98 protein-coding genes, 3 rRNA genes and 3 pseudogenes (2 of these 104 running past the window's edge) are annotated in these 115,343 nt (G+C 68.0%); 34 read left to right on the forward strand and 70 right to left on the reverse strand.

From position 1 onward, the window contains the following. The 3 genes from K8O92_30895 to K8O92_30905 form a co-directional block, all read right to left on the reverse strand. Positions 1–1,696, reverse strand: partial view of a CTP synthase gene (locus tag K8O92_30895; GenBank protein ID UAK32081.1) — the 5' portion only. It extends 26 nt beyond the left edge of the window; the window shows 1,696 of its 1,722 coding nt (coding positions 1–1,696); its start codon is at positions 1,694–1,696; the stop codon falls past the left edge of the window. A gap of 233 nt (positions 1,697–1,929) precedes the next feature. After that, complete coding sequence (locus K8O92_30900; protein UAK32082.1) at positions 1,930–2,874, reverse strand: copper transporter; 945 nt, start codon at positions 2,872–2,874, stop codon at positions 1,930–1,932. Positions 2,875–2,884: 10 nt separating this feature from the next. Beyond that, a complete protein-coding gene (locus K8O92_30905) occupies positions 2,885–4,099 on the reverse strand; it encodes a thiamine pyrophosphokinase (protein ID UAK36041.1) in 1,215 nt (404 codons plus the stop codon). Positions 4,100–4,678: 579 nt separating this feature from the next. On the opposite strand from K8O92_30905, the gene K8O92_30910 reads away from it, so the two are divergent. Continuing rightward, entirely contained in the window at positions 4,679–5,098 is a 420-nt protein-coding gene (locus K8O92_30910) for an SRPBCC family protein (GenBank protein ID UAK32083.1), read from the forward strand. Positions 5,099–5,107: 9 nt separating this feature from the next. Here the strand turns inward: K8O92_30910 and recN are convergent, their stop codons facing one another. The 12 genes and pseudogenes from recN to K8O92_30970 form a co-directional block, all read right to left on the reverse strand. Next, positions 5,108–6,892 (reverse strand): DNA repair protein RecN, encoded by a 1,785-nt coding sequence (gene recN, locus K8O92_30915; GenBank protein UAK32084.1) that lies wholly within the window; start codon positions 6,890–6,892, stop codon positions 5,108–5,110. Further along, a complete protein-coding gene (locus tag K8O92_30920) occupies positions 6,870–7,829 on the reverse strand; it encodes an NAD kinase (protein ID UAK32085.1) in 960 nt (319 codons plus the stop codon). The genes recN and K8O92_30920 overlap by 23 nt, the downstream gene beginning before the upstream one ends. Continuing rightward, the gene (locus K8O92_30925; protein UAK32086.1) at positions 7,826–8,647 is read right to left on the reverse strand and encodes a TlyA family RNA methyltransferase; all 822 of its coding nucleotides are present in this window, start codon (positions 8,645–8,647) and stop codon (positions 7,826–7,828) included. Before K8O92_30925 ends, K8O92_30920 begins: the two co-directional genes overlap by 4 nt. A 1-nt stretch (position 8,648) precedes the next feature. Continuing rightward, positions 8,649–8,939 (reverse strand): hypothetical protein, encoded by a 291-nt coding sequence (locus K8O92_30930; GenBank protein UAK32087.1) that lies wholly within the window; start codon positions 8,937–8,939, stop codon positions 8,649–8,651. A 25-nt stretch (positions 8,940–8,964) separates the two neighbouring features. Then, positions 8,965–9,855 (reverse strand): HAD-IIA family hydrolase, encoded by an 891-nt coding sequence (locus tag K8O92_30935; GenBank protein ID UAK32088.1) that lies wholly within the window; start codon positions 9,853–9,855, stop codon positions 8,965–8,967. A 714-nt stretch (positions 9,856–10,569) separates the two neighbouring features. Beyond that, positions 10,570–11,451, reverse strand: a pseudogene (locus tag K8O92_30940) (hypothetical protein). A gap of 821 nt (positions 11,452–12,272) precedes the next feature. Next, positions 12,273–12,389: ribosomal RNA gene (gene rrf / locus K8O92_30945) — 5S ribosomal RNA — on the reverse strand. A gap of 139 nt (positions 12,390–12,528) precedes the next feature. Continuing rightward, a 23S ribosomal RNA gene (locus tag K8O92_30950) occupies positions 12,529–15,641 on the reverse strand. A 326-nt stretch (positions 15,642–15,967) separates the two neighbouring features. Next, positions 15,968–17,486: ribosomal RNA gene (locus tag K8O92_30955) — 16S ribosomal RNA — on the reverse strand. Together the 16S, 23S and 5S rRNA genes form the textbook arrangement of a ribosomal RNA operon. 533 nt (positions 17,487–18,019) lie before the next feature. Continuing rightward, positions 18,020–19,306 (reverse strand): tyrosine--tRNA ligase, encoded by a 1,287-nt coding sequence (gene tyrS / locus K8O92_30960; GenBank protein ID UAK32089.1) that lies wholly within the window; start codon positions 19,304–19,306, stop codon positions 18,020–18,022. Between the two features lie 81 nt (positions 19,307–19,387). Beyond that, positions 19,388–19,894: pseudogene (locus K8O92_30965) on the reverse strand (DoxX family protein). Positions 19,895–19,901: 7 nt separating this feature from the next. Then, a complete protein-coding gene (locus K8O92_30970) occupies positions 19,902–20,543 on the reverse strand; it encodes a DNA-3-methyladenine glycosylase (protein UAK32090.1) in 642 nt (213 codons plus the stop codon). A gap of 332 nt (positions 20,544–20,875) precedes the next feature. Here K8O92_30970 and K8O92_30975 point away from each other — a divergent pair, with 332 nt between their 5' ends. From K8O92_30975 to K8O92_30990, 4 genes are all read left to right on the forward strand, one after another. Beyond that, positions 20,876–22,390, forward strand: a complete 1,515-nt coding sequence (locus tag K8O92_30975; protein UAK32091.1) for a multicopper oxidase domain-containing protein — start codon at positions 20,876–20,878, stop codon at positions 22,388–22,390. 88 nt (positions 22,391–22,478) lie between these two features. Continuing rightward, complete coding sequence (locus K8O92_30980) at positions 22,479–23,210, forward strand: ABC transporter ATP-binding protein (protein ID UAK32092.1); 732 nt, start codon at positions 22,479–22,481, stop codon at positions 23,208–23,210. Continuing rightward, the gene (locus K8O92_30985; protein UAK32093.1) at positions 23,207–24,001 is read left to right on the forward strand and encodes an ABC transporter permease; all 795 of its coding nucleotides are present in this window, start codon (positions 23,207–23,209) and stop codon (positions 23,999–24,001) included. Before K8O92_30980 ends, K8O92_30985 begins: the two co-directional genes overlap by 4 nt. Beyond that, positions 23,998–24,636 (forward strand): TetR family transcriptional regulator, encoded by a 639-nt coding sequence (locus tag K8O92_30990; protein ID UAK32094.1) that lies wholly within the window; start codon positions 23,998–24,000, stop codon positions 24,634–24,636. The genes K8O92_30985 and K8O92_30990 overlap by 4 nt, the downstream gene beginning before the upstream one ends. Positions 24,637–24,657: 21 nt before the next feature. Here the strand turns inward: K8O92_30990 and K8O92_30995 are convergent, their stop codons facing one another. The 6 genes from K8O92_30995 to K8O92_31020 form a co-directional block, all read right to left on the reverse strand. Then, positions 24,658–25,188, reverse strand: a complete 531-nt coding sequence (locus K8O92_30995; GenBank protein UAK32095.1) for a L,D-transpeptidase — start codon at positions 25,186–25,188, stop codon at positions 24,658–24,660. A gap of 203 nt (positions 25,189–25,391) precedes the next feature. Then, positions 25,392–25,622: a Trm112 family protein gene (locus K8O92_31000; GenBank protein ID UAK32096.1), complete on the reverse strand. Its 231-nt coding sequence runs from the start codon at positions 25,620–25,622 to the stop codon at positions 25,392–25,394. Between the two features lie 10 nt (positions 25,623–25,632). Next, entirely contained in the window at positions 25,633–26,181 is a 549-nt protein-coding gene (locus K8O92_31005) for a GtrA family protein (protein ID UAK36042.1), read from the reverse strand. A 41-nt stretch (positions 26,182–26,222) separates the two neighbouring features. Beyond that, a complete protein-coding gene (locus tag K8O92_31010) occupies positions 26,223–28,475 on the reverse strand; it encodes a hypothetical protein (protein ID UAK32097.1) in 2,253 nt (750 codons plus the stop codon). A 71-nt stretch (positions 28,476–28,546) separates the two neighbouring features. After that, entirely contained in the window at positions 28,547–29,017 is a 471-nt protein-coding gene (locus K8O92_31015) for a GtrA family protein (GenBank protein UAK36043.1), read from the reverse strand. Between the two features lie 17 nt (positions 29,018–29,034). Then, positions 29,035–31,221 carry a hypothetical protein gene (locus K8O92_31020; protein ID UAK36044.1) on the reverse strand — a complete coding sequence of 729 codons (2,187 nt, stop codon included), beginning with the start codon at positions 31,219–31,221 and terminating at the stop codon, positions 29,035–29,037. A 254-nt stretch (positions 31,222–31,475) separates the two neighbouring features. Here K8O92_31020 and K8O92_31025 point away from each other — a divergent pair, with 254 nt between their 5' ends. Beyond that, positions 31,476–32,576, forward strand: coding sequence for a glycosyltransferase (locus K8O92_31025; protein ID UAK32098.1), 1,101 nt, complete (start codon positions 31,476–31,478; stop codon positions 32,574–32,576). Next, positions 32,566–33,705, forward strand: a complete 1,140-nt coding sequence (gene rffA / locus K8O92_31030; protein ID UAK32099.1) for a dTDP-4-amino-4,6-dideoxygalactose transaminase — start codon at positions 32,566–32,568, stop codon at positions 33,703–33,705. Before K8O92_31025 ends, rffA begins: the two co-directional genes overlap by 11 nt. A gap of 35 nt (positions 33,706–33,740) precedes the next feature. Here rffA and K8O92_31035 read toward each other — a convergent pair whose 3' ends face one another. Further along, a complete protein-coding gene (locus K8O92_31035) occupies positions 33,741–34,340 on the reverse strand; it encodes a class I SAM-dependent methyltransferase (protein ID UAK32100.1) in 600 nt (199 codons plus the stop codon). Between the two features lie 56 nt (positions 34,341–34,396). Beyond that, a complete protein-coding gene (locus tag K8O92_31040) occupies positions 34,397–37,348 on the reverse strand; it encodes an acyl-CoA synthetase (GenBank protein UAK32101.1) in 2,952 nt (983 codons plus the stop codon). Positions 37,349–38,122: 774 nt separating this feature from the next. Here K8O92_31040 and K8O92_31045 point away from each other — a divergent pair. The 7 genes from K8O92_31045 (at position 38,123) to ilvA (ending at position 46,010) form a co-directional block, all read left to right on the forward strand. Next, entirely contained in the window at positions 38,123–39,529 is a 1,407-nt protein-coding gene (locus tag K8O92_31045; protein ID UAK32102.1) for a cyclic nucleotide-binding domain-containing protein, read from the forward strand. Positions 39,530–39,543: 14 nt separating this feature from the next. Next, positions 39,544–41,085 carry a hypothetical protein gene (locus K8O92_31050; GenBank protein UAK32103.1) on the forward strand — a complete coding sequence of 514 codons (1,542 nt, stop codon included), beginning with the start codon at positions 39,544–39,546 and terminating at the stop codon, positions 41,083–41,085. 32 nt (positions 41,086–41,117) lie between these two features. Further along, complete coding sequence (locus tag K8O92_31055; protein UAK32104.1) at positions 41,118–41,990, forward strand: methyltransferase domain-containing protein; 873 nt, start codon at positions 41,118–41,120, stop codon at positions 41,988–41,990. Beyond that, positions 41,987–42,559 (forward strand): isopentenyl-diphosphate Delta-isomerase, encoded by a 573-nt coding sequence (gene idi / locus K8O92_31060; GenBank protein ID UAK32105.1) that lies wholly within the window; start codon positions 41,987–41,989, stop codon positions 42,557–42,559. Before K8O92_31055 ends, idi begins: the two co-directional genes overlap by 4 nt. A 303-nt stretch (positions 42,560–42,862) precedes the next feature. Then, the gene (locus tag K8O92_31065; protein ID UAK32106.1) at positions 42,863–43,213 is read left to right on the forward strand and encodes a hypothetical protein; all 351 of its coding nucleotides are present in this window, start codon (positions 42,863–42,865) and stop codon (positions 43,211–43,213) included. Positions 43,214–43,587: 374 nt separating this feature from the next. Further along, positions 43,588–44,757, forward strand: a complete 1,170-nt coding sequence (locus K8O92_31070; protein UAK32107.1) for a beta-lactamase family protein — start codon at positions 43,588–43,590, stop codon at positions 44,755–44,757. 32 nt (positions 44,758–44,789) lie between these two features. After that, entirely contained in the window at positions 44,790–46,010 is a 1,221-nt protein-coding gene (gene ilvA, locus K8O92_31075) for a threonine ammonia-lyase (GenBank protein UAK32108.1), read from the forward strand. Positions 46,011–46,062: 52 nt separating this feature from the next. Here ilvA and K8O92_31080 read toward each other — a convergent pair whose 3' ends face one another. Further along, entirely contained in the window at positions 46,063–46,386 is a 324-nt protein-coding gene (locus tag K8O92_31080; protein UAK32109.1) for a multidrug efflux SMR transporter, read from the reverse strand. A gap of 121 nt (positions 46,387–46,507) precedes the next feature. Between K8O92_31080 and K8O92_31085 the strand changes: the two genes are divergently transcribed. Continuing rightward, the gene (locus tag K8O92_31085; GenBank protein UAK32110.1) at positions 46,508–47,770 is read left to right on the forward strand and encodes a cytochrome P450; all 1,263 of its coding nucleotides are present in this window, start codon (positions 46,508–46,510) and stop codon (positions 47,768–47,770) included. 48 nt (positions 47,771–47,818) lie between these two features. Here the strand turns inward: K8O92_31085 and argH are convergent, their stop codons facing one another. The 10 genes from argH to K8O92_31135 form a co-directional block, all read right to left on the reverse strand. Continuing rightward, on the reverse strand, positions 47,819–49,234 hold the full coding sequence (gene argH / locus K8O92_31090) for an argininosuccinate lyase (protein UAK32111.1): 1,416 nt from the start codon (positions 49,232–49,234) through the stop codon (positions 47,819–47,821). A gap of 243 nt (positions 49,235–49,477) precedes the next feature. Next, on the reverse strand, positions 49,478–50,680 hold the full coding sequence (locus K8O92_31095) for an argininosuccinate synthase (protein ID UAK32112.1): 1,203 nt from the start codon (positions 50,678–50,680) through the stop codon (positions 49,478–49,480). A 233-nt stretch (positions 50,681–50,913) separates the two neighbouring features. Further along, positions 50,914–51,381 (reverse strand): hypothetical protein, encoded by a 468-nt coding sequence (locus K8O92_31100; GenBank protein UAK36045.1) that lies wholly within the window; start codon positions 51,379–51,381, stop codon positions 50,914–50,916. Positions 51,382–51,731: 350 nt separating this feature from the next. Next, complete coding sequence (locus tag K8O92_31105) at positions 51,732–52,142, reverse strand: DUF2247 family protein (protein UAK32113.1); 411 nt, start codon at positions 52,140–52,142, stop codon at positions 51,732–51,734. 143 nt (positions 52,143–52,285) lie between these two features. Beyond that, a complete protein-coding gene (locus tag K8O92_31110) occupies positions 52,286–52,831 on the reverse strand; it encodes a hypothetical protein (protein UAK32114.1) in 546 nt (181 codons plus the stop codon). Between the two features lie 252 nt (positions 52,832–53,083). Beyond that, positions 53,084–53,509 carry a hypothetical protein gene (locus tag K8O92_31115; protein UAK32115.1) on the reverse strand — a complete coding sequence of 142 codons (426 nt, stop codon included), beginning with the start codon at positions 53,507–53,509 and terminating at the stop codon, positions 53,084–53,086. Further along, positions 53,509–54,027 carry a hypothetical protein gene (locus K8O92_31120; protein UAK32116.1) on the reverse strand — a complete coding sequence of 173 codons (519 nt, stop codon included), beginning with the start codon at positions 54,025–54,027 and terminating at the stop codon, positions 53,509–53,511. Before K8O92_31120 ends, K8O92_31115 begins: the two co-directional genes overlap by 1 nt. Next, complete coding sequence (locus K8O92_31125) at positions 53,984–54,844, reverse strand: hypothetical protein (protein UAK32117.1); 861 nt, start codon at positions 54,842–54,844, stop codon at positions 53,984–53,986. The genes K8O92_31120 and K8O92_31125 overlap by 44 nt, the downstream gene beginning before the upstream one ends. Then, complete coding sequence (locus K8O92_31130; GenBank protein ID UAK32118.1) at positions 54,841–55,149, reverse strand: WXG100 family type VII secretion target; 309 nt, start codon at positions 55,147–55,149, stop codon at positions 54,841–54,843. Before K8O92_31130 ends, K8O92_31125 begins: the two co-directional genes overlap by 4 nt. A 19-nt stretch (positions 55,150–55,168) precedes the next feature. Beyond that, the gene (locus K8O92_31135; protein ID UAK32119.1) at positions 55,169–55,483 is read right to left on the reverse strand and encodes a WXG100 family type VII secretion target; all 315 of its coding nucleotides are present in this window, start codon (positions 55,481–55,483) and stop codon (positions 55,169–55,171) included. 477 nt (positions 55,484–55,960) lie between these two features. Here K8O92_31135 and K8O92_31140 point away from each other — a divergent pair. Further along, positions 55,961–56,483, forward strand: a pseudogene (locus K8O92_31140) (DEAD/DEAH box helicase). 559 nt (positions 56,484–57,042) lie between these two features. Here the strand turns inward: K8O92_31140 and K8O92_31145 are convergent. From K8O92_31145 to K8O92_31175, 7 genes are all read right to left on the reverse strand, one after another. Beyond that, positions 57,043–57,516 carry an arginine repressor gene (locus K8O92_31145; GenBank protein UAK36046.1) on the reverse strand — a complete coding sequence of 158 codons (474 nt, stop codon included), beginning with the start codon at positions 57,514–57,516 and terminating at the stop codon, positions 57,043–57,045. A gap of 163 nt (positions 57,517–57,679) precedes the next feature. Next, positions 57,680–58,624 (reverse strand): ornithine carbamoyltransferase, encoded by a 945-nt coding sequence (gene argF / locus K8O92_31150; protein UAK32120.1) that lies wholly within the window; start codon positions 58,622–58,624, stop codon positions 57,680–57,682. Beyond that, on the reverse strand, positions 58,621–59,823 hold the full coding sequence (locus K8O92_31155; protein UAK32121.1) for an acetylornithine transaminase: 1,203 nt from the start codon (positions 59,821–59,823) through the stop codon (positions 58,621–58,623). The genes argF and K8O92_31155 overlap by 4 nt, the downstream gene beginning before the upstream one ends. After that, entirely contained in the window at positions 59,820–60,755 is a 936-nt protein-coding gene (gene argB, locus K8O92_31160; GenBank protein ID UAK32122.1) for an acetylglutamate kinase, read from the reverse strand. The genes K8O92_31155 and argB overlap by 4 nt, the downstream gene beginning before the upstream one ends. Further along, on the reverse strand, positions 60,752–61,969 hold the full coding sequence (argJ, locus tag K8O92_31165; GenBank protein ID UAK32123.1) for a bifunctional glutamate N-acetyltransferase/amino-acid acetyltransferase ArgJ: 1,218 nt from the start codon (positions 61,967–61,969) through the stop codon (positions 60,752–60,754). The genes argB and argJ overlap by 4 nt, the downstream gene beginning before the upstream one ends. Continuing rightward, the gene (gene argC / locus K8O92_31170) at positions 61,966–63,039 is read right to left on the reverse strand and encodes an N-acetyl-gamma-glutamyl-phosphate reductase (GenBank protein UAK32124.1); all 1,074 of its coding nucleotides are present in this window, start codon (positions 63,037–63,039) and stop codon (positions 61,966–61,968) included. The genes argJ and argC overlap by 4 nt, the downstream gene beginning before the upstream one ends. Before the next feature lie 134 nt (positions 63,040–63,173). Further along, positions 63,174–63,884: a winged helix-turn-helix domain-containing protein gene (locus tag K8O92_31175; GenBank protein ID UAK32125.1), complete on the reverse strand. Its 711-nt coding sequence runs from the start codon at positions 63,882–63,884 to the stop codon at positions 63,174–63,176. A gap of 61 nt (positions 63,885–63,945) precedes the next feature. Between K8O92_31175 and K8O92_31180 the strand changes: the two genes are divergently transcribed. Continuing rightward, positions 63,946–64,773 carry an isocitrate lyase/phosphoenolpyruvate mutase family protein gene (locus tag K8O92_31180; protein ID UAK32126.1) on the forward strand — a complete coding sequence of 276 codons (828 nt, stop codon included), beginning with the start codon at positions 63,946–63,948 and terminating at the stop codon, positions 64,771–64,773. 149 nt (positions 64,774–64,922) lie between these two features. Here K8O92_31180 and K8O92_31185 read toward each other — a convergent pair whose 3' ends face one another. Then, complete coding sequence (locus K8O92_31185) at positions 64,923–65,414, reverse strand: pyridoxamine 5'-phosphate oxidase family protein (GenBank protein ID UAK32127.1); 492 nt, start codon at positions 65,412–65,414, stop codon at positions 64,923–64,925. Positions 65,415–65,477: 63 nt separating this feature from the next. On the opposite strand from K8O92_31185, the gene K8O92_31190 reads away from it, so the two are divergent. Further along, positions 65,478–66,476: a WYL domain-containing protein gene (locus tag K8O92_31190; protein ID UAK32128.1), complete on the forward strand. Its 999-nt coding sequence runs from the start codon at positions 65,478–65,480 to the stop codon at positions 66,474–66,476. Here the strand turns inward: K8O92_31190 and K8O92_31195 are convergent. Next, positions 66,473–67,687, reverse strand: a complete 1,215-nt coding sequence (locus K8O92_31195) for an epoxide hydrolase 1 (GenBank protein UAK32129.1) — start codon at positions 67,685–67,687, stop codon at positions 66,473–66,475. The two genes, K8O92_31190 and K8O92_31195, sit on opposite strands and share 4 nt — an antisense overlap. A 62-nt stretch (positions 67,688–67,749) precedes the next feature. On the opposite strand from K8O92_31195, the gene K8O92_31200 reads away from it, so the two are divergent. After that, positions 67,750–68,718, forward strand: a complete 969-nt coding sequence (locus tag K8O92_31200) for a YafY family transcriptional regulator (protein ID UAK32130.1) — start codon at positions 67,750–67,752, stop codon at positions 68,716–68,718. Between the two features lie 12 nt (positions 68,719–68,730). On the opposite strand, the gene K8O92_31205 is transcribed toward K8O92_31200, so the two are convergent. Continuing rightward, positions 68,731–69,831 carry an FAD-dependent monooxygenase gene (locus K8O92_31205; GenBank protein ID UAK36047.1) on the reverse strand — a complete coding sequence of 367 codons (1,101 nt, stop codon included), beginning with the start codon at positions 69,829–69,831 and terminating at the stop codon, positions 68,731–68,733. A gap of 113 nt (positions 69,832–69,944) precedes the next feature. Here K8O92_31205 and K8O92_31210 point away from each other — a divergent pair, with 113 nt between their 5' ends. After that, positions 69,945–70,502, forward strand: a complete 558-nt coding sequence (locus K8O92_31210; protein UAK32131.1) for a TetR family transcriptional regulator — start codon at positions 69,945–69,947, stop codon at positions 70,500–70,502. 90 nt (positions 70,503–70,592) lie between these two features. On the opposite strand, the gene K8O92_31215 is transcribed toward K8O92_31210, so the two are convergent. The 7 genes from K8O92_31215 to K8O92_31245 form a co-directional block, all read right to left on the reverse strand. Beyond that, the gene (locus tag K8O92_31215) at positions 70,593–71,831 is read right to left on the reverse strand and encodes an amino acid deaminase (protein UAK36048.1); all 1,239 of its coding nucleotides are present in this window, start codon (positions 71,829–71,831) and stop codon (positions 70,593–70,595) included. Positions 71,832–71,955: 124 nt separating this feature from the next. Further along, positions 71,956–74,709 carry a phosphoenolpyruvate carboxylase gene (gene ppc, locus K8O92_31220; GenBank protein ID UAK36049.1) on the reverse strand — a complete coding sequence of 918 codons (2,754 nt, stop codon included), beginning with the start codon at positions 74,707–74,709 and terminating at the stop codon, positions 71,956–71,958. A gap of 78 nt (positions 74,710–74,787) precedes the next feature. Next, entirely contained in the window at positions 74,788–75,207 is a 420-nt protein-coding gene (locus K8O92_31225; GenBank protein ID UAK32132.1) for a VOC family protein, read from the reverse strand. Positions 75,208–75,396: 189 nt separating this feature from the next. After that, a complete protein-coding gene (locus tag K8O92_31230; GenBank protein UAK36050.1) occupies positions 75,397–75,954 on the reverse strand; it encodes an ATP/GTP-binding protein in 558 nt (185 codons plus the stop codon). A gap of 16 nt (positions 75,955–75,970) precedes the next feature. After that, positions 75,971–76,312 (reverse strand): DUF742 domain-containing protein, encoded by a 342-nt coding sequence (locus K8O92_31235; protein UAK32133.1) that lies wholly within the window; start codon positions 76,310–76,312, stop codon positions 75,971–75,973. Next, positions 76,309–76,692, reverse strand: a complete 384-nt coding sequence (locus K8O92_31240) for a roadblock/LC7 domain-containing protein (protein ID UAK36051.1) — start codon at positions 76,690–76,692, stop codon at positions 76,309–76,311. Before K8O92_31240 ends, K8O92_31235 begins: the two co-directional genes overlap by 4 nt. Before the next feature lie 41 nt (positions 76,693–76,733). Then, positions 76,734–79,271, reverse strand: coding sequence for a nitrate- and nitrite sensing domain-containing protein (locus tag K8O92_31245; GenBank protein ID UAK32134.1), 2,538 nt, complete (start codon positions 79,269–79,271; stop codon positions 76,734–76,736). A gap of 257 nt (positions 79,272–79,528) precedes the next feature. Between K8O92_31245 and K8O92_31250 the strand changes: the two genes are divergently transcribed. Next, entirely contained in the window at positions 79,529–80,029 is a 501-nt protein-coding gene (locus K8O92_31250; GenBank protein UAK32135.1) for a DUF3558 domain-containing protein, read from the forward strand. A gap of 19 nt (positions 80,030–80,048) precedes the next feature. Here K8O92_31250 and K8O92_31255 read toward each other — a convergent pair whose 3' ends face one another. The 9 genes from K8O92_31255 to infC form a co-directional block, all read right to left on the reverse strand. Continuing rightward, entirely contained in the window at positions 80,049–81,074 is a 1,026-nt protein-coding gene (locus K8O92_31255) for a hypothetical protein (protein UAK32136.1), read from the reverse strand. A gap of 45 nt (positions 81,075–81,119) precedes the next feature. After that, entirely contained in the window at positions 81,120–81,638 is a 519-nt protein-coding gene (locus K8O92_31260; GenBank protein UAK32137.1) for a hypothetical protein, read from the reverse strand. A gap of 39 nt (positions 81,639–81,677) precedes the next feature. Beyond that, positions 81,678–82,445, reverse strand: a complete 768-nt coding sequence (locus K8O92_31265) for an alpha/beta hydrolase (GenBank protein UAK36052.1) — start codon at positions 82,443–82,445, stop codon at positions 81,678–81,680. Between the two features lie 123 nt (positions 82,446–82,568). After that, on the reverse strand, positions 82,569–85,076 hold the full coding sequence (gene pheT, locus K8O92_31270; GenBank protein ID UAK32138.1) for a phenylalanine--tRNA ligase subunit beta: 2,508 nt from the start codon (positions 85,074–85,076) through the stop codon (positions 82,569–82,571). A gap of 33 nt (positions 85,077–85,109) precedes the next feature. Then, complete coding sequence (pheS, locus tag K8O92_31275) at positions 85,110–86,171, reverse strand: phenylalanine--tRNA ligase subunit alpha (protein ID UAK32139.1); 1,062 nt, start codon at positions 86,169–86,171, stop codon at positions 85,110–85,112. 460 nt (positions 86,172–86,631) lie between these two features. Further along, positions 86,632–87,429 (reverse strand): RNA methyltransferase, encoded by a 798-nt coding sequence (locus K8O92_31280; protein UAK32140.1) that lies wholly within the window; start codon positions 87,427–87,429, stop codon positions 86,632–86,634. A 40-nt stretch (positions 87,430–87,469) separates the two neighbouring features. Continuing rightward, positions 87,470–87,850 carry a 50S ribosomal protein L20 gene (rplT, locus tag K8O92_31285; GenBank protein UAK32141.1) on the reverse strand — a complete coding sequence of 127 codons (381 nt, stop codon included), beginning with the start codon at positions 87,848–87,850 and terminating at the stop codon, positions 87,470–87,472. A 109-nt stretch (positions 87,851–87,959) separates the two neighbouring features. Continuing rightward, on the reverse strand, positions 87,960–88,154 hold the full coding sequence (gene rpmI, locus K8O92_31290) for a 50S ribosomal protein L35 (protein UAK32142.1): 195 nt from the start codon (positions 88,152–88,154) through the stop codon (positions 87,960–87,962). Between the two features lie 58 nt (positions 88,155–88,212). After that, complete coding sequence (gene infC, locus K8O92_31295; protein ID UAK36053.1) at positions 88,213–88,878, reverse strand: translation initiation factor IF-3; 666 nt, start codon at positions 88,876–88,878, stop codon at positions 88,213–88,215. A gap of 336 nt (positions 88,879–89,214) precedes the next feature. On the opposite strand from infC, the gene K8O92_31300 reads away from it, so the two are divergent. From K8O92_31300 to K8O92_31310, 3 genes are all read left to right on the forward strand, one after another. Then, a complete protein-coding gene (locus tag K8O92_31300) occupies positions 89,215–89,742 on the forward strand; it encodes a DinB family protein (GenBank protein ID UAK32143.1) in 528 nt (175 codons plus the stop codon). A 4-nt stretch (positions 89,743–89,746) separates the two neighbouring features. Continuing rightward, a complete protein-coding gene (locus tag K8O92_31305) occupies positions 89,747–90,088 on the forward strand; it encodes a DUF1844 domain-containing protein (GenBank protein UAK32144.1) in 342 nt (113 codons plus the stop codon). A gap of 122 nt (positions 90,089–90,210) precedes the next feature. Further along, positions 90,211–90,921, forward strand: a complete 711-nt coding sequence (locus K8O92_31310; GenBank protein UAK32145.1) for an alpha/beta hydrolase — start codon at positions 90,211–90,213, stop codon at positions 90,919–90,921. Positions 90,922–90,976: 55 nt separating this feature from the next. Here the strand turns inward: K8O92_31310 and uvrA are convergent, their stop codons facing one another. Then, positions 90,977–93,928, reverse strand: a complete 2,952-nt coding sequence (gene uvrA / locus K8O92_31315) for an excinuclease ABC subunit UvrA (protein ID UAK32146.1) — start codon at positions 93,926–93,928, stop codon at positions 90,977–90,979. 60 nt (positions 93,929–93,988) lie between these two features. Between uvrA and K8O92_31320 the strand changes: the two genes are divergently transcribed. Together K8O92_31320 and K8O92_31325 are read left to right on the forward strand one after the other, a co-directional pair. Continuing rightward, positions 93,989–94,291 (forward strand): hypothetical protein, encoded by a 303-nt coding sequence (locus tag K8O92_31320; GenBank protein UAK32147.1) that lies wholly within the window; start codon positions 93,989–93,991, stop codon positions 94,289–94,291. Positions 94,292–94,411: 120 nt separating this feature from the next. Beyond that, entirely contained in the window at positions 94,412–95,968 is a 1,557-nt protein-coding gene (locus K8O92_31325) for a GAF domain-containing sensor histidine kinase (protein ID UAK32148.1), read from the forward strand. A 3-nt stretch (positions 95,969–95,971) separates the two neighbouring features. On the opposite strand, the gene K8O92_31330 is transcribed toward K8O92_31325, so the two are convergent. Both K8O92_31330 and K8O92_31335 read right to left on the reverse strand, forming a co-directional pair. Next, on the reverse strand, positions 95,972–96,748 hold the full coding sequence (locus tag K8O92_31330; protein ID UAK32149.1) for a sigma 54 modulation/S30EA ribosomal C-terminal domain-containing protein: 777 nt from the start codon (positions 96,746–96,748) through the stop codon (positions 95,972–95,974). 177 nt (positions 96,749–96,925) lie between these two features. Further along, positions 96,926–98,068: a 3-oxoacyl-ACP synthase gene (locus K8O92_31335; GenBank protein UAK36054.1), complete on the reverse strand. Its 1,143-nt coding sequence runs from the start codon at positions 98,066–98,068 to the stop codon at positions 96,926–96,928. Between the two features lie 276 nt (positions 98,069–98,344). Between K8O92_31335 and K8O92_31340 the strand changes: the two genes are divergently transcribed. The 3 genes from K8O92_31340 (at position 98,345) to K8O92_31350 (ending at position 102,451) form a co-directional block, all read left to right on the forward strand. Further along, positions 98,345–99,694, forward strand: a complete 1,350-nt coding sequence (locus K8O92_31340) for a diguanylate cyclase (GenBank protein UAK32150.1) — start codon at positions 98,345–98,347, stop codon at positions 99,692–99,694. Positions 99,695–99,701: 7 nt separating this feature from the next. Next, positions 99,702–100,070, forward strand: a complete 369-nt coding sequence (locus K8O92_31345; protein UAK32151.1) for an antibiotic biosynthesis monooxygenase — start codon at positions 99,702–99,704, stop codon at positions 100,068–100,070. Positions 100,071–100,234: 164 nt separating this feature from the next. Further along, a complete protein-coding gene (locus tag K8O92_31350; protein UAK36055.1) occupies positions 100,235–102,451 on the forward strand; it encodes an AAA family ATPase in 2,217 nt (738 codons plus the stop codon). A gap of 85 nt (positions 102,452–102,536) precedes the next feature. On the opposite strand, the gene K8O92_31355 is transcribed toward K8O92_31350, so the two are convergent. From K8O92_31355 to K8O92_31365, 3 genes are all read right to left on the reverse strand, one after another. Continuing rightward, complete coding sequence (locus tag K8O92_31355) at positions 102,537–102,989, reverse strand: universal stress protein (GenBank protein ID UAK32152.1); 453 nt, start codon at positions 102,987–102,989, stop codon at positions 102,537–102,539. Positions 102,990–103,487: 498 nt separating this feature from the next. Beyond that, a complete protein-coding gene (locus K8O92_31360; protein ID UAK32153.1) occupies positions 103,488–103,901 on the reverse strand; it encodes a DoxX family membrane protein in 414 nt (137 codons plus the stop codon). A 28-nt stretch (positions 103,902–103,929) separates the two neighbouring features. Continuing rightward, complete coding sequence (locus K8O92_31365; protein UAK32154.1) at positions 103,930–104,832, reverse strand: AraC family transcriptional regulator; 903 nt, start codon at positions 104,830–104,832, stop codon at positions 103,930–103,932. A 52-nt stretch (positions 104,833–104,884) separates the two neighbouring features. Here K8O92_31365 and K8O92_31370 point away from each other — a divergent pair, with 52 nt between their 5' ends. Next, positions 104,885–105,355: a VOC family protein gene (locus K8O92_31370; GenBank protein ID UAK32155.1), complete on the forward strand. Its 471-nt coding sequence runs from the start codon at positions 104,885–104,887 to the stop codon at positions 105,353–105,355. A gap of 65 nt (positions 105,356–105,420) precedes the next feature. Here the strand turns inward: K8O92_31370 and uvrB are convergent, their stop codons facing one another. Further along, positions 105,421–107,604 carry an excinuclease ABC subunit B gene (gene uvrB, locus K8O92_31375; protein UAK32156.1) on the reverse strand — a complete coding sequence of 728 codons (2,184 nt, stop codon included), beginning with the start codon at positions 107,602–107,604 and terminating at the stop codon, positions 105,421–105,423. 202 nt (positions 107,605–107,806) lie between these two features. Between uvrB and K8O92_31380 the strand changes: the two genes are divergently transcribed. Continuing rightward, positions 107,807–108,331, forward strand: a complete 525-nt coding sequence (locus K8O92_31380; GenBank protein UAK32157.1) for a DUF402 domain-containing protein — start codon at positions 107,807–107,809, stop codon at positions 108,329–108,331. 253 nt (positions 108,332–108,584) lie between these two features. Here the strand turns inward: K8O92_31380 and coaE are convergent, their stop codons facing one another. Together coaE and K8O92_31390 are read right to left on the reverse strand one after the other, a co-directional pair. Then, on the reverse strand, positions 108,585–109,796 hold the full coding sequence (gene coaE, locus K8O92_31385) for a dephospho-CoA kinase (GenBank protein UAK32158.1): 1,212 nt from the start codon (positions 109,794–109,796) through the stop codon (positions 108,585–108,587). A gap of 1,184 nt (positions 109,797–110,980) precedes the next feature. After that, positions 110,981–111,682 carry a TetR/AcrR family transcriptional regulator gene (locus K8O92_31390; protein ID UAK32159.1) on the reverse strand — a complete coding sequence of 234 codons (702 nt, stop codon included), beginning with the start codon at positions 111,680–111,682 and terminating at the stop codon, positions 110,981–110,983. 85 nt (positions 111,683–111,767) lie between these two features. On the opposite strand from K8O92_31390, the gene K8O92_31395 reads away from it, so the two are divergent. Both K8O92_31395 and K8O92_31400 read left to right on the forward strand, forming a co-directional pair. After that, on the forward strand, positions 111,768–112,445 hold the full coding sequence (locus K8O92_31395) for an NAD(P)H-binding protein (GenBank protein ID UAK36056.1): 678 nt from the start codon (positions 111,768–111,770) through the stop codon (positions 112,443–112,445). A gap of 115 nt (positions 112,446–112,560) precedes the next feature. Further along, positions 112,561–113,139 carry a hypothetical protein gene (locus tag K8O92_31400; protein UAK32160.1) on the forward strand — a complete coding sequence of 193 codons (579 nt, stop codon included), beginning with the start codon at positions 112,561–112,563 and terminating at the stop codon, positions 113,137–113,139. A 75-nt stretch (positions 113,140–113,214) separates the two neighbouring features. Here the strand turns inward: K8O92_31400 and rpsA are convergent, their stop codons facing one another. After that, entirely contained in the window at positions 113,215–114,681 is a 1,467-nt protein-coding gene (gene rpsA / locus K8O92_31405; protein UAK32161.1) for a 30S ribosomal protein S1, read from the reverse strand. 241 nt (positions 114,682–114,922) lie between these two features. Between rpsA and K8O92_31410 the strand changes: the two genes are divergently transcribed. Then, positions 114,923–115,343, forward strand: partial view of a class I SAM-dependent methyltransferase gene (locus tag K8O92_31410; protein ID UAK32162.1) — the beginning only. 425 nt of this gene lie beyond the right edge of the window; only the first 421 of its 846 coding nucleotides appear in the window; the start codon lies at positions 114,923–114,925; its stop codon lies beyond the right edge, outside the window.

Consider the following 115,343-nt stretch of genomic DNA (forward strand, 5'->3'; position numbering starts at 1 on the left):
GTTCTTCACCGGGAATGTCCACCGGGAGTCGTTCGGCCGCTTTGTATCTCAGCGCCGCCGAGATGAGCGCCGCGAACAGCGGATGGGGACGGGTCGGGCGGCTCTTCAGCTCCGGGTGCGCCTGTGTGGCGACGAAGAACGGATGCACGTCGGCGGGCAACTCGACGAACTCGACCAGATGCCCGTCCGGCGAGGTGCCGCTGAACTTCAACCCGCTCTCGGCGATCTTGTCGCGGTAGGCGTTGTTCACCTCGTAGCGGTGACGATGACGCTCGGAGACCTGCTCGCTGCCGTAGGCCTGGGCAACGACCGAGCCCTTCGCCAGGGTGGCCGGATACGCCCCGAGGCGCATGGTGCCACCGAGGTCGGCTTCACCTGCCACGGCCTGCTCCTGGTCGGCCATGGTGGAGATGACCGGATGCGGTGTGTCCGGTTCGAATTCGGCCGAGTTCGCCTCCGCGAGTCCCACCCTGCGAGCCGCCTCGATCACCACGCATTGCAGCCCGAGGCACAAGCCGAGCAGGGGAATGCCGCGGTTGCGCGCGTAGTGGATCGCCCCGACCTTGCCCTCGATGCCCCGGATGCCGAATCCGCCGGGAATCAGCACGGCGTCCACGTCGCGCAGCGCGTGCTGCGCGCCGGAGGGGGTCTCGCACTCGTCGGAGGGCACCCAGCGGATGTTCACCTTGGCACGCGATGCGAAACCGCCCGCGCGCAGCGCCTCGGTCACCGAGAGATAGGCGTCGGGCAGGTCGACGTACTTGCCGACCAGTGCGACCTCGACCGTCTCGCGCGGCGAGTGCACCCGGTCGAGCAGGTCGCCCCACACGGTCCAGTCCACGTCCCGGAACGGCAGGCCCAGCCTGCGCACCACGTAGGCGTCGAGGCCCTCGCGGTGCAGCACGCGCGGGATGTCGTAGATCGACGGCGCGTCCGGGGTGGAGATGCAGGCGTCGACCTCGACATCGCACATCAGCGCGATCTTGCTCTTCAGCGCCTGCGGGACCTCGCGGTCGCAGCGCAGGATCAGCGCGTCGGGCTGGATGCCGATATTGCGCAGCGCCGCCACCGAGTGCTGGGTCGGCTTGGTCTTCAACTCACCGGACGGCGCGAGGTAGGGCACCAGCGACACGTGCAGGAAGAAGACGTTGTCCCGGCCGACGTCGTGGCGGATCTGGCGGGCCGCCTCCAGGAACGGCTGCGACTCGATGTCGCCGACGGTGCCGCCGATCTCGGTGATCACCACGTCCGGGGTCTGGCCCTGTAGATCCGGGCCGCGCATCGCGAGAATCCGGTGCTTGATCTCGTCGGTGATGTGCGGAATCACCTGCACCGTGTCGCCGAGGTACTCGCCGCGGCGCTCCTTGGCGATGACCGACGAATAGATTTGCCCGGTGGTCACGTTCGCGTCCCGGGACAGGTCCCGGTCGAGGAAGCGCTCGTAGTGGCCGACGTCCAGGTCGGTCTCCGCGCCGTCCTCGGTCACGAACACCTCGCCGTGCTGGAACGGGTTCATCGTGCCGGGATCGACGTTCAAGTACGGGTCGAGTTTCTGCATGGTGACGCGCAGCCCACGCGCCGTCAGCAGCTGACCGAGGCTGGAGGCGGTAAGACCTTTACCCAATGAGGAGGCGACACCACCGCTGACGAAGATGTGCTTCGTGGCCGTTCGCGCCTGAATCCGTGTTTGACCCACGGGTCTTCACGGTAACACGAATCCGCCCGTCCGTTCGAATGCCACGCGAGTTTGCTCACCAGTCGCCAGGCCGCCGATCAGAGCATCGGCGGCCCGAGTGTGAGCCGGGTCGCGTCACGCTGGGCACGGGTGACCGGTAGCCGGAGCCGGGCGACCCACCGCAACGGTTGTCGGAGGCCCGAGCGGGCGCGGGAATCCCCTGGCTCCGGCGGTGACGGAAGTCGTCGGGCCGCTCAGCCCGGGACCGCGGCCAGGGTCAGCGAGGCGGCTTTGGCGCCGGTGCCGTAGCGGCCCGCGCCGCCGCCGAGCTGTTCACCGAGCGCGAGCACGGTGGTGACGCGGCCGAGCTCTCGTTCGAGGTTGTCGACGGTGCTCACCTGGGCCGCGAGCGCGGCGTCGGCGCGGACGACGGCGATCGGCCCCTGCCCGTCCGCGGCGCCGGCGCGACCGGCGAGGACCACCCCGGTGCCACGGCCACGCAGGGCTCCGGCGAAGCGGGCGATATTCGCCCCAGCACTGTTCTCGGCGGCGTCGATGCCGTCGCCGGTGATCACGACCGCGAGCTGCGCGGGCCGGACCGGCGTGTCACCATAGGCGAGGAAACCGCCACCGCGCAGGGTCTCCAGCACCAGCTCGAGCTCCTGCGGAGTGCCCCGAGGTTGCCCGTTGGCCGGGTCCAACAGCAGGACCAGGCCGAGCAGATCACCGGCCATACTGCCCTGGTCCACCGCGCCGGTACGCAGTTGCGCACCCGCCGGGATGACGTTGGTGACGGCCGTGCGCATCCGGTCGCCCTCGGTCGCGTCGGCGAATGCCTCGGTCAGCGCGATCCGGCCGGTGACGCCGGCGCCGGACATCTCGAGTGATCGGGTCACCGCGTCGACGTCCCCGGGGTCGGCGTCCGGCGTGGTGAACACCACGACGCCGCGGTCGGCGAGCGCACCGCCGAGGATGCGACCGGAGGATCCGGCGATGAACCGGTCGGCGGCGCCGGCCTGGTCCCCGAGCCTGCGGTTCTGCTCGGTCAGGGTGTCGACCTGCTGCCGCAGATCGGTCTTGTCCGCCCGCAATCCCGACAGCAGATCGGCCGCGAGCGTCTGGGATCCGAGCACCACTCCGATCGCGAGTGCGAGGAAGATCGCGGCAATCGAGATGGCGTGCCGGCGCATCGATATCATCGTTCTCCCTTTAGAGTTCCCACGATCCGAACTGCCCTTGGGCCCACCGCGCGAAGCGGTTCCAGGTGTCCACACCCCAATCCGTGAAGTCCCCGCCACTGTTGGACGCCAGCAAAACGACGATCACGGCGACCAGCGCCGCCAGCACCACCAGCGCGACGGCGATCCCGGACACCCGGCTGCCGTACAGGGTCGCGACGGCTTTCGCGTCCATCAGCTTCGTGCCGACCTTGAGCCGGGTGAGGAACGTAGCCGGATTGCTGTCGCGGCGGCCGCGATCGAAGAAGTCGTCGAGCGAAGCGGGCGCTCCCGCCGTGACGATCAGTGCGGCGCCGTGATGATCGGCCAGCAGCAGCGCCAGGTCGGCGGCCGAACCCGAGGAGGGGAAGGTCGTCGCGCCGATGCCGAGGTCCTGGATGCGTTCCAGCCCCTTCGCGTGGCCGTCGGTGTCGGCGGGAAGAATCACCTCGGCGCCGCATTTCATCGTCGCGGAAGTGATCTCGTCGGGGTCTCCGACGATGACGTCGGGCCGATAGCCCCGCCTGCGCAGCGTGTCGGCGCCCCGGCCGACGCCGATCAGGATCGGGGCGTACTCCTTGATGAACGGCTTGAGCCGCTGCAGATCCTCGGCGTGATCCGGGCCGTCTGCGACGACGACCACGTGCCGGTGCTTCATCACCAGGTTCAGTTCCGGGACGCCGAAGCCGTCGATGAGCAGCGCGCTCTCCGTCCGGATGAACTCGATGGTGTTGCCCGCGAAGGCTTCCAGGTGATCGGCCAGTCCATTGCGCGCCTCGATCATCCGCTCCGCGATGGCGGACCGGGTGAGCTCGATGCCCTCGACGAGGACCTCCGGCTCCTTCTTGATCAGCTTGTCGGCGTAGACCACGCCGTCGACGACGCGGACCTTGACGCCGTCTTTGATCTTCTTGAACGCGTCCGAGCTCACGGTGTCCAGCAGCAGGATCCCGTTGGCCACGAGCGCTTCGGGACCCAGATTCGGGTAGCGGCCGGAGATGGACGGCGAAGTGTTGATCACCGCGCCGACGCGCGCCTCGACCAGCCGGTCGGCGGTCATCCGGTCCAGGTCCATCTCGTCGAGGATGACGATGTCGCCCGGCCCGACCCGCCCGAGCAGCCGCCGGGTGTTGCGATCCACCCGGGCCGTCCCGATCAGACCAGGAAGCGTTTCGGTGTTTCTCGACAACAGCGCCGGCATCCTCATGCGCCGATGATGGCGGCAAACTCTCAACCATTGGTGGAGGCGCGCCGTCTCATCGCCTGCATTCGTCCACCGTTTCTCCGTCTGACGATCGCCCGAACAAGGCCCGGCATCCGGCCGCCAGCACCGGAATGCAACGCGACGCTCGACATAAGTTTCAATATTTATGCTGGTAAAGCGGATTTCCCAAGCAATCCGAGAATGCGGATAGACGATCATGACACTCGGCCCGATCGTCCGCGCCGCCGTGTGAACCGCGGCGATACGACCGGCGTTTCCAACCAGACCACGCGCCGCATTACAGCCCGGTTCGAAGTTCAGCGAACGAGCCGCTACCGCGCCGATAAACCGTTCTGATTGTCGGCCGCCGCGACAACCCCAACGTTTCTGGCGAGGCTGCTGCGCCGCTCGACCCGGAGCAGATCCGCGAACCGATTCAGGACCGGTTGGCGTCGGCATTTCGATCATTGATCACCAGCCCGCACGGCTCCGCGCCGAGTGTGACGCGGACGACACGTGCACCGAGTGGCGCACCCGGTAGCTATATGCTGCCGGTCACAGATAGTTCGAAGAGGAGAACCTATGGCCAGCACCACCGTCGACGCCGTCATCGCCGCCCCGCGCGAGGTCGTCTATCGGCTCTTCGCCGACCGCGAGAGCATCAGCCCCTTCATTCCCGTGCAGGTCAAGCTGGTCAAGCCCGGCCTCACCGAACGGGAAGGCGTCGGCGCCCAGCACCTGATCGGCCTCGGCCCGGTCGGCGTCACCGAGGAGATCACCAAGCTCGTGCCCGGCGAGCGGATGGAGTACAAGATCGTCAAGGGCGCGCCGGTGAAACGCCACGTCGGCATCGTCACCTTCGCCGACGCGGACAACGGCACCCTGGTCTCCTACACGATGGACTCCGACCCGAAGCTGCCGGTGCCCGCCAAGGTGCTGGAATTCGGATTGAAGAACCTGATCGGCCAGTTCATCAAGGGCGCGCAGAAGGCGGTGCGCTGACCGGCGCGCTCAGCGCGTCGCCGCCTCGGCGCCCGCTTTCTCGGCGCGCGCCGTCGCCAGCAGTTCCTCCGCGTGCGCCCGGCCGGTCTCGGTGTCGTCGAGACCGGCCAGCATGCGCGCCAGTTCGATCACCCGCTCGTCGTTGGTGAGCGCACGCACGCCACTGTTCACGGCGCCCTTGCCGTCATCGGATTTGTCGACGACCAGGTGCGTGTCGGCGAACGCCGCGACCTGCGGCAGATGGGTCACCACGATCACCTGGTGGGTACGCGCCAGCCGGGCCAGCCTGCGCCCGATCTCCACCGCGGCCCGGCCGCCGACACCGGCGTCGACCTCGTCGAACACCATGGTCGCTCCGTGATCGGAACCGGCGAGCACCACTTCCAGCGCGAGCATCACACGCGACAACTCGCCGCCGGATGCGCTCTTGCTCAACGGCAACGACTGCGCTCCCGAATGCGCCGACAGCCGGAATTCCGCCTCGTCGACGCCTGTGGTCCCGGCGTGCAACTCCCGGCCGTCGATGGTGAGCGGCGCCGAGTCCTGCGCGCTCGCGGGCAGCGGCCGCACCTCGACCTCCAAGCGCGCTTTCCCCATCGCCAGGCCACCCAGCTCGGCGCTCACCGCGGCCGCCAGCTTGCCCGCGGCCTTGGCCCGCGCGGCGCTCAGCTTCTTCGCCGCCTCGCGCACCCGATCGGCGGCGGTCTCCACCTCGGCGGCGAGCTTGGCCAGCGCCTCCTCGGAGACATCGAGCGAGCCGAGCCGGCTGCGCGCCTCCTGCGCCCAGGCGAGCACCCCGTCGATGTCGGGTGCGTACTTACGGGTCAGCGTCTTCAGTTCGGCCTGCCGGGTGAGCAGCGAATCCAGGGCTCCCGGGTCTGAAGGCAGGTCGGAGAGGTACCCGCTCAGCTCGGTGGTCACGTCGACCACCACCGCGATGGCATCGGCCAAGCGCGGCGCGAGCGCGACCAGCGCCGGATCGTCGGCGGCCTCGATGCGGGCGCGCGCGGCGCCGAGCGCTTCCAGCGCGCCGGAACCGTCTTCGGGTGCGTCGGCCGCTCCGGCGAGCGCACCGTGAGCGGTGGCCGCCGCGTCTCGCAGCGAATCCAGATCGCTGAGCCTGCGCACCTCGTCGACGATGCGCACGTCTTCGCCGGGTTCGGGCGCGACGGCGTCGATTTCGTTCAACGAGTGCTTGAGCCGATCGGCCTCGAGGGCCAATTCCCTGCTGCGCGCGGTCCGTTCGAGCAGTTCGGTGCGGGCGTCGAGCCACGATCGGCGCAGCACCTGGTACTTGCGCAGCAGAGCACTCACCGTGTCGCCCGCGAATCGGTCCAGCGCCGACAACTGCAGCTCGGGGCGCTGCAAACGCAGCTGATCGTTCTGGCCGTGCACGGTCAGCAACGGCGCCGTGAAGTCGGCCAGCACCGAGGCCGGGACGCCGCGGCCGCCGAGATGGGCACGGGAGCGTCCATCGCTGCCGACCGTGCGGATCGCGATGACGCTGCCGTCGTCGTCCTGCTCGGCCGCGGCCGCTTCGAGCACCTGCGCGACCTCGGCACGGGCGGCTTCGTTGACGTCGTCGACGGTGAAGCGGCCCTCCACCACGGCGCGGGACGCGCCGAGCCGCACGCGGCCCGCGTCCGCGCGGGCGCCGCTGAGCAGATGCAGGCTGGTCACCACCATCGTCTTGCCCGCGCCGGTCTCGCCGGTCAGGCAGGTCAGGCCCGCATGGAATTGCGCGGTCGCCTTGGAAATGACGCCAAGGCCGTCAATCCTGATCTCTGTCAGCACTCGTGCTCTCCGTTCGCCGTCGGCCACGCCAGCCTGTCACGGGCAATTGGAACTTCCGCACCATCCGGTCGGCGAACGGTGCGGAGTCCAGCCGCACCCAGCGCACCGGTTCGGCGCCGCGAAACGCCTCGACCCGGCCCCCGCTGGGCAGTGCGAGCGTGCGCCTGCCGTCCAGGAAAACTATCGCATCGTGACCTGTCGCCACGGACTCGACCGCGATCCGCGAATCCGGGCTGGTGACCAGCGGGCGCGCGAACAAAGCATGGGCATTGCTCGGAATCACGAGCAACGCTTCCAGTTCCGGCCACACCACAGGACCGCCCGCGGAGAAGGCGTAGGCGGTCGATCCGGTCGGCGTCGCGATGAGGATGCCGTCGCAGCCGAAGGCCGACACCGGCCGGCCGTCGACCTCCAGCACCACTTCCAGCACGCCCATGCGGGAAGCGTTCTCGATGCTCGCCTCGTTCAACGCCCAACCGCTGTCGGTGATCTCGTCGTCGACCCGGACCGTGACGTCGATCGTCATCCGATGCTCGATCGTGTAGTCGCGCCGGACCACCTGTGCGAGCGCATCGTCCAGATGCTCGGCCTCCGCCTCGGTGAGAAAACCGATGCGGCCGAGGTTGATACCGAGCACCGGCACCGTTGCCGGGCGCGCCAACTCGGCGGCGCGCAGAAAGGTTCCGTCGCCACCGAGCGCGAGCACCATCTCGCAACCGACCGCGGCCTGCGGGCTGTGTTCGACCACGCACACCGGATAGCCTCCCGGCTCGGCCGCGAATCGCGTGCTGTCCGCCTCGTCGGCGAGCACACGCAGGCAGATGCCCGCGTCGGCGAAGATCTTCGCCACCCGGTGGGCGGTCTCGATGATCTCCGCGCGGCCCGGATGGGACACCAGCAGAATCTCCCGGCCGTGGCGCCGGCCCGGCGCGTTCACTGTGGACCCTCCTCAACCGCACGCTCGACCAGCGCCGCGACCTGTTCGCCGTCGAACTCGACCGGCCCGTCCTTACGCAACCACAAGAAGTATTCGACATTGCCGGACGGACCCGGCAACGGGCTCGCCACGACACCGACAGTGCGCAGGCCCAGCCCTGCGGCGGCCGCCGCCACCGTACGCACCGCTTCGGCGCGCAGCGCGGGATCACGCACCACGCCGCCGGAACCGACCCGCTCCTTGCCGACCTCGAACTGCGGCTTCACCATGGGCAGCAGGTCGGCGCCTGCCGCGGCGCAGGCCGCGAGCGCGGGCAGCACCAGGCTCAGCGAAATGAACGACAGGTCGCCCACCACCACTTCGACCGGGCCGCCGATGGTTTCGAGTGTCAGACCGCGCACGTTGGTCCGGTCGAAGACCCTGACCCGCTCGTCGTTGCGCAGCCGCCACACCAGCTGGCCGTACCCGACGTCGACCGCGACGACCTCCCGCGCTTCCCGCGCGAGCAGCACGTCGGTGAAGCCGCCGGTCGAGGCGCCCGCGTCCAGGCAGCGCTTGCCCGACACCGACAGCCCTTCCGGCTCGAACCGCTCCAGCGCGCCGAGCAGTTTGTGCGCGCCACGCGAGGCCCAGGAGACCTCGTCGGGCTCCTCGCGGACCAGCAGTGGTGTGCCCGCCTCGACTGCGGTCGCCGGCTTCACCGCGACCGTTCCAGCTATCAGGACGCGGCCCGCGCCGATCAGCTCGACCGCGTGTTCTCGCGATCGCGCCAATCCGCGGCGAACCAGCTCCGCGTCCACCCGTGCGCGTCTGGCCACCTCAGATCTTGTCCACCGTGGCCAAGGCCTGTACCAGCACGTCATGTGCCTGCTCCAGGATGCGAGCGCGACGGGTGATGTCGACTCCGGCCTCCGCGCTCTCGGCCGCGGGCGCGGCCCGGCCGGGGCGGTCGAGTTCGGCGAGCAGACTGTCGACCTCGCCACGGATTCGATCCGGATCGGCGGGCTCCGGACGCCCTTGCGCGCCCGGCAGGTGCTGACCGGGCAAGGGCGCCCCGGGGCGGTGACCTTGCTGACCGGCGGCCGTACCGGGACCGTTCGGACGAGGCATAGGAGTAGTCATCGTGGCGTCAACGCTATCGGATTTCCGAATCCGACGCGCGTACCGTCACAGCTCGTCCCGGGTTGCGCTGGAGCAACTCGCCGAGGTCGGCTTCCGGCTCGGCGGCTACGACCGCGTGGTTGAGGGCGTCGAGGGTGTCTGCGACATAGGTCGGGATCTGCCCGACCGGGGCGTTGCGCAGTTCGTCCAGGGTGCTGACGCCGGTGAGCACCAGCAACGAGTCGAGCCCGACCCGGTTGGCGCCTTCGATATCGGTGTCGAGACGGTCGCCCACCACCAAGGCGCTGCGGGAACCGGCTCGGACGAGAGCGTCCTCGAGCAGCGGCGCATGCGGTTTGCCCGCCACGATCGGCTCCCGATCGGAAGCGGTGCGCAGCGCGGCGACCATCGCACCGTTGCCCGGCGCGAGGCCGCGTTCGTTCGGCAGCGTCCGGTCGGTGTTCGCCGCGACCCAGAGTGCGTCCGCGCGCAGGGCGTAGGCCGCTTCGGCGAGATCCGGCCATGCGGTGTGAGGTGAATGTCCCTGCACCACAGCGGCGGGAGCGTCGCCGTCGAAGCGCCGAATCGCGCGCAGCCCGACCGCGTCCACCTCGGCGGCCAGGTCGTCGGTGCCGACGACGAGCACCCGCGCTCCCCGGCCGAGCCGCTCGGCCAGTAACCGTGCCGCCGCCTGGGCGCTGGTGACCACGTCGTCGGGAGACGCGGGGAAGCCGAGTTCCGACAGATGCACGGCCACGACGTGCGGCCCGCGGCTGGCATTGTTGGTGACGTACACCAGCCGCTGCTCCGCCTGTCCTGCCGCGGCCAGCGCCTCCGGCGCCCCCTCGATCACCTCGTGACCGCGATACAGCGTGCCGTCCAGATCCAGCAGCAGGGCTCGGTAGCGATCTCGTAGCCGCTTCACACCACTCTCACTCCGTGTCACCGATCGGCGCCGTGCCGACTCATAACCGCCGGACCCCTCCGGCAGCACAGCCGCTCGGTGAGGCCGAGACACTCGAACCCTACGCCAGACCACGGACCCGGAAGACGTGGCATCAGACACTCGGATACTGCGGATCGCAGGCGTCACAGCGCACTTTCGCAGAGGAGGGCTGGGGCTTCCTCCCCTCCTCGCACGCCTTCCCCAGAGGTATGACCGCCACCACAACCAGCTCGCGCGGCGAACGCTTCCCCATACTCGAACCAGGCGGTCGGTCGGCCCGCCTCCCGGATCGCCGGAGCCGTGGCATGCGATGGAGCCAAGCAAGATGCGCGGCGCGACTCGTGCGACCGCAGGGCAAGACGAGCATCCGATTTGCCCGCTGCGCCCATCACAGTCTCTCTTGCCGATCGAACTCAGCACCATGGGTCTCAGCACGTCGCACGTCAGAATGAATAGCCTGCCACGGGTGTACGCGGTCACCGCGAAACCGAGACCGTAGGACGCCGGGCGACCTACGGGGCACGACCAACCACTAGGCGCCTACCGCGCCACCGCTACCTCAGAAGGGAAAGCGTCGGCCCGCCTGATGTGAGCGAGTGTGGCCCTACGAGCCGCCCGTTCGTTCCGCCTCGATCTGCTGAGACCGCTCGTCGCAGTGGACGTCGCGGCCGAATGCTCTCTGCATCGCAAGGATCAGATGTTGTTTTCCCCGGTGAGTTCGGCGGCGCGTTCTTCCGCATCCGTTTCGCCGTCCAGATCGGCCGACGCGGCGTTGAGGAACCAGGTGAGGCCCTCGTCCGTGCGGCCGGCGGCGACGAGGGCGTCGGCGTATGCGTAGAAGAGCCGGGCCGCCGCGGAACCGGTCCGGGAGGGATCGAGATCCGAGGTCTGCAAGGTAACGACGGCCTGGTCGTACTGGCCGAGATCCATCCGCGCGCCGGCGACGACGATCCGCAGCTCGGTCGCCTCGTCGCCGCGCAAGGCGCGCGCCTCGTCACTGCGACCGAGTTCGATCGCGCGTTCCGGGCGTCCCAGACCACGCTCACAGTCGGCCATGACGGCCAGCAGCCCGGAGCCGCCGGACATCCGGCGCGCGGTGCGCAGTTCCGACAATGCCTCGGCCCATTCGCCGGCGTGGTAAGCCACCACGCCCGCGGTCTCACGGACGACGGCGATCCGTCCGGCACGCTGCCGCGCGGCCCTGGCGTGCGCGAGAGCCAGGCCCGGGTCGTCGTCGAGCAGGCGCACGGCCATCACCAGGTGACGGGCGACCGTTTCGGCGTTGCCTTTGTCCAAGCTGAGCAGATCACGGCGCACTGCCGTGTCGAGATCGGCGGCCTGCACCTCGTCCGGCAGATCCGGCTCCTCCGGCCGCGGCGGGCGGCGGTCGAGGGCACGGCCCGCACTCTCACGGGCGCCTTCCCCGCCTCGACGGCGATCCTGCGATGCGTCACCGCGTGAAGCGCGATCCTCGCGGTTTTCGCCGCCCCTGCGGGCATCGCGATCCGGTCGAGGGCGCTGGGTCGCGTCATCTCGACGCTGGAAGCCGGAGTCAGCCCGTCGTCCCGCATCACCGCGCTCCGCGGAATCTCCGCGTCGTCCGAACCCGCCGCGCGCGCTCGGTTCACCGCGGCGGGCAGCGTTACGGTCGCCGGAATCCTCACGGCGCCGGTTGAATCCACCGCGCGTCTCGCCACGATCGGACCCACCGCGAGCACCGGAGTCCTCTCTGGATCGGAATCCACCGCGCGTCTCGTCGCGCCGCTCTCCGGCATCGCTCCGGCCCTTGAATCCACTACGATCGCCCGAGCCGCTCCGGCCCGCGGACTCGTCCCGTCGCTGGAACCCGCCGCCCTTGGCCGCGTCGCCGCCACGCCGGAAACCACCGGTGTCACCACTCCGGTCGCCGGACTCAGAGCGCTTGAAACCACCCCGGTCGCCGGAACCACGACGCTCGCCGAAGCCACCGCGCTGGCCGGAACCCGCGTTGTCACCACGACGGTTGAACCCGCCGGAACTTTCGCGCCGCTGGTGACCACCCCGGTCGGATGAACTGTCCCGTCGGCTCTGTCCGCCCGATTCCCCGCGGCGGGTGAAGCCCCCGCCTTCCCCGGAGTCGGCGCGGCGCTGAAATCCCCCGCCGCGTTTGGCCGAGTCCTGGTTGTCGCCGCGCCGACCGGACCCGGGATCGGGAGCGCCGCGCCGGAAGGGCTTCCGATCGTCGTTTTGTTCCGGCACGGTGCTGCCTTTCTTGGTGTCGCGAAGAGAGGTTGTACCCACAGATTCAATCACGCGCCCGCGGTGGGGAGCGGGCGCGGCAAGGTTCGTCGGAGCTCTGTCAGATGCTCAAACGCAGATAGGGGACCCAGATTCTGGGTCCCCTATCTCGAAGGATGTTCCGGCGGTGTCCTACTCTCCCACACCCTGTCGAGTGCAGTACCATCGGCGCTGGCAGGCTTAGCTTCCGGGTTCGGAATGGGACCGGGCGTTTCCCTACCGCTATGGCCGCCGTAACTCTATGAAACTATCCACACACCCCCGCGCGCTCCCACCCACCAACCCCACCCCGGTAAAGAAGGGGGGTTCATGGGAAAAAGCCGGGGTATCTGTGTGTTGTTTCAGATACCGCACAGTGGACGCGTAGCAACCTTTGTCAGTAAGTCCTCGGCCGATTAGTACCGGTCACCTCCACACGTTACCGTGCTTCCAGTTCCGGCCTATCAACCCCATGGTCTATAGGGGGCCTTAACCACTCGAAGGTGGTGAGAAACCTCATCTTGGAACAGGCTTCCCGCTTAGATGCTTTCAGCGGTTATCCCTTCCGAACGTAGCCAACCAGCAGTGCCCTTGGCAGGACAACTGGCACACCAGAGGTTCGTCCGTCCCGGTCCTCTCGTACTAGGGACAGCCTTCCTCAAGTTTCTGACGCGCGCGGCGGATAGAGACCGAACTGTCTCACGACGTTCTAAACCCAGCTCGCGTGCCGCTTTAATGGGCGAACAGCCCAACCCTTGGGACCTACTCCAGCCCCAGGATGCGACGAGCCGACATCGAGGTGCCAAACCATCCCGTCGATATGGACTCTTGGGGAAGATCAGCCTGTTATCCCCGGGGTACCTTTTATCCGTTGAGCGACACCGCTTCCACATGCCGGTGCCGGATCACTAGTCCCGACTTTCGTCCCTGCTCGACCCGTCAGTCTCACAGTCAAGCTCCCTTGTGCACTTGCACTCGACACCTGATTGCCAACCAGGCTGAGGGAACCTTTGGGCGCCTCCGTTACATTTTGGGAGGCAACCGCCCCAGTTAAACTACCCACCAGGCACTGTCCCTGAACCCGATCAGGGTCCGAGGTTAGAAGTCCAATACGACCAGAGTGGTATTTCAACGACGACTCCACGAACACTGGCGTGCCCGCTTCACAGTCTCCCACCTATCCTACACAAACCGTACCGAACACCAATACCAAGCTATAGTGAAGGTCCCGGGGTCTTTTCGTCCTGCCGCGCGTAACGAGCATCTTTACTCGTAATGCAATTTCGCCGAGTCTGTGGTTGAGACAGCAGAGAAGTCGTTACGCCATTCGTGCAGGTCGGAACTTACCCGACAAGGAATTTCGCTACCTTAGGATGGTTATAGTTACCACCGCCGTTTACCGGGGCTTAAATTCTCAGCTTCGCGTCCGAAAACGCTAACCGGTCCTCTTAACCTTCCGGCACCGGGCAGGCGTCAGTCCGTATACATCGTCTTACGACTTCGCACGGACCTGTGTTTTTAGTAAACAGTCGCTTCTCTCTGGTCTCTGCGACCACACCCAGCTCGGAGAGCAAATCTCGTCACCAGACGTGGTCCCCCTTCTCCCGAAGTTACGGGGGCATTTTGCCGAGTTCCTTAACCACAGTTCTCTCGATCGCCTCGGTATTCTCTACCTGACCACCTGTGTCGGTTTGGGGTACGGGCCGTGTACCAACTCACTAGAGGCTTTTCTCGGCAGCATAGGATCACTGAATTCGCCTCAATCGGCTACGCATCACCTCTCAGGCACATGAATGGCGGATTTGCCTACCACTCGCCCTACAGGCTTACACCAGGTACTCCATCACCTGGCCCAGCTACCTTCCTGCGTCACCCCATCGCTTGACTACTACACCCAGGGTCTCGTGCATCCCCTTCCGGCTTCCCGAAGGAAGTCCATCCAGTTCAGGACGATTAGCACAGATGACTCGCCATTGGGCGCGGATACACGGGTACGGGAATATCAACCCGTTGTCCATCGACTACGCCTGTCGGCCTCGCCTTAGGTCCCGACTCACCCTGGGCGGATTAACCTGGCCCAGGAACCCTTGGTCATTCGGCGGACGAGTTTCTCACTCGTCTTTCGCTACTCATGCCTGCATTCTCACTCGCACAGCCTCCACAACTAGTTCACACTGCTGCTTCCACGGCTGCACGACGCTCCCCTACCCATCCCAGCTCCTGGCTCGAAAGCAAGATAATACTGGAATGCCGCGGCTTCGGCGGTGTACTTGAGCCCCGCTACATTGTCGGCGCAGGATCACTTGACCAGTGAGCTATTACGCACTCTTTCAAGGGTGGCTGCTTCTAAGCCAACCTCCTGGTTGTCTTCGCGACCCCACATCCTTTTCCACTTAGTACACGCTTAGGGGCCTTAGCCGGCGATCTGGGCTGTTTCCCTCTCGACTACGAAGCTTATCCCCCGCAGTCTCACTGCCACGCTCTCACACACCGGCATTCGGAGTTTGGCTGACTTCGGTAAGCTTGTAGGCCCCCTAGGCCATCCAGTAGCTCTACCTCCGGCGTGAAACACGTGACGCTGCACCTAAATGCATTTCGGGGAGAACCAGCTATCACGGAGTTTGATTGGCCTTTCACCCCTACCCACAGCTCATCCCCTCAGTTTTCAACCTAAGTGGGTTCGGGCCTCCACGACGTCTTACCGTCGCTTCACCCTGGCCATGGGTAGATCACTCCGCTTCGGGTCCATGATGTGCGACTCAACCGCCCTATTCGGACTCGCTTTCGCTACGGCTACCCCACACGGGTTAACCTCGCCACACACCGATGACTCGCAGGCTCATTCTTCAAAAGGCACGCCATCACCCCACCCCGAAGGGAAGGCTCTGACGGATTGTAAGCGTCCGGTTTCAGGTACTATTTCACTCCCCTCCCGGGGTACTTTTCACCTTTCCCTCACGGTACTAGTCCGCTATCGGTCACCAGGGAGTATTCAGGCTTACCGGGTGGTCCCGGCAGATTCACAGCAGATTTCACGGGCCCGCTGCTACTCGGGCACCCACTACAACAGAGCACGCATTTTCGCCTACGGGACTCTCACCCTCTACGACAGGCCGTTCCAGACCACTTCGACTAACACGCACTTTTCTGACTGTTGCCCACCACGGCAGTGATAGGAAAATGGGCCCCACTACCCCGTCCAGACAACCCCTGCCGGGTATCACATCTGAACGGTTTAGCCTCATCCGCTTTCGCTCGCCACTACTCACGGAATCACAATTGTTTTCTCTTCCTGTGGGTACTGAGATGTTTCACTTCCCCACGTTCCCTCCACACCGCCTATATATTCAGCGGCAGGTGACACGACATCACTCGTGCCGGGTTTCCCCATTCGGAAATCCTCGGATCTCAGCTCGGTTGACAGCTCCCCGAGGCTTATCGCAGCCTCCTACGTCCTTCATCGGCTCCTGGTGCCAAGGCATCCACCGAACGCTCTTCAACACTTACAAAACAAAGATGCTCGCGTCCACTGTGCAGTTCTCAAACAACACACCCACTCGAACCCGAACCCGACACCAGCCGAAGCAACAAAGCCCCGCGGTATGAACCGGAGATCCGAACGGATCGTATTTTTTGCCTGGAAAGAACGTCTGTTCTTTCAGGACCCAACAGTGTGTCGACTACATCCGACCCTCATCATCACAAAGACTCCGAGAACGATCGGCCCATGTCAGCGTTCCACCCATGAGCTCCGCAGTCCCACATTCGGGGACATAAGCGGCTCTGCCAGAAGCGATCCCGACTCCACGGGACACTCACTGGAGATGCTCCTTAGAAAGGAGGTGATCCAGCCGCACCTTCCGGTACGGCTACCTTGTTACGACTTCGTCCCAATCGCCGATCCCACCTTCGACGGCTCCCTCCCACAAGGGGTTAGGCCACCGGCTTCGGGTGTTACCGACTTTCATGACGTGACGGGCGGTGTGTACAAGGCCCGGGAACGTATTCACCGCAGCGTTGCTGATCTGCGATTACTAGCGACTCCAACTTCACGGGGTCGAGTTGCAGACCCCGATCCGAACTGAGACCGGCTTTAAGGGATTCGCTCCACCTCACGGTATCGCAGCCCTCTGTACCGGCCATTGTAGCATGTGTGAAGCCCTGGACATAAGGGGCATGATGACTTGACGTCGTCCCCACCTTCCTCCGAGTTGACCCCGGCAGTCTCCTGCGAGTCCCCGGCATAATCCGCTGGCAACACAGGACAAGGGTTGCGCTCGTTGCGGGACTTAACCCAACATCTCACGACACGAGCTGACGACAGCCATGCACCACCTGTACACCGACCACAAGGGGGCCTACATCTCTGCAGGTTTCCGGTGTATGTCAAACCCAGGTAAGGTTCTTCGCGTTGCATCGAATTAATCCACATGCTCCGCCGCTTGTGCGGGCCCCCGTCAATTCCTTTGAGTTTTAGCCTTGCGGCCGTACTCCCCAGGCGGGGCGCTTAATGCGTTAGCTACGGCACGGATCCCGTGGAAGGAAACCCACACCTAGCGCCCACCGTTTACGGCGTGGACTACCAGGGTATCTAATCCTGTTCGCTACCCACGCTTTCGCTTCTCAGCGTCAGTTACTGCCCAGAGACCCGCCTTCGCCACCGGTGTTCCTCCTGATATCTGCGCATTTCACCGCTACACCAGGAATTCCAGTCTCCCCTGCAGTACTCAAGTCTGCCCGTATCGCCTGCAAGCTCACAGTTGAGCTGTGAGTTTTCACAGACGACGCGACAAACCGCCTACAAGCTCTTTACGCCCAGTAATTCCGGACAACGCTCGCACCCTACGTATTACCGCGGCTGCTGGCACGTAGTTGGCCGGTGCTTCTTCTACAGGTACCGTCACTTACGCTTCGTCCCTGTCGAAAGAGGTTTACAACCCGAAGGCCGTCATCCCTCACGCGGCGTCGCTGCATCAGGCTTTCGCCCATTGTGCAATATTCCCCACTGCTGCCTCCCGTAGGAGTCTGGGCCGTGTCTCAGTCCCAGTGTGGCCGGTCGCCCTCTCAGGCCGGCTACCCGTCGTCGCCTTGGTAGGCCATTACCCCACCAACAAGCTGATAGGCCGCGGGCCCATCTCGCACCGATAAATCTTTCCACCCCCAGCCATGCGACCAGAAGTCATATCCGGTATTAGACCCAGTTTCCCAGGCTTATCCCGAAGTGCGAGGCAGATCACCCACGTGTTACTCACCCGTTCGCCGCTCGTGTACCCCGAAGGGCCTTACCGCTCGACTTGCATGTGTTAAGCACGCCGCCAGCGTTCGTCCTGAGCCAGGATCAAACTCTCCGTTGAAGACTCACAACCACACCCCCGAAAGGGTGCAATCAGATCAAAAACTAGAGTCCGAAAACCTAGCAAAACAATCGCCAGCAAAAAGCTGACAAAAAATGCCCGACCCTCCACACGGGGAGTGTAAGAGCCGGAACCAAAAAATATTTGGCACTGACATTCATCGACACACTATTGAGTTCTCAAAGAACACACGCACACACTTCCGGGCCGGTCTCAACCGAACCTTCTGTGAGGCAACTTTTCCAGTCTAAGCACGTAGTCAACCGAAGTCAAGTCCTGCCGGATGATCCACGCCACTCTGTATATCAGGCGCTCCTCGTCCTACCTCGTTTCCCGGTCCATCCGCTCAGCGTCTCCGCTTCGCTTCTCGGCTCCGGGTCGGTGTCCGTGTCGCTCTGACTTGGACTAAGTTACGCGGCGGATAACGCTACGTCAAATCGCCTGAACAACTTAGCGTTTCCGCAGGTCAGAGGGCGGGATTCGGAGTGATTGGCGGCTTGAATCACACGGATGTGATTCAAGCCACCACGAGGTTACACCCCTGCCCGCAGAACTCCGGCGAGGTTCTTCTTGCCGCGCCGCAGGACGAGCCAGCGTCCGTGCAGGTAGTCGGCATCGGCCGGAGTCCAATCGATATCGGAGATCTTCTCGTTGTTCACCGAGGCGCCGCCTTCGTTCACCGCGCGGCGAGCGGCCCCACGGCTCTCGGACAAGCCGGTCGCGACCAAGAGATCCACGATGGTGTTCGGCTCGCCTGCCTTGACCTGCGCGACCTCGCCGTCGATCGCAGCTTCGCGCAATGCCGCGCCGAGGGTCGCCTCGTCCAGCTCTCGCAGTTCTCCCCGGCCGAACAGCGCTTGACTGGCCAGCTGCACGGCGCGCGTGTCGGCTTCACCGTGCACCAGGGTCGTCATCTCGGCCGCGAGCCTGCGCTGCGCTTCCCTGGCGTGCGGGCGTTCGGCGGTCGCCCGCTCCAGTTCGTCGAGTTCCTCGCGGGACAGGAACGTGAACCACCGCAGGTAGCGCACCACGTCGGCATCGGCGGTGTTCACGAAGTACTGGTACCAGGCGTAGGGGCTGGTCATCTCGCGATCGAGCCACAGGCTGCCGCCGCCGGTGGACTTGCCGAACTTCTTGCCGTCGGCGGAGGTCACCAGCGGAACGGTGAGGGCGTGCACGGACGCGCCGTCCACCCGGCGGTTGAGCTCGACGCCGGCGATGATGTTGCCCCACTGGTCGGAGCCGCCCACCTGCAGCGTGCAACCGTAGTTGCGGCGCAGCTGCAGGTAGTCGTTGGCCTGCAGCAGCATGTAGCTGAACTCGGTGTAGGAGATGCCCTCGCCCTCCAGTCGTCGCTTGACGGTGTCACGCGCCAGCATGACGTTCACCGAGAAGTGCTTGCCGACATCGCGCAGGAAGTCCACCGCGGACAACGGCCCGGTCCAGTCCATGTTGTCGACGATGACCGCACCGGTGGGTGAGTCGTCCAGGTCGACGAAACGCTCCAACTGGGATCGGATCCGTTCGGCCCAGCCGGCAACGGTGTCGGCGGAGTTCATGGTCCGCTCGCCGACGTCGCGCGGGTCACCGATCAGCCCGGTGGCGCCACCGGCCAGCACGATGGGGCGGTGTCCGGCTCGCTGGAAACGCCTCAGGGCCAGCAGTGGCACCAAGTGGCCCGCGTGCAGGCTGGCGGCGGTGGGATCGAAGCCTGCATACAGGGTCAGCGGCCCGGCGGCCGCCGCACGCAAGGCATCCAGGTCGGTGGACTGCGCGATCAGTCCGCGCCAGGTCAGTTCGTCGATGATGTCGCCGCTCACGCTGTCCTATCTTTCCGCACGAGGTCCACGGCCTCGTGCGGACCTCGGTGTCGTGGCACGGCGTGGACAGTTGCCGGACTCTCACCGACCGTCGCCGGCACCTGGGAGGCGCATCGACCTCGAGCGCCTATCAGGTCGAGACTGCCGCGATGGCCGACTACAACGCGGCACGACGGCTGGTGGACCGAAGTCGACCGACCGTCCTCGTTCGCGTCTTCGCTCAACGAGACAGCGTTCCACGCACCGCGCGGCGATGCTGTCGTGCCGCTGGTAGGCGATCCAGGCGAACACCACGACCGGCACCAGCGGGAACGGCGCCAGCGCGGGAGCGCCCACGATGAATGAATGCCTGGGTGGCTCCCGCCGATGTCATGGTGACGGAGCGCCCGGCTGCGGTCGGACCGCTCAGCCGCGGCACCGGCAGCCCGACACCACCCGCGACCTCGATCAAGCCTGTGAGGTATCGGAGCCAGTCGCCGAAGCCGATCTCGTCGAAGATTCCCACGGCGTCAGCCTCACCGACGAGTTTCGGCAGCCCGAGGCGATGATCAGCAACAGACCGAGCAGGATCCGGAGTGTCCACAGGATGCGATCGTCAGGCGGACTTCACGGCGGGCAGCGGAGCACGCGGACTGCGGCGGTACACCGACACCGCCCGCGAACCCGGAAGCCAGAACCGCCACGGCACGTCCGCCGCGCTGCTGACACCGACCCGCGGGCCGCTCGTGATCTCGGCGGCCTCGACCGGGCCGTTCAATTCCAACCGGATCGGCGATGACGGATCGAACAGTGGAGTTCCGTAGTCGCTCAACGTGATTCCCAACGCGCTGCCGAAGTTGCCCGGCCCACGGGCCAAGCCGAGATCGGAGCGCGCGCCCGGGCGACGCGCCCGTACGGTCTCGAGCCCCTCGATCACCTCGCCGGAGCGGATCAGCACGGCGCTGGCGACTCCATCCGGGCCGCTCGTCACGTTGATGCAGGTGTGCATGCCGTAGCTGAGATAGACGTACAGCACACCGGCAGGACCGAACATCACTTCATTGCGCTTGGTCCGGCCACGACCGGAATGCGAAGCCGGGTCCGGCCACGGCCCGGCCGGGTCGCCCCCGTAGGCCTCGACTTCGACGATGCGCACCGCGACCGGTCCCGACCGCAACGTGGCTCCGAGCAAGCGCCGGGCGGCGGCGGGTGGTTCGACGGCGAGTTCCTCGACAGTATGGGCACACACAGTCGCCATTGTCCTCGACGGCTCCGACATGGCTCGCCGAGCCACTGTGACCGCGGCGCGCAGCCCACACTCGGATCGATCACGCCGGAACCCTGAAGGGGTGCCGCTGAGCCGATCCAAACGGTCGGATCACCGAGGCAGGGTTCGCGGGTGGTGACGACCATAGGACAGGCGTACGGGCCGGGACGTGAGTCCCCGAGCTGTGTTCCGAGTCGGACGAGGCGATCGCACGGCGGCCGGACCACCCTGACGGTTGCGTCGCCTGCCGTCAGGGGCGGGACGGGAAGGAAATAGGGACGCTCCCGGATGTGTTGGAGCGCCGTCGATTCTACCGTCGGTCCATGTCTTCGGATTCCCGGCCGCACAGGTGGCGACGGTTGCTCCTGGTCCTCGTCTCCGTCGTGACTCTGCTGGTTCTGGCCATATTCGCCGGCGTGGCCCGGGTGTACGTCGAGGCGACCGTATCCACGGTCGGCAGTACCGACTTCCGGAACGAACTCGTCGTTCCTCCACTCGCGCCGTCCCGGCTCGGCACCGACGGAATTCGTACGTTCGAACTCGACATGCGACCGGGGCGGAGGGAATTCCTCCCGGGCCGGGCTACCGAGACCTGGGGTTTCAACGGCGACTACCTGGGTCCGACGCTGCGGGCGCGGCGCGGGGAGAAGGTGGCGGTCACCGTGCGCAACAACCTGCCGGAGGCCTCCACCGTGCATTGGCACGGTATGCACCTGCCCGCCGCGATGGACGGCGGCCCGCACCAGATGATCGCGCCCGCAGCGGCGTGGACGCCGACTTGGAGCATCGATCAACCCGCTGCCACGCTCTGGTATCACCCCCATCCGCACGGCGCGACCGAGAGCCATGTGCGCCGCGGATTGGCAGGCATGTTCCTGCTCGACGACGACGCGTCCACCGATCTGCCACTCCCCTCGACCTACGGCGTGGACGACCTGCCGGTGATCGTGCAGGACGTGAGATTCGACGGCGCGGCATTCGACTCCGCGCACAGGGTGTTCCGCGATGCCGGATTCCTCGGCGATCGGACGATGGTCAACGGGACGCTCGCGCCCTACCGGAACGTCGCCGATGAACTCCTCCGCCTGCGACTGCTCAACGCTTCGACCGCACGCACTTACACCTTCGAGTTCTCCGACCTGCGCGCGTTCTTCCTCGTCGCCACGGACGGCGGCCTGGTCGAACGCCCCAGCAGCCTGGCTCGGCTGCGGTTGTCGCCGGGCGAGCGAGCCGAGATCGTGGTGCGGATGCGGCCGGGCGAGCGCACCGTGCTGCGCAGCGGCGAACTCGACGCCGGGCTCGATTTCTGGACCCAGCGTTTCTCCGGTGGGGACGACACCTTCGACCTTCTCGAATTGCGCGCGGCCCAGACGCTGCGGCCCTCACCGGCCTTACCCGCGACGCTGGCTTCGCCCACCACGCCGGATGGCGGCGATTCGGTGCGGGAACGGCATTTCGACCTGAACCTGAGCGGGATCAACGGCACGCCGATGGATATGGACCGCATCGACTTCGCGGTCACTCGCGGCACCGCGGAGACCTGGGTGGTGCGCAACAACGACGGGATGCCGCACAACTTCCACGTCCACGACGTGCAGTTCCGCGTGCTCGCACTGAACGACGGCCCACCGCCGGCCGGGTCGAAGGACACCATCTACCTGCCCCCGGGGAGCACGGCGCGACTGGCCATGCGGTTCGACGGCCCGGCGGATGCCGACTCGCCGTACATGTACCACTGCCACCTGCTCTGGCACGAGGACCTCGGGATGATGGGCCAGTTCGTGGTCGTGGACCCGGGCCAGGCAGCGGGCAGACCGCCGACCCACCACGGCCACTGATTACTCGGTCCGGCGCTCTTGCCTAGTCAGCGCAGGCGAGATAAATTCATCACATAGTGAATTCAACACTCGATGAATTGAGGCGGCCGTGTCGCAACCCACCCCATCCCCCGCCGTCCAAGTACGGAACCTGCGGGTCCGCCGCGGCGGCCGGGAGGTCCTGCGCGACGTCTCGCTGACCATCCCGTCCGGTTCGATCACCGGGCTGCTCGGTCCGTCCGGGTGCGGCAAGACCACACTGATGCGCTGCGTCGTGGGCACTCAGATCACGGAGTCCGGTGAGGTCACCGCGCTCGGCATCCCGGCGGGCTCCGCGGCGTTGCGCCACCGGATCGGCTACGTCACCCAGGCGCCGAGCATTTACAACGACATCAGCGTCCGCGAGAACGTCGCGTACTTCGCCGCGCTCTACGGCCGCGACCGCGCCGACGTCGACGACGCGATCACGGCGGTCGGCTTGACCGAGCACGCCCAGCAGCGCGGTGACGAGCTCTCCGGCGGCCAGAAGACGCGCGCGTCCCTCGCGTGCGCGCTGGTAGCCCAGCCTCAGCTGCTGGTCTTGGACGAACCGACGGTGGGTCTTGATCCCGTGCTGCGGGTCGAGCTGTGGAAGCAGTTCCACGAGCTGGCCGCGAACGGGACGACCCTGTTGGTGTCCAGTCACGTCATGGACGAGGCCGAGCACTGTGACCGGCTGCTGCTGATGCGCGACGGTCAGCTGCTCGCCCAGCTCAGTCCCGACGAACTACGCGCGCGGACCGGGGAACAGAACCTGGAGACCGCCTTCCTCACACTGATCACGATGGGACAGAACGCATGACCGCCACCTCGGCAGCCGCGCCCCGGCGGACGCCCACTATGCGTCCCTACGCCGCGACCACCGGTCGCATCCTGCGGCAGCTGCGCAATGACCACCGCACCGTCGCCATGATCCTGGTGGTTCCCGCCCTGCTGATGACGCTGCTGTATTTCATCTACAAGGACACCCCGACCAACCCGATGAATCCGGTCTCGCTGTTCGACCGAGTCGGCATCAGCATGCTCGGCATCCTGCCGTTCATCGTGATGTTCCTGATCACCGCGATCGCCATGCAGCGCGAACGCACCTCGGGCACGCTGGAGCGGCTGCTGTCCACCCCGCTGACGAAACTCGACCTGCTCGCCGGATACGGCACCGCGTTCTCGCTGGCCGCCGCCGCTCAAGCGACCGTCGCCTGCCTGGTCTCCTTCGGGTTGCTGGGGCTCGGCGCGGCGGGCAGCCCCGGTTGGGTCGTGCTGATCGCGGTGGTCGACGCGGTGTGCGGGGTGGCCCTCGGCCTGCTGGCAAGCGCTTTCGCCCGCACCGAATTCCAGGCCGTACAGTTCATGCCGGTCGTGGTCGCACCGCAGATCTTTTTGTGCGGCTTGCTCGTTCCCCGCGACCAGCTGCCCGATTGGCTGGAGGTGATCAGCGACGTGATGCCGTTGAGTTACGCGGTCGATGCGCTGCAACAGGTTTCAGTGCATCCGGAGGTCACCGGTGCGATGTGGCGTGACCTGGCCATCGTCGCGGCATTCGCGATCGTCGCCCTGTGCCTGGGCGCGGCGACGCTACGACGGCGGACCGAGTGAGGGCAGGCGACGATTCCGGCGGTGCCGAGCGGCCCCTGCGCACCGGGCGTCGACCAGGTCGATCGGGCGCCCGCGAGGCCATCCTCGCGGCCGCCCGCGCGCGTTTCGCCGAGGCGGGCTTCGACAAGACCTCGGTGCGCGCGGTCGCCGCCGACGCGGGGGTGGATCCGGCCCTGGTGCACCACTACTTCGGCACCAAGCAACAGCTCTTCGCCGCGGTGGTGGAGCTGCCGGTGGATCCCGAGGCGACCTTGCGGATCCTCGATTCCGTGCCCCTGGAACAGTTGGGCGAGACCATCATTCGCGCGGTCGTGGGGGTATGGGACTCCCCGGCGGGTCCCGGTGTGGTCGCGGTGGTGCGCAGCATCCTGGCCGGCAACGACGACCCGGCGCTGGCCAGGACGTTTCTCTTGGAAGTCGTGCTGGAACGCGTCCGCCAGCGCATCGCCACCCCGGAGGACGACGGTCGCACCCGGGTCGCACTGGTGGCGTCGCAGATGATCGGCGTGCTGGTGGGCCGCAAGATCATCGGCGTCGAGCCGCTGGCCTCGATGCCCGCGGCCGACCTGGCGGCCACGGTGGGCCCGACGCTGCAACGCTATCTGACCGGTGACATCACGCGGAGACCGGTGTAAAGGTCACCGCTGCGCGGGCCGTCACTCCACGACTTCGACGACGTCACCCGGCCACAGGTACTCGTAGAACGCCTTCGCGCCCTCGTGGGTCATCCGGACGCAGCCGTGCGACTTCTTCTCGATCGGGCCGACGTGGAAGGCGATGTCGCCGTTGAAGAAGGTCGCGTACGGCATCGGAGCGTTGTGCATGGTGCTCCAATGGAACTCCCGCTTGAACGACACGCGGAAGACTCCGGGCGGCGTCTCGTATCCGGGCATCCCGTGCGAAATGGGGGTCGGGCCGTAGACCACCTTGCCCTCGTCCATCAGCCAGGCTTCATCCGTCGACAGCCGCATGCACGCACGGGCCGCCGTGGAACACGGAGCGACCGGCGGCGGGGGCGGAATCAGGGCGGGCATACCCGGAATGTCCGGTCCACCCGGCCAGAGCGGTTCGGCCTGCGCGGGCGCCGCTACGACCAATCCCGCCGCGGCTGCGCAGGCAATCGCACATCGAGCTGTCCAGTTACGTAAACGCGAGCTGCTCATTACGTTCCCGACCTCTCTCCCCATACGCCACCTGTGCCGCTCGTCAGGCTGGCCGCACCACCCCTTTGCTGGAGCGAATGGACCGTCTCGAGGTGCAAATGATCATGGCGGACCCGGCTTCAAACGGTCAATGGAGGCAAAACGACCGTGACTCATCCGTTGCCCGGGGGACGCCCCGACCGCCGCGAGGCAGACGGGAGAGGAATGGCAGCAGGACGTGCGGAGGATCAGGCGTCGGCCTGCGCGATGAACGCGTCGTGTTCGGCGTCGGTGACGTCCCTGGCTTCGTCGACGAGCAGGACCGGGATGCCATTCTCGATCGGGTATGCCCGGCGCAGGCGCGGGTTGTAGAGCAGCGCGCTGCCGTCGGCGGCACGGACCAGCCGCAGCGGTCCCTTGTCCTGCGGGCAAGCCAGCAGGCTCAACAGTGTGGCGTCCAGGGTGGTGTGCTCAGGCATACGAGAAAACCTACCTCCCGGGCGGACCGGACCGAGAACCGTCCACACCGAGCGCCGGCGTCCGGCGGAACGAGATGTGGCGATGCCCGAAGAAGCTGGCGCCGGCCACCAGCGCCATCACCGCGACCGCCGACGGGATGCGCGGCAGATGCAGGACCGATACCCCCACCTGGAGCAGCGCCATGTTCAGCGCCAGCCCGCCGGAGTTCACCGCGACGAACGCGAAGAAATCGCGCCTCAGGCGTCCGCGCACGCGGAACACGAGGGTCCGGTGCAGGACGAACGCCACGACGACGCTGACGCTGTAGGCCAGGGCGGGTGCGACGGCGGCGGGCACCCGCTCGCCCAGCACCGCCAGCCACGTCACCGTCAAGACCATGCCGAGGCCCGTATTCACCATGCCCACGAGGGCGAACGCGATCTCCTGACGTCGCACCAATCGCAGCAGCGGACCGGGATCGGCGGGAAGCGGCGTGGTCTTTTCCGCCACGCTGGTGAGCCGGGCGTCCGTCACGAAGGCCCGAGGCGCCTCCGTCACACCCGCGACGTCGCGCCGCATACCCGTCGTCGGCGCGCCGACTCGATCCGCCGCGCCCCCGTTCATCGGACGGCGTCGGCCAAGTCGGTCTCCGGTGTCACGGCCGCGTCGCCCGGGGACGGCGCGTCACCTGCTTCGACCGATCGGTCCGGCCGCCGCCTGCCGCGCCGGTACACCCACTGCAGCAGCGCGATGCCGAGCATCCCCAGCAGCGCCGCGGCGACGCCGATCCGCCAGCCGGGCGGCTGCCAGGACAGCACCAGCTCACCGGAGCTGCCAGCCGGAAGATCGACCGCGACAAAGGTTTTCGCCACCAGGGTGGACGGGATCTCGCGGCCGTCCAGCGTCACCCGGTAGCCCGGCCAGCCGAGCCGGGCGAAGACGACCCGCCCGCCCTCCGGCGAACTCACGCGGACCCTGCTGGTCGTGTCCGATTCGGCGACCGATGTGGCCGTCACGCCCTGGACGGCCGCGACCCGGCCGTCGCGGGCCGAGATCAGGCCGTCGATGCGTTCCAGCACCGCGATGTACTTCTCGTGCCCTGGATAGTCGACCCACCTCCAGCCGGAGGGCGCGGGCTGGTCGCGCGCGTCCGGATACAGGGCGCGATGCAGCACGACCCGATCGACTTTCATCAAGTCGACGATGGTCCGGCCGGTGGTCGGCTCGGCGGCGAAGGCGCGCCGGTAGGCGTCCGGGCAGACGCTGGTGTCCCACCGCATGCACAGCGTCTCGCCGAACCAGTAGTGCCCGTTGGGGGTGTACCCGCTGACGTAGGTCAGCTCGAGATTTTTGGCGTAGTTGCCGAAAACCAGCGAGCCATACGCACCGGAGAGATTCCGTTCCGCCGGCGGGATGAGCATACGGTCCCCGAGTTGGAGCGTTGTGCCCGCGAAATCGGGGAACGCGGCCTTCATCTCCGACCGGTTCTCCGGCAGATTCCAGCCCATCGGCGTCGGTTGCGCGGCCGACACCTGCCAATACGCGATCGGGAACACCGAAACGACGACCAGCGCGCACGCGGCCGCCGTGCCGTGGCTGCGCCCGAGCCAGACCGCCACCGCGCCGAGCGCGGCCACACCGAGCGCCGCGAGGACGTGCCCGACCACCTCCTGCGGGGCGGCCGAGAACGAACGCGCCCACAACAGGCCGATGAGCACCGCGGCCGCGATGCCACGCCGCCGCCGGTCCTGGAAGGTCGCGAAGCGGCCCAGCAGCACGCACACCAGTACCAGCAGGCCGAGCGCGACCATCGGCAGCACCCGGGCGGGCCAGCGCAGCGGGCCGATCGCGCCGGGCCCGGCTGTCCACATCAGCGCCATCACCGCGAACAGCGCGGGCGCGACGAATTCGCGCGCGCCGCGCAGCGCCCGGGGCCAGTCGACGAAGGCCAACGCCGGAATCAGGAACCACGCGATGTAGACCACCGGCATCGGCTGCACGTACCCCCACCAGGAATTGAAGGCGGGCAGCGAACTGGGCAGGCTGGCGTTCAACGACTCCGACCACGGCACCGTGAGGAACTGGTCGTTGTTGATCTGCGCGGTGCCGCGCCAAGTCACCTTCGCCGACAGCATGCTCGGCAGGTAGGTCGCCAATCCGGCCAGAGCCGCACAGGCCGCGACCGTGAGCAGGCGCAGGGAGGGCCGCCACGCCTTCTGATGGACGAGTTCGCCGATCGCGACGGCGCCCACCATCAGACCGGCCTCGACCGCGGGAAAGATGTACTGCACCGAGATGGCCAGGTACAGGAAGACGAACGTCGGAATCGGCCCGCTGCGCCCGCGGGCGTACCGCACCCCCGAAGCCCACGCGTGCGCCATCCAGGCGGTGCCGGTGAACGCGGTCATCCAGCTGGCTTCGTCGAAGAACAGCAGCCATCCTGTGAACGGCATGGCGACGCCGGCCACCGCCGCCCAAGGGGCCTTCGCCCCGTAGGCCGAACAGATCCGATAGACGCCGAGCGCGAGGATGATCGCGAAGATCAGCTTCACCACGGTGGCGTACAGCGCCAGATTGTCGACCGACGGAGCGATCAGGTCGATCAGCAGTTGCGGCGGATTGAGCAGACCGGCTTCTTCGATGGCGTAGTTGCCTGCCATCCAATGCTCGGGCACCAGCGCGGGAAAACGTCCCTCGCGCAGATACCGGCCGAGCATCACCCAGAGCGGGGCGTACTGCGACTCCGTGTCGTCGGTATAGAAATGCCGGGCATTGGCTAGTAGAACGGCACCGTATCCCGCGATCACCCCGAGCGCCGTGATAGCGCCCCATGTGAGATCTTCTCGCGAAGGAAAGGTTCGACGTTCGGCCACGAGTCACAGACCATACCCGCAACTCGGCGCCGTTCCGGCAAGCCAGTGCCGGAAGGCCGTCGGCGAAGGCGCTATCCGGTCGCGTGCGCCGACGGAGTCTCCGGCCTACGGCGGAACGAGATGTAGCGATGGCCGAAGAAACTGGCGAACGCGACCAGCCCCATCACCACGACCGCCGCCGGAATCCGCGGCAGGTGCAGCACCGAGACGGCCAGCGACAGCAGCACCGTGTTCATCAGCAGCCCACCGGAATTCACCACGACGAAGCCGGCGAAGTCGCGCAATACCCGGCCGCGCACCCGGAACACGAGGGTTCGGTGCAGAACGAAAGCGACGACGATCCCCATGCCGTAGGCCAGCACCACCGAGACGGCGGGCGGCCACGCGTCACCGAGCACCGCGAGCCACGCGACCGTCAGCCCCATGCCGAGCAGGGTGTTGCACGCGCCGACCAGGGCGAATGCCACCTCCTGACGACGGACCGCCCGCACCAGCAGGCCTGCCTCGGGCTCCGGTGCCGCCGCGCCGGGATCCGCGACCACGGGACGCGCGTTCGTCTTCACGAAACGACGTCCGCCAATTCGCGATCCGTCTCGGCGGGTTCGGCGGCGCCGGTCTGCTCCGGCTGCTCGCGTCGCCGGGAGCGGATATACAGCCACTGCAGAACGCCGAGGCCGAGCACGCCGGCCAGCGCGGTGGCGATGCCGATCTTCCAGCCCGGGGGACGCCAGGTCAGCACCAGTTCGGCGTTCTGGGTACCCGCGGGAACCTCGACGGCGACGAAGGACTTGGCGACAGTCGTGATCGGAAGAGACTCGCCGTTCAAGGTGACGCGGTATCCCGGCCAGCCCAGCCGGGCGAACACGACCCGGCCGCCGTCGGCCGAGGACACGCGGACGCGGCTGGTGGTGTCGGTTTCGGATATGGACGTCGCGGTCACGTCGTCGGCGGCGGCGACGCGGCCGTTCTTCGTCGAGACGAGTCCGTCCACCCGTTCCAGCACCGCGATGTAGCGCTCGTGACCGGGATAGTCCACCCACTTCCAGCCCTCGGGCGCCGGTTGGTTGCCCGCGTCCGGGAACAGCGCTCGTTGCAGCACCACCCGGTCCAGCTTCATCAGGTCGACCAGCGGCCGTCCCGTGGACTGCTCCGGCGCGAACATCCGCCGGTAGGCGTCCGGGCAGACGCTGCCGTCCCAGCGCATGCACAGCATCTCGCCGAAGTAGAAGTGACCGCTCGGGGTGTAACCGTTCACATAGTCGAGTTCGACGCCGCGGGCGTAGTTGCCGAAGACCAGTGACCCGTACGCGCCCTCGACGCTCTTGTCCTGAGGCTGCAACAGACCGCGGTCGCCTAGCTGGATCGAGGTACCCGCGAAGTCCGGGAACGCCGCCTTGGCCTCCGATCGCTTCGCGGGCAGGTTCCACGACATCGGAGTCGGTTGCGCGGCGCTGACCTGGAAGTACGCGATCGGGAACATCGCAAGGACGGTGAGAGCGCAGACCGCCGCGGTCCCCTTGGTTCGCCCGAGCCACACCGCCGCGGCCACCAGGGCGGCCAGCGCGAGCGCCGCGACTACGTGCCAGATCGCGTCGTGCGGGTCGGCGGAGAACGAGCGCACCCACAGCAGCAGGATCAGCACGCCCGCCGCTGTGCCACGGTTCTTCGGGTCGCGCACGGTCCCGTAGCGGCCCAGCAGCACGCACACCAGCACGAGCAGGCCGATGGCCAGCATCGGCAGGACGCGCGCCGGCCAGCGCAGCGGTCCGACCGAGCCGGGACCCGCGGTCCACATCAGCATCATGATCGCGAAGATCGCGACCGCGCTGAGTTCCCGCCAGGACTCCTTGGCGCGGCGCCAGTCGATGAACGCCAGGGCGGGAATCAGGAACCACGCGATGTAGGTGACCGGCAGCGGCTGCACGTACCCCCACCACGAACTGAACGCGGGCAGCGAACTGGGCAGGCTGGCGTTCAACGACTCCGACCACGGCACCGTGAGGAACTGGTCGTTGTTGATCTGCGCGGTGCCGCGCCAAGTCACCTTCGCCGACAGCATCGACGGCAAGAAGGTCAGCAGACCCGCGAACCCGGCGCAGCCCGCCGCGAGGGTCAGCCGGAGCACCGGCTGCCACTTGCGCTGGTGTACGAGTTCGCCAACGGCCACCGCCACCAGCATCAGCACCGCTTCCACCGCCGGGAAGATGTACTGCGTCGAGATGGTCAGATACAGGTAGACGAAGACGGGGACGGGCCCGCCGAGACCGCGCGTGTAGCGCACCGAGGCCGCCCAGGCGTGCACCAGCCACGCGGTGCCGGTGAGCGCGGTCATCCAGCTGGCTTCGTCGAAGAACAGGAAGAAGCCCGACAGCGGCAGCGCGATGCCCGCCACCGCCGACCAGGCCGGCCGCCCGCCGTAGGCGAGGCAGACGCGGTACACCCCGAGCGCTGCGATGATCGAGAAGATCAGCTTCACAACGGTGGCGTACAGCGCGACGTTGTCCACCGAGGGTGCGATCAGATCGATCAGCAGCTGCGGCGGATTGAACAGTCCCGCGTCGTCCATGGTGTTGTTGCCCGACATCCACTGTTCGGGGACCATGACCGGGAACTCCCCCGCGCGCAGGGCACGGCCCAGGCCGACCCACAGCGAGGTGTACTGGGACTCGGTGTCGTCGGTGAAGAAATGCCTGGCGTTGGCCAGCAGGACAGCGAGGTAACCCGCGACCACTCCGAGCGCGGTGATGACCCCCCACCGGTAGACATCTCGCCGCGAATAGACATCCGGCCGCGAGCCGAGCACTGCACTGTCCGTCACGAGTTCCAAACCCTACAGGGCGGCTGTGCGGTTGGCATCGCTCGTGGACGCCGCCAAGATGGGGGCATGATCAGCTGCTCCGGTGGCCGCGTATCGCACCGTGCTAAAGTCCACACCGGTTCGGGCTCTGCAGTTCTGCAACGAGTACCGGCACGCACCGTCATCGAAAGTCGATCCAGCTGATGCCGATTCCCCCCGCCCGTACATTCCGTTCCGGCGCCCCCGCGACGAACGGTGACCCGGCACGGCCCGGCGTGGATCGGCCGCACCGGGTGTCGGTGGTCGTGCCGGTGTACCGGGGTGAGGACACGATCGCGGGTCTGGTCGCCGAACTGCACGATCTCACGCGCCCCGTCGAGACGCCGGGCGGCACCACGTTCATGGTCACCGAGATCATCCTGGTGCACGACCACGGCCCCGACCGTTCCGACGTGGTACTGCAGGAACTGCAGCGAACCTATCCCACGGTGCGCACCGTCTGGCTCAGCCGCAACTTCGGCCAGGACGCCGCCACGATCGCCGGGATGTCGGTCGCGGCCGGTGACTGGATCGTCACCATGGACGAGGACGGCCAGCACGATCCCCGCTTCATCAGCACGTTCCTGGACACGGCCTTGGCCCAGCGAGCCGACCTGGTCTACTCCAAGCCGAGCAACACCAGGCCGCACGGATTCCTGCGCAATCTGACCTCGCGCGGAGCCAAGCTGGTGCTCGCGACGCTGTTCGCGTTCCCGGATTCCACCCGGTTCGAAAGCTACCGGCTCATCCGTGGGGACATCGGCAGGCAGCTCGCCGAGGTCGCCTCCAACGGCGTCTACCTGGACGTCGCGCTGACCTGGGTGGTCGGCGCCGTCGCGCAGGCGCCGGTGGTGTTGCGGGCCGAGGGCAGGGAGGAGTCCGGCTACAACTACCGTCGCCTGTTCTCGCTGTTCTGGAAGATGGTCCTGTGCAGCGGCACCCGCGGATTGCGGCTGGTCAGCCTGCTGGGCGTCACGCTGGCCCTGGCCGGCGTCGTGATGGCCGCGATCGTCGTCTTCGAAGCGCTGACCACCGACGGCTGGGCACCCGAAGGCTGGGCCTCCACCATCGTGGTGCTGCTGCTGTGCTCCGGCGCCGTGCTCTTCTCGCTCGGGCTCATCGCCGAGTACCTGGGCGTGGCCCTGCACATCCTGGTGGGCAAACCGCTCTACCTCACCGTCGAGACGCCGACGCCGCGTCCGGCCGACACTTCGGAATTGACCGCGACCACCGCCAGCAGGGGGACCGACCGGGTTGAGCACTGACCGCGTCATCTTCAGCCGCCCATTCCGGGCGCGCCGGGAACTACCGAACCTGGAGGCCGTGCTGGCCTCCGACCACAGCCATGGCGACGGACAGTTCACCGCGTCGGCCACCGCGAAGCTGAAGGCGATCACGGGCGCGCCGCACGCCCTGCTCACCACCTCCTGCACGTCCGCGTTGGAGATGGCGGGCCTGCTGCTGGAGCTGGGCCCCGACGACGAAGTGATCGTGCCCAGCTTCGCGTTCACCTCCACCGCCACCTCGATGGCGCTGCGCGGCGCCACCTGCGTCTTCGCCGACATCGATCCGGCAACCGGCAACCTGGACCCGGCGTCGGTGGCCGCAGTGATCACCGAGCGGACCAAAGCCGTGGTGGTCATCCACTACGGTGGCGTCGCCGCCGACATGGACGGGTTGCTGGCCCTGGCGAACGCGCACGGCTTCGCCGTCGTCGAGGACAACGCGCACGGGCTCGGCGGCACCTGGCGCGGCAGGCAGCTGGGCACCATCGGCACGATGGGCACGCTCAGCTTCCACGACACCAAGAACGTGCACTGCGGCGAGGGCGGCGCGCTGCTGCTCACCGACGAGATCCTGATGGCGCGCGCCGAGATCATCCGGGAAAAGGGCACCGACCGTGCCCGGTTCCTGCGCGGAGCAGTGGACAAGTACTCCTGGCAGGACATCGGCTCCAGCTATCTGCCGAGCGAGCTGAACGCGGCCGTGCTCGACGCGCAACTGGACGAGTTCGACACCATCCAGGCCGGACGGCACCGGGTGTGGGACGCCTACGCCGCCGCCCTCCCGGACTGGGCCCGGCGCAACGACGTGCGCCTGATGTCCGTGCCCGCCGATCGCGGGCACACCGCGCATCTGTACTACCTGCGCACCCCGACCGAGCGACGCCGCGACGACCTCATCATGCACCTCGCCGCGCAGGGCATCTCCGCCCCGTTCCACTACATCCCGCTGGATTCCAGCCCGGCCGGCTTCAAACTCGGCCGCACGCCGCGACCGTGCGCCCGCAGCGCCGAGTTCTCCGGAACCGTCGTGCGCCTGCCGCTGTGGCCGGATCTCACCGACGCGCAGGTAGCCCGCGTCGTGGACGCGGTCACCGCGTTCACCGTGTGATCGCGTCGTCGCGATAGACGAGACCCGATCACGGCTTACGCGGTGAGCACGTAGAGCTTCTCCCTGCCGCCCGCGATCAGGGATCGCCGTGCCACGCGCGGCGCGTACGGCGTGAAGAACTCGTCCAGCGTCTGCTCGGTGAAGCGGTGCGCCTGCTCACCGTCGCCCGCGTCGGTGAACCGCTTACCGATCGTGGCGAGAACCGGATTGTCGCTGGTCGCCAGATTGCGGACCGGTTCGGCGACGATCACGTTCTTGCCAGCAGCCGCGAGCATCCGATCGAGGAGGGGGCCCGGCTCGGGGAGGAAGTGGTAGAGGCTGGCCTGCATGATGACGTAGTCGGCGGCGGGCAGTGCGTCATCCGAACGCAGGTTCCATACCCTGCCCCGCCCGCCCGCTTCGTTCACGCGCGCGACGAAACGCTCGTTCAGGTCCAGGCCCGTGTAGTCGACCGACTTGCGGCGCAAGTAGCGGGTGTAGAGCGTCGCAGGTCCGCAGCACAGATCCACCACGCTCGCTCCTTCCGGTACGAGCTCCGCGATAGCGCGATACCGAGCCGTGTAGTGCCTGCCGTACAACCCGCGCATCAGCACCTCGTAGACGGTCCCGTTGCGGTAGATGAGGCTCGTTCTCACAGGCACTCACTATGCCATCGGTCGGTGAATCCGGCGCTTCGGCAACATGAATCGTGTCAATCGCCCAGCAATGTGTGTGCTTGGTCCTCGGTGAGGATCTCGTAGGCATCGGAAGCCCGGTTGTACCACCAGGTGTCCGGTCCCGGCTCGGGGCGCCCGGCCGCCTGCACCGCACGGGCGGAGGGGCGGAAGGACGAGCTGCGGGGAATGTCGTTCACCACGTACACCAGGTCGGGCCGCTGATCCGGTTCCAGCGCGCGCAACGCCTCGGTGACGTCCTTCGGTTCCAGGTGGAAGCCTTCGCGCACGCTCACTGCGGCCACCGCGATGCAGTGGTCACCGACATTGAGGCCGTAGGTGACTTCCATGTCGACCGCGGTGATGTCGTTGAGCACGTCGACGATCGGCTGACCGAACACCGGCCCGCGCCGGGTGTGGATCACCGTGTCCGTGCGGTCGATCAGCCAGTAGTCGCCGTCGCTGTCGCGGCGGAACAAATTCTCCGTCGGCATCCAGGAGTCGCCCGCCGTGAAGACCCCGCGCAGGCCGCCGGCGGAGATGTCGACGCCGTCGGACGCTTTGCCGATCAACAGGCCCACCTCGTTGTCCGCGCAGCGCCGGGCGAAGCCCGAGCCGTCGACCAGAACGCGCTCGGTGAGCGGATCGTAGGCGACCAACTCCACCTTCGCGGTGCCGGGAACCGGCCTGCCCTTGCACCCGCGCTTCTGACCGGCCACATTGGCCAGCACCACGTCGCCCTCGATCGAGGCATAGAACTCCAGTACCCGGGCGGGTTCGAACTGCTCGACGGTGCGCCGCCACAGTCCGGCGGGCATACCGGAGCCGATGAACAACCGGATGGGGTGGCGATGACCGGCCGGGAACACCTCGGCGTCGAGGATGTCGCGCAGCATGGTCCAGGTGTAGGTGACCACGGTGACGCCGTAGCGGTGCACCTCCTCGGCGAAGCGCTCCGGATTCAGCGACCGGGCCAGTGCGATCCGGCTCCCACCCGCGACCGCACCGCCGAGGCTGACCAGCAGCCCGGAGGAATGGTGCAGCGGGGCGAGGCAGTACACCGTGTCCTTGCGGTCGAGATCCGCCGTGGTCGCGGTACCGAACGCCGACAGTGCCCAGCGATGGTTGGTGATGTACTTGGTCTCCAATCGGTCGCCGGTGCCGGTGACGAGCACGAACGCCAGCTCCCGCGCCAGGCCAGGATCGGGCCGGTACCACGCGGGCAGCTGCACCCGGGCCGGGTCGATCTGCTCGAGGTCGATCAAGCGATCCCCGGCGGGCAGGGACAATTCGCGGGTGTCGCCACCGCCGAGCACCAGCACCCGGGCGCTGGTCGCGGCGGCCTGCCGCAGGTTCTCCGGGTCGGCGATCAGAGTATCCACGCCGGTCAGCTCTATCGCGCGGCTCAGTTCGCTGTTCGGGGCCAGCAGCACCGCCACCGCGCCCAGCCGCGACAGCGCCGCGACAGCGGCCAACGCGCTCGGCCGGGTCTCCATCACCAGGCCGACCCGCATGGCGGGACGCACGCCCACCGAGATCAGGCCGCGCACCACGTTGTCGATGCGCGTGTTGACCGCCGCGTTGGTGTGCACCCGGTCGTCGAACAGGAACAGGTCCCGCCGCGGCGCGCGCCGCGCCTGCTCGGCCAGCAGTCGGCCGAGTGATACCCGGGTGTGCGGCTGGATCATGCCAAGTCGGGTCAGCCTGGGTAGTGCCCGTGCGGCTTCGCCGGCCAGTTCGATCGAGCCGCGCACCGTGTTGTTCGCGATGCCCTCGAGTGCTTTGCCCACGCCGGTGCCCGCCTCCGCCAGCGTCGCGGCGGTGTGCACCACCCGGGTCGCCGCCGACCGGGGGCGGTTGCTCGCCACATGCTCGGCCATCGGCACGATTTCCGGGGGCAGCGGCTTGTCGCCGTCCATCCACTCGACCCACTGCCGCACCAGCGGCCAGGTGTGGTTGGTGGCCGTGCTTCCGGCCACCAGGCCGAAGTGCCCCGCCACCAAGGTCGCCTCGTAGACCTCGGCGTTGGGCGCGGCCCGCACGATGCCGCGCACGGCGGCGGGCTGTCCGATGTCGTCCACCTCGCCGACGAACGCCAGGATCGGGCATTTCAGCTCGGCCAGCGAGATCGGCTGATCGCGGATCACGAAACCGCCGAGCATCAGCCGGTTGTGCGCGACGAACTGCTTGAGCAGGTCCGCCGCGGCGGGGCCCGCGTAACCGACCCAGCCGTCGCTGTTGAGGAAACGGCGCTGGCGCTCCTTCGGCAGCAGCGCCTCCCGGTCGTGCAGCTGACGCAGGAAATCGATCCTGGACTTGGCCGTCTTCACCGGGTCGAGCAATTGGAAGCCGATCCGCACCATGGAGTCGGTGATCGGCAGCCGGGTGACCACGTGGTCGGCCAGGAAGTCGGCGACGTCGGAGACCATGCCGTAGGGCAGTCCGAACGGCATGCCCGCGACGATGTCGACCGGGCTGCCGAAGGTCACGATGCTGTCCACGCCCTTGCCGTACCGGTAGGCGGCGGACTGGTAGGCGAACATGCCGCCCTGCGAGTAGCCCATCAGGTGCACGCCGCTGCCGGTGGCCTCGTTGACGGTGTCGATGGCGCTGTTGACGGCGAGCACGTGGTCGGCGAGGTCGCGTTGCCAGCCGCCCTCCTCACTCGCGGGCGAGCCGAAGTCCACCACCCAGCAGTCGACGCCACCGCGGTGCAGGATCCCGACGGCGCCGTCCTCGGCGTTCACGTCCCAGATGTCGGCGTTCACCATGAGCGGCGGGACCAGCAGGGCCACCGGACGGCCGGGGGTGGCGTCGTCGGGGAAGTAATGGCGCAGCCGGTACATGCGTCTGCGCTCCACGACTTCGAACGGAGAGGACGCGACGTCATGGGTCAGCCCGCCGAAGCGGATGACCTCCAGGCCGTTCTGCGCGGTCGCCATCAACCGCTGCACCGAGCCCACCACATCCTTCGCATTCAACTTCACCATCGCTCCTGGCCCTACCTAGAACGTGACCCGCATCACACACCGCGAGGTGTTCAGACGAGCTTCCCATACCACCTGTCCATTATGTGTCCGCTGTGACACGACACATGCATGGATGCCGCGGTCGGCTTCCATGACGTTTACGCATCGGCTCGTGAACGGCGCCCGGCGAACGTGCGAGGCACCGGGAAACCGACAGCGGAGAGTCACCGGTGCGCCTCGGTGGGCACGCCGCCCCCTGAGCGAATACCGACCCACCCTACCCAGGGAGACGAGCCGCTCCCGGCACAGCCACGCACACGTCAGCCATGGCTGAGCCCGATCTCTTGATAAGCGAACGAGCGCACCGGTGGGAGCCGCCTGCGCCCTGCCGGTGGGTCGCCGCGGTGGTCTGGTCATCACATCGAGTACGACGCCCGACCACAGGGCAGGAGGCATCGATACAGAGAGCTGATCATGGGCAATCGCAGGGCAATTGGCAGATTTACTGGACGCCACCCGCCGTTACCGGAATCGACTGCGTGTCGTAACCATCCGCAGGCACTCGCGCGAATCTTCGAAGTTTTCCTGTGCGCAGCAGCTTTCGGCGTCTACCATCGATCACGTCTGGAACGCCTTGGCGCGTAGGCAATCTCGTTCGATGAGCTCTTCGCGGGCATACCCGCTGCTGTTTTGATGTGAACACCCAGCGACTCTGAACTATCGACGACTCCGTATTCACCCTGCCCCAAAACCCGTCACCGGCTCCCGGTGGCCGTCTCGAGGTGAGGACCACGCATGACCATAGAAATGCCAGTCGAAACGGAAAACAACGTGCGCAGGAGCCTGAGCACCAGCACGGCAGGCCTACTCGCGCACACCACCAAATCCGAACCGCAGATGCAGGGCATCAGCTCGCGCTGGCTCACCCGCGTGCTGCCGTGGACGCAGGTCAACGGCGGTGTGTATCGGGTGAACCGCCGCCTGACCCATACCGTGGGCAACGGGGAGGTGGAATTCGTCATCGACGGCGGCTCCGCACGGGTGATTCCCCTCGAATTGCAAGAGCTTCCGGCACTGCGCCATTTCGACGACGAGGACGTGTTGCGCGGCCTCGCAGAGCGTTTCGAACAGCGTGATCTCGAACCGGGCACTGTAGTAGCGGAATTCGGCAACCCGATGGATCAGGTTCTGCTGATCGTGCACGGCAAATTGAGCAAGATCGGTTCGGGCGAATACGGAGAGCAGACAAAGCTCGGCATGCTGGGGGGCGGTGACTACTTCGGCGACGTGATGCTCATCGAGCCCTCGGCGATCTGGCCCGTCACCGTCAAGACGGTGACCAAGACGACCATGCTGGTGCTTCCCCGGCAATCCCTGACGGAGTACCTCGATAGCGCTCCGGCGCTGCGGGAGCAACTCTCCCGCGTCGCGTCCGCGCCCACCCACCGCCAGAACAACAAAGGCGAGGCCGACATCGAGGTCGCCTCCGGCCACTCCGGGGAGCCGCTGCTGGAAGGCACGTTCGTCGACTACGACGCCTCCCCGCGGCAGTACGAGCTCAGCCTGGCGCAGAGCGTGCTGCGCGTGCATACCAGAGTCGCCGACCTGTTCAACGACCCGATGAACCAGGTCGAGCAGCAACTGCGCCTGACCATCGAGGCGCTCTACGAACGGCGGGAGTACGACCTGGTCAACAATCCCGACTTCGGCCTGCTGCACAACTGCGATCTGAAACAGCGCATCTACACCGAGACCGGCGCGCCCACCCCGGACGACATGGACGAACTGCTCAGCATGCGCCGCAGCACGAAACTCTTCCTCGCCCACCCGAAAGCGATCGCGGCGTTCGGACGCGAATGCAGCAAGCGCGGGCTCTACCCGGACCCGGTCGAGGTGGACGGACATCGTGTGCCCGCGTGGCGCGGCGTGCCGATCTTCCCGTGCGGCAAGATCCCGATCAGCGACACCCAGACCACCTCGATCCTGGCCATGCGCACCGGCGAGAAGGACCAGGGCGTGATCGGCCTGCACCAGACCGGGATCCCGGACGAGTACGAGCCCAGCCTGAACGTGCGCTTCAAGGGCATCGATGACCAGTCGATCATCTCCTACCTGATCAGCTGCTATTACTCGGCCGCCGTGCTGGTGCCCGACGCCCTCGGCGTGCTCGACAACGTCCTGGTCGCCCGGCAAGCGGACTGACCGGGGTGATGAGCATGTCGGTGCTCTCCCGCGCCGCGGCGGCGCAGGCCTCCGATGAGGTCGCCGCCACCGTCGTCGCGCTGCTCACCAACACCGGGACGGCCGCTCCGTCCGACCTCTTCGCGCCGAAAAAAGCTGACGCACCGGATATTCCGCCCCCGGATGGACCAGCGGGTGTGCGGCACGCCGGGTTGCTCGGTCCATCCGGCCTCGGCGCCGCCGCCCTGCTGCTGCCGATTGGTGGCACGGACCGTGTCACGACGCCCGCCGTCGTGGCGGCGACCTCGGCCGCTGTCCACACCGACGGGCGGGGCACCGCCATCGGCGAAACCAGAACAGCGGCCGCGCCCGGCGGCATACCGAGATCGGTGAAACGGATGCCGGTGTCGTCGCCGCCACGCATCCCCACCGGACCGACCGGACTCGGCACAGCGTCGGCGTTCTTCGGAAGAGACGGCATCGCGGTGGCGCCACGCACGGCCGGGCACACGGCGCCCGGCCCGGAACCCGCCGGTGATTCCGCGCGCACGCCGCGAGGGCCGACCGGCACGACGCGCCGCGATCGACCGGATCCGATTCCCCCGCTGTACTGCCCGCCGCCGCTGCGTGACGATCCCGCTCTGGCCGAAGCCGTCAATACCGGGATCGTCGATTGGGCGAGGGACATCGGGCTGTACGAGGGCCGGCTGGAGGAGTTGCGCGACGCCGATTTCGGTCGGCTGATCATGCTCGCCCACCCGGACTGCGACGACGCGGACCGGCTGCTGGCAGCGGCGAAGTGCGCCGTCTCGGAATGGTCGGTGGACGACTACTACTGCGAGGAGGACGCCGACGACCGGGCTCCGGACGGCACGCCGTCCAGTGCCGAGGCCGAACTGGGTCCCCGGCTCGAATTGGCCGCCGCCGCCATGGACCCGGTTCACCTGCCCGTGCGATACGTCGCCCAGCTCGAGGCGGCTCTCGAGGCCGACCCCATCCTGCGCGCCTTCCGCACGTCCTTCGACCATCTGGCGCGCTACGCCAGCCCGGCGCAGCTGGCCCGGCTGCGCACCGAGATCGCGGGCTGGTTCATCGCGCTCGGCGCGGAAGCGGGTTGGCGGGCGGCGGGACGGATGCCGCCGGTGTGGGAATACCTCACCAACCGGCAACCGCACAGCTTCTTGCCCTGCATGGCGCCGACCGACGTGCTCGGCGGCTACGAGTTGCGAGCCGCGGAGTACACCCACCCGGCGGTGCGCCGTGTGGTCACCACGGCGGCGCTGGCCAGCCAGATGGTGAACGACCTGTATTCGATGGCGCGCGAGGACCTTTCCAACGGCAGAGAGTTCAATCTGCCGACCGTCCTCGCCGCCGAGGAGCGCTGCTCACGCCGCGAGGCCGTGCTGCGCACCGCCGAGGTGCACGACGAACTGGTGCACCGGTTCGAACGCGAGGCGGCGCCCCTGGCCGCGGCGGGATCGCCGCAGCTACGCCGCTTCCTCGCCGGCCTGTGGGCCTGGATGGGCGGCAACCGTGCCTGGCACGCCGACAGCAAACGCTATCGCGATGTGAAATGAAGCAGTACCGCACCGAGAGAGGATGATCGCGCATGACCATGCTCAACCCGGACACCGGGACCGTTCTGCGTACCAGTTACCAGAAGTCCGTCGCCGCGTACTGGAACAACAACCCGAACGACGACCGGGTCAACACCAAACTCGGTGAGGTCGACGGGCTCTACCACCATCACTACGGCATCGGCGACCCGGATCTGTCCGTGCTGACCGGCCCGGAGGACACCCGCGAGGAACGCATCGTCACCGAGTTGCACCGGCTGGAGACCGCGCAGGCGGAGTTCCTGCTCGACCACCTCGGCGACGTCCGCCCCGGCGACCGGCTGATGGACGGCGGCTCCGGCCGCGGCGGCACCAGCTTCATGGCCAATCAGCGCTTCGGCTGCCAGGTCGACGGGGTGACCATCTCCGAATACCAGGTCGGCTTCGCCAACGACCAGGCCGCCCGCCGCGGTGTCGCGGACAAGGTGAAGTTCCACTTCCGCAACATGCTGGACACCGGATTCGAGACCGGTTCCATGCGCGGCATCTGGACCAACGAGACCACCATGTACGTGGACCTGTTCGACCTGTTCCGCGAGTTCTCCCGCCTGCTGGAACCGGGCGGACGCTACGTGTGCATCACCGGCTGCTCCAATGATGTCACCGGTGGCCGTTCCTCCTCGGTCAGCTGGATCGACGCGCACTACGGCTGCATGATCCATCCGCGCAGCGAGTACTTCCGCGCCATGGCCGAGAACAACCTGGTGCCCATCGCCGTGACCGAGCTCACCGCCGCGACAATCCCGTATTGGGAGCTGCGGACGAAATCCGAGCTGGCCACCGGCGTCGAGAAGCCGTTCCTGACCGCCTACCGGGAGGGCAGCTTCCACTACATGCTCATCGCCGCCGATAAGGTGGGCAGGTGACCGACCTCGCCCAGCAGCACACCGACCGCGAGGCCCTGCCCGTCGAGCTCGTCGACGACATGGGCCGCGCGGTCGGCGCGTGCTCGGTCGCCGAGGCCCATCTAGCTCCGGGGCGACTGCACCGCGCGTTCTCCGTGTTGCTCTTCGACTCGGCGGGCCGGGTGCTGTTGCAGCAGCGTGCGGCGGTGAAGACCAGGTTTCCGTCGCTGTGGGCCAACACCTGCTGTGGGCACCCCGCACCTGACGAACCGGTCGCGACCGCCGCAGGGCTGCGACTGAACGAGGAAATGGGCCTGACCTGCGCGCTCACCGAAGCGGGAATCTACCGGTACCACGCCGCGGACCCGCGGACCGGTCGCGTCGAGTCCGAATGGGATCACGTGCTGATCGGGCGGCTGGACATCGGGACACCTCGGCCGGATCCGGCCGAGGTCGCCGACTACGCCTGGATCCAACCGGACGCGCTCCGCGACGCGCTGGTCGACAATCCGGACGCCTACACACCATGGCTGGCGGGAGTCCTCGACATAGCCGAGCCCGCGTACGTCCCGAGAAGTTCGACACCCTGACCGTCCCTCGACTTCTATCGCCCGAGGCAGCCGAGCACATCGTCGACTGCTGGTGGTCGACGCCGATCCGGCTGCCTCGATCCAGCCTCGCGACGTCGCGGCGCCTCCCTTTCCCGGCTGTCTCGTAACTCCGCGTTCGAGCGTGCTGTTACCGGCAGCCGGGACGATCTCATTGATAGATGCGCATATCCCTGTAACACCATGGACCGAAACTGAGAGAAATCATAGGAACGGCACAGGCTTTGGCCAGGACCGTTCTGCATCGTTGACAGTGTTGGAGTTCTCGGTGAAGTGAGGTGCGTGATGGTCGAATTCGAGGTCACCGGAACGAAGGTGACCGTGCACGTGCGCGGCGCCCATCAGTTGCTGGCACTGCGCGACCAGCTGACGTTCGATTTGTCCGACATCACCGCGCTCGGCTTGGCCGGGGTCGATCGCCGCCCGCCGTGGGTGCGCGCGCCCGGCGCGTTCTTCCCCGGCGTCATCGCGGCGGGAACCTTCCGGGGCAAAGGCCGCAAGGAATTCTGGGACACACGCTTCGACGGACACGCCATTCGTATCGACTTGGCAGGCGCCGACGTGACACGCCTCGTGGTCGACGTGGCAGACCCCGACGCCGAGTTGCGGAAGCTCGCGACCGCCGTGGCCGCCTGATCCCTCGGACGCTGCACGAACTCGGCGAGCCCGCATCCGGGTCAGGGCAGTGCGCTCGTGCCCGGACGGTAGCGCCCCCTCCCCTACCCGACTGCGCGACTGCGCGTGAGCCGCGTTTACAACGTCGGCGCCGCCGCCACGCCGTGCACCACCGTCACGCGGCCACTCGACCATCATGGCCACGCTGACCACCGCCACGCCGACCTCGGTACGCAGGTGCGCACAGAGTCTGCCGCCCCCACATTCCGAAACGATCGCGTCGGACAGTCCGCCTTCCCCCACGCCTCGATGATCTGGCGGCCGCTCGGACGAGGGCCATAATGGGCCGCGAGCACGCAGCGTCCCATGCGCTGGAAATCGAGCACGAGGTTTCGATGACAGTTTCGGCAGCACAGCACGTCGATCGCCGCTTCGCACGTTTGGTCGCCGAATTCGACCGGCTGTTCCGGCGGCCGTCCGACGGCGGCGGGGCGCTGGCGGTCTATCTGCACGGCGAGCCGGTCGTGGATGTCTGGGCCGGATACGCGCATCCCGACGTCCCGTGGGCGCACGACACCGTCGCGATGGCGTATTCCACCGGCAAAGGTATCGCGAGCACACTGGTGCACCGGTTGGCCGAGCGCGGCCTGATCGATTACGACGAGCCGGTCGCGACATACTGGCCCGAGTTCGCGGCCGCGGGCAAGGACCGCGTCACGGTGCGCGCGATGCTGACCCACCGGGCCGGGCTGCACCGCCTGCGCGGACTGCTGCCGGGCCCGATCGAGCTGTTCTTCGACGACGCGGCGGTCACCGCGGCGCTCGCGGCCGCCGCTCCCGATCCGCGGCACGAGGTGACCAGCGGCTATCACGGCATCACCTACGGGCATCTGGTCGCTGAGCTGGTGCGCCGGGTCGCCGGGTCGGAGTTCACCGATGTGCTGCGCACGGAGATCGCGCAACCGCTCGGGGCGGAGGAACTGTGGTTCCGTGTTCCGGAATCCGAGCGCGGGCGTATCGCCACCAATTTCCCGCGTCTCACCGTCGCCGGGATGAGCTGGGAGCACGGCTCACGGCTACTGGCCCGCACCCGCTTCGCGGCCGCGGCCGACACGACGCCGACGGGGTTCGCCGAACTGGTCGCCGACCCGCGCCTGCACGATTCGGTGATGCCCGGCCTCAACGGCGTCTTCTCCGCGCGGGCACTGGCCCGGGTGTACGGCGCGCTCGCCGACGGCGGACGGTTGGACGGCTACCAGCTACTGCACGGGGACACCATCGAGCGAATGACCCGGCGACAGGTCTTCACCCCCGATTACGTGCTGGCCTTCCGCATTCCGTGGGCACTCGGCTACCACGGCGTGCCGATGAAACCATCCAGGGCCGAACCGATCTCGGCGTTCGGCCATTTCGGGCTCGGCGGCTCCGGTGGTTTCGCCGATCCCGCGACCGGGATGTCGCTGGGCTTCGTCACCAACCGCCTCGGCAGCAGGCTGACTCCATTGGGCGATGCCCGCTTGGCCCGGCTCGGTGCGCTGGCCCACAACCTCGCCCGAGCCGCCTGACCGTCTGGCTGCCCGAGTGGCAGCATGGCGGTATGGAGTCGGTTGACATGTCGCGAATCGAGGCGGCCGCGCGGCTGCTGGCCCCGGTGATCCGGCGCACGCCACTGCTGGCGTCGCGGGCGCTGTCCGAGCGCGCGGGCACCGAAGTGTGGTTGAAGTGCGAGAATTTGCAGCGGACCGGCTCGTTCAAGCCGCGCGGCGCCTACAACCGGATCGCCAACCTGTCGCAGGAGGCACGCGAGCGTGGCGTCGTCGCCGCGAGCGCGGGCAACCATGCGCAGGGGGTCGCGTGGTCGGCGTCGTCGCTCGGCATAGCGTCCACGGTGTTCATGCCGGTCGGGGCCTCCCTGCCGAAATTGACGGCGACCAAGGCCTATGGCGCCCAGGTGCGCCAGGTCGGCGAAACCATCGACGAGTCGCTGGACGCGGCGCTGGATTTCGCCGAACGGTCCGGCGCGACGCTGATCCACCCGTTCGACCATCCCGATATCGTGGCCGGTCAAGCTACCATCGGCCGGGAGATCCTGCGGCAGCTGCCGCAGGTGGGCACGGTGCTGGTGCCCACCGGCGGCGGCGGGCTCCTCGCGGGTGTCGCGGTCGCGATGCGGCACCTGGCGCCGGACGTGCGCGTCATCGGGGTTCAAGCGGCGGAAGCGGCCGCCTGGCCTGCCTCGCTGGCGGCGGGTGCGCCGGTGCGGATAGACCGGATGTCGACCATGGCCGACGGCATCGCGGTCGGGCAGCCCGGTGCGGTGCCCTTCGCCCATGTCGCCCAGTATGTTTCGAGCATCGTGACGGTGGACGAGGAAGCGTTGTCGCAGGCGCTGCTGCTGTGCCTGGAACGCGCGAAGGTGATCGTCGAGCCCGCGGGCGCCGCGGCGGTCGCCGCCCTGATGAGTCACGTACCATCGGAGCTCGGCCTGCGCGGACCGGTCTGTGCGATCTTGTCCGGCGGCAATATCGACCCGCTGCTGCTGACCCGGGTGATCGGGCACGGTTTGAGCGCAGCGGGCCGGTATCTGGCTGTGCGCGTGACGATCTCCGATCGTCCCGGTGCGCTGGGCACGCTGCTCGCGGTGATCGGCAAGACGGGTGCCAGTGTCGTCGACGTGGCGCATTCGCGCACCGGAACCTGGCTGGCGGTGGACGAGGTCGAAGTGGCGCTGACGCTGGAGACGCGCGGGTCCGAGCATCGTGACGACGTGCTCACCGCGCTCGCGAACGCGGGATACGCGGTGCGCGTCTCGGATTGACCGGTCACCGCCGGTGTCTTGGTCGGCAGGCGAGGACGCGGCAAGCCGCAGGTCAGTGCGCGCCGCCGAGTTCCAGAGCCAGTACTCCGAGAATCACCAGAGCGATGCCGCCCACCTGCACCAGGCTCAGTCGCTCGTCCAGGAACAGCACGCCGATCAGTGCGATAGCGGCCACACCCACCGCCGACCAGATGCCGTAGGCCACCCCGATCGGCATGCCCCGCTTCAGTGCCTGGGCCAGGAAGAAGAACGCCGCGCAGTATCCGACGACCACCACGATCGACGGAACGAGTTTGGTGAATCCCTCGGAGATCTCGAGTGAAACGGTCGCGGTCACCTCGGAAGCGATGGCCAAGGCAAGCAGCAGCAAGGTCATTTTCGCAGCGTAATCGAGCCTCGCGCGGCTCATACCGGGCAGCGTTCCGCAAACGCGTACGCTCCCCATCGCAGGGAATTCGCCGACGGGTTGCGGGACGACGCGCGGCTACGCTCGGCACATGCGTAGCTCGAACGTTGCGGTAACCGCTTTTCCGTTCCATGAAGTGACCTGCAACGAGTTGCCGTACGGCGAACGCGACGAGCGGTACCGGCGGTTGCACGCCTGGCCCGAACCTAGCTACGCCCATCCGTCCGGACTACGCATGATCTGGAAATACGCCGACGTGCGCGAGGTGCTGGAGGCGAGGACGCCCGGCATCTCCAACGCGAATTCGCTGGACCCCTTGGTGGGCTACGCGCGCATCGCGGCGACTCCGCGAGCCATCCCGCATTTCGTCCGGCACCTGGTTCCGCCACCCGCGAAAGCCACCGCGAACCTCGCCGACGACCGCCTGCACAAGCGCGTGTGGAACACCATGGCCGGACCCACCGGACACTTCACGATCACCCCGGCCGAGCGTCCGAACCGGGCGGCGGAGATGATCGAGCATTTCCACGACGCGGTGCGCGAGGCGAGGTTTCGACCGGGGTCGCCGGTCGACGTGAGCGCGTTGTCGATCGCCTATGCCGCCCGGACCGTCGGCGCGGCGGTCGGCTTGCCCGCGGCGGACTGGCCGCACGTGGCAGCCTGGAGCGGCGCCCAATCGGGGCTGCTCGGCCGGGTGCTGCGGGGCCGCGAACTGGCCGACGCGGTGAGCGCGCTCGGCTGGTTGTTCACGGTGAGCGGCAAGGCGGTGCGGGAGGGCCGCGGCAGCGAGGCGACCGGCTTCGCGCGCAGGCTCCGCGATGCCGGGCTCTCGCATCGGATCGCGGTGTCGGTCATGGCGAATTCCCTGGCCGCAGGCGTGCACACGGTGAGCGGCAGCATTCAGCAAGGCGTGCAGCGACTGCTGGGCGATCCCGACCGCGCCTGGTGGGACCTGCTCACCGACCCGCGGGACGCCGGCCGGGTCGCGGCGAAGATCCTTCAGCTCGATCCCGGGCTGGTGGCGTGGAAGCGCCGAGCCCGAACGCCGGTCGAGTTGTCCAGCGGCACGCGGCTGCCCGCCGGGCCGTTACTCGTGCTGTTCGCCGCGGCCAATCGCGATCCGGAGGTCTTCCCCGACTGCCTCGACCTGCGCGGGACCGGCAAGATGCCGTTGACCTTCGGGTTCGGCAGGCACGTCTGTCCCGGCAAGAGCATGGCCACGCTGGCCGTCGAAGTGTTTCTCCAGCAGCTGCGCGAGCTGGCGCCGGAGGCCGAACTCGTGCCGGACTCCGGTCGCGTCGTCCGGCGCAGCGACCTGCTGTTCAGCGGCGCCGACATCACCATCGTCGGGTAGATATTCAACGAGAAGGACGGATCGGCAACCACTCTCGGCCTGACTGGATCAGCCGAGCCAGGCCCGCGCCGTGCCCGCCGCCGCGCGCACCTCTGCCAGCTGTGCCGTGACCTGCACACCGGCCGTGCCGCCCCGGGCGTTGCGAGACGCGATGGAACCCTGCACGGTGAGCACCTCGCGCACCTGCCCGGTCAGCGCCGGGTCGACGGCGGCGAACTCCTCGTCGGTGAGTTCGTCGAGGCCGACGCCGCGGGACTCGGCGACGCGCACGCACGCACCCGCCGCCTCGTGCGCGACCCGGAACGGCACACCCTGGCGGACGAGCCATTCGGCGATGTCGGTGGCCAGCGTGAAACCGGCCGGCGCGAGTTCGGCCATGCGGTCGGTGTGGAAGGTCAGCGTCGACACCAGGCCCGCGATGGCCGGGAGCAGCAGTTCGAGTTGCGCGACCGAGTCGAACAGTGGTTCTTTGTCTTCCTGCAGGTCACGGTTGTAGGCCAGCGGTTGCGCCTTCAGGGTGGCCAGCAGGCCGGTGAGGTTGCCGATCAGCCTGCCCGCCTTGCCGCGGGTCAGCTCGGAGACGTCCGGGTTCTTCTTCTGCGGCATGATCGACGAGCCGGTCGACCAGGCGTCGGCCAAGGTGACGTAGCCGAATTCCGGTGTGCTCCAGAGGATCACCTCTTCGGCCATCCGGCTCAGATCGACGCCGATCATGGCGAGCACGAACGCGGCCTCGGCGGCGAAGTCCCGCGCCGAGGTGGCGTCGATCGAGTTGGCGGCCGCCGCGTCGAAATCCAGTTCCGCGGCGATCGCCTCCGGGTCGAGACCGAGCGAGGAACCCGCGAGCGCGCCGGAACCGTAGGGGGACACCGCGGCGCGGCGGTCGAAGTCGCGCAGCCGGTCGAGGTCGCGCAGCAGCGGATGGGCGTGCGCGAGCAGATGGTGGGCCAGTAGCACCGGCTGCGCCGCCTGGAGGTGCGTCTTGCCCGGCATCACCGCGTCCGGGTGCGCGGCGGCCTGCTCGACCAGCGCGTCGATCACCGCGAGTACGCCCGCGGCCACCCGGCGCACCCCGTCGCGCAGCCACATCCGGAACAGCGTGGCCACCTGGTCGTTGCGGGAACGCCCGGCACGAAGACGGCCACCGAGTTCCGCGCCGACCCGTTCGATCAGGCCGCGCTCCAGCGCGCCGTGCACGTCCTCGTCCGACTCGGCGGGACCGAACGCACCGGACTCCACGTCCGCCGCGAGACGATCCAGGCCCTCCAGCATGCCCGCGAGATCGGTGTCCGACAGCAGGCCGGCTTTGTGCAACACCCGCGCGTGCGCCTTGGAGGCCCGGATGTCGTAGGGGGCCAGCGCCCAGTCGAAGTGCGTCGACTTGCTCAGCGCGGCCATGGCCTCGGCCGGGCCGGAGGCGAATCGCCCGCCCCAAAGCGCGCCTTGGTTCGTGCCGCTGCTCATGCTTGTCCGCCTCTCCGGTTATTCAGGCTCCCCCGCCGCTGCGTGCTTCAAGCCGTACAAGTCGGGAGACAAAACAATTTCGTTCAGGTGCCGCTCGAGGTCTTTGTTCGAATGTCGTGCCCTGGTGAAGCCCTCGCGTACCAGCCCGGACAGACGCACACCAAGTCATCCGGCTCCGAGACTACGACTTCACATGAGCAGTCGGCGCGCCGGTACGCGTTCGCGCACCGGCGCGCCTGGCGCTTACTTCTGGTTCAGGTCGCGGCGGGCGGCGACCTTGGAGGACAGGCCGTGGATCTGGACGAAGCCCTTGGCCAGCGACTGATCGAAGGTGTCGCCCTCGTCGTAGGTGGCCAGGTTGAAGTCGTAGAGCGACTGCTCGGAGCGACGGCCGTTGACCACGATGGAGCCGCCGTGCAGGACCATCCGGATGTCGCCGGAGACGTGCTGCTGGGTGTCGCCGATGAACGCGTCCAGCGCCCGCTTGAGCGGGGAGAACCACAGGCCGTCGTAGGCCAGCTCGCCCCAGCGCTGCTCGACCTGCCGCTTATAGCGGCCCAGCTCGCGCTCGATGGTGACGTGCTCGAGCGCTTGGTGCGCCGTGATCAGCGCCATGGCGCCCGGCGCTTCGTAGATCTCGCGGCTCTTGATACCGACCAGACGGTCCTCGACCATGTCGAGCCGGCCGACGCCCTGGCGGCCAGCGCGGTGGTTCAGCTCCACGATGGCCTCCAGCACGCTGACCTGGCGGCCGTCGATGGCCACCGGCACACCCTTGTCGAAGGTGACGATCAGCTCGTCCGGAGCCTCGAAGTTGACGGTCGGGTCGGAGGTGTAGTCGTAGACGTCCTTGGTCGGAGCGTTCCACAGGTCCTCGAGGAACCCGGTCTCCACCGCGCGGCCCCAGACGTTCTGGTCGATGGAGAACGGCGACTTCTTGGTGACGTTGATCGGCAGCGCGTTCTCCTCGGCGAAGGCGATCGCCTTCTCCCGGGTCCACGCGTAGTCCCGCACCGGGGCGATCACGTTCAGATCGGGCGCGAGCGCGCCGATGCCCACCTCGAAGCGGACCTGGTCGTTGCCCTTGCCGGTGCAGCCGTGCGCGACGGTGCTGGCGCCGTGGAACTTGGCGGCCTCGACCAGGTGCTTGACGATGAGCGGGCGGCTGATCGCCGATACCAGCGGGTACTGGCCCATGTAGAGCGCGTTGGCCTGGATGGTGGGCAGGCAGTACTGGTCGGCGAACTCGTCGCGGGCGTCGATCACGATGGCCTCGACGGCGCCGCAGTCCAGGGCGCGCTGACGCACCACGTTCATGTCCTCGCCACCTTGGCCGAGGTCGATGGCCACGGCCACCACTTCGGCGCCGGTCTCCTTGCCGATCCAGCTGATCGCCACGGAGGTGTCCAGCCCACCGGAGTAGGCGAGTACGACGCGCTCGGACATGTTCTGTGTGCTCCTCGAAGTTCAGTAGGTGTATCAGCAGTATGGCGGGTGTCCGAGCGTGGGAACGGCCCGGCCCCGACGCCTCGAGACCAGCCTGGGCAGGCCCGCGTCGTTCTGCAAATGATTATGCACGATGATGCAAGCCCATTCACAATTGGGGTGGCCTCCGCGATCCGCGCCGATCTGGCGCCCCGATGCCTGGGCTGTCCTCCTTCGCACTGAACTCACCGGGGTCAACCTGACACACAGAGTGCCGGATTCGGGGGTGCGGGCAGATTGCCGGTGCCGACCAGCGCCTGGCCGGCCGCACGCACCCGCTGCATCGTTTCCTCACCGTGCACCAGGGCGGTGACGTCCTCGGCGAGTGCGCGCTGCGCGTCCCGTTGAGCGGGACGATCCCGGGTGCGCTCCTCGAGCGCCGCGATCTCGTCCCGGCCGCGAAAGGTGAAAATAATCAGATAGTCGGCGACCTTGGCGTCCTCGGCGTTGAGCCAGAACTGGTAGAAGTCGTACGGCGAGGTCATCTTCGCGTCGAGCCAGATCGCACCCCCGTCGGTCTTGCCGAACTCGGTGCCGTCGGCCTTGGTGATCAGCGGCGTAGACGTGCAGGCTCGCGCCTTCGCCGCCTCCGTCGGTGGCCGCCGGCTGAACCTGCCTGATTCTGGAGAGCATCGGCGGCAAGTCCATGACCGCCGCTGCAGCGCCGTTCCTGCTGATCCGGGAGGACTGAGCCGAGAGTTCGGCCGGTACCGCCGTCAGCAGGACCTGTTCCCCGAAATGGAGCGAGGCAGACGATGGCGACGAAAGGCGTCTAACACTATCGCCTCCAGATGCGAAATACTCACCTCATGGTGCGACCGGGTCGGCGCGCCGTCCTCGACCCACCGGACCACTCGAGCGACTATCTTGGGCGAACATTTCACGTGCGTCGTGCGGATTCGACGGTGCCACAGACCCGACTCGAGCCGAACCTGCGGACTACCCTGACGCGACAAGGTGTAGCCTTCACAGCGAAGTGATAGGCCCACCACCTGTCGAGCGGGTTGAGAATTCACGAACTTTCTCGGGAACCATCAACCGCGTCCGATATCCTCGCGCGGAGAAATTCGGAGCGTTTTTGTTCGAGGTACTTCTGCCAACGTTGACGAAGGCCAGGATATCCTGAAACACCGCCGGGTGGCGGCGGCATGAAGGTGACGAATTCCCCGACATCTTGCGGGTAACCAAAATCGGCGAAGAGCAGATCGACAGTTTTGAAGGGGTCCTCGAATTCTGCCTGGTTCTCATGCACCCAAGCGATTGCTAGATAGGACCAGACACGGTCATGACTGTCGACGAGTTGATCCATCAGATCAGGGAGACGATCCAACTCATCCGAGAGCAAAAGGGAGATCTCCTCGATAGAACCCGCCTTGGAATCAGCTGGCACGACATAGCCCAGCGCCAACTCGACCACGTCCACCGGCGATATCCATCGGTTGACATAACCATAATGAAGCTCGCCTGGAGTCAGGCGAGCCCAGTCCGTGATGAATGATGCAGGAATATTGAATCTGACGATGGCTCCACCGTTTCATCCATGAATCCGAGGACCGGGCCTCACTGCTAGTCAGCAGGTTTCGCCATCGCAGTCGGATTCTCCACCACCTCGAGAAGCAATCCCCAACCGAACGCAGCGACACAGGTTCGCCCGGAACGTTCGAACAGATACTCCGAGTTAGGCAGCCATTGCTCTCCCTCACTGAGGGGACCGAAAAGCTCTTCGAACTCGTCGACCGTCACGCTCCAAGGTGGCAGTTCGGTCGGCTCATCGACTGCCGGAGGGCTGCCCGAGATTCTCCTGAATTGCGCATCGCCGATCGCCCCGAAATCTGTGCCCTCTGCAACGAATTCGAACTGTGGCCAAAATGCGCTGACACAGCGCACGGTGGACGCACCTGGAGCATGAACACCGATGAGCTCCTGTAGTTTCAAAAACTGCTGTCGCCCCAGAGGCAGCATGCGTGACACCTTGTCAGCAATGCGCTCAGCCTCTTGCAGCGTGACGCCATACGCTTCGAGCTTGGCCAGCTTTACATCATCAGAACAGCGCATGCGCATCAACTGGTGGATCTCGAAATCTTTAACCGTTCTTGGATACCCTGAATGCATCAACTACCTCTCATAACATTCCCAGTGAGGGATGTACTGGAGAAACTCCGAGAGGTCACCCCTGTACTTGACAATTGACCCGCCGGGTTCGACCACTAGCGCCGGATTTGCGTTATGTACTGCGGAAGTATCATCCATCCGTTCGACAGCTCAGCTACAGTGCCGATCTCAAACGAATGCACTCCAGCGGCTCCCGGCGCGGCCGTGACAGATTCCTCATGCGATAGATGCAGATCACTACAGCAGAGGTGATTATTTCGGATTATGGTGCCCCATATAGCGCTCGACCTCACTCAATCCGGCTCGAAAGTCCGCCGACTCCCGTGAGGCGTCAAAAGATCTTGCCGCATCCAGGATCGGCGCCTCACTAAGCGCCTCCAGTTCTTCTAGCTTGTACATGATGTAATCGACGTCCGCATCGTCCCCGCTTCGACCAATTTCTTCCAGTATCCTCCGAACACCGGCCGCCCCGCCCCTACGGGCCAATACCTCTGCCGCATCGACCATCACCGTGACATTCTGGTCGTGTAACATTTCGGTCAAACGATTCAGCGCTGCCGGTTGATCGATCCACTTGGCCAATTCCTGTACGGAGGCAACCCTGGTCCCGGTATCGAGATCTCGCGATCTGGCGACGATGACTTCCACCGCAGGCTGGGGTTCACTGCTACCGTGCACTATGGAATCTCCTCCGGTAAGGCCGGCCTGACACTATCCGGCAGTGTTTGGCCGAACTTTTCTCCCGTTTTCGGATTTACATTCTTTCTCACTTCGACGACATGCGGTGTCGGAATTTCCTGACCAGTCGCCTTGTCGTAGTGCGGCTTTCCGGTCAGGTCGACACGCTTCGTGGCAATACCGTCTTCATCGAAGTACGAGTAGTGCGTGATATTACCATTGGCATCTTTCTTCACCAGATACCCGTTCGGCGGACCTTTTGTCGGCAGCGTTCGCCCAGTCCACACCTGAGCGTTGCTCAACTCCTCAGTCAAGGACTTCTTCGGAACCTTGTTCCGGATCTTTTCGATGAGCTTGACGGTGAGATCCTTGATGCGTTGGACAGTCCCTTTTGTTTTGGTGGTGACGCGTTCGACCACGACGGCGGTGCGGAGCTTTGCGGCTTTGACCGCAATTTTGATGAGGTCGGCGAATTTATCGATGATCCTGGCGACCGCAGCGGTGGTTCTTGCGGCCACGGCGGCGGCGCCGACGCCGAAACTGACGCAGGACACGAGGACCGACAGCGCGAGGCTGACGGCCACTTCTACGGCGATTTCCTTGGCGAGGTTCCCCGAGTAGTCGCTCGAGCTCGGCCCGCAGGGCGTCGTGGGCTTGTTTCTGGTCGCGGCAGGATTGGGCCATCTCGCCATACGCTCCGGCCAGGTCGGAGGCAACGGTTTTCAGTTCGCGCAGATCTTCGTCGATGAAGCCGGCGTCCGGTGAGGTGACCTGTTCGAACATCACCGCGGCGCGTTCGAGTTCGGTCGCGACAGCGGTGACGGACTCGTGAGTGGACAGCGTGTGCCACACATCGGCCGCGTGCGACAACTTGGCGGTGTCGCCATCCGGGATCGGGATACCGACCTTGGTGGCAAGTTCCAGACCGTCGTCGACCAGGCCGCGCCCGTCGCCGCCTGCGGAGGGCGGAATCGTCGACAACAGTTCCAGCGGTGTGTAGCCGAATGCCGCCGCCAGGCTCGGCAGCTGAGGTTCGGGCCGACCGCCGGCAGGGTCGTGATCGGCGAGGGCGTGGTTGTATCCGGCCTGATTCAGGACTTGGGCGTAGCCGTCGAGCGCCATGGTGAGGTCGAGCGAAAGCTTCCACATGTCGCTGGCCTGCTGGTCATAGGACTCGGCCCAGATCTTGCCGTCGCCGATGCTGCCGGCCATGCCTCGTGTTTCGTCGAGGGACTGCATCTTGCTCTGGAAAGCGTTGATGAAGCCGGAGGCGGCGGTGTTGCACGCGACGGCGGCGTCGAAGTAGACCTGTGGCGCGACATCCAGCACCGTCACGACGCTGCTCCACCACGGCCGAGCATTTCCAGATTCGCGGCCACGGCCGCGGTGTATCGCTGATGCGCGGCGACTGCGGCGGCCTGCATCTCGCGGATCCCCTCGGCGACATCCTGTGCGCCGGTGAGCCAACGAGCGAAGGCATCGTTCGCGGCGGTCGCAGACGGGCCACTCCAGCCGGCTTGAACGGCGGTGATCCGCTGCTGGATACCGACGAGACTGTCCTCGAGGAAACCGGCGAATCCGGCCACGCGCGCGGTGATGTCGTCGAGTTCGGCCAGATCGACCCGAAACGGTGCGGTCATGTGTCATCTCCCCCGAGATCTACGGCAGATCGAGTGAACTGGTATTCGTGGCACGATCGGTATCGAGCTGGATATGCGTGTCCGCGGTGACACCCATCAATTCGGCCAGCGTCGCGAGCGCGTCCAGAACGGTTTGCGCGCCTTGACGGGTTTCCTCCCAGCCTGCCTGGTACGCGGTCGCCGAGACCCCGGTCCATCCCTGCAAGAGGGCACCGACTTCAGTGTCCAAGGTACGGACTCCGTCGACCAACTCTTGGGCAGTCAACTGCAAGTAACGCCCCGCATCGGAAACCTCTGACGGGACGACATCGAAAGTCCCATCACCCTGCGCCATACTCCCCCTCCCCAGGCCCTGATGCCGGCAACCTTACCTGACCCCTTCCGATGGTTGCGTCCATAGCGTTGAGATGCGGCTCGCGCATCGGACCGGGTCAGAGCGTGTCGCAGCCGAACCGGCCTGGCCTCTCGCCGGGCTTCGGTCCGGCGTGTGCCGGCTCGGATTGGTTGCGGTGGTTGATCGTCCGGTGGGCAACCGAGGGTGCGGGCAACTTTCAGTCCGCTTCAAGCGCGCAGAACAAGGCGGGATACGGAGGCCCGATCGTGCAGCCGCCGCCCCGCACGGATTGCACCTGATGCCCTCGATCATCACCTGCAGCCTGTGGCTGCCGCTCTGGCTCATCCACTACCTTGTGGCCGGCAACCGCTGACCGCGACAACCACCTTTCGACGCCAAGGATCACTCGACATGTGCCGCACGCTCGTCGCCGTCATCGCCTGCGGCGCCCTCGCCTCGCTCGCCATCGGATTCGCCCACGCCGACTGGAGCGACTCCAAGCGCAACCGTATCCGTCGTGAGCATCCCGACATTCTGCTGACCACACCGGAATCTTTGGAAGCCATGCTGATCGGCACAAAGACCGATCATCGGGAATTGCTCGGCCATATCCGGTCGTGGTCGATGAGGTACACGCCTTCGCCGGTGACGACCGTGAATGGCATCTACTGGCCGTCCTGAAGAGATTGCAGCGGGTCACCGGGACGCTGATCCAACGGGTCGGATAATCGGCGACAGTCGGCAATCCCGCCGACCTGCTCACGTGGCTGCAAGGGTCGGGGGAAGGTTCGCGGCCTGGTCAGGTCATCACACCGGATGTCGCGGCCGCACCCACAGTCCAGTCCGGCGCCGCGCCGCCGGGTGAGATCGAACTCGACTACGCCGGCTCGCTGGAGAATGCCGCCAAGGTGATCGCCGCACTGCATCGAGGTGAGAAACGGTTGGGTTCTGCGATTCCAGACGGCAGGTCGAGCAACTGGGTGCCGCGCTGCGGGAACGCAAGTCGGGCGGTTCACCGGATTCAGCCTCCTGGCCGTCGCCATAGTCGTGCCGGTAGCCATCGTCTGCCTGGTCGTCTGGGGAACGATCCGTAAGAAGTTGGACCCGCCCGCCGAGATGCGGCATACCTCCGCGACCGAAGTGGACCGGATACGAAACCGTCTCCACCGAAAAGGAGAATCTCGGCGGCCTGCGAGTTTCGAAGGTCTCATCGGTCCCGTAGTCGACCGGCCACAACACCGCATGATCTCTCCGGGGCGACGTACTAAGACATGGGCAAACCGGGCCCGGCCGGAGTCTATTGGCTTGTCTACGGTGATTACGCAGACGGTTGTCACATCAGCGTCGATCGCGTGGTCGGCGGAGACGCCCTGCGCACAGTCCACAAGTTGTCGAGCACTCGACGCGACGAAGTATCCCGCGGCGAAAAGCTGGTGCTGGTCGCGAAATTCACCTGCGGGGAGGGTTGGTACCTCCAAGCGGCCATCCGGTCTCGTCCAGTCGGCGCTTGCTGCCGATCCCGTCACTGTCGAGCTAGAGATCGGCGGACGAGTGAATACTCAGGCTAGTTGTTCGATCTTCGCGGCTACCTCGGCGCCGGTCAGCGGCTCGCGCGCGATGACGGCGATGGTGTCGTCGCCCGCGATGGTGCCGACGATGTAGGGCAGTGCCGCGCGATCGAGAGCGCTGGCCAGGTAATGGGCGGCGCCGGGCGGGGTGCGCAGGACCGCGATGTTGCCGCTGGCGTCGGTGGAGACCAGCAGGTCGCCGAGCAGCTTGGACAACCGGTCGGTGCCGCCGGTGACGCCGCGGACGGGGCTGCCGTCCTCGGGCACCACGTAGACGCCCGCGCCGCCGTCGGCGGCGCGCAGTTTCACCGCGCCCAGTTCGTCCAGATCCCGCGACAGCGTGGCCTGGGTGGTCTCGATGCCTTCGGCCGCCAGCAGGGCCGCCAGTTCGGTCTGGCTGCGCACCGCGTGCGCCGTCAGCAGCTCGATGATGCGCGACTGCCGTCCGGCGCGAGTACGCGCGATGGCGGGGCCGCTTCGCCCCGATTCCGAGTGCGAAACGCTCACGACCGCGCCTCGCCTGAGCTCGGCGGCATCATCCGCGCTCGCACGCCGTCGCTTCGGTGCGCCGTCCGGCCCGGCTCGCCGCGACGGGAAGACGTCGCGGCGGTTCGCCCGCCACCCTCGTTCACGCCCCGCTCCCGGATCGTCGCTCCAGCAACCAGACCAGCAGCGCTTTCTGGGCGTGCAGGCGGTTCTCGGCCTCGTCCCACACCACACTGCGCGGCCCGTCGAGCACCTCGTCGGTGATCTCCTCGCCGCGATGGGCGGGCAGGCAGTGCAGCACGACCGCATCCGGTTGGGCGTGCGCGAGCAACTCGGCGTTGAGCTGGAACGGCCGGAACGGACCGACGCGGTCCAAGCCGTCGTTCTCCTGCCCCATGGAGGTCCAGGTGTCGGTGACCAGCGCGTCGGCGCCCCAGGCCGCGGCGACCGGATCGCCGGTCACCGTGATGGTGGCTCCGGTCTCGGCGGCGCGCTTGCGCGCGGCCTCCACGATCCACGGCTGTGGCTCGAAGCCCGCGGGCGCGGCGATGGTCACGTTCAGACCCGCGGTGACGCCGCCGAGCAGCAGCGAGTGGGCCATGTTGTTGGCGCCGTCACCGAAGTAGGCGAGATCGCGCCCGACCAACTCGCCCTTGTGTTCGGCCAGCGTCTGCAGATCGGCGAGCACCTGGCACGGATGGAACTCGTCGGACAGCGCGTTGATCACCGGAACCGTGGCGGTGGCGGCCATCTCGTCGAGCCGGGACTGCTCGAAGGTGCGCCACACGATCGCGTCCACGTAGCGGGAGAGCACCCGGCCGGTGTCGCCGAGCGTCTCCTCCCGGCCCAGCTGGGTGTCGCGGCCGTCGACGACCACCGCGTGCCCGCCGAGCTGGGCGATACCCATCTCGAAGGAGAAGCGGGTGCGGGTGGAGTTCTTCTCGAAGATCACTCCGACGCCGCGCGGGCCCTCGAGCGGGCGCCGGGCGAAGGGCGATTTCTTGAGTTCGGCGGCGAGCGCCAGGATCTCGGCTTGCTCGGCGGGGCTGACGTCGTCGTCACGCAGGAAGTGCCGCACGGAAGTCATTGCGCCGCAACTCCTTTCGTGTCCTCGAGCGCGCCGTCGAGGATCTCCGGCAGATCGGCGACGAAGTTGTCCGCCTGGGTCTCGGTGAGCACCAGCGGCGGCGCCAGCCGGATCACGTTCGGTTTGGCCGGGTTGACGAGGTAGCCCGCCTCCCGTGCTCGCGCTTCGACCCGCGCGGACACGTCGTCGGTGAGCACGATGCCCAGCAGCAGGCCGGCACCGCGCACCTGATCGATGAGCGGATGTTGCAACAACTCGATGCCGTCGCTGAGCCGCTTGCCGACCGACTCGACGTGCGAGAGCAGATCGGTGTCGTCGATCGTGCGCAGCACCGCGAGCGCCGCCGCCGCGCACACCGGGTTGCCGCCGAAGGTGGTGCCGTGCAGGCCGGGGGTGAGCAGATCGGCCGCCCGCCCGTTGGCCAGTACCGCGCCGATGGGCAGTCCGCCGCCGAGGCCTTTGGCCAGGGTGATGACGTCCGGCACGATGCCGACAGCCTGGTGGGCGTAGAACTTCCCGGTCCGGCCGATGCCGGTCTGCACTTCGTCGAGCACCAGCAGCGCCCCGTTGCGCGCGGTGATCTCGCGCGCCTTGGCGAGGTAGTCGAACGGCGGTACCACCACTCCGCTCTCCCCCATGATCGGCTCGAGGAACACCGCGGCGGTGTCCTCGTCGACCACGGCGTCCAGCGCCGCGGCGTCGCCGTAGGGCACGTGCACGACACCGGGCGGCATCGGTTCGAAGGGAGTCCGCTTGGACGGCTGGCCGGTGAGGGCCAGCGCGCCCATGGTGCGGCCGTGGAAGGCCTCCTCGCACGCGACGATCTTGTGGCGCCCGGTCAGCCGGGCGATCTTGAACGCCGCCTCGACGGCCTCGGTGCCGGAGTTGCAGAAGAAGGCCCGGCCCTCGCCGTCGGCGAAGTGCGCGAGCAGCCGCTCGGCCAGCTCGATGACCGGCTCGCTGGCGTACAGATTCGACACGTGCCCGAGCGTGCCGAGCTGCTGGGTGACCGCCTCGAGGATCGCGGGGTGCGCGTGGCCGAGGCTGTTGACCGCGATGCCGCCGAGGAAATCGACGTAGCGCTTGCCGTCCGCGTCGTAGACCACGGCCCCCGCGCCGCGCACCAGCGCGACCTTCGGCGTGCCGTAGTTGTTCATCAGCGCGGCGGACCACCGCTTCTGCAGTTCAGCTGTGCTCATTGTTTCGTTCCGTCCGGTGCGCCGGACCCGTTCGGGGTGAGCGGGGCGGGAGTCACCATCGTTCCGATTCCTTCTCCGGTGAACAGTTCCAGCAGCACGGCGTGCGGGACGCGACCGTCGATGACATGCGCGGTCGGCACCCCCGCCGACACGGCGCGCAGGCAGGCTTCCATCTTGGGCACCATGCCCGCATCCAGGCGCGGGAGCAACTCGGCCAGCGCCGTCGTATCGATGCTGGAGGTGAGCGAGGACCGGTCCGGCCAGTTCGTGTACAGGCCCTCGACGTCGGTGAGCACCACCAGTTTCTCCGCGCCGATGCCTTCGGCGAGCGCGGCGGCGGCGGTGTCGGCGTTGATGTTGTGCACCACGCCGTCGGCGTCCGGGGCGATGGTCGACACCACGGGGATGCGGCCGGCATCGATCAGGTCCAGCACGGCGTCGGGGTTCACCTCGGTGACGTCGCCGACCAGGCCGATATCGGTGGGCTCGCCGTCCACCTCGACGGTGCGGCGGGTCGCGGTGAACAGCCCGGCGTCCTCACCGGAGATGCCGACCGCGTACGGGCCGTGCGAGTTGATCAGGCCGACCAGCTCGCGGCCGACCTGCCCGAACAGCACCATCCGCACCACGTCCATCACCTCGGGGGTGGTCACCCGGAAGCCGCCGCGGAATTCGCCTTGCAGGCCGAGCCTTTTCAGCATCGCGCTGATCTGCGGGCCGCCGCCGTGCACCACCACCGGGTGCACGCCGACCGTGCGCAGGAACGCCATGTCGGCGGCGAAGGCCTGCTTCAAATGCTCGTCGACCATGGCGTTGCCGCCGTACTTCACGACGACGACCTTGTCCCGGAACTTCTGCAGCCACGGCAGGGCCCCGGCCAGGACGTGCGCCTTGTCCAGTGCGGAGAGCGTGTGCAACACCTGACTGGTCATGAGCTGTAGGCCGAGTTCTCTTCGACGTAACCGTGCGAGAGATCGGTGGTTCGGATGGTCGCGCTCGCGGAGCCGACGTTCAGCTCGATCAGCACCTCGATGTCGGTGCCGGAAAGGTCGACCGCGCGGGCTCCGGGCGCGCCGACTCCGTCGACGCACACCGGCTTCCCGTTGAACGACACCGAGATCCGGTTCGGATCGAGCATGATCGGCGCCATGCCTACCGCGGCGAGCACACGGCCCCAGTTCGGGTCGGATCCGAACAGCGCCGTCTTGACCAGGCTGTCGCGGGCGACGGTGCGCGCCGCGGCCACCGCCTCGTCCTCGGTGGCCGCGCCCGCGACGGTGACCAGCACCCGCTTGGTGACGCCCTCGGCGTCGGCCATCAACTGTGCGGCCAGATCGTCGCAGACCGCGAGCACGGCGGCGTCCAGTTCCTCCTGGCTGGGGGTGACCTCGCTGGCGCCGTTGGCCAGCAGCAGCACGGTGTCGTTGGTGGAGCAGGAACCGTCCACGTCGAGCCGGTCGAAGGTGCGGGCGGTGGCGTTGCGCAGGGCCTGGTCGAGCTGATCGGCGGTCACCGCCGCGTCGGTGGTGAGCACCACCAGCATGGTCGCCAGTGACGGGGCCAGCATGCCCGCGCCCTTGGCCATGCCGCCGACATTCCACTTGTCGCGGTGGTGGAACGCCGCCTCCTTGGGCACGGTGTCGGTGGTCATGATGGCCCATGCGGCATCCGAGCCGCCGGACAGGCCGCCGCCCATCTCGTGCACGATCTCGGTGACGGCGGGGATCAGTTTGTCCATCGGGAGCCGGTCACCGATCAGCCCGGTCGAACAGACGGCGATCTCGCCCGCGCCGGTCTCGGTGCCCCAGTTGCTCAGCGCGGTGGCGAGTTCCTCGGCGGTCTTGTGCGTGTCCTGGAATCCGCCCGGCCCCGTGCAGGCGTTGGCTCCGCCGGAATTCAGGATCACCGCGCGCAGCCGCTTGCCGGTCAGCACCTGCTGCGACCACAGCACCGGTGCGGCCTTGACCTTGTTGCGGGTGAACACGCCCGCGGCCGGGTACTCCGGCCCTTCGTTGAACACCAGCGCCAGATCCGGCTTGCCGCTGGCCTTGATGCCCGCGGCAATGCCCGCCGCGCGGAAACCGAGCGGTGCGGTCACGCCCTGGGTCCGGACCAGCTTGCCGTCGGCGATGTCGGCTGTCGTCACGGTGCCACTCCTACGGTGGAAAGTCCTGCGGCCTCGTCGAATCCGAGCGCCAGATTCATGGATTGAACCGCGGCTCCCGCGGTGCCCTTGGTCAAGTTGTCGATCGCGCCGATCACCACGAGCAAGCCCGCGTCGGCGTCCACCGCCACCTGCAGGGTGACGGCGTTGGAGCCGAGTACCGACCCGGTCTGCGGCAGCACGCCTTCCGCCAGCAGGTGCACGAAAGGCTCGTCGGCATACGCTTTCTCGTACACGGCGCGCGCCTGGGCGGCGTCTACACGGATCGGCGCCGTGCAGGTGGCGAGGATGCCGCGCGGCATCGGCGCCAGTACCGGAGTGAACGACACCGAGACCTCGGCGCCCCCGGCCGCCGCGAGATTCTGCGCGATCTCCGGCGTGTGCCGGTGCGCGCCCGCGATACCGTAGGCCCGCGCCGAGCCCATCACCTCCGATCCCAAGAGCCCGATGTCCAATTTGCGGCCGGCTCCGGACGCGCCGCTCACCGCCACCACGTGCACGGTGGGCTCCACGATGCCCGCGGCGACGGCGGGGGCCAACGCGAGGCTGGCGACGGTCGGATAGCAGCCGGGGACCGCGATCCGCGTCGCTCCGCGCAGTTTCTCCCGGCCGCCGGGCAGCTCGGGCAACCCGTAGGGCCAGCTGCCCGCGTGCGGGCTGCCGTAGTATTTCTCCCAGGCATTCGGGTCGGTGAGCCGGAAGTCGGCCCCGCAGTCGATGATCACCGTGGAATCGGGCAACTCGGCGGCGATGGCTCCCGACTGGCCGTGCGGCAGCCCGAGGAAGACCACGTCGTGGCCCGCCAGCTCGTCGACCGTGGTCGGTGCGAGCACCCGATCGGCCAGCGGCAGCAGATGCGGCTGCAACTCCCCCAGCGCGGTGCCCGCGTTCGAGCCCGCGGTGAGCGCCCCGATGACGAGGCGCCCGCTTCGGTAAGCGGGATGTCCCAGCAGCAGACGCAATACTTCGCCGCCCGCGTATCCGCTGGCGCCGGCTACCGCGACCCGCACGGCGGGTCCGGGCGGGCTGGGCGCATCCGAGGAATCAACCATGTGATGATTATGCATGACCATGCAAGCTCATTCACAGCCTGGGTTGCCGCGCCCGGTCACGACCACCTGATACCCGCCGCCTCGCTGACCAAACTGCGCGACCGAGACCTCGGCGCGAGCCGTCGTGCGACGGCTCAGCGCAGCATGGCCGGGTCGATGCCCAGCGCTTCGGCCAGCCCGGCTTCGCCCCGCGCGGTGACCCGCACGGCACGGCCGCTACCGACGCCCTTGACCCACTCCAGCTCTTTCAGGCGGCGGCACAGCTGTGCGCCCGCCGAGCCGCCGAGATGGACGCGGCGCTCGGTCCAGTCGAGGCAGGGCCTGGCCACCGGGCGTCGCGTGGCGCGCAGGGCGGCAGGGTCGACGCCCATCGAGCCGGTGAGCCACGCCGAGCCGGAATCGGTGAGGGCGAACCCGCCGTCACCGTGGAGCAGGCCACGCGCGGTCATGGCGTCGGTGATCGCCACACCGAGCCGGCCCGCGAGGTGGTCGTAGCAGGTGCGGCCACGAGCCAGCGCGGCGGCGACCGCGGCGGTGCGCAAGCCGGTCACCGGGCGGCCGGACGGGCCGAGATGAGCGACCATGCCCTTGAGCAGTTCGGCGACCTGCGGACCGGCCAGCTGGACGTAGCGATGCCCGCCTTGACGGTGTTCGACCAGCAGGCCGCCGTCGCACAGGCGGTCCAGGTGCTCGGTCGCGGTGGACGCGGCGACACCGGTGTGGCGCGCGAGCTCGCCCGCGGTCCACGCCCGTCCGTTCAGCAGGGCGAGGCAGATGTCGGCGCGGGTGCGGTCGGCGAGCAGGGCGGCGAAACCCGCCAGTTCGGCTCCTGTGGTCGGCACCACTCCATGATGGCGGCCCCTCGTTTCGGCGGGCGCCGAAACGTTCCGTGGCTACCGTCGCGGCATGACTTCGTCTTCTCCGGCGCCCGGAGCGGCCGCCTCGCCGACCAAGTTCGAGATCTTCCACGGTCTGCATCACCGTGACCGGCCCCTCGTACTGCCCAACGCCTGGGACTTCGCGTCGGCCGCGCTGCTGGCGACCGAGGGATTCCCGGCGATCGGCACCACCAGCCTCGGCGTCGCCGCCGCGGCAGGGCTGGCCGATGGGGCGGGCAGAACGAAGGCGGAAACGCTCGCTTCCGCCCGTCGCCTGGCGCGGCTACCGATCCCCGTGACCGTCGACATCGAGGGTGGCTTCGACGAGCGGCCCGGCGCTGTAGCGGATTTCGTCGAACAGCTCGCCGCCTGGGGGATCGCGGGCGTCAACCTGGAAGACGGCCGTGCGGGATCGGCGCTGGCGACGCCGGAGCACCAGGCCACACTGATCGCCGCGATCAAGGAACGCACGCCTGAAATGTTCGTCAATGCCCGTATCGACACCTACTGGCTGGGTCTCGATCACGGCTCGACCCACGCCCGCGTGCGACGGTACGCGGCGGCCGGAGCCGACGGCGTCTTCCTGCCGGGCCTGACCGACCCGGAGCGCATCCGGCGGCTCGTGGCGGCGACGGAATTGCCGGTCAACGTCCTCTATGCCGCCACCGGCCCCGGCGTCGCGACGCTGACCGGACTCGGCGTGCGCCGGATCAGCACCGGGTCGCTGCTCTACCGCTCGGCGCTGTCGGCCGCGGTGGAGGTCGCACGCTCCGTGCGGGACGACGCCTCCCCTGCGTCCGGCGTCGTGAGCTACACCGATATCCAACGCCTGCTGCCTGCGCACACCAGCCAGTGAGCAGCGATTCGTCCGGAACTCGAGAAAGCATGGACCACTTCGCCCTCAGCTGTCGGCGAGCGGGTCCACTCCGGCCGCGTCGCCTGCGACGCACGAGTGGCGATGCCCCCGACGCGTCCGGCCGGAGCAGCGCCGTTTCCGCCGCCGAGTCAGTGCTTCTGCACCACGCGCTCTCCTTCGCCGGGTTTCCAGATGGTGATGTCGAGGTGGTCGCCCGCTACCTCCACCGTCGACGCCCCGGTGAGCTCGGCGACGTAGAAGTGGTCGAACTCCTGACCTCGGATGTCGAAGCCGGTCTCATCGAACAGTTGCTGAGCGAAGCGGGTGTGCACCTCCCGGTCGGGGAGGTCCATGACGGTGCCGAACAGTTTGGCGTCGCCGTCGGACACGTTCGTGTCGACCGTGGCGGTGTGCAGGCAGAAGCGCGGATCCCGGGCGAGGTCGCGGAACTTGGTGGTGCCCGGCATCCCCGCGATCACGAGCAACCCCTCGAAGACCCGCGGCTCGATCGGGCTGATCCGCGGGTAACCGTCGGAACGGAGGGTGCCGAGCATGCAGAGATTCCCCGCGGCCCGGTGCCTGCGCAGGAAGACCTCGGCGATATGCGGCGCTTCTTCGGTGAATCGGCTCCAAGTGGTCATGCCGAGGACGGTACGGCGAAAACTTGCCGTCTTCTGTCAAGGTTTCCGGCTAGTGTCGCGGGCATGCGGGCGAGTCGACTGGTGCAACTGCTTCTGCTGTTGCAGACCCGGGGCCGGCTGACCGCGCCGGAACTCGCGCGGGAACTGGAGGTCTCGGTGCGCACCGTCTATCGCGATGTCGAAGCCCTCTCGGCGGCGGGTGTCCCGGTCTACAGCGAGCCGGGTCGCGCGGGTGGCGTGCGGCTGCTGGACGGCTACCGCACCCGGCTCACCGGCCTCACCACCGACGAGGCCGACGCGGTGCTGCTGGCCGGATTGCCCGGCGCCGCAGCCGATCTCGGGCTCGGCACCGTGCTGGCCACCGCGCAGTTGAAGGTGCTCGCCGCGCTGCCACCGGAACTGCGCGGACGCGCGACGCGCATCGCCGAGCGGGTGTACGTCGACGCGCCGGGCTGGTTCCACCGACCGGACGAGACGCCGACGCTCGCGACGATCGCCGACGCGCTCTGGCACGACCGCACGCTGCGCGTGCGCTACGGCCGCAAGGACACGGTGGTCGAGCGCTTGCTGGACCCGCTCGGGCTGGTGCTCAAGGCAGGCACCTGGTACCTGGTCGCCCGGAGCGGGCGCACGCCCCGCTCGTATCGGGTGGGCCGGATCCTCTCCGCCGAACCGACCGGCGAATCGTTCGACCGCCCCGCCGAATTCGACCTGCGCGCGCACTGGAGCGACGCCGCCGACGATTTCGCGCGTTCGATGCTGCGCGTCCGGGCGCGCTGCCGGATCGCCGCCACCCACCTGCGGTTGCTGCGGCTGATGAACGATCCGGCAGCGGTCGCGGAGGCACAAGCCTCCGCGGGACCGCCCGATGCCGAAGGGTGGGTCGAAGTGGTCGTGCCGTCCGAGTCCTTCGAGGTGCTCGCGCACGCGCTTCTTCCCCTCGGCGAGTTCGTCGAAGTGCTGGAACCGCCGCAGCTGCGCGCACAGCTCGCGGCGACGGCCGCCGCCATGCATGCGCGCTACCGCGGAGGTAGTTCTCCCGCACCCGCCCGGTTCGGCTAGCGCCGGGTGCGGAAGAACTCGCGGACGTCCGCGGTCAGCAGGTCCGGCGCTTCCATCGCCGCGAAATGCCCGCCGCGGTCGAATTCGGTCCACCGGACGATGTTGTGCGCGTCTTCGGCGAGTTTGCGGATCGAGAGGTCACCGGGGAACAGCGCCGCCGCGGTCGGCACGTCGGACTTCCGCACAAGCGCTCCCCAGGCCGCGGATTCGCTGTAGAGCCGCAGCGAGGAGGCGAAGGTTCCGGTGAACCAGTACAGGCTGACATTGGTCAGCAGCGCGTCCCGGCCCACCGCGTCCTCGGGCAGTTCGATCGCCGGATTCGTGTACTGCCGGAACAGGTCGGCGATCCAGGCCAACAGCCCGGCGGGCGAGTCGTGGATGCCGATCGCCAGCGTCTGCGGACGGTTGGCTTGCAGCGTCGCGTAGTCGTAGCGGGCATAGCTCTCCGGGCCGGTCAGCGTGGCCAGCTTCGCCTGATCCTCCTGGCTGTACCCGGCCTGCGCACCCGCCGAGGACCACTCGCCCGCAGCCGCCTCCTCCGCCCCGCCCCACAAGTCGGTATCGCCGCTGTCCCACGCGGGGATCGTGAGCGGACCGTTCACGTGCAGGCCCGCGAGGTGCTCGCGGGCGATATGGCCCAACCGAGCGGCGATGAAGTACCCCGCGTCGCCGCCCTGCACGCCGTAGCGGTCATAGCCGAGGCGCGCCATGAGCGCGGCGACCACCTCCGCGAACCGCTCGGTCGAGCCAGCACCCGGGTCCGGGGACACCTCGGAGAACGCGAAGCCCGGCAGTGAGGGCACGACCAGGTGAAACGCGTCGGCCGGGTCGCCACCGTGCGCGCGGGGATCGCTCAGCGGTCCGAGCACCTCCAGGAACTCGACGAACGACGCGGGCCAGCCGTGGTTGAGCACCAACGGCAGCGCATCCGGCTCCGGCGAGCGGACGTGCAGGAAGTGCACCTGCTGCCCGTCGATGCCGGTGACGAAGTGGGGCAGTTCGTTCAGCTTCGCTTCGACGGCGCGCCAGTCGAATTCGGTGCGCCAGTACTCGGCCAGCGGACGCAGATAGGACACCCGCATACCCTTGTCCCACTTGGCGCCGGGCAGGTCGTTCGGCCATGGCGTGCCGGCGAGGCGGCGATGCAGGTCGTCGATCTTCTCCTGCGGGATATCGATGCGGAAGGGGCGAATGTCCTGGTCGGTAGTCATGTCCACCACGGTAGGAAGCGCTTAGGACGCGATCGTTCCTAAGTTTCCGGCATTGTGGCGTAATGCTCGAAACGTCGGCTCGCCTGCTCAAACTGCTGGCCCTGCTGCAGACCCATCGCGACTGGACCGGCGCCGAACTGGCCGAACGGCTCGGCGTCACCGGGCGCACGGTGCGCCGCGACGTCGATCGGCTTCGGGAACTCGGCTACCCGGTCCACGCCACCCAGGGCGCCGCCGGATACCGCCTCGGCGCGGGGGCCGCGCTGCCGCCGCTGCTGCTCGACGACGAGGAAGCCGTCGCGGTGGCGGTGGGCCTGCGCGGCGCCTCCGCCGGCACCGTGACCGGGCTCGAGGAGGCGTCGCTGCGCGCGCTGACCAAGCTGGAACAGGTGCTGCCGCCCCGCTTGCGCCATCGGGTCCGCACGCTGCGCGGCGCCACCTTGCGCGTCGGCGCGCCCGGCAGCGACGTCCGGCCGGACACCCTCCTGGCCGTCGCTGAAGCGTGCCAGCGCCACGAACGGTTGCGGTTCGACTATCGCGCGCTCGACGGCGCGCCCAGTGTCCGCACCGTCGAGCCGCACACCCTCGTGCACTTCAGCAGACACTGGTACCTGGTCGCCTGGGACGTGGGCCGCGCCGACTGGCGCACCTTCCGTGCCGACCGGATCACCCCGCGGATCCCGACCGGTCCCCGATTCGCACCGCGGGAACCGCCGGAAGGCGATGTCGCGGCGTATCTTTCGATGCGGCTGTCCACCCGGGCCTGGCCGCGGCAGGCGACGGTACTGCTGCACGGCTCCGCGGAGTATGCCGCCGATCGTGTCTGGCCCGGGATGGGCGTGCTGGAGGCCGTCGACGACCACAGTTGCCGCCTGCTAGTGGGGGCGGAAACACCGGAGCAGTTGGTGTGGATGATCACCTCGGTCGATCTCGACTTCACACTGCTCGCCGGTCCGCCGGAACTCGTCGAAGCCCTGCGGGCCCAGGCCGCCCGATGCGAGCGAGCGCTGCGCGCCTTCCCCGCACCGTAGCGGCCGCGGCGGCTAGCAGCTCCAATCCAGAACGGAGGCGAGCGATCTGAGCTGCACCGAGGCGGGGATCGCCCGCACCACGGCGTCACGGAACGCGACGGCGGGCGGAAACGACAGTTGCGCCGCCGCGCCGAGTCGGCGGGAACGGGACGCGATCATCCGGGTGCGCCGCCCGCGCTCCCGGTCGTAGCCGGCCAGGCCGCCGCCCGCGGCGGCCACCCTGCTCAGCACCACCGCGTCCTCCAGGGCTTGGCAAGCGCCTTGCCCGAGGGTGGGCATCATGGCGTGCGCCGCGTCGCCGACGAGCGCGATCCGCCCTGCTATATAGGTTTTCAATGCGGGCAGGTCGTAGAGGTCGTGCTTCAGCACCTCGGCTTCCCCTGCCGCGGCGAGCAGAGCGGGAATCGGCTCGTGCCATCCGCCGAAGCGCGCGCGCAACTCGGCCAACCCGCCGCTCGGCGTGGCCTCGGGCAGGTTCGCGGTGGCGAAGCAGTAGACCCGGCCGTCGGCGAGCGGGACGTAACCGAAACGTTCGCCGCGTCCCCAGCTCTCGCCCATCTCACCGACCGGCTCGTGCGGCGTGACGACCACACGCCACGCGGTATAGCCGCCGTAGCGGGGCCGTACCTCGCCGCACACGGCACGACGCACCACGCTGCGAATGCCGTCGGCGCCGACGACGACGTCGCCGCTGGATGTGCCGGCCGAATGCACCACCGTGCCGTCGGTTCCGGCCTCGGTCACGGTGACACCGGTGCGCAGCTGCTCCCCGGGGATCGCGGAGCGCAGCGTGTGCACCAGATCGGCACGGTGCAGCATGATCGGACTGCCGTATCGCGCCCGGATCGCCTCGGCGTCCATCCTGGTCAGCCAGCGCCCCGCCTGGTCACGGATGCCCGCCGCGCCTTCCTCGACGGCCCGTGCACGCACTTCCTCGCCGACACCGAGCGCGTCGAGGGCGCGAAGAGCGTTGGGCCACAGGGACAATCCCGCCCCGACCTCGGTGATCTCGGCGGCGCGCTCGAGCACCTCGACCTGCCATCCCCGCCGCAGGAAGGCCACCGCCGTCGCCAGACCACCGATGCCACCGCCCACGATGAGCGCCTTCGACATGGCTTCCCCTTTCTCCGGACCGCTCGGCGAGCAGCTGTCACGGACCATACTACGAATGTAGTAGCGAATCCCGGGCCTGTAGCACGGATCACTACTGCTGTAGTATCAGTGGCATGTCCACCAAGCGCGAGATCGTGTTGGACGCGGCGATCGACCTGCTGGGATCCCGGGGCACCCGCGCGCTCACCCACCGCGCGGTCGACGAGGCCGCGGGCATGCCGGCCGGCTCGGCCTCCAACTACTTTCGCACCCGAGAGGCGCTGCTGACCGGAATCGCCGAGCGGCTCGAGGCGCGCGACTACGCGGATTGGGCAGCGCTCAACCGGCAACCCGCCCCCGGCACGATCGAGGAACTCGTCGACGGCATGGCAGCCTTCGTCGTATACGCCGTGCGGACCGACCGTGTGCGGACACTGGCTCGATACGCGCTGTTCCTGGAGGCGCAAACCACGCCCGCGTTGCGCGAGACCGTGCGGCGCGGGCACCGCAGGTTGACCGAATGGGCCGCGGGCCTGCTGGCGGCGGTCGGCGGCGACCAGGCGATGACGCAGATCTTGGTGGGCCAATTCGACGGCATCATCCTGCACCAATTGGTGGACCCGGCGCCGGACTTCGATCCGCGCCCCATGCTCGGCCGGTTGGTGCGCACACTGATCGCTTCCAGAGGTTGATGTACGCGCGACATCGGCATCCCGGCACCGCGTTCCACCGAAGGCCCCGGCGCTGCCAGGAACTCGCTGAATCTCCCTGAGGGTCGTCTCTCAGAAGAACGTGTGCAGGAGATCGACCACCCGGGGCGTCGCAGCGTCGGCGTCATCGATCACGGGAATGAGCCGCCATTTGTCGAACGCCGTGCACGGATGCGAAAGACCGAGGCGCACGACCGCGCCGATCGGCAATTCCGTCGCGGCGCCACCCGGCAGCCGGAGGAAGGCGTGCTGGTCGTTGAGCGCGGAGACCGAGGCGCCCGGGTCCAGCGCGTCGCCGCCAGGTCCCGCGACGCGTTGCGGGATCGGAAGCCCCTCGTCGAACGGCAGATCGCGTTTGCCCGCGTCGAGCAACGCGAGTCCGGGCTCCGGGCGCGAGAGAGTTCGCGCCCAGCCGTGCATCGCCGAACGCAGCGGCCGCGCGCATCCGGGCGCGACCAGAGGCGACATGCTCGCGTAGAAGCCGTCGTCGTGGATGACGTACGCCCCAGAGCGCAGGACGACCGTCGTCGCGACACCGTGGCTGCCCTGTTCGTCGGAGAGCGGGGCGAGGTACTCGAGCGCCAGCTCCGGATAGGCGCTGCCACCCGCGGTGACGATCGCCGGACCCCGGTATCGCCCGGCCGCGGCGAGTTCCCGGTGCAGGCGGGCGAGTGCGGCGAGATAGTCGTGCACCGCGCGGAGGCCGTTGGCGGTGCGGTCGTGCGCGAGCGCGCCTTCGTAGCCGCCCACCCCGGCCAGCGACAGCCGGGACGCCGCGTCGATCGCCCGCGCCACATCGTGCGCTTGCTCCACCGTGCGCGCGCCGGTCCTGCCGTTCGGGCCGCCGAGTTCCACCAGCACCCGGATCCGCTCTCCCTCCGGGGCGGTGCGCAGGTGCGCGTCCATCAGCGCGACCGTTTCGACGCTGTCGGCCCAGCAGACGAACTCGAAAGACGGGTCACGCGCCGACTCCGCCGCCACCCAGCGCAGTCCGACCGGATCGACCAGCGCGTTGGCCAGCAGCACCCGCGCGACGCCGAAGGATCGCGCCACCTGCGTCTGCCAGATGGTGGCCAGGGTGATGCCCCACGAGCCCGCCGCCAGCTGGTCGGCCCACAGCTGCGGGGCCATCGTCGTCTTGCCGTGCGGCGCCAGCCGCACGCCTGCCGCGCGGACCCAATCGGCCATCACCGCGATGTTCGTCGCCACGGCCGCGCGATCCACGGTGAGCACCGGCGTCTCCAGCTGCTCGAGCGTCGGCGCGGTGGCGCGGAACTCCCGCACGGTGCGTCCCCAGGCCGCCGGTGGCATGCCCTTGTGCTCGGGACCGATCCGGCGGTCCGCGAGCGCCGCTACGGCTGCTTCGTCGATCTGCACGACGTTCTTCCTACCGGACCGGACTGCTCGGCGGTACGGCCCAGGCGGCCCAGGCGGCTCAGCCCGAGTTGCGCAGGGCCGTGGCCAGGCCGTTCATGGTCAGCAGGATGCCGCGTTTCACCAGTTCGGAGTCGTCCCCGGCGCGCAGGCGGCGCAGCAGTTCCACCTGCATCTGATTGAGCGGCTCCAGGTAGGGGAAGCGATTGTGGATCGACTCCGCGAGCGACGGGTTGTCGGCCAGCAGGTGATCGTTGCCGGTGATGGCGGCGTGCATACGCACGGTCCGGGCGTGTTCGTCGCGGATCATGCCGAAGATCTGCTCCCGCAACGACCCGTCCTCCACGAGTTCGGCGTAGCGTGCCGCGATGTCCAGATCGCTCTTGGCCATCACCTGCGCCATGTTGGACAGCACGGTGCGGAAGAACGGCCAGCGGCGGTACAGGTCGGCCAAGGTGGCCAGTCGCCGCGGGTCGCCGCCGATCCACTCCTCCAGCGCCGTGCCGGTGCCGTACCAGCCCGGCAGCATCACCCGCGCCTGGCTCCAGGACATCACCCAGGGGATGGCGCGCAAGTCGGCCACCGAACTCGTCGGCTTGCGCGAGGCAGGCCTGCTGCCGATGTTCAGGTCGCCGACCTCGGCGACCGGCGTGGACTGCCGGAAGTACTCGACGAATCCGGGTGTTTCGTGCACCAGCCGCGCGTATGCGGCGCGAGCGCGGGCAGCCAGGTCGTCCATGATTCCGTAAGACGGCTCGGCGTCGGGGCCGAGGCCCTCCACGTCCAGCAGGGTCGACTCCAAGGTGCCCGCGATCAGCGATTCCAGATTGCGGTGCGCCGCACCGGGTTCGGCGTATTTCGCGGCGATCACCTCACCCTGCTCGGTGAGCCGCAGCGAGCCGCGCACCGCACCCGCGGGCTGGGCGAGGATGGCGTCGTAGCTGCGGCCACCGCCGCGACCGACCGTGCCGCCGCGACCGTGGAACAGTCGCAGCCGGATCCCCGTCTTGCGGGCGACCTCGACCAGGTCCAGTTCGGCCCGGTACAGCGCCCAGTTCGCGGCCAGGTACCCGCCGTCCTTGTTGGAGTCGGAGTAGCCGAGCATGACCTCTTGGCGCATCCCTTGCGCGGCCACCAGATCGCGGTAGACGGGCACCTCCAGCGCCGCGGACAAGGTCGCCGCCCCGGCCCCCAGGTCCTCGATGGTCTCGAACAGCGGGACGATGCCCACCGGGCAGCTCGGCGGCCCGTCCGGCTCCCCGGGGTCGAGCAGTCCGCCTTCCTTCAGCAGCAACGCGGCTTCGAGCAGATCGCTGACCGACGTGCACATGCTGATGATGTAGTTCGGCACCGCCTCCGCGCCGAGGGTGCCCACCACATCCCGTGCGGCGCGGACGATGCCCAGTTCCTTCGCGGCGAGTTCGCTCAGCCGTGCGTGCGGGCCGAGCAGCGGGCGGCGGGTGCGCAGTTCGGCGGCGAGCAATTCCACCCTCCGCGACTCCGGCAGGCTCGCGTAGTCGGGGTGCACCCCGGCCCAGGCCAGCAGCTCGGCGACGACCTGCTCGTGTACCTCGGAGTTCTGTCGCAGGTCCAGGCCTTGCAGGTGGAAGCCGAAGGTCTCCAAGGCATAGCGCAACGCGGCGAGGCGATCGTCGGCGAGCAGGCCGTCACCGCTGCGCCGCAGCGAGGCGTCGATCGCGTCCAAGTCGTCCAGCGCCGCCTGCGGCGTCGGGTAGGGCCGCGCCCCGGTGTCCAGGCCGTTGGCCGGAACCTCTCCGAGCGCGGCCAGCGCGGTGGCGGTCAGCCGGGCGCGAACATGGTGCAGCGCACGGCGATACGGCTCGTCGGCATGCGTGGCCGGATCGGGATATCCGGTCTCGGCGAGGGCGGCGACTTCGGGCGTCACCGTGACCAGCCGAGCCGACAGCGACAGCGTCTTCTCCAATTCCACCAGCTCGCGCAGGTAACGCTCGAAAGCGACGCCCGCGGCGCGGAAGGCGGCCTGACGCACGACATCGGCGTCGACATAAGGGTTTCCGTCACGGTCGCCGCCGATCCACGAGCCGGGACGCAGGATCGGGCGCGGCAGCAACTCGACACCGGGCCAGCGCGAGCGCAGCGCCGCGCGCACCTCGGCGTTGATTTTCGGGATCACGTCGAACAGGGTGAGGTCGTAATAGCGCAGACCCACCGAGATCTCGTCCTGGATGCGCAAGCGGGCCAGGCGGATCAGCGCGGTTCGCCACAGGCTCAGCACCTGGCGACGGATCCGCAACTCCAGATCGGCTCGCTCGCCCTCGGCATAGCGCTGACGCAGGCGCATCAACTCGGTGATCCGGGCCTGCGCGTCGAAGACGGTGCGGCGGCGGGTCTCCGTCGGGTGCGCGGTGATCACCGGCGACACCAGCGCGTCGGCCAGCAGATCGGCGACCCGGGCCCCGTCGAGCGCGGCCGCGTCCAGTTTGCGGTAGGTCGCCGCCAGCGAGGAGTCCTGCGGAGGCTCCCCCGCCGCCTCGTGCGCGGCGCGGCGGCGGTCGCGTTGGATGTCCTCGGCCAGATTGGCCAGCAGCACGAAATAGCTGAACGCGCGGATGAGCGGAAGAGCCACCGCGATGTCCACACCGTCCAGCATTTCCGCGACGGCGCTGCGCCCGACTTCCTCGCGGCGTACCCGGAAAGCCTCGATACGCACCCGCTCGATGAGGTCGAAGACCTCCGGTCCCTCGTGGTCGCGAATGGTGTCGCCGAGCACGCCGCCGAGAAACCTGATGTCGTCGCGCAGCGGCCGGATGGCGTCCTGTTGGGTCTCGCTCATCGTTTCGCCCATGATCAGACAGTATTGCCCTCCGGCCCGCGCGGGTATGCGACGCGGCCCACACCGGCCGCGCCCGGATCAGTCCGGGAGTTCGGAGAAGCGCAGGTGGTTGCCCCACGGGTCGCGGAATCCGCAGTCGCGCACCCCGTACGGCTGCGAGATCGGCTCCTGCGTCACCTCGACCCCGGCGTCGCGCAGCCGGGCGAAGGTCGCGTCCACGGCGTCGGTGGTGAAGATCAGCGTGCCCTGCGCGCCGTTGGCCAGCCGAGCCCGCGCCGCCGCACCGGCGGCCTCGTCCGGCACCATCTCCGGGGTCTCGAGAATGAACTCGATACCCGGCTGCTTCGCGGGGCCGACGGTCACCCAGCGCCCACCGGCGAACGGCATGTCCGCGCGCACCTCGAGTCCGATGACGTCGCGGTAGAACTCCAGGGCCTTGTCCTGGTCACCGACCAGCACGCCGATGTGGGTGAGGGCGAGGTCCGCGCCGTTGCTCACGATGATGCTCCTTGTCGTCGTTCGGGAGGGGCAACAGTACAGACGCCGGACGCGCGGCGAATTCATCGGTGACGACCTTCGGATTTTCGGCCGGTGCCGCAGTGCACCCTCGTTCGAGCGACCCATCTGGCACCGGCCGGAAACTTCGTACCGCCGACAAGCCCCGATGCGTGGCGATCAGCCCATGTCTCACGCGGTGAGCTGATCCGGGCGGTGCAGCAGTACCTGCTCCAGCAGCGAAACCAACACCTCTTTGACCGAATCGCGAGACCTGGCATCGCACTCGAGAACCGGAATCCAGTTCTCCAGCTCCAGCGCTTCGCGAACCTCGCCGAGGTCGAAGTGGGCGCTGCCGTCGAAGCGGTTGACCGCCACGACGAAGGGCGTGCCGCGCTCCTCGAAATAGTCCAGCACCGGGTAACAGTCGTCGACGCGGCTGGTGTCCACCACGATCACCGCACCGAGCGCACCGTCGACCAGGTCGTCCCACAGGAAGACGAAGCGGTCCTGGCCCGGCGTGCCGAACAGGTACAGGATCAGCGAACTGTCCAGAGTGATGCGGCCGAAGTCGAGGGCGACCGTGGTATGCGTCTTGTCCGCACGGTGTCCTGGGTCGTCCACGCCGACGGCCATTTCGGTCATCGCCGCCTCGGTCACCAGCGGCTCGATTTCGGAGATGGCTCCGATGAACGTCGTCTTCCCGACGCCGAACCCGCCGCTGATCACGATTTTCACCGAGGACGGCATGGTCGGCGTTCGCATGTCAGAGTGCCCGGACAAGGTCCCTGATCCTCTCGATGGCAGCGGCGGTGAGCTGGTCGGCGGCGCGTACGGTCACGTGTCCGGCGGCGGCCAGGTCACTGACGACGACCTTGGCCACCCCGATCGGAACCCGCAGCGCGGTGCCGATTTCGGCGATGGAGTGCGGCTGCTGGCACAGCCGGACCAGGGTGTGCTGCTCGAAGCGCAGCGGAGCGGACAGCGCGGCGGGCTCGGCCCGCACCAACGTCTCGATGCGCAGCCCCTCCAGCAGTGGCGTGGTGCGTCCGGCGGTGACCACGAAGGGACGCACGAATCGCTCGTCGGCGGTGGATTCCCGTCTCATCGCCGCAGCGTCTCGCGGAGTTCGGCGATGAGCGCTGGATCCAGCAGCGCGCCGGCGCGCTCGGCGAGCACCGCCATCTCGTACCCCACCAGACCGACGTCACAACCGCTGTCGGCGATCACGCCGAGGCAGCTGCCGTCGCCCAGGGCGGAGACGAGCAGGAAGCCGCGCTTCATCTCGATCATGATCAGCTTCAGCCCGTCGAAGGCGTAACTGCGCGAGGCGCTTCGGGCGAGCCCGACCAGCCCGGACACCATGGCGGCGAGCCGGTCGGCGGAGATGCGGTCCAGGCCGTCGGACATGGCGATGAGCAGGCCGTCCGAGGAGACCGCGACCGCCTCGCGTACACCGTCGGTCTCCCGGACGAAGTTGGCCAGCATCCAATTGAATGTGTGCGGGTCGGCGCTCGGTATGTGGGTGGTCACCGGATCTCCTCTGCCATGGTGGCGGCGGGCTGGAATTCGTGCGCCGTATCGGCGGCGCGGATGACGTCGTCGTGCGGGGTGGCGGCGTGCCTTCCGGGCGCGCCACGCTGATAGCCCGATCGGAAGGCGGACAGCATGCCGCGGATCTCCTCGGGTGAGCGCTCGACCACGGGTGCGGGCTCCGATCGCGGCACCGTGCCGGGCCGTGGACCGGTAGCGGCCGCGCGGGCCCTTTTGTTGCGTTTGACCAAGCCGTTCTTGGTGTGCCGCAGCACGGATTCGGAACCCGCTGCCGGGCTGCTCGAGTCGAAGGCCGCGACGCACGGCGCAGCCGCCGGTTCCGTTCGCGGTGCGACGAGCTGGGTCTGCGCCGACGACCCGGCGTTCGTCCTGGATCGAGCCGGTGCGCGAGCCACGGTCGCTTCGGCAACGGACGGACGCGGTCTCGGCGAACTCGAACCGATCGGGAGCGCAGCGACGCGTGGCGCGGGCTCGCTCGGGTCGTCGCGCTGTACCTGTCCGGTTTCGAGCATGGCCGACGGCAGCGTCAGACGCGCGACGATGCCGCTCACCGGCGAGGCGCTCAGGTCGACCTCGATGCCGAGCCGCTCGGCGAGCCTGCCGACGACGTAGTGGCCCAGATGGCGGGTCGGCGCGACCACGAAATCCTGTTCGCTGCGCAGTCGTGCGTTGGCCTGTGCCAAGTGCTCGGCGGGCATGCCGACGCCGTGGTCGACCACCGCGAGCAGATATCCGTTCGGCCCGGCGCGCCCGTAGATCTCGACCTCGAGATCCGGTGGGGAAAAGGCGAGTCCGTTCTCGATCAGCTCCGCGAGCATGTGTGCCAGCTCGCTGGCCGCCGCGCCCGTGACGAGCACCTCGTCCATCCGGCGCAGCACCACTCTGCGGTAGTCGTCCACCTCGGACAGGCCCGCGCGGATGACGTCGCTGAGCGGGATGGGTTCGGCCCAGCGGCGCGGGCTGGCCTCGCCGACCAGCACGAGCAGACTCTCGGCGTTGCGGCGCATTCGGGTGGCGAGATGGTCGAGTTCGAACAGGTTCGACAGCGCCTTGGGATCGAGCTCCTCCCGCTCGAATTCGCTGATCAGACCGAGCTGGCGGCGCACGAGATTCTGGCTGCGGCGGGCCAGGCTGACCATCGACTCCGTGGTGTTGCGGCGCACCAGCGCCTGCTCCGACGCGAGGTCGAAGGCGGTGGACTGCACCCGATCCAAAGCTCCTGCCAAGGCGGCGATCTCGACGCTCGCACCCGCCGGTGTCCGCACCGGTGCGGGTGGGTCCGGCGGGCGGGTGTCGTGGCCGGTGCGCCAGGCCGCGATCACGTCGGGCAGCCGCCGGCTCGATACGTCGTCGGCGTCCGCGGCCAGCATGGCCAAAGGCCGGACGATGGCGCGCACCGCGGAGACGACCAGCGCCACTTCCACCGCGATCGCCGCCAGCGCGGCGAGCACGAACGCGCCCAGGATCGAGGCGGCGTTGCGGCGCAACACCTCCGCGCGCGAGCCGATGTCGGCGCCGACCGCCTGCTGCACGGTGCGCTGCTCATCGATGACCCCGGTCATCCCGGCCCACCAGGTGATCGGGTCGACCGGACGCACCAGCGGTCCGGCGCTCGAGGCGATCGCGATGTTCTCCGACTCCGCGGTCCGGACCGCGCTGTCGCTGTCCAGCACGGCGTCCAACCGCGCCTGCTGAACCGCGGTGGCATAGCGGGCGAACGCGGCCAGAGCAGCCAGCTTGGCCGCCCGGATGTCGAGGAACTGCACGTACTCACCCGGCCCGAAAGCGCCGGCGGCGAAGACGCCGTTCAGGAAGCCGCGTTCCCGCGCCGTCTGCTCCTTGGCTTCGCCCAGCGCGTACAACGCTTGCAGACCGTGCCGGACCGCCGGATCGGCGGCCTGGTCCAGACCGAGGGACAAGTGGTTCAGCGCGTCGATGGCGTCGGTGTAGTACTGGAAGGCCGCGTGCCGGGCCGTTCGCCGCTCATCGATCCGGGCGCGGGTCGCGTCCAGGTCGGTCAGCGGCCGGGCGGCCGCGCGCACCGGTTCCGCGCCGGGCGGGTTGTCCGTCATCGCACGCCGCAGCTCGCGCAGCGCACGGTCGACCGCGCCGCGCTGGTCGGCGACGGGCTGGAGCAATCGCCCGTCGCCGCCGAGCAGTCCGTTGGTCAGGCCGCGCTCGCGCTGCGTCTCGTGCACCAGTTTCTGCACCGCCAGCGCCAGCGATACCGCAGCCGCCGTGTCCCGGCTCCCGCGGTACGCGTCGACCTCCCGCGCGACCATCGCGCCCAGCAGCGTGAGCACCAGTACCAAAGGGACGACGAGGATTCGAGCCAACTGTCCGCGAATGGTGCGGGGGCGGACGATTCCGCTGCCCGCCCCCTGCCATCGGCCGGGCGTGGATAACCTTGTGCCCCCGGATAATTCCGGTCGTCGGCGTGACCGCACCACCCTCTGCTCCTCCGATCGGCCGCCGTGACCGCTGCACGGCGAGGACACGGAAATCAGGGGCAAACTTTCACAGGGCCTTCCCGGTGTCAACGCGAAATTCGGGCAAACCGGACACTGTGCGGACTTCTAAACACACTGGCAACGAGGGGTTACCGGGCGCGACGAATCCGGCCTCCACCCGGAGGGGTAGACGCCGAGTCAGGCTGCCTGTTACCCGCGTTCGCCCGCCCCGAAACCCCTCGGCGCGATTCTGATACAGTCCGGCGCGATACATCGGAGGGCAAGAGGGCTGGATGGCGCACCGAATTACGTTGATTCCCTTGGCAATAGCACTCGCGTTCGGATCTGCCGCCTGCGGCGACGAGTCCGGCGGGTCACCGGCGACGACCACCACGCAGGCCGCTGGCACGGCCACCCAGTTGTTCGATCCCTGCACGGGCATCCCCGACACCGCGCTGACGAGCGCCGGACTCGATCCGGCGAGCAAGCAGGTCGGCGTCGGCGGGGCGAAGCAGCCCGGCTGGGAGATCTGCGGATGGAAGGGCGCGGACTTCACCCTCGGGGTGTTCTCCAACAGCGCGTCCGTGGCCGAGTTCGAGCGGAAACCGGGCAATGTCGACTTCCAGGAAGTCACCATCGCCGGACGACCCGGACGCCAGTTCCGAGTCGACGACGCCGCCAGAGACCAGATGTGCGATGTGCTGTTCCCCGCTCGCCAGGGATTGCTGCAACTGACACTGGTCAACAAGTCCGCGGACCAGAATCCCTGCGATCGCCTGGCGAGCATCGGCGAAGCGATCGTCCCCGCACTGCCGAGGTAGCGCAGCGCGCCGCTGGAGATCAGACAGAGCCCAGGATGCCGAGCACCTTGTCGGAGCTGTAGAAGGGAGCCAGGCGCTCACGGATCAGCCCGGCGAGGACGCCATCCCGCTTCGCGCCCTCGATGACCGCCGGTCCGTAGTGCAGGATCTCTGCGATGATGTCGTCACCGGTGAGCCCGAGTTCGGGCAGCATGGCCGCCAGGGTGTAATCGCCGTACTTGGTGAAGAACACCTCCACGCACTCGTCCAGGAGCAGGCCGAAGTACTCCTTCTCGCGGGTGGTGACGGCGATCTCGTAGCACAGCAGCACGAGTTCGTTGAGGTCCTTCTGGGTCAGGTACCGGCGCAGCCCGCTGACCGGTTCGTCGGCGTGCAGGTCCCAGAACTCCATCGCGGCGTCGTGCACCGGCGCGTCGCGCAGCATCTCGCGGATGGCGTTGTTGGTGCGCTTGAGCGCGAACAGCGCGCCCTTGCCCGCCAGATCGCCGACGAACGTGCTGTCGGCGGCGACCTTCTTGGCGCGATTGGCCGCGGACTGGCCGAGCGACATCAGCGAGGAGACGCCCGGGATCTTCTCGGCACGCTCCCGATTGGCCTGCATGAAATCGTTGATGAGCTTGTCGACGAACTTCGACGCGACCGTGGCCACCAGCGGGCTCTCGGTGAGCCGGTCCAGAATGCGCTCCTGCGCCTGATGCATGCCGAAGATCTTCTCCAGCAGCGCCTCGACCGGCTCGCGGTCGACCACCTCGCCGAGCGTGTAGTCGTGGTTGGCGGCGATATGGTCGTAGATGGAGTCGGCGAACACACCGACCATGTCCGCGATCACCGGACTCCCGCCGATCAGCTCGACGACGGTGCGGACGGTCTGCTTGGCCTGGCCGATCTCGACGACGTCCCGGAAGACGAGTGTGTCGGCGACCGCGAGCACGGCCTCGGTGTCGCGTGCGACCACCTCCGCGAAGCGCTCACCGGTCACTTCCGCGAGCAGGAATTCCACCTGGGCGTCCAGTAGCCGTTCGGCGATCTCACGCGGCTCGCTCATCGAATTCCACCCATCACAGTCGTCGTCCGGCACGGCCGGCCCGGATCACGGCTGCTGTGGGTCGGCGTCGTCGCCGTGCACCGACTTCCGTATCCGGTCCAAGCGCTCGCGCGCGGCCTTCTCGCGTGCCTGCCATTGTTCGTCCACACTGCGGCCCGCGGGAGTCTGCCGGTCGAGTTCACCCATCCCCTGCGCGGTGCCGTAGCGCTGCTCGACCTTATCGCGAACTGACTCGAAGGTAGGAACGCCGGTGGCCGAATACCCCCCGCTCGTGGCGGGCGGCGGCGTACCGGGCGGCGGTACCGGTACCGCTGGTACCGCGGAAGGGCCGCCGACCTGGCCGGATACGTCCGGCAGCGACCCAGGAGCCGGGGCGGTTCCGGCTGGGGTGGTAGGAGTCACATCCGAGGCGGCTCCTACCTCACCGGTCTCCACCAACCCGACCAGCGCCGCGTGAACCGCACCGAACCCCGGGCGCCCGGCCGTCGCGACCAGCAGCACACCTGCCAGTTCCCTGTCGGGCAGCCCGGCCAACCGGCTAGCGATATCGCTGTTGTCACTCATACCGCCAGGCTACGCAGCCGGGACCGGACCACACGCCGTTCACGACCGCACGAGCGCGCCCGCCCAATCGCGCACGAGGTCGTACCACATCGAACCGCCGACGAGGATCAGGTCGTTGTGCCCCGCGCCGGGAAAGACGACCAGCCTCTTCGGCTGCGGCGCCGCGGCGTAGAGCCGTTGCGCGTGCCGCAGCGGCAGCAATTCGTCCTGGTCGCCGTGCATGATCAGGACCGGAGCGCGCAGCGAGCGAATACGGCGTTCGTTCGGATAGGCGTTCGGGACCAGCGGTGCCGGCAGGAAGGGATACACCGAGCGAGCCGCGTCGCGAAGACCGCTGAAGGTGGACATCAGCATCACCCCGGCCGGCGGATGGTGCTGCGCCAGCTCGAGCACGACGCCACCCCCGAGGGACTTGCCCAGATACAGCACGCGGCTCGGATCGACGCCCGGTTGCGCCAGCAGCGCCCGGCGCGCGGCATGTGCGTCCAGGTAGGTGCCGTGCTCGGTCGGTTTCCCGGTGCTGCGTCCGTACCCGCGGTAGTCGAAGGCCAGCACGTCGAACCCGGCCTCGGTGAGCAAGGCGAAGATCGGCACCCGGTCACCGATGTTGCCCGCGTTGCCGTGCGCGAACAGGATGTGTCCGGCCGAATGCCGGGCGGGCATCCACCAGCCGTGCACGGTTTCCCCGTCCGAAGTCGGCATGGACAGCTCGGTGTAGCCCATGCCGAGCAGCGCCGGGGTCTGCAGCACCATCCGTTCCGGCAGGTAGGTCAGCGCGTTCAGGATCGGACGAGCCGGATGTCGCATGTCCACGTTCTTACTCCTGCGGAAGCGGGGCGGCATCAGGCGGGTGGTGGGAGAACCAGCCGGGCGAGAAGACCGTGCGGGTCACGCCTGCCGCACGGTCTCGTCGGTCGGGAAAGCAGGCGGTCAGCCGCGCAGCACCGCACCGACGGCCTGGGCCGCCGCCGCGACCGCCGCGTCCCGCGCCGCACTCGCCTCGTCTTCGGTGAGGGTCCGGTCGGGGGCCCGGAAACGCAGGGCGTAGGTGAGCGACTTACGTCCCTCGCCCGCCTGAGCGCCCTCGTACACGTCGAACAGCGCGATGTCCTCCAGCAGCTCGCCACCGCCGGTGCGCAGCGCGGCTTGGACGGACGCGGCCGGAATCGACTTCTCGACGCTCACCGAGACGTCCTGGAGCACCGCAGGGAACGGCGACACCGTCGGAACCGGCCGAGTTTCCCGCAGCGGCAACGCGTCGAGGTCGAGCTCGACGGCGCAGGTGCGCGGCGGCAGACCGGAACGTTCCAGCACGGCTGGGTGCAGTTCACCCGCGTGGCCGACGACCGTTCCGTCGACCACCAGCTCGGCGCAGCGTCCGGGGTGCCAGGGCAGATGAGCCGCCGGACGGCGCTCGATCGTCACACCCGCCGCGTCGCCGACGGCGTCGGCCAGGGCGAAGGCGTCGGCGGCCTCCACCGGACGGCCCGGCCCCCACGGCCCGCGCGGCTCGCGGCGACCGGTCAGGACGGCGGCCACGTGCACCGGCTGCTCGGGCAGCGATTCGACCAACTCGGCGATCTCGTCGTCGGTGGGGCGGCGGTCCACCGGCAGCGGTTCGACCGCCTTGGTCTTCGCTCCGGGCAGCACGACTTGCGCGATGCCGTAGATGGCCAGATCACGCGCGCCCCGCGAGATGTTGCGGGCGGCCACCTCGAACAGGCCGGGCAGCAGCGTGGTGGCTAATTCGGAACGCTCCACGTCGAGTGGGTTCAGCACCTTGGTGGTGGCGCGACGCGGGTCGTCGGCATCCAGGCCCCAGATGTCGAACACCCCGGCGGGCAGGAACGCCGGCGGCGGAACCTCCACGGCGCCGGCGAACGCCAGCGCACGGCTAACGGCGCGGCGGCGGCGCTGGGCCGGGGTGAGCCCGCGCCCGGCCGGTGCGGCGGGCAGCACGGAGGGGATCTGCTCGAGCCCCTCCAAGCGCAGCACCTCCTCCACCAGGTCGGCGGGCTGGGCCAGATCGGGCCGCCAGCTCGGCGGCGTCACGACCAGCTGACCGTGTCCGCTGTCGCTGACGCCGACCTCGACAACGCAGCCGATCTGCGCGAGGCGGCGCGCCGAGGTCCCGGTGGGGTAGATGACGCCAGCGACGCGGTCGGCCAAGTCGATGTCGATGCGGATGGGCTCGCGAGCCGCCACCGGCACCCGGACGTCGGTCAGCACGGGTTCGACGGTGCCACCGGCGATTTCGGCGAGCAGGGTGGCGGCCCGATCGAGCGCGGCGACGTTGATCTCCGGATCGACGACCCGCTCGTAGCGCTTACCGGCCTCGGACACCAGCTTGTGCCTGCGCGCGGTCCGGTAGATCAGCAGCGGATTCCAGGTGGCCGCTTCGAGCAGGATGTCGGTGCTCTCCGCACCGACCTCGGTGCTCGCCCCGCCCATCACACCGGCAAGCGAGATGACGCCGGAATCGTCGGCGATCACCACGTCCTCGGCGTCGAGCGCCCGCTCCACGTCGTCCAAGGTCCGCAACTTCTCGCCCTGGTTCGCGGTGCGGACCACCAACCCGCCGGACAACTTGTCCGCGTCGAAAGCGTGTAGCGGCTGCCCGAGTTCCAGCATGACGTAGTTGGTGACGTCCACCGCGGGTGAGATCGGGCGCACGCCCGACAGCAACAGCCTGCGCTGCAACCACCAGGGGCTGACCGCCTTCGGGTCGGCGCCGGTGACCCGGCGCGCCGCGAAACGGGTGCACCGGGAGTCCGGCTCGACCTGGATCGACCAGGCTTGCTGCTCGTGGTCGGGCAGGGTCCGCACCGCCGGGTCGGCGTACTCGAGATCGAAACCGCACGCCAGTTCGCGCGCCAAGCCGCGCACCGAGAAGCAGTAACCGCGGTCGGGGGTGATGTTCAGCTCGATGACGGTGTCGTCCAGACCGAGCAGTGCGTTGGCGTCGGTGCCCGGCTCGGCGGTGCCCGGTTCCAGCACCAATATGCCGGAATGGTCTTTGCCGATGCCGAGTTCGGCGACCGAGCAGATCATCCCGTTGGAGACGTGGCCGTAGGTCTTGCGCGAGGTGATCTGGAATCCGCCGGGCAGTACGCCGCCGGGCAGCACCACGACCACGAGGTCACCGACCTCGAAATTACTCGCGCCGCAGATGATCTCCTGCAGTTCGGGCTTGCCGATGTCCACCTTGCAGAAGCGGATCGGCTTTTTGAACTCGGTCAGCTCGGTGATCTCGGCGACCCGGCCGACCACCAGCGGCGCCTCGCCGCCCTCCGGGCCCGCGACCCGCTGGAGCTTGTCGACCTCTTCGACTTCGAGCCCGACCCGGACGAATCCCGCGTCGAGCTCCTCCGGCGTCACCGACCACTCCGGGGTGGTGCGCTGGATGATGTCGGTCAGCCAGGACTGCGCTACTCGCACTTGACGTTTCGCTCTCTCGATCGAAGGGTGAGGTCAGGACCGGATGCCGAAGGGCAGCGTGAAACGCACGTCGCCTTCGACGATGTCGCGCATGTCCGGGATGCCGTTGCGGAACTGCAGCGTCCGCTCCAGGCCCATGCCGAACGCGAACCCGCTGTACACCTCGGGATCGATCCCGCTGGCGATCAGCACCTTCGGGTTCACCATGCCGCAGCCGCCCCATTCGACCCATCCCGCGCCGCCCTTCTTGTCGGGGAACCACACGTCGACCTCGGCGGAGGGCTCGGTGAACGGAAAGTAGTTGGGGCGCATGCGGGTGCGGGTCTGCGGCCCGAACAATGCCCTCGCGAACGCGTCCAGCGTGCCGCGCAGATGCGCCATGGTCAGGCCCTTGTCCACCGCCAAGCCCTCGACCTGTGAGAACACCGGGGTGTGCGTGGCGTCCAGCTCGTCGGTGCGGAAGGTGCGGCCCGGGCAGACCACATAGATCGGCACGTCCCGCTCCAGCATCGAGCGCACCTGCACCGGAGAGGTGTGCGTGCGCAGCACCTGACGCGAGCCCTCCGGCGCGATGTGGAAGGTGTCCTGCATGGTGCGGGCGGGATGGTCGGGCAGGAAGTTCAGCGCGTCGAAGTTGAAGTGCTCGGTCTCCACCTCGGGGCCTTCGGCGACCTCCCAGCCCATCGCGACGAACACGTCGGCGATCTGCTCGGAGATGACCGTGATCGGGTGCCGGGCGCCGACGGCCGTGCGGCGGGCGGGCAGCGTCACGTCGATGGTCTCGGCGACCAGTACGGCGGCATCGCGCTCGGCCAGCAACGTGGCGCGGCGGGCCTCGAACGCCTCCGACACCCTGGCCCTGGCGACGTTGACCCGTTTGCCCGCGTCGGCCTTCTCCGTCTTGGGCAGGCTGCCCAACGCACGCTGCGCCAGGGCCAGCGGCGCCTTGCCGCCGAGGTGCTCGGTTTTCGCGACCGCGAGCGCATCCAGGTCGGCGGCAGCGGCGAACGCCTTCTCGGCGGCCGCCGCGGCCGCGGCCAGTGCCTCCTCGGTCAGCGCTGCGCTCTGCTCGACTGCCTCGATGTCGTCGGCCACGATGCTCCGTCTCTCCCCTCGGGATCGGTCCGCGGGCACGGCTGATCGCCATCCCGCATTGCTGCTGGTCGAATCGTATTCGATACCTCGGTGGCGATTCACGCGGATTACCCGCTAACGCGGACCGAGCGGTCTGTTCAGTCTGTGCCGATCTGCCCATCTGCGGCCTGCGGGCACCAGCGCGCGGGCGGATCGGCGAGGTCGCCGGTTGCGCGTTGCGACCGAGGTCTCGGCACCCGGACCGCAGGTGGGCTGCATGGTCCGGATCGCCGATGCGCCCGCCGGGTGCACAGCGCACCCCTAGCCCAACCCGCGGTCTCGAGCGCAGCGAGACCGATTGTCCGCTCGCGGCCCGGCTCGCGTCCGAGTGGCCGCCGCGTACATGACGAAGGAGCAAGCGGCGGCCGCTCGGACACGAGCCACAAGGGAGCCGCCAACACGCCGCGCCGCAGGTGGCAGATCAAACACAGTAGCGGACGCGCGAGTTCGCGTAGAGGCAGATCGCGGCGGCAGTCGCCAGATTCAGGCTCTCGGCGCGGCCGCGGATCGGAATGCGGATGCGGTGGTCGGCGCGCCGTGCGACGGCCGGGTCAAACCCGTGCGCCTCGTTGCCGAACAACCAGGCCACCGGGCCGGTGAACAACTCGTCCGCGTCGTCGAGATCGACCTCGCCGTTCGCCGCGGTCGCCAGGATGGTGATGCCCGCCGCGGCGATCGCATCCAGCGTCTCGCCGACATCGCGGTGCCGTGCGATCGGCACGTGGAAGATGCTGCCCGCGCTGGCGCGCACGCACTTGCCGTTGTGCGGATCGACGGTGTCGCCCGCCAGCACCACGCCGTCGGCGCCCACGGCATCGGCGACCCGCACGAGCGTGCCCGCGTTCCCCGGCTCGGCCATCTCGACCGGAACGGCCAGCATTCGCGGCGCCGAGTCGAGGATTCGGGAAAGGGGCACGTCGAGCAGATCGCAGACCGCCACCAATCCCGGCGCCGTCACCGTTTCACCGAGATGCTGCGCCGCTCGATCGCTGACCAGCGTGGTGCGCACGCCCGTCGCGGCCGCCTCCGCGATCAGCGCGTGGTCGCGTTCGGCGGCGGCTTTCGAATAGAACAGTTCGTGGACGCGCGCGGTCTCCAGCGCTGCCGCGACGGCGTTGGCGCCTTCGGCGAGGAATCGTCCCGCTTTCCGACGCTGTGCGCCGCGCTGCAGTTTGACAGCGGAAACGACCCGTGGATTGCGCTCGCTGAGCGCTTCCACGGGTCGTTCCGAGAGTTGTCCGTGTGCCAACGGATGCGGCTCAGGCAGCCGGCGCGTTGACGTCCTGCGGCAGGGCGGCCTTCGCGACCGCGACGAGCCCGGCGAACGCCTCGGCGTCCGACACCGCGAGCTCGGCGAGGATCTTGCGGTCCACCTCCACACCGGCGGCCTTCAGGCCCTGGATGAAGCGGTTGTAGGTGATGTCGTTGATCCGCGCGGCGGCGTTGATGCGCGCGATCCACAGCTTGCGGAAGTCACCCTTGCGCGCCCGGCGGTCCCGGTAGGCGTAGGTGAGCGAGTGCAGCTGCTGCTCCTTGGCCTTGCGGTACAGCCGCGAGCGCTGGCCGCGGTAGCCCTTGGAGGCCTCGAGGATGGAACGTCGCTTCTTCTGAGCGTTGACGGCCCTTTTGACGCGTGCCACTGGTCAGTCCTGTTCGATCTGGGGGCGCGGGGCAGCGCCCGGAAATGGGTCGGGGTGGCGACGGAGTTGCTCCGGTCGCGGCGTGCTTGTCGGTCCGCGCCGGGCGCGATCAGATACCGAGAAGCTTCTTCACGCGACGGACGTCGGCGGGGGCGACTACTTCCACGCCGTCCAGACGACGAGTCCGGCGGGTGGGCTTGTGCTCGAACAGGTGGCGACGGTTCGCCTGCTGGCGAAGCAGCTTGCCTTTGCCGGACACCTTGAATCGCTTCGAGGCGCCGCTGTGCGTCTTCATCTTCGGCATGGATTCCTCTATCTGTCGTCCCGGCGGCCGGGGCGGGTCGCCGGTGTTCTGATCGGTGTTACTGCGGGCCGGCCGTCTCGGCCTGCTCCGCAGCGGGCTGACCGGCCGGGGCGGCACTGGGCGCCGGGCGCGGACCCGACTCCTGCTGCGCCTTCACCCGGGTCTTCGCACCTTTGTGGGGGGCGAGGACCATGGTCATGTTGCGACCGTCCTGCTTGGCCGAGGTTTCCACGAAACCCAGTTCGGCGACGTCGGATGCCAGCCGCTGCAGCAGCCGGAAGCCGAGTTCGGGCCGGGACTGCTCGCGTCCCCGGAACATGATCGTGACCTTGACCTTGGACCCGGCCTCGAGGAAGCGAACGACATTGCGCTTCTTGGTCTCGTAGTCGTGGTCGTCGATCTTCGGGCGGAGCTTCTGCTCCTTGATCACCGTCTGCTGCTGGTTCTTCCGAGACTCGCGCGCCTTCTGCGCCGTCTCGTACTTGAACTTGCCGTAGTCCATGATCTTGCAGACCGGCGGACGGGCATCGGGTGCCACCTCGACCAGATCGAGGTCGGCTTCGAGGGCGACGCGTAGTGCATCTTCAACACGCACGATCCCAACCTGCTCGCCGCCAGGTCCGATGAGCCGGACCTCGGGAACTCGGATGCGATCGTTGATGCGGGTCTCAGTGCTGATGGGGCCTCCTAGGTCAAGCGGTGTCGTCGGACGACCGCGCGCAATAACTGCAACCCCTGTTCAACACGAAGGCCCCGGTGCGGTATTCCGCACGGGGCCCGATGTCGACCGATCGCCGACCACGAGCGAACTCGCGTCGACCCTCGTGATTCGGGTTCTCCATGAGAACTCCGGCACGAGAAACCCGCCCTCTCGGGCGGATGACCGGACCGCTGGACCGTACGATGACTCGTCGGCAACGGTGGGAGTCGGGCTCCACTTATCAGCCCCGAGGCAAGCCCGGGGCGGTCGTCGGCGGAAAGTCTAACATTCCGTTCGGCTATCGCCGAATCGGGTCGAAAATGCCTTGCCCGGCCCGCACCCGCGTGCCAACCTCCCCCGGTGCTCACATCACGCCGTGACCTGCTTCGATGGCAATTCGACCTGACCTGGTCGCTCGCCGGGATCCATTTCGACGCGCTGCGGCCCGAGGATTTCCTCTGGGAACCCGCCGAACTCACCTGGACGGTACGCCCCGGCGCCGACGGCGTGTGGCGGCCGGACTGGGCCGACACCGAACCCGACCCCGTGCCCGTCCCGACGATCGGGTGGCTCACCTGGCACATCGGCTGGTGGTGGGGCACGGCCATCGACCACGTCGAGGGTCTCACCCCGCCCGCGCGGGAGGACGTGCACTGGCCCGGCGACGGCGCCGCGGCCATCGCCTGCCTGCGCGATCTGCACACCGAGTGGGTGCGCGTGCTCGGCGGGTTCACCGAGGCCGACCTGGACCGCCCGTCCGCCTACCCCTGGCCCGCCGACGCCGGGCTGAGCATCGCGCACCTGGCGGCCTGGGTGAACGCGGAGTTGATGAAGAACGTCACGGAGATCGGCCACCTCCGGATGCTTCGCGCGGCGTCGCTAGCCTGAAGGCATGACTGACGAGCTCGACGCCTCCGTACGCGAACTGGCCGACATCCCCGCGGTCGAGGTGATCAGCCGCGCCGCCGTGATGCTGATGAGCTCGGCGGCGGAGAAGCTCGGGTTGGCCGACGAGGACCCGGACAACAGCCCGCGCCGTGACCTGGACGAGGCGCGTCGCGTGATCACCGCGCTGGCCGGACTCGTCACCGCGTCGGTGGAGTACCTCGGCCCGCACGCCGGACCGATCCGCGAGGGGTTGCAGTCACTGCAACGCGCCTTCCGCGAGTCCTCCGCGCATCCCGACGAGCCGGGTAAAGGTCCGGGCGAGAAGTACACCGGCCCGGTCTACTGACGAAGACGTCCTCGGGGCACCAGCCCACCGATACTTCCGAGCGCGGCCGGAATTGTGAACGAAACACATATGGCGACAACGATGGTTAGGAAATTTCCCAACGATTAGGGCACAGTGAGCCCATGGCTACTCGGATTCTTCTCGCTCCCGGATTCTGGCTCGGTGCATGGGCGTGGGACGAGGTCGCACCCGATCTGCGCCGGCGTGGCAACGAAGTACAGGCGCTCACATTGCCGGGCCTGGATGCCGCGGACTCCGATCGGTTGTCGGCCACCCTGGAGTCCCAGGCACAGGCCATCATAGACGCGGTGCCCGCGGGCGAGACCGTCGTGCTCGTCGCGCACTCCGGCGGCGCGGCGCCCGCCTATCTCGCCATCGACCGCGCCCCCGAGTTGTTCCGGCGGGCGATCTACGTCGACAGCGCGCCGCTGCCGAACGGCTTCGTCATCAACTCCGCGCTGGACGTCGCCGCGCGCGAATGGGTCCTGCCGGAATGGTCCGAACTGGAGGCCGAGGGCAGCAGCTTGACGGGCCTGGACGAAGCCGCGCTGGCGCGCTTCCGCGAACGCGCCGTGTCGGAGCCGGTATCCGTCGCGGCCGCACCGCTGCGGTTGAGCGATTCGGCCGCGCGGCTCGCGGTCCCGACCACCGTGATCTGCAGCAGCATGACCGCCGAGATGGTCGAGAAGCTGCGAGACAACGGTGAAGCCCCCATTTTCGCCGAACTGGCCCGAATCGACGCCGAGTACGTCGACCTGCCGACGGGCCACTGGCCGATGTGGTCCAAGCCGAAGGAACTCGCCGAACTGATCCACACCATCGCCAACCGCTGACGACGAAAACGGCGCGGCTCCGGACGAATCCGGGCCGCGCCGCACGGACGTCGGGTCAGCCGACCGCCGCGGTCTTCTTCACCGCCCGCCTGGTGGCCTTCGCCGCCGCCTTCTTCGCCGGAGCCTTCTTCTCGGCGTTTCGCGGCGCGGGGGTCGGATTCAGGACCTCTTTCAGGAACTGGCCGGTGTAACTGTCCGCGACGGCCGCGATCTCCTCCGGGGTGCCCTGCGCGACCACGGTGCCGCCGCCGGAGCCGCCTTCGGGCCCCATGTCGATGACCCAGTCGGAAGTCTTGACGACGTCCAGGTTGTGCTCGATGACGATCACGGTGTTGCCCTTGTCCACCAAGCCGTTGATGACGTTGAGCAGCTTGCGGATGTCCTCGAAGTGCAGACCGGTGGTCGGCTCGTCGAGGATGTACACGGTGCGGCCGGTGGACCGCTTCTGCAGCTCGGCGGCGAGCTTCACCCGCTGGGCCTCGCCACCGGAGAGGGTCGGAGCGCTCTGACCGAGACGCACATAGCCGAGCCCGACGTCCACCAAGGTCTTGAGGTAGCGGTGGATCGAGGTGACCGGCTCGAAGAATTCGGCGGCCTCCTCGATGGACATGTCCAGCACCTCGGCGATGGTCTTGCCCTTGTAGTGCACCTCGAGGGTTTCCCGGTTGTAGCGGGCGCCGTGGCAGACCTCGCACGGAACGTAGACGTCCGGCAGGAAGTTCATCTCGATCTTCAGCGTGCCGTCACCGGAGCAGGCTTCGCAGCGACCGCCCTTGACGTTGAACGAGAACCGGCCCGGCTGGTACCCGCGCACCTTGGCCTCGGTGGTGGCCGCGAACAACGTGCGGATCTTGTCGAAGACGCCGGTGTAGGTCGCCGGATTCGATCGCGGGGTACGGCCGATGGGCGACTGGTCCACCTGCACCAGCTTGTCCAGGTGGTCGAGCCCGTTGACCCGGGTGTGCCTGCCGGGCACCTGCCGCGCGCCGTTGAGCCGGTTCGCCAGCACCGTCGCGAGGATGTCGTTCACCAGAGTCGACTTGCCCGACCCGGAGACGCCCGTCACGGCGGTGAGCACCCCGAGCGGGAAGGCCACATCGACGCCCTTGAGGTTGTGCTCGCTGGCCCCGACGACGGTGAGTTGCCGCTTCTTGCTGACCGGACGGCGTACCAGCGGCACTTCGATCCGCTCCCGGCCCGACAGATACGCCCCGGTGAGCGAGTTGGGGTCGGTGAGCAGTTCTTCGTAGGGCCCGCTGTGCACCACGGTGCCGCCGTGCTCGCCGGCGAACGGGCCGATGTCGACCACCCAGTCCGAAGCACGGATGGTGTCCTCGTCGTGCTCGACCACGATCAACGTGTTGCCGAGATTGCGTAGCCGGGTGAGGGTTTCGATGAGCCTGCGATTGTCCCGCTGGTGCAGGCCGATGGACGGCTCGTCGAGCACGTAGAGCACGCCGACCAGGCCGGAGCCGATCTGGGTGGCGAGCCGGATCCGCTGCGCCTCGCCGCCGGAGAGCGTGGCGGCCGCGCGGGACAGCGTCAGGTACTCGAGGCCGACGTCCAACAGGAAGCCCAGCCGCGCCTGCACCTCCTTGAGCACCTGCCCGGCGATGGCGGCCTCGCGCTCGCCCAAGGTCAGCGAATTGAGGAACGCGGAGCACTCGCCGATGGACAGATCGCTGACGTCGGCGATGGACTTCTTGTCGCCGTTCGCGGCGATGGTGACGGCGAGGATCTCCGGGCGCAGCCGAGCGCCGTTGCACACCGGGCACGGTATGTCGCGCATGTACCCGTCGTAGTGCTCTTTCATCTGCTCGGACTCGGTGTTCTCCATGCGCCGCTGCAGGAACGGCATCACGCCCTCGAAGTCCGCGTAGTACGACCGCTTGCGCCCGTAGCGGTTGGTGTAGGACACGTGCACCTGGTCGGCGCTGCCTTCCAGCACCGCCTTGCGCGCCTTCGGCGGCAGATCCTGCCACGGGGTGTCCATGGAGAAACCGATCGCATCGGCGAGACCGGACAGCAGCCTGGTGAAGTACTCGGCGGTCTGGCCACGCGACCACGGCGCGATGGCGCCGTCGTTCAGGCTCAGCGCCGGATCGGGCACCACCAGTTCCGGGTCGACCTCCTTGCGGATGCCCAGGCCGGTGCAGTCCGGGCAGGCGCCGTAGGGCGAGTTGAACGAGAACGAACGCGGCTCGAGGTCCTCGATATCCAGTGGATGGCCGTTCGGGCAGGCGAGACGCTCGGAGAAGCGGCGCTCCCGGTCGTGCGCGTGCTCGTCGCGATCCACGAAGTCGAGCACCACGATGCCGTCGGCCAGCCGCAGCGCGGTCTCGATCGAATCGGTCAGGCGCTGCTTGGAATTCGGCTTCACCGCCAGCCGGTCGACCACGACCTCGACGTCGTGCTTCTCCTGCTTCTTCAGCTTCGGCGGATCGGTGAGCGGATACACCACGCCGTCGACCCGCACGCGGGAGTAACCCTGCGTGTTCAGCTGGTCGAACAGGTCGACGAACTCGCCCTTGCGGGTGCGCACGACCGGGGCAAGCACCTGGAAGCGGATGCCCTCCTCCATGGCCAGCACCTGGTCCACGATCTGCTGCGGCGTCTGCTTGGCGATCAGCTCGCCGCACACGGGGCAGTGCGGCGTGCCCGCCCGCGCGTACAGCAGCCGCAGGTAGTCGTAGACCTCGGTGATGGTGCCCACGGTCGAGCGTGGATTGCGGTTGGTCGACTTCTGGTCGATGGACACCGCGGGCGACAGACCTTCGATGAAGTCGACGTCGGGCTTGTCCATCTGGCCGAGGAACTGCCGCGCGTACGCCGAGAGCGACTCGACATAGCGCCGCTGCCCCTCCGCGAAGATCGTGTCGAAGGCCAGACTCGACTTGCCGGAGCCGGACAGACCGGTGAACACGATGAGGCTGTCGCGGGGCAGGTCGAGATCGACACCTTTGAGGTTGTGCTCCCGAGCTCCGCGCACAGTGAGGCGTTCCGCCACAGGTCGTCCCTTCTCCTTCGTGTTCGACGTCCGGACATACCCCCGGCCGCCATGCTAGGCATGAGCACCGACAAGTTTCGCGGACCGCCCGTCACCTCGACGAATGGCGGGAATCCGGCGGCCGGACGTTACGTGATCGAGCCGGGAAACAGGCCAGGACGCCTCCGTAGCATCGCCCTCCCGGCATCCCTGGTCAACAGTGCGACTGCGCTCGCCATTCCCCGGCCGCCCGCCGTCACGGTGCCGCGCCCGCACTTCCGGGAATTCGCAGACCCGAGGGGCGGTGCGGGGCTACCGAGTCCGGCAAGGCTCGCCATGGTCGCCGCCGGAGTGCACCTGGCGCTCATCACCCTGGTGGTGTGATGAAGAACATCGGCACGGCCCCCGGTACCGTCCGTCGAGTACGGGTTCCCGGCGTGCGCGCCAGTCCGCCGACTAGACTGAACTCGCTGTGCGCACCCCATCGGCCTCCTGGGCTCCTTCATGACGGACCTCACCCCGCACCTTCCGTCAACGGTGCTCGACACCCTGCGCGCCATCGTGCGCACGGCCACCCGCCTGGTCGATGCCCGCTACGGCGCGCTCGGCGTCCGCGGACACGATCGCCAGCTGGTCGAATTCATCTTCCAGGGCATCGACGACACGACACCGATCCACATCGGCCGCTCCCCCGAGGGACAGGGCGTCCTGGGACTGCTGTTCCTACATCCGGAACCGATCCGGCTGGACGATCTGTCGAAGCATCCCGCCTCCGTGGGTTTTCCGACCCACCATCCTCCGATGGGCAGCTTTCTCGGCGTCCCGGTGCGGATCGGCGAGGAGATATTCGGCAATCTCTACCTCACCGAGAAGGCGGGTGGGCAGCCGTTCACCGACGACGACGAGGCCATCGTGCTGGCGCTGGCCGCCGCGGCCGGTATCGCCATCGAGAACGCCAGGCTGTACGAGTCCGCGCGGACCAGGCAGGCCTGGATCGAGGCGACCCGCGACATCGCGACCGAGTTCCTCGCCGGCACTGCACCGGACCTGGTGCTCGCGCAGGTGGTCGCGCGCGCCCGCGCGCTGACCGGCTCGGAGCAGGCGCTGCTGGCCGTGGTCGCGCCGGCGACGCCGCCCGACGAAGCGACCGAACTCGTTGTCGCGCAATGGTTCGGCCCCGGAGCGGGCCCGCAGCGGGTACGTATCGCGGGCACCGCCACCGGCACGGCGTTCACCGAGCGCGCGCCGGTGCAGGTCGCCGATGCCGGGTCGGTCGATCTCGGCGCTCCGGTCGGCTCGGCGGGGCCCGCACTGGTGCTGCCGTTGCAGACCGCCGATCTCATGCTCGGCGTGCTGATCATCGTGCGTCCGCCCGGGTGTCCCCCGTACCCCGGCGAACTGGTCGAGCTGACCGCCGCGTTCACCGACCAGGCGGCGCTGGCCATGCAATTGGCCGAGACGCAGCGCAGGATGCGCGAACTGGACGTGCTCGCCGACCGCGACCGCATCGCCCGTGATCTGCACGACCACGTCGTCCAGCGGCTGTTCGCCATCGGGCTCGGGCTGCGGGCCACCGCCGCGCGCACCGACGATCCGGAAGTGCGGCAACGACTTTCGGCCGAGATGGACGGTTTGCAGGAGGTCGTGCAGGAGATCCGCACGTCGATCTTCGACCTGCACGGCGGTGACCCGCTGCGGCGGCGGCTCGAGGACGCGATCCGCCAGCAGACCGCCGACGGCGCGTTCCGCACGAGCGTGCGCTTCTCCGGACCGCTGTCGGTCGTGGGCGACGCCCTCGCCGATCACGCCGAAGCCGTGGTGCGCGAATCGGTCAGCAACGCGGTGCGCCATTCCGGTGGGAACAGACTGGCCGTCGAGATCACCGTCGACGACGAGCTGACCGTCCTCGTCGAGGACAACGGCACGGGCATGCCCGCGGACGTGACGCCGAGCGGACTGGCCAACCTCACGCAGCGCGCGAGCATGTCCGACGGCCGATGCACGGTGGGTCCGGCCGAGGGCGGCGGCACCAGAGTGCACTGGTCCGCGCCGCTGGCCTAGCGATCAGGCGGGTACCACGAGCGCCAGATCGCCGTCGTGCCGCCGGTACAGCAGCCCGCCGCGGCCGTTGCCCGGGTCGGTGCAGAACAGAAACGGTAATCCCTTGCGGCACAGATCCTTCGCCGCGTCAGCCGGATCGAGGCACGCGGCGGGATCCGCGTCGACGACGATCGGCGGGGCGCTCATGGCCACCTCCGGTGACCGGATCGGCGGATGGGTCGCCCCTTGGCGGACGAGCCGCACGCCGGGCTCCGCCCAGTGCACCACCGCGTCCTCACCGGTCTCGGCGTCGGTGAACAGGTGGGCGCCGTAATCCATGGCGTCCAGGACCTCGACCGCTTCGGCGGGCGTGCAGGTGGACAAGGCACACCGCTTACGGCGGACGATCGGGCGCGGCTCGCCGGCCCGGGCAAGTGGAGGTCGGCCCGGATCGGGCCAGGTCCGCGCTTCTCCCCTGGCCAGCCGGGCCAACTGGCGGTCGAGGCGCTCGGCGGCGAAGGTCACCGCGAACCCGCGCGGCCCGGTGACCTGGACCCGGGTGACGACCTCCCGGTTGCGGACATCGACCTGCACCACCATCGGCTCGGCCGCGTCGGGCGGGGCGCTCATACGTACCCGGGCGGGCGCGTCGAGATGATGTCTGCGCAGGACGCGAACGATCGCTCGCACCGCCCGCGTGACGTCCATGGCGGGCACGTCACCGCGCGTGGTCACCGCCACTTCCGGTTCCGCGGCCGTCGTCCAGTGGTCCGATGCGTATCGCAGCCCCGGTGAAACCATCCGCAATGCCCCGCTTCCCAGATTCGATCCGTCCCCCCTATGCCAGCACCGCATGGGTGTCGCGAACAGGGCCGAAAGTCCCATCGGCGAAAAGCGTTGACTCCGGCGCATTCCGGGCTCGTCGAAACCGACCGGGCCGAACGTCTCCGTCGCGCATCGCGGTCGCCCGAGCGACGCTCAGGCGGCGCCGAGCACCACGACGGAATTGTTGCCGCCCATGCCGAGGGAGAGCTTCGCGGTGAGGCCGCCTTCGAACGGCGCCGGGCCGTCCAGCAGCCGCGGATGCGCGGGCGCGACGATCGGGGCCGCGGGCACGATGCCCCGGTCGTAGCCGAGCGCGGCCACCGCCACCTCGACGGCGGCCGCGGCCCCTTGGCAATGACCGGCCAGCGGCTTCACCGCGTAGATGTGCGGGCGGTCGGCGAACAAATGCTCGAGCAGATGGTGTTCGGCGACATCGCACTGGCGGGTTCCGGTGCCGTGCGCGTTGAAATAGCGCACGTCCCCGGCGGCGACGCCCGCGTCGGCGAGCGCGCGGCGGGTGCAGTCGAGGATGTGCTCGTGCGTCGGGTCGACCGAGACGACGTGGTAGCCGTCGTTGGACATGGCTCCGCCGAGTACCGCGGCATACGGCCGATCGGCCGAACGGGTCAGGACGAACGCGACCGAGGCCTCCCCCATGCTGAACCCGCGGCTGCCCTGCTGGAAGGGCCGGCACGCGTCCAGCGGTTCGGCGTCGGTGATCGCGGCGCCGAGCCGGACGAAACTCTCCACCATGTCCGGGGTGGCCGACAGGTCGGTCGCCACGAAGAGCACGTCGTCGGCCATGCCCGCGTCCAGCCAGAGTTTCGCGGTGATCAGCGCGACGTTGGCGGAGCTGCACGCGGCGGAGACGTTCATGGCCGGACCGTGGAAACCGAACTCCTGCGTCAGCATCGAGACCGGCGTGGACGGCAGCAGCCGCAGGTAGTCCCTGGACCGGCGATCGCCCCCGTCGACGAGGTAGAAATCGCGCCAGTTCACCACGTCGCCGAGCACGATGGCGTGCAGCAGCCCGACGGTGCGGCCGGGCCGCCAGCCGCGGTCGCGCGCGTCCGCGACGGCCTCCCGCGCGGCCTCGTGCACGGCGCGTCCGTAGCGGCTGGGGCTCACCTCGGGGTCCCCGCCGTCGGGGACCAGCGCGACCCACGCGTCCTCGTCGCGCCCGGGGCCGTAGCCGCGTTGCAGCGATGCCGCCGACTTGCCGCTGAGCAAGCCTTCCCACAATCGCTCACGTCCCCACCCGTACCCGGTGATCGCGCCGATCCCGGCGATGGTCATATGATCTCGGTGCCCCGGATCGAATCGGAACCGCGTGGCGGTGTTCGGGTCGGTGCCCGGCATGTATCGCTCCTTCACCGGCTCCCCGGGCCGACCGAGCGGTCTGCCCCACCTCGACGCAGGAACCGGGTTCAGTAATGATCGCCGGATCCGACCCGAGAACGTGCCAGTACTGTGATCGAAGCAATACCGTCGACGATGTGATCTTGTACACGTCGATACAAGAATAATCCCGTGTTCCAATGGCCATAATGGGGTCGATGATCGGGGGTTCGAGTGGGTGACGACAAGCTTGCCGCCGCGGTCGACGCCGCCGAACAGCTGGCCGCGCGTTACCGCTCCCTGGTCGAACACACCCCGGACGGGATCTGCGTGCACGAGCGCGGCGTGGTGGTCTACGTCAACCCCGCGACCGTCCGCCTGCTCGCCGCCGAGAACGCCGAGGAGGTCGTCGGCCGTCCGCTGACCGACTTCGTCCACCCCGCTTCCGTCCCCTCGATGCTCGATCGGATCAGCACCCTCACCACCGCGGGCGCGGCCTCGGCGCCCACCGAGATGACGCTGATGCGGGTGGACGGCGGCACGGTCCCCGTTGAGACGGTGTCGGTGCTGACCGCCTGGCACGACCGCCTCGCCTACCAGGTGGTCATCCACGACCTCACCGCCCAGCGCCACGCCGAAGCCGCGCAGCGCAAGGCCGAGCACTACTTCACCACGGTCGTCTCCCAGTTGGAGGAGGGCGTGGTGGTGATCGATCCGGAAGGCCGGATCGAGTCGATGAATCCGGCGGCCAAGCGCATCTTCGGCACCGAAGGGCCCGACGGGCACGTGATCGGCCGCACCATCCAGTCGCTGCCGCTGGTGCTGCTGGACGCGAACGCCCAGCCGCTGCCGCCGAGCCGCCATCCGGTGGCGCGCACCCTGGCCACGGGCGAGACCATCACCGGCTACGTCTTCGGGGTCGACCGGGTGGACGGTCAGCGCCGCTGGTTGTCGGGCAGCAGCCGCCTGCTCAATCCCGGCGACCCGCGCTCGTCGGCGGTGTCCTCCTTCGCCGACATCACCGAATTCCGCGCCAGCAGAAGGCAGCTGGAGTACCAGGCCACGCACGACTCGCTCACCGGGCTGGCCAACCGTTCGCTGATCCTGTCCCAGCTGGCCGCCGCGCTGGCCAGTACCGATGAACTGTTGCCGGTGTCCACCGTGCTGTTCATCGACCTGGACGGGTTCAAGGCGATCAACGACACGCTCGGGCACGCCATCGGCGACACCGTGCTGCAGATCGTGGCCCAGCGTTTGCAGCGCGCGCTGCGCGGTGACGACATCGTCGGCAGGCTGGGCGGCGACGAGTTCCTGGTGCTGTTGTCCGGCCGCACCCGGCGCGTCGACATCGAAGCGCTGGTGAACAGACTGCGCTGCACCATGGCCGAGCCGATCATCGCGCGCGGGCACCGGATCGAGGTCAACGCCTCGATCGGCGTCACCGAACTGCGTGCGGGCGACCGGCGCAGCCCAGAGGCCGTGCTGCACGACGCGGACCTGGCGATGTACCGGGCGAAGCCGCCCGGTCACCGAGAAGGGGCCGTCACCAAGGGCCGCAGGCCCAACAGCACCCACGCGTCCTGACCGCCCCATGATCGTCGAACACGCCCTGCTGCCGGTTCGCCCCGAGCGCGCCGCCGAGTTCGAGGCCGCCTTCGCCGCGGCGCGGCCGATCATCGCGAGCATGCCCGGCTTCCGGTCGCTGTCGCTGGCGCGCGGCGTCGAGTCGCCGGGCAGTTATCTGCTCCGGGTGGAATGGGACCATCTCGACGATCACGTCACCGGATTCCGCGGCTCTCCGGAATATCAGCGCTGGAAGGACTTGTTGCACCACTTCTACGACCCGTTCCCGGTGGTCGAGCACTTCACGCCGGTGCCGCTGACCGCGGCCGAGGACGCCTGCGTCGCGTCGCCCTCGACCAGACCTGCGGTTACGGCGCGGCCTGGGCAACCCCAGTAGAATCGACAACTCTGCTTTCCGAGCGTTCACCTACCCCGCCGGGTAGTGTGCTCGCGGCTCTTCGCGGTGACAAGGAGTTCAGTTTGCCCGACCTCACTCAGGACCGTGCCGCCCACGACGGCGCACCCGAGCGGACCCGCGAGACCGATCAGGAGCAGGCGTACCTGTCGGTGCTGTACGAGCGGCTGGACGAGATGCGCGCCTACGCGCGCAACCGGTTGCGCACCGTGCTGCTGGAGACCGGCGGCACCCCGCAGGCTCGCAGCGAACGGGAGTCCTTCAGCCAGCTGTACTCCGAGGACCTGGCGAAATACGACGCCGCCGAGCACGGCCTGTGTTTCGGCCGCATCGATCTCGACGGCGCGCAGGAGGCGTACCGCTACATCGGCAGGATCGGCATCCTGGACGAGAAGGACGACTACGAGAGCCTGCTGCTGGACTGGCGCGCCCCGCTGGCGCGGCCGTTCTACCTGGCCACCACCGCAGCGCCGGACGGCGTGACCCGGCGCAGGCACATCCGCTCGCGCAACCGCAAGGTCACGGCGATCAACGACGAGTACCTCGATCTCGAGGCCGCCCGCCGGGCCGGCGCCACCGACACCGACGGCGGTGTGGGCAGCGAGAGCGCGCTGCTGTCGGCGCTCAACGCCGCCCGCACCGGCCACATGAACGACATCGTCGAGACCATCCAGCACGAGCAGGACGCGATCATCCGGTCCGAGCACAAGAGCGTGCTCGTCGTGCAGGGCGGGCCGGGCACCGGCAAGACCGCCGTCGCACTGCACCGCGCCGCCTACCTGCTCTACACCTACCGCCAGCAGCTGGCCAAGAGCGGCGTGCTGATCATCGGCCCGAACGCCACCTTCCTGGACTACATCGGGCAGGTGCTGCCGTCGCTCGGCGAGACGGGCGTACTGCTGTCGACCATCGGCGATCTGTACCCGGGCGTGCGGGCGGCCCGTGAGGACTCGCTGCGCGCGGGCGAGATCAAGGGGTCGCTGGCGATACTCGAGGTGCTCAAGCAGGCGGTGCGCGACCGCCAAGAGGTGCCCGCCGAACCGATCCGGCTGAGCTTCGACGGATATCCGGTCACGCTGGACCGCAAGATCGCCACCAAGGCGCGCGGCCGCGCCCGCTCTTCCCGCAGGCCGCACAATCTGGCCCGGCCGATCTTCGCGAGCTCGGTGGTCGACGCGCTGACCGACCAGCTCGCCCGGACCATGGGCGCTGACCTCTCCGGCGGGCCCAGTCTGCTCAGCTCCGCCGACCTCACCGAGATCCGCGACGAGATGCGCGCCGACCCGCAGATCCAGGCCGCGATCGCCGAGCTGTGGCCGATCCTGTCTCCGCAGGAGGTCCTGGCCGACCTGCTCGCCGACCCGAAGCGGCTGGACCGGGTCGCTAGTTCGCTGGACCCGGCCGACCGCGCCGAACTGCTGCGGCCGGACAACGGCCAGTTCAGCGCCGCCGACGCGCCGCTGCTGGACGAACTGGCCGAACTGCTCGGCGTAGACGACACCGAGGAACGCGAACGCGCCCGCCGCCGGTGGCGCGCCCGGATCGCCGAAGCGCAGGACGCGTTGGACATCCTCACCGGCTCCGCGCCCCAAGACCTCGAGGACGACCTCGACCCGGAGATCCTGATGGCCTACGACCTGATCGACGCGAGCCAGCTTGCCGAGCGCCAGGACGTGCGCGCCCGCCAGACCACCGCGGAGCGCGCCGCGGGCGATCGCACGTGGACCTACGGCCACGTCATCGTGGACGAGGCGCAGGAACTGTCGGAGATGGCGTGGCGCATGGTGATGCGGCGCATTCCCAACCGGTGGGTCACCGTGGTCGGCGACGTCGCCCAGACCGGCGACCCGGCGGGTACGTCGTCGTGGCAGCGAATGCTCGAACCGTATGTCGCGTCTCGGTGGAAGCTGACCGAACTCACCGTCAACTACCGCACCCCGGCGGAGATCATGGACGTCGCGGCCGATGTCCTCGCGGCCATCGATCCGACGGCGTCCGCACCGCGCTCAGTCCGCGAAACCGGCGTCGTACCGCAGGCATACCGGGTCACGCCCGGTGACGTGCACGCGGAGGTCGCCCGGCTCGTCGCCACCGAGACCGGGCCGGGCACCACGGCGGTCATCGCCCCGCACGCGCTGGTGGCGCGGCTGGCCGACCTCGCCGAGGATTCGGTGCGGGTGCTGACCGTGCACGAGGTGAAGGGTTTGGAGTTCGACGCGGTCTACTTGGTGGAGCCGCAAGGCATCCTCGACGAATCGCCGCGCGGGCTCAACGACCTGTACGTCGCGGTGACCCGCGCCACCCAGCGGCTCGGCGTCGTGCACAGCACGGATCTGCCCGGCGTGCTCGACCGGCTGCGCTGACGCCCTCGGCGCCCGAGAACGACGAAAGGCTCCGTGCCGCATCGCTATTCGCGAGGGCGACGGAGCCGTTCGGCTGTCGAGAGACTCAGCGCACGGTGTGCACGATCAGCACGTCCGAGCGGGATTTGCGCGCCACGTCGGAGGGCACCGAACCGAGCAGCCGTCCGGCCAGGGTGTTCAGCCCCCGGTTGCCGACGACCAGCAAGTCGGCGTCGACTTCTTTCATCAGCGCCAGCAGCGACTCCACCGGCTCGCCGACGATGGCGCGCTCGACGATGTCGGCCGCCCCCGCGGCGATCGCCTTGTCCCGGGCGATACGCAGGATCTCGTTGGTCGGGGCGGAGCCGCGCACCTGGTACGCCTCCTCCTTGAGTACGTCGGCGGCGGCGGCCACGTCGCGGTCATCGGTGGGGTAGTACGCGCAGGCCACGACCAAGGTCGCGCCGGACACGCCGGCCAGGGCGCCGGCCTTCTCGACGGCGACATACGACGAGTCCGAGCCATCGGTACCGACGACAATGGTCCGGTAGGCGGTCATTCTCTCCTCCAACTATGCGGTGGGTCGGGTGCTGCGCGCGGGTTCGTCCGGGCTTCCCGGGGCGTCGGCGCGGCGACTGGGCTCGACCATAGCGGCAAATGGTAGGGAAATTTCAGAAATCGCAAGACATCACACTCGAGGTGTTCCGCCATTCCCGCCGGGTATTCGCCAGGGAATGCCGGAAAGACCAGACCAACCAGCGCAGACCCAATTCCCGAGACCTGCCCCTGTGAGGTGCCACAACCGTATCGAACCATGATGCGACCGTGGGATATTCATCACAGAGCCAGGTCCGTCACACGGAGATCGGCCCGCCCCGCCGCGTGAATCACGCTCCCGGGACGGGCCGATCGAGTTGGTCCACCGCGCGGCTACGGCCACTGCCGATAGTTCGCCCAGAATATGCCGAGAATCGCTCCGATGATGTCCATGTCTTCCTCTTCCTCTTGTAAAAAGGACGCGCAATATTAGCGCGCGGAGCGGACTGCGCGGGCGAGACTAGAGATCGAAAAGCGGCCTGGTGACGGTCAATCCGAGTTCGTCGACGTGCGCGAAGAACGCGAACAGCATCAGTGCGGCGCCCGCGAGAGCGAGGTCCTTGGCGAACTGGGTCGTCTCGGCCTGCTTGATCTGCGGGTCGGTCTCCTGCCAGAACCGGTGCATCACGACAGCGGTCGGCAGCAACGCGATCACGAGCAGCAGCGAGCCGAGATCGGCCCAGATACCCAGCAGCACGCTGAGACCGCCGAGGCCGAAGAGGACGCCCGAGCCGAGCACCGCGGCCTTCGCCATCGGAACGCCTTTGTTTCGCGCATACCCCGCCATCGCCTCGGTCTGGGTGAAATGCCCGACAGTGGAAGTCAGGAACAACACCGCGAACAGCACTCGTCCGATCAACACCACGACATCCATGTCCAGCTCCTAGTCGACTCTCCGGCAACTAAGCTCGCATCGGCATGACCTTGGCCGTGACCTCGTTGCGCAAACGCAGCGAATTCTTGGCGTATTCCAGAGGGGCCATACCCACTTCCGCGGTGAACTCACGTGAGAAGTGGGCCTGGTCGAAATAACCCAGGTCCGCGGCCAACGCGGCGAGGTCTGCGGTGCGGCCCTTGGCGAGCAGATCGGCGCCGTCCTGCAACCGATAGCGCCGCAGGACCCATTTCGGTCCCGCACCTACGTACCGGCGGAACATGCGCTGCAATGTCCGGACGGGCACATCGAATCTCTCGGTGACCTGATCGACCCTGGTCAGCTCTTGATCACCGGCCATCGCGTCGACGATGCGCAGCACCAATCGGTAGGTCGGGTCCTCGACGGCGGGATGGTCGGCAAGGTACTCCTCGACAACGCACCGGCGCCGCTCGACGGTCGGCGCGTCGAGCACCCGCTCGGTCAAGCTCGCGGTATCGGGCAGCACGTCGGCGATGGGCACGGCGCGATCGCGCAACGAGCCGACATCGAGTCCGGTGAACGCGCCGAACCCGCCCGCGCGGAAGCGGATACCGAAGGTTTCCCCTACCCCGCTGAGTTCACGGATGAACTTCGTGGTGGTCACGCCGGTGACGAATCCACCGGTGCGCATCTCGGACCGTTCGAAGGTGACGTTCACACTCGGATAGGACAGCACCTCCGCCTGGTACGGAGGCCGCCCACGCAGATCCCAGCGCACCGCCCAATGCCACTCGACGTAGCGACCCACCGGTGGGCTCGGCGGCAAGCGGACCAGCGAGCGATGCTTCGCCTGCTCGTGCGGATGCAGAATCCCCTTGGTGTCGGTGGGCGCCAGCGGATGGCGGGCAACCGGCGGCTCGTCGGCGGGCGGTTCGGCGCTACGCGGCATGGTGTCGCGTTCTTACAAGACCCGACGACCAGCACCGGCGAGAGTTGTGGTCATGACGAACACAGTGAATCCCATCGCCGACGGCTACCACTCGATCACTTGTTTTCTCGCGGTCGGTGACGGCAACAAAGCCATCGAGTTCTATCGCGCCGTATTCGGAGCCGAGGTGCTCAGTCGCAACGACCTGCCCGACGGGCAGCCCGCGCACGCCGAACTGAAGATCGGCGACTCGACCCTGCAGATGGGGATGCCGATCCCGGACAACGGCGTGCTCGCCCCGAACGGCGAATGGGTGCACACCTCGATCGTGCACTACTGCCCGGATGTCGACGCGGTGATGCGGCGGGCCGTCGAACACGGCGCCCGCAGCGTCGAGGAGCCGCAAACCTTCGTGACCGGCGACCGGTTCGGCGTGGTCATCGACCCCTTCGGCCACCGCTGGGCGGTGCTCACCAAGGTCGAGGACGTCTCGCGCGAAGAGGCCGAACGCCGGGTGAACGAATGGATGGCCACCCAGGCCTGACGGCACGGCTGCCTCCGCGGCTGTTCGGCGAACGGCTCGCGGAGGCAGCGCCGCTGCGGCGCGGCTCAACTCAATCCGGCGGCGTCCATGCCGCGCAATTCCTTCTTCAGATCCGCGATCTCGTCGCGTAACCGCCCGGCGAGCTCGAACTGCAACTCCCGGGCCGCGTTCATCATCTGTGCGGTGAGTTCCTTCACGAGATCGGCCAGTTCGGCGCGCGGCATCGACTTGACGTCGCGGCCTTCGTACACCCCCGCGCTCACCGCGCGGCCCGGCTCGCCTTGCGCACGCCTGCCACGGCTGGCATTGCGTCCGGAACCGCCGACCTCCACCTCGTCGGCCTCCCGATACACCTGGTCGAGGATGTCGGCGATCTTCTTGCGCAGAGGCTTGGGATCGATGCCCATTTCCTCGTTGTAGGCGACCTGCTTCGCGCGACGGCGCTCGGTCTCGTCGATGGCGTACTGCATCGAATCGGTGATCTTGTCCGCGTACATGTGCACTTCACCGGAGACGTTTCGCGCCGCGCGGCCGATCGTCTGGATCAGTGCGGTGGTGCTGCGCAGGAATCCCTCCTTGTCCGCGTCGAGGATCGCCACCAGCGACACCTCGGGCAGGTCGAGACCCTCGCGCAGCAGGTTGATGCCCACCAGTACGTCGTATTCGCCGAGCCGCAGCTGCCGCAACAACTCGACGCGGCGCAGCGTGTCGATCTCGGAGTGCAGGTAGCGCACCCTGACCCCCAGCCCGAGCAAGTAGTCGGTGAGGTCCTCGGCCATCTTCTTCGTGAGCGTGGTGACCAGAACGCGCTCGTCGCGCTCGGTGCGCTGCCTGATCTCGTGGATCAGATCGTCGATCTGCCCCTTCGTCGGCTTCACCACGACCTTGGGATCGACCAAGCCGGTCGGCCGGATGACCTGCTCGACCACTTCACCGCCGGTCTGCCCCAGCTCGTACGGACCCGGAGTGGCCGACAGGTAGACCGTCTGCCCGATGCGATCGGCGAACTCCTCCCAGGTCAGCGGCCGGTTGTCCACCGCGGACGGCAACCGGAAGCCGTATTCCACCAGGTTGCGCTTGCGGGACATGTCGCCCTCGTACATACCGCCGATCTGGGGGACGGTGTTGTGCGACTCGTCGATGACGAGCAGGAAGTCCTCCGGGAAGTAGTCCAGCAGCGTCGCAGGCGCCGAACCGGCCGGACGGCCGTCGATGTGGCGCGAGTAGTTCTCGATGCCGGAGCAGAACCCGACCTGGCGGATCATCTCCAAGTCGTACTGGGTGCGCATGCGCAGCCGCTGCGCCTCGAGCAATTTCCCCTGGCGTTCCAGCTCGGCGAGCCGCTGCTCCAGCTCGGCCTCGATTTCGCGCACCGCGCGCTCCATCCGCTCCGGCCCCGCCACGTAGTGGGTGGCGGGGAAGATCCGCAGCATGTCCACCTGGCGGACCACGTCGCCGGTGAGCGGGTGCAGGTAGTACAGCGCCTCGATCTCGTCGCCGAAGAACTCGATACGGACGGCGAGTTCCTCATAGGACGGAATGATCTCCACGGTGTCGCCGCGCACCCGGAACGAGCCGCGGGTGAACGCCATGTCGTTGCGGGTGTACTGCACGTCCACCAGCAGCCGCAGCAGCGCGTCCCGATCGAGCTCGGTGCCGACCTGCAACTGCACCGACCGGTCGAGATACGACTGCGGCGTGCCGAGACCGTAGATGCACGACACGGAGGCGACCACCACCACGTCGCGCCGGGACAGCAGGCTGGAGGTCGCCGAATGGCGCAGCCGCTCGACATCGTCGTTGATCGAGCTGTCCTTCTCGATGTAGGTGTCGGTCTGCGCGATGTACGCCTCGGGTTGGTAGTAGTCGTAGTAGGAGACGAAGTACTCCACGGCGTTGTTCGGCAGCATCTCGCGCAGCTCGTTGGCCAGCTGGGCGGCGAGCGTCTTGTTCGGCGCCATCACCAGCGTCGGCCGCTGCAACCGCTCGATCAGCCAGGCCGTGGTGGCCGACTTTCCCGTACCGGTGGCGCCGAGCAGTACCACGTCGCGCTCTCCCGCTCTGATCCTGCGCTCGAGCTCGGCGATCGCGGCGGGCTGGTCGCCCGCGGGCTGGTGATCACTGACCACCTCGAACCGGCCGCCGACACGCTGGATCTCGCCGACCGGGCGGAACTCCGAGTGCGCCAGCGGTTGCTCGGCGGCCCTGTCCTCGTAGCCCTCCGCCGGGATCTCGGTTGCGAATGCCATGCCCACCAGCGTAGGCCCACTCACCGACAGATTCCCGGGGCGGCGGGCGGCCACGAATCGACGAACTGCTCGCCGGACCGGTCGGCGCGGCAACAAACGCATCGGGCCTCCGAGCCGGCCACGGCGTCACGCTCACCTGATGTAGCTCGCGGATTACTGCGTCCGACTCGACGGGCCGGGGGCGACGGTAGATTCTTGAGGCATGACGCAGGCACCTATCGTCGACGTGCACCGGCCCAAAGTCGAGTACTTCAACATCGCGGACCTGACGAACACGGATCCGAAGGGATTCGTACGCACGGTCGAGAAGTACCGCGTCGAGCCGTGGGGCCTGTACATGGCGCGTACCTCGGACCATTCGCAGTTCCATTACATCGAGTCCTGGCTGCTGCCGAAGCTGCACCTGCGCGCGACCATCTTCCACTATCTCCCCGCCCACCGGCGCGACCAGGACTACTACCTCGACGTCGGTGACTTCAGGGTGGTCGCCCCGAAGAAGTGGATGGCCGTCGACCACTACCTCGACATCATCGTGCGCTCGTCGCGCGACACCCAGTTGCTGGACGTCGACGAACTGCTGGCCGCACACACCGCGGGACTGATCTCCCTCGCCGACGCCGAGGCGGCCGTGCAACACGCGACCGCCGCCATCGACGGCATCGCCGCCAACGGCCACACCTTCGAAGGATGGTTGGAGACGATGGACATCACCCTCACCTGGCTGTAGCGCCAGTCGCCCGTAGGCCGTAGCCCACACACGCGGAGGCGGTCCAGTCATGAGCGATCGCGTTCCAGCACCGTCCGGGTCCTCGAAGTACCGCGCGAACTGATTCTCCACGCGCGGAACCGGCCCCGGGCAACACCCCGAACGAGCGGGCCGAGAGCTGTCTCGGTACAGCGCGAGCGGATCGCGGTCGAGCCGCACGGACTCCGACGAAGGCCGAGAACGGCGGGGGGTGAACTCGACCGTCGCCGTAGTGCTAGCCCGCCGACGTCTCCCGCCAGGCCAGAGCCCGGGGATAGGCGGCGTCGAACCACGGTTCCTTGACGTCGAGGTAGGCCGCGGTCGCCTCCGCACCGGTCAGCCCCGCCGCCTTGGCCTCGCCCTCGCGCTTCAGGGCGAGATACTCCGCGCGCGCACCGGCGTCGGCGCGCAGCCAGTCCCGCAGCAGCAGCGCGTACTGCTGACCGGGCGAGCCTTCGGCCCGCACGTGCACGTTGGCCAACCGGCCGGGATCGGCATTCTGATGAAAACGCTTGGTCCACAGGCCGGTATCGATGCCGGCCGGGTCCCCCGGTGTCGGCTTGGGGTTGTCCTGGGTGACCTCCGGCCGAACCGGGAAGCCGGCGGCGCCGAGCGCGTCACGCAGGCCGTCGGCGGCGGCCAGGTCGGTGACCGTGATCTGCAGATCGATCACGTCCTTGGCGGGCAGTCCCGGCACCGAGGTGGAGCCGATGTGGTCGATGCGGGAGGCCGCGCTGCCGCAGGCGACCCACAATCGCGCGATCAGCCGCTGCGCCTGGGCCGGCCACTCCGGATCGGCGGGCACGAGCCGGATGTCGCCGCGGCGCGCGGACACACCGGCACGCAGGTTGCGCTCGAACGGCACCAAACGCTCGGCCCACAGGCGGCGAAGCTCGACCTCGACCGCCCCGGGTGCGCCACTGTTATCCAGCAACACATCGGCAACGGCTCGGCGCTGTTCGTCGGTGGCCTGCGCCGAAATGCGCGCGCGGGCATCGGCTTCGCTGACGCCGCGGAATTCCACCAAACGGCGGATACGTGTTTCGGCATCCACGTCGACGATCAGCACGAGATTCATCAACGGCGCGAGTCCGTTTTCCACAAGCAGCGGAATATCCTGCACGACAATGGCATCCGGAGCCGCGGCCGCGATCAATTCTGCGGTGCGCTTTCCGACGAGCGGGTGGGTGATCGCATTCAATTTTGCGCGCGCCGCGTCGTCCCCGAAGGCCCGCGCCGCCAGGGCCGGCCGGTCGAGGCTGCCGTCCGCGGCGAGGATGCCTGCGCCGAACGCTTCCACCAGGGCGGCCAATCCCTCGGTGCCCGGCTCGACGACCTCCCTGGCGATGAGATCGGAATCGATGACCACGGCGCCGAGGTCGGCGAGCACCCGGGCGACCGTCGACTTCCCCGCTCCCATGCCTCCGGTGAGGCCGATTCGTAACATTCGACCAGTCTCCCATCCGGACGCGGCGCGAGCGTTCGCCGCCCCGATCACGGTCGGCGACACTCGGCCGATCGGCGGTCGACCGCGCTCGACATGCGATCTCCCGCCGAATCACGAGCAATCCGCTCGATTACCCGAAGCACGCGCGCGTGCCACCACCTGCGGCACCATTTGCCCGATCCGTGACTGCGCCGAGACCGATTCGCAACAATTCCGGATGTTTACGGCTCGGCGGTGACACCTTTCCGACACGCCGAGGCAATTACTCGGGCAAAATACGCTGCCGAGCAGTTTCGTTCCGCTAATCTTCGCCGTGGCGATCCAGGCCGACACCAGCGATGCAAAGGAATACCATTGGGCACCAGAATCAACCAGACGGGTCGCCACCGTTTGGGCATGGCGGGGCGAGTGCACTGCATTCAGATTCCCGCTGTCGCGGCGGCGCTCGCCGAGCACCGTCGCTCTTGGTTCACCGCGTTCATCAGTCCCGCGCGGCACAGTTTCGCTGCCATGCGGAACCGTCCGGCCGCACCCGCGGTCCGGTGGGTACCTGCTACCGCAAGCTGAACCCGAGTTCGAAGTGGCCCAGCCTCTCGCCAAGGCTGGGCCACTCTTTTGTGCGCCGAACGCGGCGCGGTGCGCGGCGGCGCAATCCGTGCGACTCACGGTCCGACCCTCGGCCGACCTGGTGTTCGCAGGAGTGAATGTAAGTACAGATGCAAGAACATTCACCCGGGACAGTCGGAATCCGCGGCCGGTATACCGCGTCTGGACCGAATTCATCGGCGGCATCTCATAAAACAGCATGTGCACTCGCCTTACGGAACTCGCGAAGGGTCCGGTACTCAGGCCGCCCAGCGGATATTTCTCAGGATTCTCCTGCATTTTCCGGCTTCATGCGGCGCAAGCCAAGTGAAAGAGCCATCGGCCTATCGGGCGCATTGATCCCGGAGGAATGCCGAGGAAGGCAGCCGGAAGCTCATCGTCCGACCCGAGCCGAAACGAGTGACGGCGAAGCCGACGGTGCGACGGGACGCCGAGATTCCGCATTCATAGGCGGCCGAGACATTACAAGTTTTCGAATTCGATGTTCTGCCAGCAATCTTTCGTCTTCGAGACCTTCGTCGCGGAACCCGGTGCCACGCTCTCCCGCGCGGTGCCCGCCACTCGCTGAGCCGACCCGCCTACAGGCCGAGAGACCGGACCAGGTCACGCATCTCGGCGCGGAAGAGTTTCGCCGGGTCTCGGGATTGCGGGCGCAGGTGGCCGTACACCTCGAGCGCGATCAATCCGTGCATCCTGCCCCACATGCGCAGAGCCAGAGCCAGCGCGTCCGGAGGCAGCTCCGGGAAGTCGGAACGGACGTGCTCCGCCAAGGCCGCGTCGAAATCCGACCACGCGCAGTCCCCGGCAGTCTGCGTGGCCGCGGCCCGTGGCCATGCGGCACTCGCCAGACCGACCAGCCCGGTGCAGGCACGCAATTCGGCCGCTGCGGCGGGACCACCCGGCGGCGGCCTGTAACCGGGCACCGGGTCACCATAGATGAGCCGGAATTCGGCGGGCCGCTCAACGGCCCAAGCGCGCACGCCCTCGGCCCAGGCCATGATGCGCCCGGCCGGATCTTCGACCGGTACGGCGTCGCGTGCGGCTTCGAGGCGGTCGACCAAGGCGGTGTAGACGTCGGAGATGAGCGTGGAGATCAGGTCGTCGCGGGTGGCGTAGTAGCCGTATATCGCACCCGCCGTCATCCCCATCTCGCGGGCGATGGCACGCAACGAGATCGCGTCCGGACCTCCCTCCATGAGCAGCCGCATCGCGATCGCGGTGATGTCCTCCAGCGTCTGCGCGCGCAGGCGCTCCCGGCGACTTCTGACGACCTCGGCCACGGTTGACACTCTACAGCGTTTGGCTACTATCAGCCGTGCCGTTACTGAACGGCGTGTAGTAAATGAACGTCGTTAAGGAGTAATGGTGGATATCGGAGTTTTCGGGGCTACCGGCGTCATCGGTTCGCGGGTCGTCGCCGAAGCCCTACAGCGCGGGCACCGGGTCACCGCCTTCACCCGCGACGCGGCCCGGTTCCCCGCTCGGCACGGGGACGAGACGTGGGCGGTGGCCGACTGGCTGAACGCCGAGAGCGTGGCGGCGGCGATCGCAGGCCTCGACGTGGTCGTGAGCGCGGTGAACGCGGGGCACGGCATCGCCGATACCATCGCCAACGCGCACGATTTCGTGGTTGGTGCGCGAGCGATGGTCGCCGCGCTGGATCGGCAGCCGCGCGTCCGGCTGATCGCGGTGGGCGGAGCGGGCAGCCTGGAGGTGGCGCCCGGCGTACAACTGCTCGACACCGGGGACGAGTTCATTCGCAATCTCACCGAAGTGCTCGACGTCCCGGCGGAGTATGTCGAGGTGGTGCGTGCGCTGCGCGACGCGTTGAACGTCTACCGGCTGTCCAACCGCAATTGGACCTATCTGAGCCCCTCCTCGGGGCGGATCAATCCCGGCGAGCGCACCGGCCGCTTCCGGATCGGCGGCGATCAGTTGCTCGTCGGCGGCGCGGATCTCTCCGCCGAAGACGTAGCGGTCGCGCTCCTCGACGAAGCCGAGCAACCCCGCTTCATCCAACGCCGGTTCACCGTCGGCTACTGAGCGCGTACGAATCCACGGACCCCGTTTGTGTCGGACCCCTCCGGCACAATGAACATCGTCGGACGTCGAACGAGTTGCCGCCCAATGTAATCCGCAACCCGACCGAGGAGAGTCCATGCCTGAAGTCCACGCTTCGACGCCCGACCCACGTGACCCGGCGACCATCGACATCGATCGCGCGATCGAGTCGGCGGTCGAGATCGAGCGGCACCGGTATCTGCTGCACCGCGCGGTGGAGGACTACCGGTTGCGGGTCAGGCGGCGGTTCGAGCATTTGGACCCGCCGGAGCTGGAACTGCGCCTGCGTCAAGCGGAGCAGTTCATCGAGGCGCTGATGATCGACCCGATCAGGCACGGTGCGCTGGACTTGGTCGCCTACCGGGCAATTCGGGACGGTGCACCGGTCGTGTTCGATGCCGAGCGCCGGACGTATGTCCTGCGTCGGCACGGGCAGGCTCCATTGCCTATCCGCCCTGGCTTGCCGGAGCATCGGCTGGGTGTGATCGCCCGGCTGGCGGGGATCGGCCTGCGTTTGGAGGAGATCCAGGTGGTGGCGCTCACGACGGCGCAGACAGTCGCTCCGCACGAAGCGGCCGAGCGACCCGAGGAGGTGCCCGAGGTGCAGCGCGGAACGACGAAGCCTTCACGGGGGATTCGCAGGCCGCATCGCCGAAAGCGCCCTGCGGGGCGTTGATCAGAACCACAAACGACTGCACCCCAACCGGAAACCGGTTGGGGTGCAGTCGCGAATCAGCTCAGCAGATGCCGATCAGGCGTTGCCGGACAGCTTCTCACGCAGAGCCGCCAGCTGAGCGTCGCTGGCCAGCGAACCGCCGGCGGGCTCGGCCTGGCTGGCGGAGGACTGCGAACCGCTCTCGGAGGAGTAGTTCGACGCGCCGCCGCCGTTCGCGGCCTCGGCCGCGGCGTCGGCCGCCATCTTCTCCATCTGCGCGGTGTGCATCTTGTGGCGACGCTCCGCCTCGGCGTAGCGGCCTTCCCACTCCTCGCGCTGCTTGTCGAAGCCCTCGAGCCACTCGTTGGTGTCGGGGTCGAAGCCCTCGGGGAAGATGTAGTTGCCCTGCTCGTCGTAGCTGTCGGCCATGCCGTACTTCGACGGGTCGAACTCGGCGTGGTAGTCCTCGTTGGCCTGCTTGAGGCTCAGCGAGATCCGGCGACGCTCCAGGTCGATGTCGATGACCTTGACCATCGCGTCGTCGCCGACGGCCACGACCTGGTCGGGAACCTCCACGTGGCGCTCGGCCAGCTCGGAGATGTGCACCAAGCCCTCGATGCCCTCCTCGACGCGGACGAACGCGCCGAACGGAACGAGCTTGGTGACCTTGCCCGGCACGATCTGGCCGATCGCGTGGGTGCGGGCGAACTGACGCCACGGGTCTTCCTGGGTCGCCTTGAGCGACAGCGAGACGCGCTCGCGATCCAGATCGACGTCGAGCACCTCGACAGTGACCTCGTTGCCGACCTCGACGACCTCGGACGGGTGGTCGATGTGCTTCCAGGACAGCTCGGAGACGTGCACCAGACCGTCCACGCCGCCCAGGTCGACGAAGGCGCCGAAGTTGACGATCGAGGAGACCACACCCTTGCGGACCTGGCCCTTCTGCAGCTGGTGCAGGAACTCGCTGCGCACCTCGGACTGGGTCTGCTCCAGCCACGCGCGGCGGGAGAGCACGACGTTGTTGCGGTTCTTGTCCAGCTCGATGATCTTGGCTTCGATCTCCTTGCCGACGTACGGCTGGAGGTCACGGACCCGCCGCATCTCGACGAGCGACGCGGGCAGGAAGCCGCGCAGGCCGATGTCGAGGATCAGGCCGCCCTTGACGACCTCGATGACGGTGCCCTTGACGGCCTCGTCCTTCTCCTTGAGCTCCTCGATGGTGCCCCACGCACGCTCGTACTGCGCCCGCTTCTTCGACAGGATCAGGCGGCCTTCCTTGTCCTCCTTGGTGAGAACAAGGGCCTCGACCTCATCGCCCACGGAAACGACCTCGTTGGGGTCGACGTCGTGCTTGATGGAGAGTTCACGAGAGGGGATGACGCCTTCGGTTTTATAACCGATGTCGAGCAGGACCTCGTCGCGATCGACCTTGACGATGGTTCCTTCGACGATGTCGCCGTCGTTGAAGTACTTGATCGTGGCGTCGATGGCGGCGAGGAAATCCTCGGCGGAGCCGATGTCGTTGACGGCTACCTGCGGCGAGGTGACGGTGGTGGGCATATGTCGGTTTGCTCCGGACGGATTGTGGTCGGTTGCGGACATTGGAACTTTCGGTACGCTGCGATCTCACCGCGAGGTGTGAAGACGGACACTTAGGAACGTACCGCACGCGACGCGCGTGAAACTCAGCACGGGTTGAACTCCGGTACGGCTGTACGGAAGACACTCGCGCGTTCAGCGTACGCGACCTCGGTCCGGGCGGGCAAACCGGTCGGGTCGCCACGCCGATAGTCTGATCGGCGTGTCGGAAGATCGCCATGCGCAAGCAAACGCACTGCTCGGAACGGCGGGAATAGCGCGAACCCGGATCGGATCGGCGGCCAGCAGGCTGGCCAGCCGACGATGGTGGGACGCCGATGCCGCCCAGTACCACGAGACGCACGCGGAGTTCCTCGGCGTGGAGTCGCCCGGCGGCGAGTTCGTCTGGTGCCCGGAGGGCATGCACGAGGGCGACATGCGCTTCCTCGGCGACGTCACCGGCAAGCGGGTGCTGGAGATCGGTTGCGGCTCGGCTCCGTGCGCGCGCTGGCTGGCCGGGCAGGGTGCGCGGCCGGTCGGGCTCGACCTGTCGCGCGGCATGCTCGAACGGGGGCTGGCGGTCATGGCGCGCGGCGGGCCGCGGGTGCCGCTGGTGCAGGCGGACGCGGAGGCTCTTCCGTTCG

This window comes from Nocardia asteroides (assembly GCA_019930625.1).
Taxonomy (GTDB): Bacteria; Actinomycetota; Actinomycetes; order Mycobacteriales; family Mycobacteriaceae; genus Nocardia; species Nocardia sputi.

What these genes read in the sequence shown, in the direction of transcription:
- K8O92_30900 (UAK32082.1), bottom strand. Translation starts at nt 2,874, where the DNA reads ATGATATCGATGCGCCGGCACGCCATCTCGATTGCCGCGATCTTCCTC.
- K8O92_30905 (UAK36041.1), bottom strand. Translation starts at nt 4,099, where the DNA reads ATGAGGATGCCGGCGCTGTTGTCGAGAAACACCGAAACGCTTCCTGGT.
- K8O92_30910 (UAK32083.1), top strand. Translation starts at nt 4,679, where the DNA reads ATGGCCAGCACCACCGTCGACGCCGTCATCGCCGCCCCGCGCGAGGTC.
- K8O92_30930 (UAK32087.1), bottom strand. Translation starts at nt 8,939, where the DNA reads ATGCCTCGTCCGAACGGTCCCGGTACGGCCGCCGGTCAGCAAGGTCAC.
- K8O92_30970 (UAK32090.1), bottom strand. Translation starts at nt 20,543, where the DNA reads ATGGCGACTGTGTGTGCCCATACTGTCGAGGAACTCGCCGTCGAACCA.
- K8O92_30975 (UAK32091.1), top strand. Translation starts at nt 20,876, where the DNA reads ATGTCTTCGGATTCCCGGCCGCACAGGTGGCGACGGTTGCTCCTGGTC.
- K8O92_30985 (UAK32093.1), top strand. Translation starts at nt 23,207, where the DNA reads ATGACCGCCACCTCGGCAGCCGCGCCCCGGCGGACGCCCACTATGCGT.
- K8O92_30995 (UAK32095.1), bottom strand. Translation starts at nt 25,188, where the DNA reads ATGGGGAGAGAGGTCGGGAACGTAATGAGCAGCTCGCGTTTACGTAAC.
- K8O92_31000 (UAK32096.1), bottom strand. Translation starts at nt 25,622, where the DNA reads ATGCCTGAGCACACCACCCTGGACGCCACACTGTTGAGCCTGCTGGCT.
- K8O92_31005 (UAK36042.1), bottom strand. Translation starts at nt 26,181, where the DNA reads ATGCGGCGCGACGTCGCGGGTGTGACGGAGGCGCCTCGGGCCTTCGTG.
- K8O92_31025 (UAK32098.1), top strand. Translation starts at nt 31,476, where the DNA reads ATGCCGATTCCCCCCGCCCGTACATTCCGTTCCGGCGCCCCCGCGACG.
- K8O92_31040 (UAK32101.1), bottom strand. Translation starts at nt 37,348, where the DNA reads ATGGTGAAGTTGAATGCGAAGGATGTGGTGGGCTCGGTGCAGCGGTTG.
- K8O92_31045 (UAK32102.1), top strand. Translation starts at nt 38,123, where the DNA reads ATGACCATAGAAATGCCAGTCGAAACGGAAAACAACGTGCGCAGGAGC.
- K8O92_31050 (UAK32103.1), top strand. Translation starts at nt 39,544, where the DNA reads ATGTCGGTGCTCTCCCGCGCCGCGGCGGCGCAGGCCTCCGATGAGGTC.
- K8O92_31055 (UAK32104.1), top strand. Translation starts at nt 41,118, where the DNA reads ATGACCATGCTCAACCCGGACACCGGGACCGTTCTGCGTACCAGTTAC.
- K8O92_31065 (UAK32106.1), top strand. Translation starts at nt 42,863, where the DNA reads ATGGTCGAATTCGAGGTCACCGGAACGAAGGTGACCGTGCACGTGCGC.
- K8O92_31070 (UAK32107.1), top strand. Translation starts at nt 43,588, where the DNA reads ATGACAGTTTCGGCAGCACAGCACGTCGATCGCCGCTTCGCACGTTTG.
- ilvA (UAK32108.1), top strand. Translation starts at nt 44,790, where the DNA reads ATGGAGTCGGTTGACATGTCGCGAATCGAGGCGGCCGCGCGGCTGCTG.
- K8O92_31080 (UAK32109.1), bottom strand. Translation starts at nt 46,386, where the DNA reads ATGACCTTGCTGCTGCTTGCCTTGGCCATCGCTTCCGAGGTGACCGCG.
- K8O92_31085 (UAK32110.1), top strand. Translation starts at nt 46,508, where the DNA reads ATGCGTAGCTCGAACGTTGCGGTAACCGCTTTTCCGTTCCATGAAGTG.
- argH (UAK32111.1), bottom strand. Translation starts at nt 49,234, where the DNA reads ATGAGCAGCGGCACGAACCAAGGCGCGCTTTGGGGCGGGCGATTCGCC.
- K8O92_31095 (UAK32112.1), bottom strand. Translation starts at nt 50,680, where the DNA reads ATGTCCGAGCGCGTCGTACTCGCCTACTCCGGTGGGCTGGACACCTCC.
- K8O92_31110 (UAK32114.1), bottom strand. Translation starts at nt 52,831, where the DNA reads ATGCATTCAGGGTATCCAAGAACGGTTAAAGATTTCGAGATCCACCAG.
- K8O92_31130 (UAK32118.1), bottom strand. Translation starts at nt 55,149, where the DNA reads ATGACCGCACCGTTTCGGGTCGATCTGGCCGAACTCGACGACATCACC.
- K8O92_31135 (UAK32119.1), bottom strand. Translation starts at nt 55,483, where the DNA reads ATGGCGCAGGGTGATGGGACTTTCGATGTCGTCCCGTCAGAGGTTTCC.
- argF (UAK32120.1), bottom strand. Translation starts at nt 58,624, where the DNA reads ATGACTTCCGTGCGGCACTTCCTGCGTGACGACGACGTCAGCCCCGCC.
- K8O92_31155 (UAK32121.1), bottom strand. Translation starts at nt 59,823, where the DNA reads ATGAGCACAGCTGAACTGCAGAAGCGGTGGTCCGCCGCGCTGATGAAC.
- argB (UAK32122.1), bottom strand. Translation starts at nt 60,755, where the DNA reads ATGACCAGTCAGGTGTTGCACACGCTCTCCGCACTGGACAAGGCGCAC.
- argC (UAK32124.1), bottom strand. Translation starts at nt 63,039, where the DNA reads ATGGTTGATTCCTCGGATGCGCCCAGCCCGCCCGGACCCGCCGTGCGG.
- K8O92_31180 (UAK32126.1), top strand. Translation starts at nt 63,946, where the DNA reads ATGACTTCGTCTTCTCCGGCGCCCGGAGCGGCCGCCTCGCCGACCAAG.
- K8O92_31185 (UAK32127.1), bottom strand. Translation starts at nt 65,414, where the DNA reads ATGACCACTTGGAGCCGATTCACCGAAGAAGCGCCGCATATCGCCGAG.
- K8O92_31190 (UAK32128.1), top strand. Translation starts at nt 65,478, where the DNA reads ATGCGGGCGAGTCGACTGGTGCAACTGCTTCTGCTGTTGCAGACCCGG.
- K8O92_31195 (UAK32129.1), bottom strand. Translation starts at nt 67,687, where the DNA reads ATGACTACCGACCAGGACATTCGCCCCTTCCGCATCGATATCCCGCAG.
- K8O92_31200 (UAK32130.1), top strand. Translation starts at nt 67,750, where the DNA reads ATGCTCGAAACGTCGGCTCGCCTGCTCAAACTGCTGGCCCTGCTGCAG.
- K8O92_31205 (UAK36047.1), bottom strand. Translation starts at nt 69,831, where the DNA reads ATGTCGAAGGCGCTCATCGTGGGCGGTGGCATCGGTGGTCTGGCGACG.
- K8O92_31210 (UAK32131.1), top strand. Translation starts at nt 69,945, where the DNA reads ATGTCCACCAAGCGCGAGATCGTGTTGGACGCGGCGATCGACCTGCTG.
- K8O92_31215 (UAK36048.1), bottom strand. Translation starts at nt 71,831, where the DNA reads ATGCCACCGGCGGCCTGGGGACGCACCGTGCGGGAGTTCCGCGCCACC.
- ppc (UAK36049.1), bottom strand. Translation starts at nt 74,709, where the DNA reads ATGAGCGAGACCCAACAGGACGCCATCCGGCCGCTGCGCGACGACATC.
- K8O92_31230 (UAK36050.1), bottom strand. Translation starts at nt 75,954, where the DNA reads ATGCCGTCCTCGGTGAAAATCGTGATCAGCGGCGGGTTCGGCGTCGGG.
- K8O92_31235 (UAK32133.1), bottom strand. Translation starts at nt 76,312, where the DNA reads ATGAGACGGGAATCCACCGCCGACGAGCGATTCGTGCGTCCCTTCGTG.
- K8O92_31240 (UAK36051.1), bottom strand. Translation starts at nt 76,692, where the DNA reads ATGCTGGCCAACTTCGTCCGGGAGACCGACGGTGTACGCGAGGCGGTC.
- K8O92_31255 (UAK32136.1), bottom strand. Translation starts at nt 81,074, where the DNA reads ATGAGCGAGCCGCGTGAGATCGCCGAACGGCTACTGGACGCCCAGGTG.
- K8O92_31260 (UAK32137.1), bottom strand. Translation starts at nt 81,638, where the DNA reads ATGAGTGACAACAGCGATATCGCTAGCCGGTTGGCCGGGCTGCCCGAC.
- K8O92_31265 (UAK36052.1), bottom strand. Translation starts at nt 82,445, where the DNA reads ATGCGACATCCGGCTCGTCCGATCCTGAACGCGCTGACCTACCTGCCG.
- rpmI (UAK32142.1), bottom strand. Translation starts at nt 88,154, where the DNA reads ATGCCGAAGATGAAGACGCACAGCGGCGCCTCGAAGCGATTCAAGGTG.
- K8O92_31305 (UAK32144.1), top strand. Translation starts at nt 89,747, where the DNA reads ATGACTGACGAGCTCGACGCCTCCGTACGCGAACTGGCCGACATCCCC.
- K8O92_31310 (UAK32145.1), top strand. Translation starts at nt 90,211, where the DNA reads ATGGCTACTCGGATTCTTCTCGCTCCCGGATTCTGGCTCGGTGCATGG.
- K8O92_31320 (UAK32147.1), top strand. Translation starts at nt 93,989, where the DNA reads ATGAGCACCGACAAGTTTCGCGGACCGCCCGTCACCTCGACGAATGGC.
- K8O92_31325 (UAK32148.1), top strand. Translation starts at nt 94,412, where the DNA reads ATGACGGACCTCACCCCGCACCTTCCGTCAACGGTGCTCGACACCCTG.
- K8O92_31330 (UAK32149.1), bottom strand. Translation starts at nt 96,748, where the DNA reads ATGGTTTCACCGGGGCTGCGATACGCATCGGACCACTGGACGACGGCC.
- K8O92_31335 (UAK36054.1), bottom strand. Translation starts at nt 98,068, where the DNA reads ATGACCATCGCCGGGATCGGCGCGATCACCGGGTACGGGTGGGGACGT.
- K8O92_31345 (UAK32151.1), top strand. Translation starts at nt 99,702, where the DNA reads ATGATCGTCGAACACGCCCTGCTGCCGGTTCGCCCCGAGCGCGCCGCC.
- K8O92_31355 (UAK32152.1), bottom strand. Translation starts at nt 102,989, where the DNA reads ATGACCGCCTACCGGACCATTGTCGTCGGTACCGATGGCTCGGACTCG.
- K8O92_31360 (UAK32153.1), bottom strand. Translation starts at nt 103,901, where the DNA reads ATGGATGTCGTGGTGTTGATCGGACGAGTGCTGTTCGCGGTGTTGTTC.
- K8O92_31365 (UAK32154.1), bottom strand. Translation starts at nt 104,832, where the DNA reads ATGCCGCGTAGCGCCGAACCGCCCGCCGACGAGCCGCCGGTTGCCCGC.
- K8O92_31370 (UAK32155.1), top strand. Translation starts at nt 104,885, where the DNA reads ATGACGAACACAGTGAATCCCATCGCCGACGGCTACCACTCGATCACT.
- uvrB (UAK32156.1), bottom strand. Translation starts at nt 107,604, where the DNA reads ATGGCATTCGCAACCGAGATCCCGGCGGAGGGCTACGAGGACAGGGCC.
- K8O92_31380 (UAK32157.1), top strand. Translation starts at nt 107,807, where the DNA reads ATGACGCAGGCACCTATCGTCGACGTGCACCGGCCCAAAGTCGAGTAC.
- coaE (UAK32158.1), bottom strand. Translation starts at nt 109,796, where the DNA reads ATGTTACGAATCGGCCTCACCGGAGGCATGGGAGCGGGGAAGTCGACG.
- K8O92_31400 (UAK32160.1), top strand. Translation starts at nt 112,561, where the DNA reads ATGCCTGAAGTCCACGCTTCGACGCCCGACCCACGTGACCCGGCGACC.
- rpsA (UAK32161.1), bottom strand. Translation starts at nt 114,681, where the DNA reads ATGCCCACCACCGTCACCTCGCCGCAGGTAGCCGTCAACGACATCGGC.